At 54.8% G+C, this 106716-nt stretch carries 131 protein-coding genes, 1 tRNA gene and 3 pseudogenes (2 of these 135 cut by a window edge); 44 read left to right on the forward strand and 91 right to left on the reverse strand.

Annotated features, from left to right (window positions below):
* Together OHJ17_RS15260 and OHJ17_RS15265 are read right to left on the reverse strand one after the other, a co-directional pair.
* A protein-coding gene (locus OHJ17_RS15260; RefSeq protein ID WP_004150790.1) for a KPN_01159 family EAL domain c-di-GMP phosphodiesterase crosses the window boundary here: on the reverse strand, positions 1-90 show its 5' portion. Its footprint begins 597 nt before the window's first position; 90 of the gene's 687 nt are visible here — the first part of the coding sequence; the start codon lies at positions 88-90; its stop codon lies off the left edge, out of view.
* A gap of 397 nt (positions 91-487) precedes the next feature.
* Entirely contained in the window at positions 488-631 is a 144-nt protein-coding gene (locus OHJ17_RS15265) for a hypothetical protein (RefSeq protein ID WP_194768951.1), read from the reverse strand.
* Between OHJ17_RS15265 and OHJ17_RS15270 the strand changes: the two genes are divergently transcribed.
* Positions 573-728, forward strand: coding sequence for a hypothetical protein (locus OHJ17_RS15270; RefSeq protein WP_153244810.1), 156 nt, complete (start codon positions 573-575; stop codon positions 726-728). The genes OHJ17_RS15265 and OHJ17_RS15270 overlap by 59 nt on opposite strands.
* Here OHJ17_RS15270 and OHJ17_RS15275 read toward each other — a convergent pair.
* Positions 707-1339 (reverse strand): ECs1377 family protein, encoded by a 633-nt coding sequence (locus OHJ17_RS15275; protein ID WP_032432898.1) that lies wholly within the window; start codon positions 1337-1339, stop codon positions 707-709. The genes OHJ17_RS15270 and OHJ17_RS15275 overlap by 22 nt on opposite strands.
* Positions 1340-1905: 566 nt before the next feature.
* Between OHJ17_RS15275 and OHJ17_RS15280 the strand changes: the two genes are divergently transcribed.
* Entirely contained in the window at positions 1906-2103 is a 198-nt protein-coding gene (locus OHJ17_RS15280) for a hypothetical protein (RefSeq protein WP_004140506.1), read from the forward strand.
* Positions 2104-2218: 115 nt separating this feature from the next.
* Here OHJ17_RS15280 and cydB read toward each other — a convergent pair whose 3' ends face one another.
* From cydB to OHJ17_RS15310, 6 genes and pseudogenes are all read right to left on the reverse strand, one after another.
* Positions 2219-3229, reverse strand: coding sequence for a cytochrome d ubiquinol oxidase subunit II (cydB, locus tag OHJ17_RS15285; protein ID WP_004183659.1), 1011 nt, complete (start codon positions 3227-3229; stop codon positions 2219-2221).
* A complete protein-coding gene (locus tag OHJ17_RS15290; RefSeq protein ID WP_004140511.1) occupies positions 3226-4632 on the reverse strand; it encodes a cytochrome ubiquinol oxidase subunit I in 1407 nt (468 codons plus the stop codon). Before OHJ17_RS15290 ends, cydB begins: the two co-directional genes overlap by 4 nt.
* Before the next feature lie 55 nt (positions 4633-4687).
* Positions 4688-5575: pseudogene (locus tag OHJ17_RS15295) on the reverse strand (manganese catalase family protein).
* A gap of 16 nt (positions 5576-5591) precedes the next feature.
* The gene (locus OHJ17_RS15300) at positions 5592-6098 is read right to left on the reverse strand and encodes a ferritin-like domain-containing protein (RefSeq protein WP_004140514.1); all 507 of its coding nucleotides are present in this window, start codon (positions 6096-6098) and stop codon (positions 5592-5594) included.
* A 26-nt stretch (positions 6099-6124) separates the two neighbouring features.
* Complete coding sequence (locus OHJ17_RS15305; RefSeq protein WP_004148027.1) at positions 6125-6619, reverse strand: YciE/YciF ferroxidase family protein; 495 nt, start codon at positions 6617-6619, stop codon at positions 6125-6127.
* Positions 6620-6709: 90 nt separating this feature from the next.
* Entirely contained in the window at positions 6710-6895 is a 186-nt protein-coding gene (locus OHJ17_RS15310) for a con-10 family general stress protein (RefSeq protein ID WP_004150795.1), read from the reverse strand.
* Positions 6896-7114: 219 nt separating this feature from the next.
* Between OHJ17_RS15310 and OHJ17_RS15315 the strand changes: the two genes are divergently transcribed.
* The 3 genes from OHJ17_RS15315 to OHJ17_RS15325 all read left to right on the forward strand — a co-directional run bounded on the left by OHJ17_RS15315 (position 7115) and on the right by OHJ17_RS15325 (position 9050).
* Positions 7115-7267, forward strand: a complete 153-nt coding sequence (locus OHJ17_RS15315; RefSeq protein ID WP_032104012.1) for a hypothetical protein — start codon at positions 7115-7117, stop codon at positions 7265-7267.
* Positions 7268-7516: 249 nt separating this feature from the next.
* A complete protein-coding gene (locus tag OHJ17_RS15320; RefSeq protein WP_004140529.1) occupies positions 7517-8710 on the forward strand; it encodes a zinc-dependent alcohol dehydrogenase in 1194 nt (397 codons plus the stop codon).
* 112 nt (positions 8711-8822) lie between these two features.
* Positions 8823-9050, forward strand: a complete 228-nt coding sequence (locus tag OHJ17_RS15325; protein WP_004140530.1) for a DUF1272 domain-containing protein — start codon at positions 8823-8825, stop codon at positions 9048-9050.
* A gap of 20 nt (positions 9051-9070) precedes the next feature.
* Here the strand turns inward: OHJ17_RS15325 and OHJ17_RS26415 are convergent, their stop codons facing one another.
* The gene (locus tag OHJ17_RS26415) at positions 9071-9256 is read right to left on the reverse strand and encodes a hypothetical protein (RefSeq protein WP_040244743.1); all 186 of its coding nucleotides are present in this window, start codon (positions 9254-9256) and stop codon (positions 9071-9073) included.
* Here OHJ17_RS26415 and OHJ17_RS15330 point away from each other — a divergent pair.
* The 4 genes from OHJ17_RS15330 (at position 9204) to OHJ17_RS15345 (ending at position 10917) form a co-directional block, all read left to right on the forward strand.
* Positions 9204-9380: a hypothetical protein gene (locus tag OHJ17_RS15330; protein ID WP_032415655.1), complete on the forward strand. Its 177-nt coding sequence runs from the start codon at positions 9204-9206 to the stop codon at positions 9378-9380. The genes OHJ17_RS26415 and OHJ17_RS15330 overlap by 53 nt on opposite strands.
* A 118-nt stretch (positions 9381-9498) precedes the next feature.
* On the forward strand, positions 9499-9822 hold the full coding sequence (locus OHJ17_RS15335; protein ID WP_004150797.1) for an antibiotic biosynthesis monooxygenase family protein: 324 nt from the start codon (positions 9499-9501) through the stop codon (positions 9820-9822).
* Positions 9815-10207, forward strand: coding sequence for an amino acid-binding protein (locus OHJ17_RS15340; RefSeq protein ID WP_004150798.1), 393 nt, complete (start codon positions 9815-9817; stop codon positions 10205-10207). Before OHJ17_RS15335 ends, OHJ17_RS15340 begins: the two co-directional genes overlap by 8 nt.
* Positions 10204-10917, forward strand: a complete 714-nt coding sequence (locus OHJ17_RS15345) for an ArsR/SmtB family transcription factor (RefSeq protein ID WP_114505258.1) — start codon at positions 10204-10206, stop codon at positions 10915-10917. The genes OHJ17_RS15340 and OHJ17_RS15345 overlap by 4 nt, the downstream gene beginning before the upstream one ends.
* A gap of 272 nt (positions 10918-11189) precedes the next feature.
* Here OHJ17_RS15345 and OHJ17_RS15350 read toward each other — a convergent pair.
* The 7 genes and pseudogenes from OHJ17_RS15350 to OHJ17_RS15380 all read right to left on the reverse strand — a co-directional run.
* Positions 11190-11357: pseudogene (locus OHJ17_RS15350) on the reverse strand (isocitrate/isopropylmalate family dehydrogenase); the annotation flags it as partial.
* A 163-nt stretch (positions 11358-11520) separates the two neighbouring features.
* Positions 11521-11847 carry a S24/S26 family peptidase gene (locus tag OHJ17_RS15355; protein WP_049026370.1) on the reverse strand — a complete coding sequence of 109 codons (327 nt, stop codon included), beginning with the start codon at positions 11845-11847 and terminating at the stop codon, positions 11521-11523.
* 2 nt (positions 11848-11849) lie between these two features.
* Complete coding sequence (locus OHJ17_RS15360; protein ID WP_085876854.1) at positions 11850-12089, reverse strand: DNA polymerase V; 240 nt, start codon at positions 12087-12089, stop codon at positions 11850-11852.
* A gap of 77 nt (positions 12090-12166) precedes the next feature.
* A complete protein-coding gene (gene ltrA, locus OHJ17_RS15365; protein WP_162660611.1) occupies positions 12167-13654 on the reverse strand; it encodes a group II intron reverse transcriptase/maturase in 1488 nt (495 codons plus the stop codon).
* Between the two features lie 755 nt (positions 13655-14409).
* Positions 14410-14832: a site-specific integrase gene (locus OHJ17_RS15370; protein ID WP_114505259.1), complete on the reverse strand. Its 423-nt coding sequence runs from the start codon at positions 14830-14832 to the stop codon at positions 14410-14412.
* Positions 14833-14909: 77 nt separating this feature from the next.
* Positions 14910-15023: pseudogene (locus tag OHJ17_RS15375) on the reverse strand (helix-turn-helix domain-containing protein); the annotation flags it as partial.
* Positions 15024-15093: 70 nt separating this feature from the next.
* A complete protein-coding gene (locus tag OHJ17_RS15380; RefSeq protein WP_135720883.1) occupies positions 15094-16149 on the reverse strand; it encodes a hypothetical protein in 1056 nt (351 codons plus the stop codon).
* Between the two features lie 71 nt (positions 16150-16220).
* Between OHJ17_RS15380 and OHJ17_RS15385 the strand changes: the two genes are divergently transcribed.
* Positions 16221-17567, forward strand: coding sequence for a hypothetical protein (locus OHJ17_RS15385; protein WP_142743272.1), 1347 nt, complete (start codon positions 16221-16223; stop codon positions 17565-17567).
* A gap of 92 nt (positions 17568-17659) precedes the next feature.
* Here the strand turns inward: OHJ17_RS15385 and OHJ17_RS15390 are convergent, their stop codons facing one another.
* The 32 genes from OHJ17_RS15390 to OHJ17_RS15545 all read right to left on the reverse strand — a co-directional run bounded on the left by OHJ17_RS15390 (position 17660) and on the right by OHJ17_RS15545 (position 40437).
* Complete coding sequence (locus tag OHJ17_RS15390; protein ID WP_049026367.1) at positions 17660-17881, reverse strand: hypothetical protein; 222 nt, start codon at positions 17879-17881, stop codon at positions 17660-17662.
* Between the two features lie 9 nt (positions 17882-17890).
* Positions 17891-20002, reverse strand: coding sequence for a right-handed parallel beta-helix repeat-containing protein (locus OHJ17_RS15395; RefSeq protein ID WP_087826668.1), 2112 nt, complete (start codon positions 20000-20002; stop codon positions 17891-17893).
* Positions 20003-20057: 55 nt separating this feature from the next.
* Complete coding sequence (locus OHJ17_RS15400; protein WP_114507896.1) at positions 20058-23126, reverse strand: host specificity factor TipJ family phage tail protein; 3069 nt, start codon at positions 23124-23126, stop codon at positions 20058-20060.
* Positions 23123-23503, reverse strand: a complete 381-nt coding sequence (locus tag OHJ17_RS15405) for a nitrite transporter (RefSeq protein WP_087835413.1) — start codon at positions 23501-23503, stop codon at positions 23123-23125. The genes OHJ17_RS15400 and OHJ17_RS15405 overlap by 4 nt, the downstream gene beginning before the upstream one ends.
* 10 nt (positions 23504-23513) lie before the next feature.
* Entirely contained in the window at positions 23514-23996 is a 483-nt protein-coding gene (locus tag OHJ17_RS15410) for a DUF1833 family protein (protein ID WP_114505278.1), read from the reverse strand.
* Positions 23993-24463 carry a hypothetical protein gene (locus OHJ17_RS15415; RefSeq protein ID WP_114505277.1) on the reverse strand — a complete coding sequence of 157 codons (471 nt, stop codon included), beginning with the start codon at positions 24461-24463 and terminating at the stop codon, positions 23993-23995. Before OHJ17_RS15415 ends, OHJ17_RS15410 begins: the two co-directional genes overlap by 4 nt.
* Positions 24463-27000, reverse strand: coding sequence for a phage tail tape measure C-terminal domain-containing protein (locus tag OHJ17_RS15420; protein ID WP_114505276.1), 2538 nt, complete (start codon positions 26998-27000; stop codon positions 24463-24465). The genes OHJ17_RS15415 and OHJ17_RS15420 overlap by 1 nt, the downstream gene beginning before the upstream one ends.
* A 61-nt stretch (positions 27001-27061) precedes the next feature.
* Complete coding sequence (locus OHJ17_RS15425; RefSeq protein ID WP_004899620.1) at positions 27062-27439, reverse strand: outer membrane protein assembly factor BamE; 378 nt, start codon at positions 27437-27439, stop codon at positions 27062-27064.
* 63 nt (positions 27440-27502) lie between these two features.
* The gene (locus OHJ17_RS15430) at positions 27503-27766 is read right to left on the reverse strand and encodes a phage tail assembly protein T (RefSeq protein ID WP_032447777.1); all 264 of its coding nucleotides are present in this window, start codon (positions 27764-27766) and stop codon (positions 27503-27505) included.
* A 32-nt stretch (positions 27767-27798) separates the two neighbouring features.
* Positions 27799-28152 carry a phage tail assembly chaperone family protein, TAC gene (locus OHJ17_RS15435; RefSeq protein WP_032440655.1) on the reverse strand — a complete coding sequence of 118 codons (354 nt, stop codon included), beginning with the start codon at positions 28150-28152 and terminating at the stop codon, positions 27799-27801.
* Between the two features lie 43 nt (positions 28153-28195).
* Entirely contained in the window at positions 28196-28687 is a 492-nt protein-coding gene (locus OHJ17_RS15440) for a phage tail tube protein (protein WP_017880225.1), read from the reverse strand.
* A 56-nt stretch (positions 28688-28743) separates the two neighbouring features.
* Positions 28744-29109 (reverse strand): tail completion protein gp17, encoded by a 366-nt coding sequence (gp17, locus tag OHJ17_RS15445; protein WP_000561415.1) that lies wholly within the window; start codon positions 29107-29109, stop codon positions 28744-28746.
* Positions 29106-29645, reverse strand: a complete 540-nt coding sequence (locus OHJ17_RS15450; protein ID WP_000763233.1) for an HK97-gp10 family putative phage morphogenesis protein — start codon at positions 29643-29645, stop codon at positions 29106-29108. The genes gp17 and OHJ17_RS15450 overlap by 4 nt, the downstream gene beginning before the upstream one ends.
* On the reverse strand, positions 29638-29970 hold the full coding sequence (locus tag OHJ17_RS15455; protein ID WP_040196239.1) for a phage head closure protein: 333 nt from the start codon (positions 29968-29970) through the stop codon (positions 29638-29640). Before OHJ17_RS15455 ends, OHJ17_RS15450 begins: the two co-directional genes overlap by 8 nt.
* A gap of 1 nt (position 29971) precedes the next feature.
* Positions 29972-30184 carry a hypothetical protein gene (locus OHJ17_RS15460; RefSeq protein WP_040229906.1) on the reverse strand — a complete coding sequence of 71 codons (213 nt, stop codon included), beginning with the start codon at positions 30182-30184 and terminating at the stop codon, positions 29972-29974.
* A 69-nt stretch (positions 30185-30253) separates the two neighbouring features.
* Positions 30254-30580: a head-tail connector protein gene (locus tag OHJ17_RS15465; RefSeq protein ID WP_040196243.1), complete on the reverse strand. Its 327-nt coding sequence runs from the start codon at positions 30578-30580 to the stop codon at positions 30254-30256.
* A complete protein-coding gene (locus OHJ17_RS15470; protein WP_192870474.1) occupies positions 30580-30849 on the reverse strand; it encodes a DUF7210 family protein in 270 nt (89 codons plus the stop codon). Before OHJ17_RS15470 ends, OHJ17_RS15465 begins: the two co-directional genes overlap by 1 nt.
* A gap of 42 nt (positions 30850-30891) precedes the next feature.
* On the reverse strand, positions 30892-32109 hold the full coding sequence (locus OHJ17_RS15475; RefSeq protein ID WP_038992606.1) for a phage major capsid protein: 1218 nt from the start codon (positions 32107-32109) through the stop codon (positions 30892-30894).
* A gap of 9 nt (positions 32110-32118) precedes the next feature.
* Positions 32119-32967, reverse strand: a complete 849-nt coding sequence (locus OHJ17_RS15480) for a head maturation protease, ClpP-related (protein WP_032442230.1) — start codon at positions 32965-32967, stop codon at positions 32119-32121.
* Positions 32968-32979: 12 nt separating this feature from the next.
* Positions 32980-34287: a phage portal protein gene (locus OHJ17_RS15485; protein WP_038992603.1), complete on the reverse strand. Its 1308-nt coding sequence runs from the start codon at positions 34285-34287 to the stop codon at positions 32980-32982.
* Positions 34287-36029: a terminase large subunit gene (locus OHJ17_RS15490; RefSeq protein ID WP_004177157.1), complete on the reverse strand. Its 1743-nt coding sequence runs from the start codon at positions 36027-36029 to the stop codon at positions 34287-34289. The genes OHJ17_RS15485 and OHJ17_RS15490 overlap by 1 nt, the downstream gene beginning before the upstream one ends.
* Positions 35983-36447 (reverse strand): phage terminase small subunit P27 family, encoded by a 465-nt coding sequence (locus OHJ17_RS15495; protein ID WP_004177162.1) that lies wholly within the window; start codon positions 36445-36447, stop codon positions 35983-35985. The genes OHJ17_RS15490 and OHJ17_RS15495 overlap by 47 nt, the downstream gene beginning before the upstream one ends.
* 182 nt (positions 36448-36629) lie before the next feature.
* Positions 36630-36971, reverse strand: a complete 342-nt coding sequence (locus tag OHJ17_RS15500; protein ID WP_038992601.1) for an HNH endonuclease — start codon at positions 36969-36971, stop codon at positions 36630-36632.
* A 32-nt stretch (positions 36972-37003) separates the two neighbouring features.
* The gene (locus tag OHJ17_RS15505) at positions 37004-37171 is read right to left on the reverse strand and encodes a hypothetical protein (protein ID WP_162837267.1); all 168 of its coding nucleotides are present in this window, start codon (positions 37169-37171) and stop codon (positions 37004-37006) included.
* A gap of 163 nt (positions 37172-37334) precedes the next feature.
* Positions 37335-37682 (reverse strand): hypothetical protein, encoded by a 348-nt coding sequence (locus tag OHJ17_RS15510; RefSeq protein ID WP_038992600.1) that lies wholly within the window; start codon positions 37680-37682, stop codon positions 37335-37337.
* 102 nt (positions 37683-37784) lie between these two features.
* Positions 37785-38030 (reverse strand): DUF2560 family protein, encoded by a 246-nt coding sequence (locus OHJ17_RS15515; RefSeq protein ID WP_004218558.1) that lies wholly within the window; start codon positions 38028-38030, stop codon positions 37785-37787.
* Positions 38031-38464: 434 nt separating this feature from the next.
* A complete protein-coding gene (locus OHJ17_RS15520) occupies positions 38465-38677 on the reverse strand; it encodes a hypothetical protein (protein WP_128336719.1) in 213 nt (70 codons plus the stop codon).
* Between the two features lie 166 nt (positions 38678-38843).
* Positions 38844-39038 (reverse strand): hypothetical protein, encoded by a 195-nt coding sequence (locus OHJ17_RS15525; RefSeq protein ID WP_071579617.1) that lies wholly within the window; start codon positions 39036-39038, stop codon positions 38844-38846.
* The gene (locus tag OHJ17_RS15530) at positions 38989-39264 is read right to left on the reverse strand and encodes a hypothetical protein (protein WP_085842909.1); all 276 of its coding nucleotides are present in this window, start codon (positions 39262-39264) and stop codon (positions 38989-38991) included. Before OHJ17_RS15530 ends, OHJ17_RS15525 begins: the two co-directional genes overlap by 50 nt.
* A complete protein-coding gene (locus OHJ17_RS15535; RefSeq protein ID WP_004190674.1) occupies positions 39261-39605 on the reverse strand; it encodes a DUF7940 domain-containing protein in 345 nt (114 codons plus the stop codon). Before OHJ17_RS15535 ends, OHJ17_RS15530 begins: the two co-directional genes overlap by 4 nt.
* The gene (locus tag OHJ17_RS15540; protein WP_004177182.1) at positions 39602-40141 is read right to left on the reverse strand and encodes a glycoside hydrolase family 108 protein; all 540 of its coding nucleotides are present in this window, start codon (positions 40139-40141) and stop codon (positions 39602-39604) included. Before OHJ17_RS15540 ends, OHJ17_RS15535 begins: the two co-directional genes overlap by 4 nt.
* Positions 40138-40437: a phage holin family protein gene (locus OHJ17_RS15545; RefSeq protein ID WP_024176410.1), complete on the reverse strand. Its 300-nt coding sequence runs from the start codon at positions 40435-40437 to the stop codon at positions 40138-40140. The genes OHJ17_RS15540 and OHJ17_RS15545 overlap by 4 nt, the downstream gene beginning before the upstream one ends.
* 740 nt (positions 40438-41177) lie before the next feature.
* Here OHJ17_RS15545 and OHJ17_RS26470 point away from each other — a divergent pair.
* A complete protein-coding gene (locus OHJ17_RS26470; RefSeq protein WP_139159138.1) occupies positions 41178-41297 on the forward strand; it encodes a small membrane protein in 120 nt (39 codons plus the stop codon).
* 37 nt (positions 41298-41334) lie between these two features.
* Here OHJ17_RS26470 and OHJ17_RS15550 read toward each other — a convergent pair whose 3' ends face one another.
* The 10 genes from OHJ17_RS15550 to OHJ17_RS15595 all read right to left on the reverse strand — a co-directional run bounded on the left by OHJ17_RS15550 (position 41335) and on the right by OHJ17_RS15595 (position 47593).
* Positions 41335-41484, reverse strand: coding sequence for a hypothetical protein (locus OHJ17_RS15550; RefSeq protein ID WP_038435280.1), 150 nt, complete (start codon positions 41482-41484; stop codon positions 41335-41337).
* Positions 41485-41486: 2 nt separating this feature from the next.
* Complete coding sequence (locus tag OHJ17_RS15555) at positions 41487-42332, reverse strand: TAXI family TRAP transporter solute-binding subunit (RefSeq protein ID WP_170826749.1); 846 nt, start codon at positions 42330-42332, stop codon at positions 41487-41489.
* 410 nt (positions 42333-42742) lie between these two features.
* A tRNA-Thr gene (locus OHJ17_RS15560) sits at positions 42743-42818 on the reverse strand.
* A gap of 169 nt (positions 42819-42987) precedes the next feature.
* Complete coding sequence (locus OHJ17_RS15565) at positions 42988-43566, reverse strand: DUF1133 family protein (RefSeq protein ID WP_038992047.1); 579 nt, start codon at positions 43564-43566, stop codon at positions 42988-42990.
* Between the two features lie 13 nt (positions 43567-43579).
* Positions 43580-44560 carry a DUF968 domain-containing protein gene (locus tag OHJ17_RS15570; protein ID WP_114505271.1) on the reverse strand — a complete coding sequence of 327 codons (981 nt, stop codon included), beginning with the start codon at positions 44558-44560 and terminating at the stop codon, positions 43580-43582.
* A 12-nt stretch (positions 44561-44572) separates the two neighbouring features.
* The gene (locus OHJ17_RS15575) at positions 44573-44950 is read right to left on the reverse strand and encodes a RusA family crossover junction endodeoxyribonuclease (RefSeq protein WP_000779146.1); all 378 of its coding nucleotides are present in this window, start codon (positions 44948-44950) and stop codon (positions 44573-44575) included.
* A gap of 9 nt (positions 44951-44959) precedes the next feature.
* Positions 44960-45769: a DNA adenine methylase gene (locus OHJ17_RS15580; protein WP_114505270.1), complete on the reverse strand. Its 810-nt coding sequence runs from the start codon at positions 45767-45769 to the stop codon at positions 44960-44962.
* Entirely contained in the window at positions 45766-46719 is a 954-nt protein-coding gene (locus OHJ17_RS15585) for a helix-turn-helix domain-containing protein (RefSeq protein ID WP_017880208.1), read from the reverse strand. Before OHJ17_RS15585 ends, OHJ17_RS15580 begins: the two co-directional genes overlap by 4 nt.
* Complete coding sequence (locus OHJ17_RS15590) at positions 46709-46888, reverse strand: DUF4222 domain-containing protein (protein ID WP_001208720.1); 180 nt, start codon at positions 46886-46888, stop codon at positions 46709-46711. The genes OHJ17_RS15585 and OHJ17_RS15590 overlap by 11 nt, the downstream gene beginning before the upstream one ends.
* Positions 46889-47125: 237 nt before the next feature.
* The gene (locus OHJ17_RS15595; protein ID WP_023149828.1) at positions 47126-47593 is read right to left on the reverse strand and encodes a YmfL family putative regulatory protein; all 468 of its coding nucleotides are present in this window, start codon (positions 47591-47593) and stop codon (positions 47126-47128) included.
* 58 nt (positions 47594-47651) lie between these two features.
* On the opposite strand from OHJ17_RS15595, the gene OHJ17_RS15600 reads away from it, so the two are divergent.
* The gene (locus OHJ17_RS15600; protein WP_032429376.1) at positions 47652-47975 is read left to right on the forward strand and encodes a hypothetical protein; all 324 of its coding nucleotides are present in this window, start codon (positions 47652-47654) and stop codon (positions 47973-47975) included.
* 145 nt (positions 47976-48120) lie between these two features.
* Here OHJ17_RS15600 and OHJ17_RS15605 read toward each other — a convergent pair whose 3' ends face one another.
* Positions 48121-48318 (reverse strand): Cro/CI family transcriptional regulator, encoded by a 198-nt coding sequence (locus tag OHJ17_RS15605; protein ID WP_016530206.1) that lies wholly within the window; start codon positions 48316-48318, stop codon positions 48121-48123.
* Positions 48319-48410: 92 nt separating this feature from the next.
* Between OHJ17_RS15605 and OHJ17_RS15610 the strand changes: the two genes are divergently transcribed.
* The 13 genes from OHJ17_RS15610 to OHJ17_RS15670 all read left to right on the forward strand — a co-directional run bounded on the left by OHJ17_RS15610 (position 48411) and on the right by OHJ17_RS15670 (position 55218).
* Positions 48411-49070 (forward strand): LexA family protein, encoded by a 660-nt coding sequence (locus tag OHJ17_RS15610; protein ID WP_016530207.1) that lies wholly within the window; start codon positions 48411-48413, stop codon positions 49068-49070.
* A gap of 527 nt (positions 49071-49597) precedes the next feature.
* Positions 49598-49897, forward strand: coding sequence for a hypothetical protein (locus tag OHJ17_RS15615; protein ID WP_021313641.1), 300 nt, complete (start codon positions 49598-49600; stop codon positions 49895-49897).
* A complete protein-coding gene (locus tag OHJ17_RS15620; RefSeq protein ID WP_114507895.1) occupies positions 49897-50682 on the forward strand; it encodes a ParB/RepB/Spo0J family partition protein in 786 nt (261 codons plus the stop codon). Before OHJ17_RS15615 ends, OHJ17_RS15620 begins: the two co-directional genes overlap by 1 nt.
* Positions 50679-50813, forward strand: coding sequence for a hypothetical protein (locus OHJ17_RS15625; RefSeq protein ID WP_004213353.1), 135 nt, complete (start codon positions 50679-50681; stop codon positions 50811-50813). The genes OHJ17_RS15620 and OHJ17_RS15625 overlap by 4 nt, the downstream gene beginning before the upstream one ends.
* Entirely contained in the window at positions 50810-51154 is a 345-nt protein-coding gene (locus OHJ17_RS15630; protein ID WP_114507894.1) for a hypothetical protein, read from the forward strand. The genes OHJ17_RS15625 and OHJ17_RS15630 overlap by 4 nt, the downstream gene beginning before the upstream one ends.
* The gene (locus OHJ17_RS15635) at positions 51147-51629 is read left to right on the forward strand and encodes a class I SAM-dependent methyltransferase (protein WP_114505240.1); all 483 of its coding nucleotides are present in this window, start codon (positions 51147-51149) and stop codon (positions 51627-51629) included. The genes OHJ17_RS15630 and OHJ17_RS15635 overlap by 8 nt, the downstream gene beginning before the upstream one ends.
* Positions 51626-52168 carry a hypothetical protein gene (locus OHJ17_RS15640; protein ID WP_021312729.1) on the forward strand — a complete coding sequence of 181 codons (543 nt, stop codon included), beginning with the start codon at positions 51626-51628 and terminating at the stop codon, positions 52166-52168. Before OHJ17_RS15635 ends, OHJ17_RS15640 begins: the two co-directional genes overlap by 4 nt.
* The gene (locus tag OHJ17_RS15645; RefSeq protein ID WP_167875335.1) at positions 52165-52617 is read left to right on the forward strand and encodes an ead/Ea22-like family protein; all 453 of its coding nucleotides are present in this window, start codon (positions 52165-52167) and stop codon (positions 52615-52617) included. The genes OHJ17_RS15640 and OHJ17_RS15645 overlap by 4 nt, the downstream gene beginning before the upstream one ends.
* Positions 52614-52880 carry a hypothetical protein gene (locus tag OHJ17_RS15650; RefSeq protein ID WP_029497324.1) on the forward strand — a complete coding sequence of 89 codons (267 nt, stop codon included), beginning with the start codon at positions 52614-52616 and terminating at the stop codon, positions 52878-52880. The genes OHJ17_RS15645 and OHJ17_RS15650 overlap by 4 nt, the downstream gene beginning before the upstream one ends.
* 11 nt (positions 52881-52891) lie before the next feature.
* Complete coding sequence (locus tag OHJ17_RS15655; protein WP_023284953.1) at positions 52892-53338, forward strand: hypothetical protein; 447 nt, start codon at positions 52892-52894, stop codon at positions 53336-53338.
* A complete protein-coding gene (locus OHJ17_RS15660) occupies positions 53331-53549 on the forward strand; it encodes a hypothetical protein (protein ID WP_023284952.1) in 219 nt (72 codons plus the stop codon). Before OHJ17_RS15655 ends, OHJ17_RS15660 begins: the two co-directional genes overlap by 8 nt.
* 300 nt (positions 53550-53849) lie before the next feature.
* On the forward strand, positions 53850-54086 hold the full coding sequence (locus tag OHJ17_RS15665) for an excisionase (RefSeq protein ID WP_000089156.1): 237 nt from the start codon (positions 53850-53852) through the stop codon (positions 54084-54086).
* Positions 54076-55218, forward strand: coding sequence for a site-specific integrase (locus OHJ17_RS15670; RefSeq protein ID WP_000741346.1), 1143 nt, complete (start codon positions 54076-54078; stop codon positions 55216-55218). The genes OHJ17_RS15665 and OHJ17_RS15670 overlap by 11 nt, the downstream gene beginning before the upstream one ends.
* Before the next feature lie 111 nt (positions 55219-55329).
* On the opposite strand, the gene icd is transcribed toward OHJ17_RS15670, so the two are convergent.
* A complete protein-coding gene (gene icd / locus OHJ17_RS15675; protein WP_004150800.1) occupies positions 55330-56580 on the reverse strand; it encodes an NADP-dependent isocitrate dehydrogenase in 1251 nt (416 codons plus the stop codon).
* A gap of 240 nt (positions 56581-56820) precedes the next feature.
* Between icd and rluE the strand changes: the two genes are divergently transcribed.
* Genes rluE through purB form a run of 5 tightly spaced genes read left to right on the forward strand, consistent with a single transcriptional unit; the run spans position 56821 to position 61180 of the window.
* The gene (rluE, locus tag OHJ17_RS15680) at positions 56821-57471 is read left to right on the forward strand and encodes a 23S rRNA pseudouridine(2457) synthase RluE (protein WP_004150801.1); all 651 of its coding nucleotides are present in this window, start codon (positions 56821-56823) and stop codon (positions 57469-57471) included.
* A 17-nt stretch (positions 57472-57488) separates the two neighbouring features.
* Positions 57489-57947 (forward strand): NUDIX hydrolase, encoded by a 459-nt coding sequence (locus OHJ17_RS15685; protein ID WP_004150802.1) that lies wholly within the window; start codon positions 57489-57491, stop codon positions 57945-57947.
* A gap of 56 nt (positions 57948-58003) precedes the next feature.
* Complete coding sequence (gene mnmA, locus OHJ17_RS15690; protein WP_267302394.1) at positions 58004-59110, forward strand: tRNA 2-thiouridine(34) synthase MnmA; 1107 nt, start codon at positions 58004-58006, stop codon at positions 59108-59110.
* 54 nt (positions 59111-59164) lie between these two features.
* The gene (hflD, locus tag OHJ17_RS15695) at positions 59165-59806 is read left to right on the forward strand and encodes a high frequency lysogenization protein HflD (protein WP_004140557.1); all 642 of its coding nucleotides are present in this window, start codon (positions 59165-59167) and stop codon (positions 59804-59806) included.
* 3 nt (positions 59807-59809) lie between these two features.
* On the forward strand, positions 59810-61180 hold the full coding sequence (gene purB / locus OHJ17_RS15700) for an adenylosuccinate lyase (protein WP_004176557.1): 1371 nt from the start codon (positions 59810-59812) through the stop codon (positions 61178-61180).
* A gap of 54 nt (positions 61181-61234) precedes the next feature.
* On the opposite strand, the gene OHJ17_RS15705 is transcribed toward purB, so the two are convergent.
* On the reverse strand, positions 61235-61597 hold the full coding sequence (locus tag OHJ17_RS15705) for a cupin domain-containing protein (protein WP_004213084.1): 363 nt from the start codon (positions 61595-61597) through the stop codon (positions 61235-61237).
* Positions 61598-61680: 83 nt separating this feature from the next.
* Positions 61681-62487 (reverse strand): AraC family transcriptional regulator, encoded by an 807-nt coding sequence (locus OHJ17_RS15710; RefSeq protein ID WP_004179353.1) that lies wholly within the window; start codon positions 62485-62487, stop codon positions 61681-61683.
* 282 nt (positions 62488-62769) lie between these two features.
* Here OHJ17_RS15710 and phoP point away from each other — a divergent pair, with 282 nt between their 5' ends.
* The 3 genes from phoP to OHJ17_RS15725 all read left to right on the forward strand — a co-directional run bounded on the left by phoP (position 62770) and on the right by OHJ17_RS15725 (position 66114).
* Positions 62770-63441 carry a two-component system response regulator PhoP gene (gene phoP, locus OHJ17_RS15715; RefSeq protein ID WP_004150807.1) on the forward strand — a complete coding sequence of 224 codons (672 nt, stop codon included), beginning with the start codon at positions 62770-62772 and terminating at the stop codon, positions 63439-63441.
* Positions 63441-64907 (forward strand): two-component system sensor histidine kinase PhoQ, encoded by a 1467-nt coding sequence (gene phoQ, locus OHJ17_RS15720; protein WP_004147969.1) that lies wholly within the window; start codon positions 63441-63443, stop codon positions 64905-64907. Before phoP ends, phoQ begins: the two co-directional genes overlap by 1 nt.
* Positions 64908-64992: 85 nt before the next feature.
* Positions 64993-66114: a ribosomal protein uL16 3-hydroxylase gene (locus OHJ17_RS15725; RefSeq protein ID WP_032432894.1), complete on the forward strand. Its 1122-nt coding sequence runs from the start codon at positions 64993-64995 to the stop codon at positions 66112-66114.
* A gap of 139 nt (positions 66115-66253) precedes the next feature.
* Here the strand turns inward: OHJ17_RS15725 and pepT are convergent, their stop codons facing one another.
* Complete coding sequence (gene pepT / locus OHJ17_RS15730; protein WP_004150810.1) at positions 66254-67486, reverse strand: peptidase T; 1233 nt, start codon at positions 67484-67486, stop codon at positions 66254-66256.
* 258 nt (positions 67487-67744) lie between these two features.
* Between pepT and potA the strand changes: the two genes are divergently transcribed.
* Genes potA through potD form a run of 4 tightly spaced genes read left to right on the forward strand, consistent with a single transcriptional unit; the run spans position 67745 to position 71547 of the window.
* A complete protein-coding gene (gene potA, locus OHJ17_RS15735; protein WP_004147966.1) occupies positions 67745-68881 on the forward strand; it encodes a spermidine/putrescine ABC transporter ATP-binding protein PotA in 1137 nt (378 codons plus the stop codon).
* Positions 68865-69722, forward strand: a complete 858-nt coding sequence (gene potB, locus OHJ17_RS15740) for a spermidine/putrescine ABC transporter permease PotB (protein ID WP_004150812.1) — start codon at positions 68865-68867, stop codon at positions 69720-69722. The genes potA and potB overlap by 17 nt, the downstream gene beginning before the upstream one ends.
* Positions 69719-70504, forward strand: coding sequence for a spermidine/putrescine ABC transporter permease PotC (gene potC, locus OHJ17_RS15745; RefSeq protein ID WP_004150813.1), 786 nt, complete (start codon positions 69719-69721; stop codon positions 70502-70504). Before potB ends, potC begins: the two co-directional genes overlap by 4 nt.
* Positions 70501-71547, forward strand: coding sequence for a spermidine/putrescine ABC transporter substrate-binding protein PotD (gene potD, locus OHJ17_RS15750; RefSeq protein ID WP_004140590.1), 1047 nt, complete (start codon positions 70501-70503; stop codon positions 71545-71547). The genes potC and potD overlap by 4 nt, the downstream gene beginning before the upstream one ends.
* Before the next feature lie 46 nt (positions 71548-71593).
* Here the strand turns inward: potD and OHJ17_RS15755 are convergent, their stop codons facing one another.
* The 9 genes from OHJ17_RS15755 to pdxA all read right to left on the reverse strand — a co-directional run bounded on the left by OHJ17_RS15755 (position 71594) and on the right by pdxA (position 82921).
* Complete coding sequence (locus OHJ17_RS15755; RefSeq protein WP_004176561.1) at positions 71594-73318, reverse strand: aldehyde dehydrogenase family protein; 1725 nt, start codon at positions 73316-73318, stop codon at positions 71594-71596.
* Positions 73315-74943 (reverse strand): long-chain fatty acid--CoA ligase, encoded by a 1629-nt coding sequence (locus OHJ17_RS15760; protein WP_004183652.1) that lies wholly within the window; start codon positions 74941-74943, stop codon positions 73315-73317. The genes OHJ17_RS15755 and OHJ17_RS15760 overlap by 4 nt, the downstream gene beginning before the upstream one ends.
* Before the next feature lie 237 nt (positions 74944-75180).
* Positions 75181-77184 (reverse strand): transketolase, encoded by a 2004-nt coding sequence (gene tkt / locus OHJ17_RS15765; RefSeq protein WP_032408796.1) that lies wholly within the window; start codon positions 77182-77184, stop codon positions 75181-75183.
* Between the two features lie 19 nt (positions 77185-77203).
* Positions 77204-78154 carry a transaldolase gene (gene tal, locus OHJ17_RS15770; protein WP_004147958.1) on the reverse strand — a complete coding sequence of 317 codons (951 nt, stop codon included), beginning with the start codon at positions 78152-78154 and terminating at the stop codon, positions 77204-77206.
* Between the two features lie 30 nt (positions 78155-78184).
* Positions 78185-78643, reverse strand: a complete 459-nt coding sequence (rpiB, locus tag OHJ17_RS15775; protein WP_004140598.1) for a ribose 5-phosphate isomerase B — start codon at positions 78641-78643, stop codon at positions 78185-78187.
* A gap of 28 nt (positions 78644-78671) precedes the next feature.
* On the reverse strand, positions 78672-79046 hold the full coding sequence (locus tag OHJ17_RS15780; RefSeq protein WP_004140600.1) for a PTS glucitol/sorbitol transporter subunit IIA: 375 nt from the start codon (positions 79044-79046) through the stop codon (positions 78672-78674).
* 1 nt (position 79047) lies between these two features.
* Positions 79048-80067: a 2-keto-3-deoxygluconate permease gene (locus OHJ17_RS15785; RefSeq protein ID WP_004140602.1), complete on the reverse strand. Its 1020-nt coding sequence runs from the start codon at positions 80065-80067 to the stop codon at positions 79048-79050.
* 92 nt (positions 80068-80159) lie between these two features.
* Positions 80160-81878 carry a four-carbon acid sugar kinase family protein gene (locus OHJ17_RS15790; RefSeq protein WP_114505236.1) on the reverse strand — a complete coding sequence of 573 codons (1719 nt, stop codon included), beginning with the start codon at positions 81876-81878 and terminating at the stop codon, positions 80160-80162.
* A 35-nt stretch (positions 81879-81913) separates the two neighbouring features.
* Positions 81914-82921 (reverse strand): 4-hydroxythreonine-4-phosphate dehydrogenase PdxA, encoded by a 1008-nt coding sequence (gene pdxA / locus OHJ17_RS15795; protein ID WP_004179336.1) that lies wholly within the window; start codon positions 82919-82921, stop codon positions 81914-81916.
* 242 nt (positions 82922-83163) lie between these two features.
* Between pdxA and OHJ17_RS15800 the strand changes: the two genes are divergently transcribed.
* Together OHJ17_RS15800 and OHJ17_RS15805 are read left to right on the forward strand one after the other, a co-directional pair.
* Positions 83164-83958, forward strand: coding sequence for a triose-phosphate isomerase (locus tag OHJ17_RS15800; protein ID WP_004211823.1), 795 nt, complete (start codon positions 83164-83166; stop codon positions 83956-83958).
* 35 nt (positions 83959-83993) lie between these two features.
* Complete coding sequence (locus OHJ17_RS15805; protein WP_032432890.1) at positions 83994-84956, forward strand: sugar-binding transcriptional regulator; 963 nt, start codon at positions 83994-83996, stop codon at positions 84954-84956.
* 24 nt (positions 84957-84980) lie between these two features.
* Here OHJ17_RS15805 and OHJ17_RS15810 read toward each other — a convergent pair whose 3' ends face one another.
* From OHJ17_RS15810 to OHJ17_RS15840, 7 genes are all read right to left on the reverse strand, one after another.
* Positions 84981-85325, reverse strand: coding sequence for a hypothetical protein (locus tag OHJ17_RS15810; protein WP_032432889.1), 345 nt, complete (start codon positions 85323-85325; stop codon positions 84981-84983).
* A gap of 90 nt (positions 85326-85415) precedes the next feature.
* Complete coding sequence (gene cobB / locus OHJ17_RS15815) at positions 85416-86246, reverse strand: Sir2 family NAD+-dependent deacetylase (protein WP_008806007.1); 831 nt, start codon at positions 86244-86246, stop codon at positions 85416-85418.
* Positions 86247-86260: 14 nt separating this feature from the next.
* Positions 86261-87172 (reverse strand): N-acetylglucosamine kinase, encoded by a 912-nt coding sequence (gene nagK, locus OHJ17_RS15820; protein WP_008806006.1) that lies wholly within the window; start codon positions 87170-87172, stop codon positions 86261-86263.
* Between the two features lie 48 nt (positions 87173-87220).
* Positions 87221-88465, reverse strand: a complete 1245-nt coding sequence (gene lolE, locus OHJ17_RS15825) for a lipoprotein-releasing ABC transporter permease subunit LolE (RefSeq protein ID WP_004176565.1) — start codon at positions 88463-88465, stop codon at positions 87221-87223.
* Positions 88465-89166, reverse strand: a complete 702-nt coding sequence (gene lolD / locus OHJ17_RS15830; protein ID WP_002900798.1) for a lipoprotein-releasing ABC transporter ATP-binding protein LolD — start codon at positions 89164-89166, stop codon at positions 88465-88467. The genes lolE and lolD overlap by 1 nt, the downstream gene beginning before the upstream one ends.
* The gene (gene lolC / locus OHJ17_RS15835) at positions 89159-90358 is read right to left on the reverse strand and encodes a lipoprotein-releasing ABC transporter permease subunit LolC (RefSeq protein WP_004176566.1); all 1200 of its coding nucleotides are present in this window, start codon (positions 90356-90358) and stop codon (positions 89159-89161) included. Before lolC ends, lolD begins: the two co-directional genes overlap by 8 nt.
* Before the next feature lie 133 nt (positions 90359-90491).
* Positions 90492-90623, reverse strand: coding sequence for a hypothetical protein (locus tag OHJ17_RS15840; protein WP_004140630.1), 132 nt, complete (start codon positions 90621-90623; stop codon positions 90492-90494).
* Positions 90624-90662: 39 nt separating this feature from the next.
* Here OHJ17_RS15840 and mfd point away from each other — a divergent pair, with 39 nt between their 5' ends.
* Positions 90663-94109 (forward strand): transcription-repair coupling factor, encoded by a 3447-nt coding sequence (mfd, locus tag OHJ17_RS15845; RefSeq protein WP_020802685.1) that lies wholly within the window; start codon positions 90663-90665, stop codon positions 94107-94109.
* A gap of 163 nt (positions 94110-94272) precedes the next feature.
* Positions 94273-95232 carry a L,D-transpeptidase LdtC gene (gene ldtC / locus OHJ17_RS15850; RefSeq protein ID WP_002900790.1) on the forward strand — a complete coding sequence of 320 codons (960 nt, stop codon included), beginning with the start codon at positions 94273-94275 and terminating at the stop codon, positions 95230-95232.
* 128 nt (positions 95233-95360) lie between these two features.
* On the opposite strand, the gene bhsA is transcribed toward ldtC, so the two are convergent.
* A complete protein-coding gene (bhsA, locus tag OHJ17_RS15855; protein ID WP_002900788.1) occupies positions 95361-95618 on the reverse strand; it encodes a multiple stress resistance protein BhsA in 258 nt (85 codons plus the stop codon).
* A 97-nt stretch (positions 95619-95715) separates the two neighbouring features.
* On the opposite strand from bhsA, the gene OHJ17_RS15860 reads away from it, so the two are divergent.
* Positions 95716-95871: a hypothetical protein gene (locus OHJ17_RS15860; RefSeq protein ID WP_032411984.1), complete on the forward strand. Its 156-nt coding sequence runs from the start codon at positions 95716-95718 to the stop codon at positions 95869-95871.
* Complete coding sequence (locus OHJ17_RS15865) at positions 95868-96503, forward strand: TetR/AcrR family transcriptional regulator (protein ID WP_004140640.1); 636 nt, start codon at positions 95868-95870, stop codon at positions 96501-96503. Before OHJ17_RS15860 ends, OHJ17_RS15865 begins: the two co-directional genes overlap by 4 nt.
* 52 nt (positions 96504-96555) lie before the next feature.
* Here the strand turns inward: OHJ17_RS15865 and OHJ17_RS15870 are convergent, their stop codons facing one another.
* Entirely contained in the window at positions 96556-96678 is a 123-nt protein-coding gene (locus OHJ17_RS15870; RefSeq protein ID WP_004140642.1) for a hypothetical protein, read from the reverse strand.
* Between the two features lie 68 nt (positions 96679-96746).
* Between OHJ17_RS15870 and OHJ17_RS15875 the strand changes: the two genes are divergently transcribed.
* The gene (locus OHJ17_RS15875; protein ID WP_016946616.1) at positions 96747-98936 is read left to right on the forward strand and encodes a TonB-dependent siderophore receptor; all 2190 of its coding nucleotides are present in this window, start codon (positions 96747-96749) and stop codon (positions 98934-98936) included.
* A gap of 57 nt (positions 98937-98993) precedes the next feature.
* Here OHJ17_RS15875 and OHJ17_RS15880 read toward each other — a convergent pair whose 3' ends face one another.
* From OHJ17_RS15880 to ptsG, 9 genes are all read right to left on the reverse strand, one after another.
* On the reverse strand, positions 98994-99533 hold the full coding sequence (locus OHJ17_RS15880) for a glycine zipper 2TM domain-containing protein (RefSeq protein ID WP_002900781.1): 540 nt from the start codon (positions 99531-99533) through the stop codon (positions 98994-98996).
* Positions 99534-99727: 194 nt separating this feature from the next.
* A complete protein-coding gene (locus tag OHJ17_RS15885; protein WP_002900778.1) occupies positions 99728-101032 on the reverse strand; it encodes an NAD(P)/FAD-dependent oxidoreductase in 1305 nt (434 codons plus the stop codon).
* 244 nt (positions 101033-101276) lie between these two features.
* Positions 101277-101819 (reverse strand): alpha/beta hydrolase YcfP, encoded by a 543-nt coding sequence (gene ycfP, locus OHJ17_RS15890; RefSeq protein WP_002900775.1) that lies wholly within the window; start codon positions 101817-101819, stop codon positions 101277-101279.
* Between the two features lie 35 nt (positions 101820-101854).
* Entirely contained in the window at positions 101855-102865 is a 1011-nt protein-coding gene (gene nagZ / locus OHJ17_RS15895) for a beta-N-acetylhexosaminidase (protein WP_004147935.1), read from the reverse strand.
* Between the two features lie 23 nt (positions 102866-102888).
* Positions 102889-103716 (reverse strand): thiamine kinase, encoded by an 828-nt coding sequence (thiK, locus tag OHJ17_RS15900; RefSeq protein WP_015958182.1) that lies wholly within the window; start codon positions 103714-103716, stop codon positions 102889-102891.
* Entirely contained in the window at positions 103697-104335 is a 639-nt protein-coding gene (gene lpoB, locus OHJ17_RS15905; RefSeq protein ID WP_014342994.1) for a penicillin-binding protein activator LpoB, read from the reverse strand. The genes thiK and lpoB overlap by 20 nt, the downstream gene beginning before the upstream one ends.
* Positions 104336-104356: 21 nt before the next feature.
* Positions 104357-104731 (reverse strand): YcfL family putative periplasmic lipoprotein, encoded by a 375-nt coding sequence (locus OHJ17_RS15910; protein WP_002900683.1) that lies wholly within the window; start codon positions 104729-104731, stop codon positions 104357-104359.
* Between the two features lie 4 nt (positions 104732-104735).
* Positions 104736-105092: a purine nucleoside phosphoramidase gene (hinT, locus tag OHJ17_RS15915; RefSeq protein WP_002900681.1), complete on the reverse strand. Its 357-nt coding sequence runs from the start codon at positions 105090-105092 to the stop codon at positions 104736-104738.
* A 261-nt stretch (positions 105093-105353) separates the two neighbouring features.
* Positions 105354-106716: the 3' portion of a PTS glucose transporter subunit IIBC gene (gene ptsG / locus OHJ17_RS15920; RefSeq protein ID WP_002900680.1), read on the reverse strand. The gene runs 71 nt beyond the window's last position; 1363 of the gene's 1434 nt are visible here — the last part of the coding sequence; the start codon falls outside the window, past its right edge; the stop codon is at positions 105354-105356.

Below are 106716 nucleotides of genomic sequence, written 5' to 3' on the forward strand. Positions count from 1 at the left end.
CAATTCCCACGAGTGGCAGCTGCCATCATCGCTAATAGCGGGCTCCAGTACGAAGCGATAGGAGGTATTTTTCGCGTTTTCTTCAACCATTTAAAAAATACCCAAAATAAGAAAGGGTTAAAGCATGTCATATATTTCCCGCCAACAAAAATAGTTTAAAATGATCGATAAGAAACATTCGATAGCTAAAAACTATCAACATATAATTTATTGATCGGTAAAGTGAATTAATATAAATTAGCCACCGCTGTCGCATGCGTTTAGACAACAATTAAAATATTGTTTCAAACCAGCCAGTTACATGACGAGCCGCATCCAGTCGTAGCCACATTACGCTTTTCCCCGGCGGCAAAAAAAAGCGTGGTGTAATAAAAATCAAAAATACAAGCCGCCAGTTTTCGTCCTCTCGTATGCCAAAAGATGAATAATCTCTGGCCCAACGCAACCGCTTGCCAATAATAAAAACGCTGCCCCGGTCAACGAAACGTCATACTTTACCGCTACCTTGCTGGCAGAACAGGCGCAGCGGATAAAGGGCAGTGAAAAGAAAATACATAGTCCCACTGGCGCTAATGCTCCTCATGCTCATCGCCAGCGCATGGCTGGAACCGGCCCCGCGGCCTGTCGCCAGAGGGCTGTGCGTCTGGTTCGACGGGGCAATGGTCAACTGTCTGCAGAGGCAACGGCTGGGCGAAAGGTTGCCGACTCACTCGCTGGCCAGGCAGTAAACGGGCACTCGTCGGGTGGTATTGAACAAATTGTCGCTGACCTCCACCTCCGTCGTGACAATCGCCATGCCGGACCGGCGCAACTGCGCGATGTCCGCCGCCACTCGCTGACTGCCGAACCAGAACAAGGCGTCGAGAGCGGTGACCGGCAGGCCGGCGTTCAGCGCCTGGCGGAGCCGCTCCCGGGCCGGCTTTATCTCCCGGGCAATCTGCTGGTACGGGGCCGCCGTCAGCCCGGTTGCATCGACGCGACGAATGCGGTTTGCCAGGCGGTAATGAAAGGCTTCCGGTACAGCCTGTAAATCCTGTTTCAAACTATAGACGCAGCCGTAACGTTTGCCGTTGAAAACGGCGGCTTTACGGCTAAGCTGCAATGTCTCGCGAACATCGGCGATTAGCTGCGGCGCGCGCACCAGCAGCAGGCGAAAAGGCAGCTCGAAGCTGGTGACATAGTCGACGTTCAGTAACGCAATGCGCAGGCGCTCCTCTGCCCCGGCCCGCAGCTGACGACACTCCAGGTATACTTCACGCCACTGCTCCCGGAGCCGTGGCGTCTCACCGGCTTCGGTAAACTGGTATTTTTCAATATCGTAATCAATTCTCCCGGCCACCGCGCATTCCTTTCTGAATCAGTCCGCGGGTTATATTATCATCCTCCGACGCCGTCCCCTATGCCCAACGCCGCTGTCGTTGTCGATTATTTACGATAAAGATAACGGGTGATGATCACATCAAGAACAAACAGCAGGAAGATAACGCTGCTTAACCATAATAAGCCTGCGAATAAATCAAGTAATTGCATCGTTGTTCCCTCGCCGTTGGCCCTAAAAAAGACGCTCCATCACCATAAAGTAGTTAACAACCACCTTACCAGCCACAGAATAAAATTATTTAGCACGATGCCATCCCGAGCCCGGACAGATTCATTTTATTGTCATTAATTTGTCATCAAAAAATGTCTATCATCAACCGGCGCCGCAGGGTCGTCTCTGCCGTCATGGTATGGTGGACAACGCGTCGCCACGCGGTTTAACAACACGGAATAACCTCGCCCTGCCTCATTCTTACTGTCATTGCATAATTTTATATCAGGCACGTTTGTCATCCTGCTGAATAATCCGTAAAAGCGCCGTAAGCAATAAAACCCCTGCAGATCGGTTTACCATGGAGAAATAAGATGCCTAGCGAAAAAGCCCGCAGCCTTGACCATTTCTATGAATTACTGGCGACAGGACAACACCCGAAGATTGAGCTCGATTTTGATGTCGCCGCGGACGATTTTTTTAAAATCGCCACCGAGTTTGGCGATATTGGCGCGAGGATCACCCGGGTTAACGAACGATTTATTATTAAGATCAAGCCACCGAAGGCATAAACACCCGGCCCGAGTCGTTGCAGCAGATCACCGGTTTGTGCGCATCCCTCTCGGTCATCCCTGACCGGACGGCGCGACGCGCCGGCAAATCCTCACCTGCCGGCGCGAATCAGGCTCAGTGATAGCCCTCGCTGCCGGAGACTTTGCCGCGAAAGACGTAGTAGCTCCAGGCGGTATACATCAGGATCACCGGGATAATGAGCAGCGCCCCCGGCAGCATAAATACCTGGCTGGAGGGCGGCGCAGCGGCATCCCACAGGGAGATATGCGGTGGAATAATGTTCGGCCAGACGCTGATCCCCAGCCCGCTGAAGCCGAGGAATATCAGGCCCAGCGTCAGGATAAAGGGACGGGCGTGGCTGGCGGGGCGCGCGCTCAGGCGCCAGATCCACAGGCTCAGAGCCAACACCAGAATTGGCACCGGCACGAACCAGAAGAAATTGGGCAGCGTAAACCAGCGTTCCGCCACGTAGCGCCAGCCCAACGGCGTCCAGACGCTGACCACCGCAATCACCACCATCAGCGCCAGCAGTACCTTGCGGGTCAGCTCGCGCATCCGCTGCTGCAGCGCGCCTTCGCTTTTCATAATCAACCACGTGGTGCCCAGCAGCAGATAGGCCACCACCAGCCCCAGACCGCAGAACAGATTGAAAGGGGTAAGCCAGTCCAGCGTCGAACCGGCGAAGCGGCGGTCAGCCACCGCAAAGCCGTTGATAAACGCGCCGACGACAATCCCCTGGCTGAAGGTCGCCAACAGCGAGCCGCCGGCAAAGGCATAGTCCCAGAAGATGCGATGCGAGGGAACCGCTTTAAAACGAAATTCAAAGGCCACGCCGCGAAAAATCAGGCCGATGAGCATCGCCGTCAGCGGGATAACCAGCGCATCGGTGATCACCGCATAGGCCAGCGGAAAGGCGCCGAACAGCCCTGCCCCGCCGAGCACCAGCCAGGTTTCGTTACCATCCCAGACGGGGGCGACGCTGTTGACCATCACATCGCGCTCTTCGCCATCATGCACCACGCTGAACAGCATCCCAATACCTAAATCGAAACCATCCATCACGATATACATCAGCGTGGCGAAGACAATGATGACAAACCAAATCACCGAGATATCGATGCTCATGATGCGTTCTCCTCATCACGCACCGGCTCAGCCGCTGAGAGCGGACGCGCCGGGGTGCCTGCGGTTTGCGAGGTCAGCTCCGTCACCGGCTGCGGCCCTTTTTTGATAAGCCGGAAAATGTAGTAATACCCCACGCCAAACACGGCGCAGTAAACCACGATAAATACCAGCAGGCTGATGGCCATCTGCAGGGTGCTGTGCAACGACACCGCATCCCGCGTGCGCAGCAACCCGTATATCACCCACGGCTGGCGGCCCATCTCGGTGGTCACCCACCCGGCGACCAGGGCAATCAGACCGGCGGGCCCCATACAGAGCGCAAACCACTGGAAGGGACGCGAGTGGTACAGCCGCCGCCGATAGCGCAGCCAGGCGCTGCAGATCCCTAAGGCGATCATCAACACGCCCATCCCGACCATGATGCGAAACGACCAGAAGACGGCGGGCGAATAGGGTCGGTCCTCTTTCGGGAAGTCTTTCAGGGCCGGCACCTGCTTATGCAGGCTGTGGGTAAGGATCAGGCTACCGAGAGCGGGGATCTCCAGACCATAGCGGGTCCGCTCCTGCTCCATGTCCGGCAGGCCAAACAGCAGCAGCGGCGTGGCCTCGCCGGGGCGATTTTCCCAGTGCCCTTCGATGGCCGCGATCTTCGCCGGCTGATGCTCAAGGGTATTAAGACCATGCATATCCCCCACCACCGCCTGGATCGGCGCCACCAGCAGCGCCATCCACATCGCCATCGACAGCATTTTGCGGATGGCCGGCGAGTCGTTGCCGCGCAGAAGATGCCACGCGGCAGACGCCCCGACGAACATGGCGCTACTGAGAAACGCGGCTATCGCCATATGGAACAAGCGATACGGAAAAGAGGGGTTAAAGATAATCGCCAGCCAGTCCTGCGGGATGAGATGGCCATTTTCGATGATAAAACCCTGCGGCGTCTGCATCCAGCTATTGGAGGCAAGGATCCAGAAGGTAGAAACCAACGTGCCAAGCGCCACCATGCAGGTGGTAAAAAAATGCAGCGCTGGCGGCACTTTATTCCAGCCAAACAGCATCACACCGAGGAATCCCGCTTCAAGGAAGAAGGCGGTCAGCACTTCGTACAGCAGCAGCGGGCCGGTAATACTGCCAGCGAACTGGGAAAATCCGCTCCAGTTGGTGCCGAACTGATAGGACATGACTAATCCGGAGACTACGCCCATGCCAAAATTGACGGCAAAGATTTTCAGCCAGAAATTGTAGAGTGAACGCCAGACATTATCCCGGGTTCGCAGCCACATCCCCTCAAGCACCACAAGGTAGCTGGCAAGGCCGATGGTGATGGCCGGAAAGAGGATATGGAAGGATACGGTAAAGGCGAATTGCAATCGGGCCAGATGAAACGCGTCGAATTCAAACATATTCCACACCCATCATTGTGAATCGCCCCGGCCGCAGCCGGGGCTCATGCGAACATCACTTAGCCGATGATGAAGTGTTTTGCTTCCCGGCGCCGAGTTCGGCGCCGGTCAAAGGATCGCCCTGCGGGTCAGACTGCGTTCGCTTCAGCATCGCTTTGCACAGCGCTTCCTGCTCTGGCGTCAGGCCGACAGAAGCACTGCCATCTCCGCCATCTACGGCCGGCTGTGGATCCTTGACATAATCGAAGTGTTTGTCACTGTTCCAGCTGCCGCGTACTTCTCCACCTTCAGACATATTGTAGTAGGTGTTAGCGTACTCGCTAATGGGCGGCAGTTTGCCCGGTGGATAGTTGTTGCGAATCGACTGCAGGGCCTTCTCAAAAGAGAGCTGATGCGCCGCTTCGCGGGTCATCAGGAAGGCCAGCGCGTCTTTCACGCCAGGATCGTCGGTCACGTTGATCAGGCGTTCATAGACGATCTTCGCCCTCGCCTCCGCCGCGACATTCGACCGCAGGTCGGCGGTGGGTTCGCCGATAGTATCAATGTAGGCCGCCGTCCACGGCACGCCCGCCGAGTTGGTCAGCGGGGTACCGCCGCCGTACAGCAGGGATGTAATATGGCTGTCATTGCCGTTGGCGGTGAGCGAACGTTAGAGTTCCGCCTCGCTCTCGGTGCCCTCCGCCAGGGCTCCTTTGGCGCCTTTATTCAGCATGCCGACCAAAGTGCCAATGATCTCCAGATGGCTCAACTCCTCTGTCGCGATATCCATCAGCATATCTTTGCGGCCGGGATCGTCATCGCTTAATCCCTGGGTGAAATAACGACACGCGGCGGCCAGCTCGCCCTGAGGGCCGCCAAACTGTTCGAGCAGTAAATTCGCGAGCCCCGGATTCGGTTCAGCAACGCGTACGGTATACTGCAGTTGTTTCACATGACGAAACATGGGCCTGCCTCCTGGGTTATTTTTTCGCTTCTACGCCGTCAGCATCTGAACGCAGGAGAAACTGCTCCGTGGTCTGAGGAATATGTTTAATCAGCCAGTCGGCCATTTCCCGCTCTTCCGCCAGTATGGCTTCAATGGCTGGGATGGAGGCGGTATCGCCTGCTTTTTCAGCGGCCGCCAGTAGAGAGGTATAGCAGGCGATTTCAAACTGCTCGAAAACGTACCCGCTGATCGAGCCTTTGACGATTTCATCGGAAGGAAACATCCCGCCGATGGACTGGCCGAGAGCCGCCATTTTACTCATCGAATCTTTAATCACCGAGCGCGAAATCTCATTGCGGTCGAGGATCTCTTCCAGCACGGTAATTTGCCGTTTGGTCTCGTTAACATGCTGTTCGATTCTGGCACGGAGATCCGGATAATTATCGATACGGCCAGCCATTGATTCCAGCATGGACTCTGCCTGTTTTTCCATGGCATGCGCATCTCGTAGCCAGTCATGGTAATGTTCAACGTGATTCATCGTGATTTCCTCGTGTCAGGGAGAGTTTATTTTTCCGCTTTCTTATTAATATTACCTACCGCCAGATCGGTTAATTTCACATCGGTTTGTTTTTCTTCTTCCAGGGTTTCGGCAAGCAGTTTGGCTGCTTTTTTATAGCCCAACTGCTCTGCCAGGGTGACCAGAGTACCGTAACTGGCAATTTCGTAATGCTCGACCTTTTGCGCAGCGGCAATTAATGCAGCATCACGTACCTCATTTTTTTCCGTGCTCTCAACGACTTCATTAGCTTCTTCGATTAATCCTTCCATGGCCACGCATTTCATGCGTTTGATTTTCAGGTTGGATTCCTGTTCAATAATCTGGTCGATACGTTCGATCTGGCCCTGGGTTTCTTCAAGATGAGCATTGAACGCCGCGCTGAGTTTTTCACTGGACGCCGCTCTGGCTAGTTTAGCCAGCCCGCGGGTTAATTGTTTCTCTGCGCTGTAGGTATCTGAGAGCAGGTGAATAAATACATCTTCAATGCTTTTCATATTCATAGAAATACCTTCTGGAGTCAGAAAATAACTGCGAGTCTGTGACAGACTCGCAGGAGATACTTTCACTTCAGGGTGCAAGGAAAAGGATAATCAGGAATTATCGGACTTGCGGCCACCGCCGTGGCTATTCTGTCCGCCTTTTTTACCCGCTTCGGACGCACGCTGCGGATCATTTTTAAAGTTCCCGCCGCTGTGCTGACCACCTTTACGACCTGCTTCAGAAGCTTTTTCACGGTCTTCAGCAAAATTACCGGAACCACCACGATGCTCTGCCATATTTCACCTCATGTATATCGGTTATGTCAGTACGATACGAAAATATTCCGTATCACTCGTCGTTCGATATTTAAATCTAGCGGGTAATGCTGGTTAGTCAAATTATTATTCCGTTTTTTCGACACCTTTTAGCAGTAATTCGGAATAATTCTACAAGACACCTCAAAAATAACCAGACGGCACCTTGCCGCTAACTCACTGTGTTCAGGGAAATAATGTATGCAGATCACCTCTGCGGCAAAGAATTATCTATACCGGAGGATTACTACCGTTGGGTTATATAACGAAGCGGCAGCATTGCCCTTTGCCAGACGGAAATTAAGAATTTTCCCTGATTTTACGGATAAAAAAAGCCGCTGGGGAAGCGGCTAGCAAACAAAATGGAGCGAATATCATGCCCGATTAATACTGGCACACATAAGGGCAATAGGCAAATAACTCGAACAGACCAGCCGGGAAATAAGCGAAGCGTGGAATATATTCAGCTCCTGGAATATCACGCAGTTCCATTATTAGTACTCTACGCTTTATTTTTTACGATGATTTATCGGTGACGATAGCAGCCGTTCACCAGGCCGAAGAACCGCATGCTGTCAACCTTTCTCTCGAGGAGAATATTCTATGAAAGCACTCACTTATCACGGCCCGCATCATGTCAGCGTCGACACCATGCCTGACCCGGCTCTTGAGGCAGCGGACGATATTATTCTGCGCGTCACCGCGACAGCGATTTGCGGTTCCGATCTGCATCTGTACCGCGGAAAGATCCCCGGCACGCACCATGGTGATATTTTCGGCCATGAATTTATGGGGGAAGTGGTGGAAGCCGGTTCCGAGGTCACCGCGGTCCGCAAAGGCGACCGGGTGGTTATCCCGTTTGTCATCGCCTGCGGAGACTGCTTCTTTTGTCGCTTGCAGCAGTATGCCGCCTGCGAAAGCACCAATAGCGGCCAGGGAGCGACGCTCAATCGAAAAGGCATTTCGCCACCGGCGGCGCTGTTTGGCTATAGCGATTTGTACGGCGGGATCCCGGGCGGCCAGGCGGAATATGTACGGGTCCCCAAAGCCAATACCGGACCGTTTAAAGTGCCAGACACCTTACCCGATGAAAAGGTGCTGTTTCTGTCAGATATTCTGCCCACCGCCTGGCAGGCGGTTAAAAACGCCGAGGTCAAACCCGGCAGTAGCGTGGCTATTTTTGGCGCCGGCCCGGTAGGCCTGCTCTGCGCCTCCTGCGCCAGGCTCAATGGCGCAGAACAGATATTTATCATCGATCATAACGATTACCGACTCGATTTCGCGCAACAACGCTATGGCGCGATCCCGATAAACTTTGACCACCATGACGATCCTGCGCAGTGGATTATCGATAACACGCCGGGCCATCGCGGCGTCGACGCGGTGATCGACGCCGTGGGCTTCGAGGCGAAAGGTAGCCTTACGGAAACCGTCCTCAGCACCCTGAAAATCGAGGGGAGCAGCGGAAAAGCCCTGCGCCAGTGCATCGCCGCCGTGCGCCGCGGCGGCATCGTCAGCGTACCCGGGGTTTACGCCGGTTTCATCCACGGCTTTATGTTTGGCGATGCCTTTGATAAAGGACTGACCTTCAGGATGGGACAAACCCACGTCCACGCCTGGCTGCCGGATCTGCTGGCGCTTATTGAGCAAGGGCTGCTTACCCCGGAGGAGATTGTCACTCACCATATGCCGCTGGAGGAGGCCGCGCGCGGCTACCAGATCTTTGAGAAACGTGAAGAGGCGTGCCGCAAAGTGATCCTCGTACCGGGAATGCAGCCCGGGAAGGCGACCCTCTGAGAAGGCGATTACCGCGCAAGGAAATTCTCGGCGGACCGATCGCGGCATGATATAAACATAGCGTGCTTTGGCCCGCCGTCGCTGATATAGCCGTTCACCAGAGGAGAAGTTGATGCTCGAGTTACGTCCGAATTGCGAATGCTGTGATAAAGATCTGCCGCCAGACTCACCCGAGGCGTTTATCTGCTCGTTCGAGTGCACCTTTTGCCGGGACTGCATGACGACGCGACTGAACGGACATTGCCCGAACTGCGGCGGCGAACTGGTGCGGCGCCCTGTGCGTCCCGAAGAGGCGCTGCGGCGCCACCCCGCCTCCACCCTGCGCCGCCATGCACAGTAGGCGAGACGCAGGTCTCCCGGCTAAGGTAAAAATCCACGCCCGAGGAGAGCGCGGAGCCTGAAGGCGTGACCGGTGGCAGACAACGTGCTCTTTCGATTATTGCCCGGCGGCGCTTCGCTAGTCCGGGCGAGCGTTTCCGGGTTCATATTCTGCATGTCAGTAAAACGTCTTCCCCGCCCGTACTGCCCGTCGGCGATCGCTTTCATCGATAGCCGCAGCCGTCAGGGTTTATCCCCCCACATCGCGATTTCACTAAAACTCAGCCAGCCCTGTGCGCTCAGGCTGCCGTATCGCATGGCTGGCGTTCTTTTTTATTCACCATCGCAATAACGCTGGAAGCATTTCCGTTGCAATCGTTGATCTCCTGCCAGGCATATTTCGCTGCACACCGAAGCTTCCTGCTCTGGCCGTCAGTAGACTGCCGGGAAATTCACCATGGAGCAGACTTATGATTGCGGTACTTTTTGAGGCCGACGCCTTACCACAAGCACAGGAAAGATATCTTCAGCTGGCGGCCGGGCTGACGCCTTTGCTTTCAGACACGCCGGGGTTTATTGCCATTGAGCGCTTTCAGAGCCTGAGTACGCCCGGCAAAATCCTCTCGTTATCCTGGTGGGAAGATGAAGCCTCGGTGGCCAACTGGCAGCAAAATGAGCGGCATCTGGCTGCCCAGCGCGAAGGCAAAGCATCGATTTTTTCATATTACAGAATACGCGTCGCCCGCGTGTTCCGGGATTACGCATCGGATCGGGGAGCACAGTCGGATGTATGACATTCACGTGATTCTCAGCAACTCGCCGGGCTCGCTTGGCGCAATGGGTATGGCGCTGGGTAACAACGGCGTGGGGCTCGAAGGCGGTGGCGTATTCACCACGCCTGATGCCGGACATGCGCATTTTCTGGTGGAAGACGGTGAGACAGCCCGCAGGGTGCTGACCGAGGCCGGCTTTACGGTCAGCAATGTATGCCGTCCTCTGATACGAAAGTTACCTCAGGAACGTCCTGGGGAACTGGGAGACATCGCGGACACCCTGGCCCATAATGGTATTAATATTCTGGTACAGTACAGCGACCACCGTAACCGGCTCATTCTCCTTACCGATGATGACGCCCGGGCAGCGGAAGTGACCAAAAAATGGGCCATACTTTCTGAATGAATCTCCTGAAACCGCAGCAAGACAGTGAGCCAGAGGAGGCGCTGGAAACCGCTATGGCGATGGTGGCCTCCGCCCTCTCTGACTCGTCAAGGGTCAGTATTCTCTGCGCGCTGATGGACGGGCGCGCATGGACGGCAACCGAACTCAGTACGGTCGCCGAGGTGTCCGCCTCCACCACCAGCGGCCATCTTGCCCGGCTGCTCAGCAACGGACTGGTGGTGAGTCTCGCGCAGGGGCGCCACCGCTATTACCGCCTGGCGGGCTCGCATATTGCCGGGCTGCTGGAAAACCTGATGGGCGTCTCTATGCAAGCGCATAAGACGCTTCTCCCCAGCACGCCGGTTAATCTTCGCTACGCCCGGACCTGCTACGATCATCTGGCGGGCGAGCTGGCGGTCAATATTTATGAATTTATGCTGAGGGAAAAATGGCTGGCGGCAGATGGCCTGGCCCTGACGTCAGCCGGTAAAACCCAGCTTGAACGCCTTGGCGCAGTGTTTAACGCCCGCCCACGGCGTAAGCCCTGCTGCCCCTGTCTCGACTGGAGCGAAAGACGTTTTCATCTGGGCGGCGATGCCGGTTCGTTGCTAATGACGCTGTTCCTGCAAAAAGGATGGATAACGCGCGCGCCGGGATATCGGGAAGTACAAGTGACGGATAGCGGCAGAGCGGCGCTGTCCCGGCTGTTTAATCTGAAAGTGAGCGGATAGCCTGAGTTTAGGCTACAGCACATTTTCGCCGAACGGCCCCGGTTTAAGCCGGTCGGGCCCTCAGTATGACGCCTGGCGTGCAATCCGTTTTCATGCGAGCTCTTACGGCAAATGGATCTCTCCCTGTCATGAGGTATATAGCTTTGTTGAACGTTGCGCTGCGGGACATTCGCCATCGCCTAATGCTTCAAGCGTCCGGCAGAATAATTGCCTGAAGGCGAAAAAAAACGGGAGCCCATCGGCTCCCGCTTTTACTTAATCCACCAACGGGATTACATGTTCGCGATAATCGCGTCGCCAAACTCTGAACATTTCAGCAGCTTAGCGCCTTCCATCAGACGTTCGAAATCATAGGTCACGGTCTTGGCGGCGATAGCGCCTTCCATGCCTTTGACGATCAGGTCTGCGGCTTCGAACCACTGCATGTGGCGCAGCAATACCTACCACAAAAACAGATAAGATATTGTTTTTATTATTTATTATATCAGTTTAAAGTAAATTTTTTACCTCAAGTATCCATTTTCAACCCATTGATTTATCTTATGTAATTCTTCATTTTGGGGAATGTATATCTATCAATATTCATGCTCACGGTTCTTTGTCTCACAACACTGGACAATCATCATCATCCTTCCCTGTCCGATTGATAACGAATGTCACTACCCCGACAACTGTAACATCATCCAGGGACTCACCTTCCAGCGCTTCACCGTCTCGTGTAATAAATGCCCGGCCCATAATTTTTGCAAAATCAGTGCCGCCGCCGTATTGAATTAAAACGGTATCTCCTTGCTTTGGTTTACCGGAAACATCGACTACGGTGTAACCAGTTTCTGTCTGAACGAGCCTAGTATTTGGGCCGGTACCGCAGAGTGAATCAACGGTCAGACGCCGTTCAACATAGTCAGCAGATGGTGATGGAAAGCCCACGATTACAGCCCTCCATTTGGGTTGTAAAGCTGGAACGTGCGATCGTCACCTTCCTGAGTTGAGACGTCGCGGAATGTTGTCACGTAGCCTTCTATCCACTGGTTAGCCTGCTGTGGCGACCAGTGCCAGTTATATCTCTCCAGTTCCTGCAGAAATCGCTTGGTGGTGAGGATGCGCTTTCCGTTAGGCAGGATATCTATTGCGTTACGGCAGGCCGTCTCGATTTCGTATAAACGCGGCATACTTTCCCCTGTCAAATTTGTCGCGGTAGGGATACCCGTTACCGGATACCCCCCGCACAGATCCCGGCGTGCGCGATTTACGCACCGGGCTCCTGCCTCGGGTGTCTGGCGGTGAACCGCTCCACAGGCCATGGATGAAGAACCCGAACCCTTGGTAGCCATGCGGCTGCCAGTTTGTTTGCTTTCGTCCAGGTCGTATCATCCTTCTGGCTCCTGCGCCTGAGCGCCCGGCGCCAGAGGTTTGTTACGTGTGTCCTGAACTTCTGCATGGTGGGGAAGTTGCCCGGTACCGAGTGATAGTTCAGGTATCCCTGAACCACTCTCCTGAGCCATTTTCCCTGTTCGGGGATTGAGTAATGCCAGCGCCTTCGCAGACCGTCTTTGATGGCTTTCAGAGTTGCCGTCATCCGATCCCGGCGGGTCTTTCGTATCAGCATGAACCTGCCGTTGCGATCTTTCCCGCTGATGTGCGTGAACCCGAGGAAGTTGAACGTTTCTGGTTTGCCTTTTCCCCTGATGGCACGGTTTTCGGCAGCGAAGCGGCCGAACTCCATCAGACGGGTTTTCTCCGGGTGAACCGTGAGTCCGAACTCCCTCAGTCTGCGCTGCATGGCTATACGGAAGCGCCGGGCATCGTATCGTTTGTCGAACCCGATGACGATGTCATCGGCGTATCTGACCATTACCACATTGCCTGTGGCATAGCGACGTCGCCACTGATGCGCCCACAGATCGAAGACGTAGTGGAGGTATATGTTTGCCAGCAGCGGTGAGATGACCGCACCCTGTGGGGTGCCTTCCTCCGTTGCTCGCCATTGACCCTCCTCCGACGTCCCGGCTGTGAGCCACTTACGTATGAGCCTGATTACCCTCCGGTCGCCGATCCGATGCTCTGTGAACCTGATCAGCCATTCGTGGCTCACCCTGTCAAAGAACTGACTGATGTCGGCATCCAGTACCCAGTTTACGTTAGTGCGTACCAGCCCTGTGGCCAGTGCGTCCAGTGCATCGTGCTGGCTTCGCCCGGGTCTGAACCCGTATGAGAACCCCATAAAGTCGTTTTCATAGACTGCGTTCAGGATTTTCACCAGCGCATACTGGACGATCTTGTCCTCCAGCGAGGCGATGCCGAGCGGGCGTTGTTTTCCATCCGCTTTTGGGATGTAGTGACGCCTGCCGGGCTGCGCCCTGTAGCTGCCCTGATGTAGCCTCCGGTGCAGATCTGTTATGTTGTTCTTCATGTTTCCGGCGTAGTCCATCCACCTGATGCCATCCACTCCGGCGGCCGCTTTCCTGCTCAGGGAGAGGAATGCGGCTTCCAGTGCTTCGACTGTCAGCAGGTGGAACAATGCTGTAAACCGTTCTTTCTTCCGCTGCTTCGCAGCTTCCCGCACGCGTGACAGCCTCTGTGACATGCTTTCCCGGCTCTGTGTCCGGCGCATGTGTGGCTGTTCCACGTTCCCCTTGGCCCCGCTCCTTCGCTCCACTGACTCCGCTCCTTTCGGGTTGTTCGCCTGCTTCGCCGCTACTATGAGCGAGTCCGACTTCTCCTCTCCGTACATCACCGGCTATGACTCCTCGTCTTCCCGGTGCGGGCCATCTCCGACACTGGCAGATGGTCAGAGGGGAGATCTCCCGGTTCCCGCGTAGAGATCGTATTGACATGCCAGGGTCTCAGACCCCGCCGGGTCCATGTGGCACTCGCAGTATCGCACCCTATGATGTTGCCTTCCGTTAACAGTACAACGTCGGCACCCGGTAATTTAATATACATTTCGTGGCTCAATGGCTGGCCTGTCAACACCCCTGTCAACGCTTCGCCCCATACCTCGCGGTATGCAACGCATGACTCGGGGACCTTGTGGATTGCTGGTCCTTCAATGGTCGGGGACTTTCACCCCTTGATCTCTACCGGTCTCCCGGCGCACACTGTATATAAATACAGTAAACGCATGTGTGCAGCAGATCAATATTGGCAGTGGCTATCAATGATCGGCGCTGACGTAACGCATTGATGCCTCAATTCGACTGGCAACATTAAGCAGGGAAATATTTATAAATCGTATTCACCCCCTCCTATTACATCGGCTACCGACCCAATGTTTTAACTACTCAGACCAGAAATATCTGGAAGCTTTAGGCATCTTCTTGGAAGATAGATGAGCGCAAAGACACACACAGCAATGATGTTATGTAGTATTTTCCCCTTGAGTGTGCCTGCTCAAGGGGATTTTTTATCGCCGTATTGTACTGGCAAATATTTGTAAATCGTCTTCACTCCCACGCCTGTCACATCGGCCACACGCGACTGGACAGGCGGTTAGTCCGGTATGTTTCTCGCGCTACTACTGCTTACGTTAACGTCTGGTAATGATCTAGCGGCGCGACGTAAAGCGGCGTTGAAAGCAATTATAGTGACCGGCCGGCGATGGTACTTCACACGGTTAGAATGACTCTGAAATAAATAAACATCTTCTGGATAGCGTTCTCTTCTACGAGCAATCATCGCCTCCACTGGAGGGGTTGATTTAACACGTAGCTCCTTCAGGTGACCCTGTTTTCGTATCAGTATCAAGTCACCATCAATATCATCATATCGAATACTCAGCAGCCTTCCAGCGCTTAAACCCGTGTGAAAAATTAACGCCCACAAGTCAGCCCATGTATCTGAGATGGAAACAAGATTGCTGTTAATAGTTAAAAATTGCTCAAAACTTATTGTTTTCTTACCGTTCATGAACAAACCAAACTGTTTTCAAAGCTGAATGAATTGATTAAGCCAAACGTAACATATCAGGAAAAGTAGTGAAATCTTTGCCTTCAAGTCGCCGGGAGGTACTTGTAGATTGTTTTCACGTCTACACCTATCACATCGGCTACCTGCTGCCGGGTGGCGCCGTTCTCCAACATCCTGTTGCAGCGCTCAACGCTCTCAGCCTCACACCACAACTGTGTTATTCAACATCGCACAACGCTATCCTTCGATCCTGGTGACAACTAAAAATCAATTCGGTCTGTTCTTCATTATCTCCCTTGTCTTTTCATTTCCAAAATTAACGGCAGAAGAATTATATTTTTTGTTCGATATCAGAGAATCAACCAGATTAATGCCATCAGACAAAAAATTAACTCCAATAAGAGAAACTTGATTATCGTATGACTGCTCAAACATTACATATTTGCCAGTATTTTTTCTTATAAAGATCGAACCACCATTAAATGTGAATGATGACCCCCTCCCTGACAATTGAACCAATGGCTGACTTCTCTCCTTGAACTCTACATGTCCTGATATCTGTACATGACCATTTGTTATAACTGCAATTGATTTGCAATAGTCAAAACTACCATCAGACCAGTATATTTTACCATCAGGATTGTCAACGTAGAAAGCAACACCACCATTCTGCCATATGCAGGAAATAAAGGTATAGCGTTCGTATGTCTCTTTTTCCCTTTTTATATCAAGTAGTGTTTGGCAAGAGTTAAAGCCACACATAGACCATGTCCACCCCCAACCGCCAGGTCCGTTTGTAAAAATACAATCAAAACCAGTAAATCTGCACTTCGTAATATTCATTAAACATACTGGATTTTTATCTCCTAAAGTGCTGGCGGCACAATAGAATAAATCTGTTTTCCTCCTTGAAAAAAAATTAATTGAGTCGAAAAGGGCACCAACATTGTTGGTATATGCTGAACTTGCCCCGCCCTCGCCGTTGAACTCAATGCAATACCCATCCCCTTCTATGTCGAACAATAATGTAGCCGGCCCTGTAACACAGACTTTGCTGGCATCTATAGTTAATGGACTGCGAACGTTGAATACCCCCGAGAGGGATATTTCCGTTTTTTGGTACCCGTTAGGAACTTTCTTTGCTAAGGAGGCTGCGTAATCAAGCATAGATTGAAGCTTTAATGTGTGGTCCACCTGACCACCATCGCCATGCAAGAATGGATTCATTGTGGCGGAAGGTTGAATCGCTAACGATTGATTACTTTTGCCGATTAATAAAAACGAAAGTGGCATAAAATTACAGATAAAACCACGTCTATTCATACATGAAACCTGTTAATTACCTGCTCAAGATGAGTATTTTTTATCCATCTCTATAATGCACATGAATCCTATTGATTGCAACAACAATCCATGCAATAATGTTTTCCCGGAAATTTAAAATTAGAAAAATCTTAAACATGAAAATCAGTATACCTGGCGCAAAATACAAATTGTCCTGGATTTTTATTTTAATGTATTTTCTGCCATCTTTTATTTTTGTCTTCTTTAAGCAATCCTCACTTGCTGTAGGTATTGCGATCGTTTCAATATTAATAATACTCTTTGATATATTACAAATAACCAACCGAAAGATAGGAGTTAAGGGGCTAATTTTATTCGTATTAGTAATAATGCTTTTATTAATCGAGTCATTTCACTCGGTGTACTCATTCAACGACAGCAAACCTATTATGTCAATTCCAGTTGTAATCCTTATGATTATAGCTGCATGGTCTCTTTCTTTTAGAATAGAGAATAGCGACGAAATAGTCGTTAAGGATTCTTTTAAGTTTGCTTTATGTGTATTTTTATTTTTCGGCTGGCTAGCTGTATTTAGGACAATTGACATTGGCAATTACGCATCAAAAGGGAAAGGTGCGTTTCCCTTCTCGGAGGATAGTCATTACGCCCTTTGTGCCGGTTTCCTTTCTTGCATAGTTGGATCAACCTCAAGTTTTAAGGGTAAGCTTTTCATTCTACTAAATATCTCTGCTCAAGCCATTCTATTCCCCAATCTTACCTTGCTGGTTTTCTCTTTGATATGCTGCTTCCTGTTTTGGTTTTCAAACAGATTCTTATTGTTGGCAGTTTTAATTTGTGTTGTTGCAGTATCTGGAACACTGATTTTGCAGTCAATGCAAGGAACATTTGCAGGGGATTACTTACTATCTCGCATGGACCTAAGTAAAAACTCAAACAACCTCACTACATTGGTTTTTTTACAAGGGATTGATGACAGTATTCGCGCTCTCACTGACACATATGGCATTGGGTTAGGATTTCAAAGGGCTGGAACAGATACCCTTGGAGAATATGGCTATTTAATCAAGGTGCTTACCGGCGGTGAATACAACCGTACTGATGGTGGCTTTCTTTCTTCAAAAATTATAACTGAGTTTGGGGTTATGGGACTTATGGCATCCCTCTTATATACCTTATTAATATTAAGAAGTGTAACGAATTACAGACAGTCAGACAGTCAGACAGTCAGACAGTCAGACAGTCAGACAGTCAGACAGTCAGACAGTCAGACAGTCAGACAGTCAGACAGTCAGTATATCATAAAAATATCATCAGCCGCAATGATTGCATTCTCTGTTGAGTTCTTCCTGAGGGGGTATGGTTATTTCTCGCCAAGTGTTATTTTGCTTATAGCTCTAACTCTCTGCTCAATAAGAATAAAGAAAAATCGCGCATAAAGGCAAAGTTTATATGGCCCCCCCCATCCAAGGTAGGGCCATATTATAACCACCGCTACGCCCCCCAGAATTAAAAATCTAATCCATCAGGCTCACGCCGAAATAAGCCCCCACGACTCTGATGCCTCTCCCGCTTCTCTTTCAGCATCACGCCAGAAACGGGGGAGACCATCAGCCCCGACGACGACATAGCTGGATGATTCTGTGTCGTCGTCTGTATAGGTCATTTTCACGACGTATTCCCCCTCCTGCATCCCATCGAAGCGAACTTTATTACCGATCTCTAATTCCGCTTTCGCACTGGCCCAGTCCATAAATACCCCTTACGTAGTTGCAAAATAAAAACCGCTGACGGTCACTGTCCCGCCCGCTGCATTGAGCTGCGGATATGAAGTGGCAGCAGACCCGTTATTGAACAGCAGCTGCGCCACCATGCTGCTGGCCACGTTTCTCATAAACAGCCTGCCCGATGTGACAGACGGGTCTACACCAGCAGTTGCCGGGCTGGAGGGCTGGATAGCATCCGACGTTGACGTGAACGGTAACCCCTGAACCAAAATGGGGCCGGAGCCGGTATGCGCGGTCCACGTCACTGACAGGGTGAAATGAACGAGATTGCCGATTCGGGTGTATTTACCGTACTGGTTAGAATAGGTTCCCGTCCCGCCCGTGGTTGCCCCTGCCACACCCGGGGTAAACGTCCCCTCAGCGTAACGTTCTGTCCCGGTATTCCCCAGTGAGCCGCCCCAGAAATTCCAGTTGTCCACAACCACGGCAAAACTGGTTGTCGCCTGATTGTGGTACAGGTATTCACTGGTGAGGCCGACGGTATTATCCACCGTATTATTTTTTACGGTTATGCGGGATGCCTGAAGTCCGCCTATCCATAGGATGTAGGTGGTCGCCAGCAGGGGTATGAAGGTGTTATTTCTGACGTTGATGTAAGAGGCGTTCGAGTCCGTGCTATTACCGAATCGCAGCATTGCGACAGTACAGCCACGCATCGTGTTGCCCTCAATAGTCAGCCCCCGGGTGTCTGCCTGAACGCGAATACCGTAAAGCCCTCCCGAAATCGTATTCCCGGTAATGGCGATGTTTCGGGGCTGGCTGATAATGCGGTTTACGTGGACATTCTGGGTGTTATCACTCAGGTTGTTACCCGTTACCACCCCGTCCGCCACAGTCTCCAGGAATACCCCGGTCAGGCTATCACTGACTGTATTCCCGACAATACTGAAATTGGTACCTATTGGTGCCGACCCTGTGTTATTCCCATAAACATCAATACCGTTATCTGCGCAACGCTTCACGATGTTAGCGGTCATATTGAGACCATCAAATGCCGTGACCTGCAATCCAATATTGCCGCAATCATAAACCTGACAGCCGGAGATACTAATATTCTCGGACGCGATGGTAAGACTCCCCCGAACGGAAGCCCCGCAGCCCGGCATATTTTTAAATGTACAGTTTATTACCTCGGTATTTTCTTTGACGTAAATCCAGACCCCGTGGGCATTGACGTTGGCCGCCTGATTTTCCGCATCCCCGTCCAGCGTTATTCGCTCAATCGAGATATCGGAGGGATAGTTATCGTCCGTCTGGTCTGTACCGAAAAATCGCACTAACGAATCGCTGGCGGAGACCGTCCCCGGCAACCATTTAATCGTCCCGCCACCAGTGATGCGAACCCCTGATTTGAGCTCGAATGACCATTTCCCCCTCACCGTTCCGCTGTCGAATACCGCCGGTACCGTGGAGGTGAGAAACACGCCCGGTGGCACTATGACATTCTGCACGTGCCCCGTCGACTGCCAGGCTGCGTGGGCGGCATCGATTGCGTCCTGAATAGCCTGCCGGCTGTCAAATTCGCTGTAGCCGTCCTCGCCGGCACTCCTCGCGCCGTATGCGCAAATATTAAAGCCGTAGATGCGTTTTAATATTTTCTGGGCGGTTTCTTCCCAGATAGTTCTCACCAAAGAAAGCCCCAGACCCTCTTCGCTTGAACCCAGGTTTTGGCGAAGCGCTGCATCACCGACAGATACAAAATGCGCAGCGTCAGTACCGGTCCATGTTTCGTCAGTATTACCAGCCGTGGTAAACGGGATATCTGTCGCTGCGGTGAGTTTATACAACTCGTTGTTATAGCGAATGAGCTGGTTATACTCAGTAAGTGTCAACGGGCCAGCGGTGTAATCACCGACAATCTGATAGCCCGAACTTTGGATGAAGGTATTGAACCGACTTTCCTGGCTGGTGAGTTGCGTGACAAATGCCGACTCCATTCCGAAGAAAGAGCGACGCGTTTTGCCCAGACGGTCGGTCCAGATTAAGGCGGTCAGGCTGTTAAGTGCAAAGTCGAGGTTCTCGGCGTTATCAAATAAATCCTTTACAGCCGCCGAACCCAACGGGTTGCCGGTTTTATATGTGCTCATAGTCGCCCTATAACAAAAAACCCGCCGAAGCGGGTTGTTGAGAGTTATTTCTGTTTTATGCAATATCGCCGGGATAACTGGCGTTGTCGTAGTCGTAGAAGGACGCGCGGTACTCTTTGGCCGTAACCTGACACGTCCCGTCTGATTGTGGGGCAATCTCCTCAACAATGGCGTCATAGACATGACGCGTTGAGCCGCAGAACACCAGGCGGACTGGCTCAATGGCTGGTGAAGTCTGGTCAATCTTCAATGGGTCATCAAAATCACTCAGGTGGGAAACGGACAACTGATAATCCCCCACTCTGCTCGCCACCATCAGACCGGACGCAGAGCCATCCTGATAGCGGATCAGCGCACGGGGATTTTCGAAAGACCAGTCCAGCGGCTCCGTAACAGTGAAGGTTGTCACGCCGCCAGCCGTTGTCATCGCCTCCACCAGACAGGAAATAGTGTTGTTACCCGGAATATCATCCGTGAGCACGATGCGATCGCCCGTGTTGTAGCAGAGCGCATCCAGCTCGGTAGTGGTCTGGTATGTAACCCGCTGCTGAAGATACTTCATCAGGCGACGCATGCCGATCTGGTAGGCGTGATCCTGAGAGAGTACCCCATCAAGTTTGTAGTTCTCGATTTTCACCGGCGTGGGATTGTCGGGTGTCCGGCATTTAACGGTCTCCTCTGCCCAGGTGACGCCGTTGATGTACGTCACGTCTACGCCATCAAAATCATCGTCGGACGGCACGGTAAATCCGCTCTGCAGCTCCTCCACCATCTCATGCGGCGTTATGATCCCCGTCCAGGGCTTAATCCCCTCGCGGTTGACCGTTGCAAGGCCATCGCTTAACAGGAAGCGGGATTTTCCGGCACTGGCTATCATCTGCAGCATTTCCAGCGCCGAGATACTGTCGCCGGTGGCGAAATCGAAATTTTCGCCCTGTGGCGTCCAGTACGCGGATTCCAGCGCAGTGATGGTATCGACGTCCATCTCCAGCCCCAACGAGTTCCCGACATGCAGCAGCGCCCCCGAAATGGTTCTGGCCGTTCCTGAGTCATAGGACCGCGTTGCCACAACGTTTACGCGGCGGTCTGACTGCGCCGCCAGCTTCCCGCCCGTCTCGACGGTCACCGCCATCAGCGACACGCCGGGATAGGATGAAGGGCGTGTCAGCAGTCGCCCGCGCAGTGCCTGCCAGTACATACTGTCTCGCGCGTTGTTTGAGCCCTGCTCATTGCGCCGACGGCAGCGAACCTCTACTAGCCCCGGAGAACTGAGGGTGATCCGCTCAGTAAAACCCAGCCCGTTGACGTTTTTCAGCGCGTACTCGCCCTGGTGACTCACCCACCCCGAGCCGGAACCGTAGACGCGATACTGTATCTCCCACTCAACGTGGCGAATCCGTTTTTTGCCCTTACTGTCAAAGCCGCAGATACCGTTCGGGAAAGAGAAATTCACCTCGAACATATCGACGGTCTCATTTTCAGGGCAAACCAGGAACGGCCCCAGCCAGCTCAGCGTGTCGTTAAGACCAGTGGCCTCATAGTCGATCATCGTCCTGGCGGTGAATCCCGGCCACGACTCATCAACGGACCCATTAACCAGGCGCGCCACTGTTGCCGTTGTGCCGTCGGCAGAGACGATCTGGTACTCATTCCCGCGGTGAGCAAGTGAAAGCCGTTGCACACCTTCAGGCATGCCCGAGAATGCGGTTCCCGTAGTGCTGTTATACGCAAGCGTCACGTTTGCCGTTACCGCCGGGCTTCCGCCGGTTGATGCCGTGCCGGAGGTGTAAACCGGGGCATCACCGAAAACGACTACAGGCAGCGAGGAGGATGTGATTGCCCCACCCACGTAAGGACTGACCGCCTCGGTTATTAGTACGGTACCGCCGTTGTCCCGTGCGACCAGGCCGGAGCCAGTGAGCCCCTCGGTAATAGCCGCCAGCAGTCCCGACATCGAGATATAGTTCGCTACCAGCGACACCGTATAGGTGGTACCCTGCCATGTGATCATGAACGTACTGGAACTGGTCGAAAAATCATAGGTAACAGGAGCGGCACTGGCCTGAATTTTTGCTGCACTGCCACCCTCGCCAGGCACCGCCTCCTGACCTGGGGTATAGGACGCAATGACGAGGTCATAATCGACACTGTTGAAACTCAGCGTCACCGGCATACCCGCTACGGGAGCAAGTTCGGTAAGCAACGAGCTGGCAAAAACACTGTAACCAGAAGAGGTGGAGATCAGATAATTTGTCGGCGCCTTAATTTCAACTATGGCCCCCGTTACCCAGCTGTCCGGAAGAGAATTATCGTCCTCGTCGTCATCGTCACCATCATCCGTATCAAGGCCTGTAAAGGTTACGGATGCACCAGAAACCGTCATGCTGTCAGCGATAATATCGTCGGAATCAGGTGAGGTCTGGGCCATGTCCAGCCCTGTTCCGCTTGATGTTCCACCGACCTCTGTCGAGTTGAACCAGTTCTCGCTGCGCTCATCGCCGGAAACATCCGCGCCTGGCGGGTAATGGGTGCTGCTGAACCCCGGCAGCGTTGAAGCTGGCGTACTGCCAACCCGGATATCGCCATTGGTATAAATCAGATCACCGACACCGAGACACAGCAGCATCTGGACGCGCATTTTCGTAGGATCGGCGGCATCAAACCGGGTAACCGGCTGCACCACATAATCAGGGTAGATACGCACCCGACCAAACACCTCACGAATGGCATCACCGAGTTTTGCAGTATTTGCCTTTGCCGGGTTCAGGTCGAGACTCCGCCCTGTGGATGAGGTATAGCCCCCCGTATCGATACTGCTCATCATAAACAGCGAATAAGCTGCTGCAGCAACGGAGATGCCGACACCTATCCACGCGATGGTGGCGGCCTCCAGCCCGAAGGGCACCGGATAAAGCCGGACATCACTTTCAGGGTGGATCACGCAAGTAGCCCACTCGCCTGGCGGAATGGACAGACCGTCAACCTCAATGGTTAACGGCGGTACATCCCGATCCTCGTAACCTTCAACATTCACCGCCAGCCAGTTTCGAAGGCTGGTTACGCCATGCTCATGCGTTTCGAGAGGTTCACCGGAAAGCCGGGACGGGTAAAAACGAATGGTCATTGCCAGAACTCCACTTTGACAAATCGCCGCTTAAACCGCGCTAACGGAAGAAACGTTACGTTAGATCCTGGATTGCATTCCGCCACATGCAGCAGGCCATCAATACTGACGACAATCCCCACATGGGTGACGGCTGAGCCGGAATAGCAGGCCACCCCCGCACCTTCACAGGGCTCGCAGCGTTCCAGGGTAAGCATCATTTGACGCGCCTCCCGGTCGAGGCCGCCGTCGTCTTTAGTGACCCCGGCAAAATCAGGCCAGAGAGGCAAGCCCAAATCCCGGCGTATCTCGTTCACAATGCCGAAGCAGTCGAGCTGCGGATATACGCGACCGCCCTTCAGCCAGGTGACTGAACGGTATTTATCAGGGATGAACATGATGGATTCCTTAGCTGATATAACGTAGTCCGGGGAAGACAGGGAGCGTGTAGCGGTAACGCGGCCAGGCCATATCGAGGACATTCATATAGCCCGCAGTGATCTGAACCTCTGTAGCCGTCCAGTAACCCGACTTGATTTTCAGCGTATACGGTACCGCCGCAGGCGCGGCTAAATCCGTGGAGATAAAACTGCGGTATGTCAGCGATGCAGACAACCTGTTAGCCAGGGCATTGCGGATCGTCGTGGACACAAAACCATCAACATTGCACAGGGCGAATTTCAAATCTTGCGTACCGTCCGCGTTGCGCGCCGGCAGCGCAATGTCAATCGCGCAGGCGGTAAACGTTACGGTATCGCCGCTCTCCGTCGTCGCCGTAATATCCTCGTACCCCTGGCACAGGTAGTGAACATCTGAGCCAACGGTGATCTGCAGCGTTTCAATGATCACCTCCGGCCCGCTGCTGGCATAGAGCCTGTTAAGTCTTGTCATGCTTCAGGCCACTCCCTGTTAACTGCAAGATCAAGAATATCGCTGTTCACAATGAAGTCAGGGAACTCGGCCCAGCCAGGCGGAAGGATTGGACGCTCCCATAATTCCAGCGTTGCACTATATCGCCAGTATTTACCGCCCTCTGGTCTCGGTCCCTCGTATATATCGACAAACCTACAGACATAATCTTGCGCACCTAAAGGGGTAAGGAGCGGCATGTTGAACCAGTCAGCCCCATCGGTAATGATGTCTCTGTACCAGGCTTCGAAAAGCTGTGCCTGACCATCAGTAAAGATCCATGAAACTGGCGTTTGAGTAGGAACCGAAGTATAAGCTCGCCTTTGTCGCCGCCTGCCGGTAACCATCGCTGTACTTTTTAGCGGAGAAGTCGCTTTAAGACCAAAGTTCTCCTTCAATGGGCAAGGGAGATAATCCTTCGGGTAATTGAGATTAGTTGAAATTGCCATCAGCTAATTTTCCTCCCCGAGGTAGTTTTCCCCATCAGAGCTCTATGTAAATCACCCTGCCCGGTAGCAATAGACTGAACCGCTTTTTGATACCCCATCTGAGCACCATCGGATGCAGCTTTCTTCATCATGGCGATTTGAGCATCAGAGGGATCGCCGTTGACATAGAAACTCATACTCGGCGCATAGGTTGCCCCCCCTGTTGACTGGTTTGCTACTCGATCCAGAGTGGCATCAAGTTTGGCGCTGGTCGCTGCGGTGGTCACCCGCTCTCCTTTTTGAAGCAACCAGGTACCTGTTTCAGGAACTGCATCGATCCCATCGTGGGCCATGCCAGAAAGGGAAGCGGCAGAAATAGCAGCAACCATAGGTTCTGTTATAGCCGCTGCAGCAGCCATCGCGGCTGGAGCTAATCCCGGTCCGACAATTGGGATTGCGGCAGTTGATGCGAAAGCAGCAAGTTGAGCCTGTAAGGCTGTAGCCTGAGCATTAGCGATCATTGAAGGAATAGCAGAGGCTTGGGCACTTTTATTAACCAGCATCTGAACACCTTGATACACGATCCATTGTGCAGCCATATCAACCAGAGCTTTTATCACTGACTTCCCGAGGTCTGCAAATACTCCCTTTATTGCCTCCCCCATCGATTCAGTTCCGCTTACAACATCATATAAATGTTCTGAAACTGAGTCCGTAGCAGCCCCTAAGATTGATGTCATTGCGTCCGCTGCTTGTTGGTAATAATCAGTTGAGCTATCAGCAAAATCAGCTAGAGCACTAGAAATACCAGATTGCCAATCATTTCTTAGGTCATCTGACTCATGGTAATAATCCTTTTGGATCTGCAATCTTTCTTCAAGAGCTTTTTTTAAGGCGGTTTTCTTTTTTTCATATAAGCTTTCTTCAATGTCGCCAGCTTGAAATTGATTTAAAAGCTCCTCTTGTCGAGTTTCATAATCCTGCTGAATGCTGTTTATTTCACGCATTCTTTCGCGGTCTTTCCCTCCGAATGAAAGACCGGATAGTTCATTATCATAACCCTGTTTAACAAGCTTATTCTGTTTATTTAAACCTGACACATATTCTGCAAGCTTAGCATTCTCCTTGTTTGTGCGAAGCTCTTCTTTTCTTGCATCAAGAACTTTTGCAGCAGTACGAAGTTGCTCTTTCTGTGACTCTGATAGTTTTTTAAGGTTTCCACTAGATATATCAAAGTTTATTTTTTCAAGCTCAGTAACTTTAGCTGTTTTTTTGCCAGTTGTTTCTATTAGTGCAGCTTGCTTCTGTAAATCAAGAAGACGACTCTTAAATGCATTACCAGTAGCATTTTTTTTGGCTTTTGGCTGCTTCTGATTAGAATCACCTTTTCCTAAAGAGTAATCATCCGATTTTGGTGTATCTATGCCAAGGTCAGAAAGTAAAGATGTGAGCCCTTTCGCTCCTTTATCTATCTGTTCTGGAGTCATGCTTGACTTTATCGCGCGAAGAAATTGAAGACGTTTAGTTAAAAATTCTAATTCGTCTTTTTGTTCCTTACTTTGATTCCCTCGTTTGTTAAGGAATTCAATGCGCTGTGCAATATCACTTTCATCAGCAGCGTTATAATTACCAGATACAGCACCGATACGAGAGCGGGTATAAGTTGCAATAGCCCCCAGACCACCAGCAATACGCCCCACAACCCCGGCAAGGCTTATGGCTTCACCAACCAGGTCTGATAGCCCCTGAAGAACAGCGGGATCGGTGAAGACGTCACGAATATCATCAAGTCCAGACTGTAATGGCGTAAGATCCACTTTAGCCAGCCCGGAGGCTATTTCCATCTTCAGGCCACGAGCGCTAGCCTCAATATCCTGAAAGAACTGGTTTACTTTGACGAGGTTGTCAATATCCTCTTGTGGCGGGGCAATACCAAAATCTTTTGATAATTGAATAAATTGCTTTAACTTCTCATTGTTGTTCTCGAACAATGGAAGCATTTTTGATAAGTCATTACCGAGGCTTTCAAGAATATTAGTTTTACCAGCCTGACTCGGTATTTTCTGCAATGCTTCACTGATAGCCATAAGTTGCTTATCAGGAGATTGCTCGGAAAGTTTTTTAGCAGAGAGGCCAAGAGTATCGAGTGCTTGAGCCGCCTCTCCTGATTTATTTAAAACAGCATCACCAACTTTATCATTAATGTCTTTAAAAATATCTGCAATGTTATCGCCAGTTAAACCAGCCTGTTCCGCTGCGTATTGCCATGACAATAAATCCTGCGTGGACATTTTTAAGGATTTAGCCCAGCGGTCGGCCTCAGTTACCTGTTGAGCTGTATTTTTAACAATGGATAACCCAGCAGCCCCTATTCCAACTGCTGCTGTGGCTGCAGCTGCCCCAACTGCGATGATTGCTGAACTTACCTCTTTGGCGTCTTTTTTTACCTGGTCACTCCACTTCTGGGAAGCTCTTTCGGCTTTGCCCATGCCCTGAACAAATCCACCTACTTTGGCAATCAGGTCAATTGTTAACGTACCGAGTGACTTGCCAGCCATTGCGTTTTCTCCAGGCAATAAAAAACCCCGCCGCAGCGAGGTTCATCATTAATTTGAAAGGCTACTTTTTAAATGCCTCAGCATAGGTTTGGGCAGTTTTTTGTGATGACTCCATGAGATCATCAGTCAGCGTTTGCTGCCCCCATTTGGTTACTTTCCCGTTTACAAAAGTAACGACCAAACGATCATTGGCTAACTGTTCATTGTCTACAATTGTGTAGGCATACCGTGTCTTATTCCAATAGATCCAGCGCTCACGTTCTGCGTTGACATCCGTCCGTCGCGGTGCTCCCATGATCTGCATAACATCATTTTTTGTCATACCAAGGGACAACAGCATTGACTTCTGGTTGTAGTCAATTTTCTGTTCTGATGGCGCGCAAGCTGTGATAGCTATAGACGAAGCACCAAGAAATAAAGCTAAAATTATCTTTTTCATACCCCTATCCATGTAGTTAATGATCTTATGATCATAGTGATGCTGAATTGTATTTTACAATTATTAATGCCAACTTTTCATAGCATCTTCCAGAGATAATGGCGCTTCGTTGATGTGCGGTGCAAAATCACTCACCTTGAACGGCGGCGAGTTCTTTGACCTATTGATGTTCGCCAGCACAGACGCCACCAGCGAAGCCCCCCACTCGGTACGCATCATGATATTGAGCGGTCCATACTTCTCACGGTACTTAAGCCAAACCAGAAATTCCCTGCGACTCATCCGCTCCTGAGCCTCTGCGATGGTGCGGCCGCCGATGCCGTTCATCACCAGTTCGCACCAGAATTCATCCTCGCCGGTTAGCTCGTAGTCTTTCCCAGTTCGTTTACATCATGAATTGCAGCCAGGAGGGCCATAACGATCGGACCGTCCAGCGCCCCACGCTCCGGGGTAGCAGTTCCAAGAATGTCAGCCGCGGTAAACACTGGGGCGCCGTCCTGATCGCAAATATGCGCCGCAATGCGCTCAGCAATCGGGTCCGATTTCCCGTTATACGCCAGCAGTTCAGCTTTAGTGGTGTGGTAGCCCATCGGGCGCACATAGACGGTTGCGATATGCTCTTTCCCGTCACGGCCTTTCCACTTAATTTCTTTTTCCACGGGACGCCCGGTAAAGGCACCGGTTTCTTTTAACGTATCGAGAGTAAGTTGCATTTCAGCTCCTGAATTGAAAAGCCCGGATAACCGGGCATATTAATTACGCTGCGGCCTTCGGCACCCATACGGAAGAGCCAGACCGCTGGATCGTGGCGGAGGTCGTCACAACAGCGTTACCCTGAAAATCAAACGGGAAGTCAGAAACGTAACCCTGGAAAATGAACCAGGTTCGATCCGATGGCAGCACCAGACCATCAACAGCATCCTCAGCGCCAGGAGCGGCGGCTGTCGGGATACTGGTTCCATCTGACCAGCCAACCGCAAAAGTTAACGGCGTCTGATCATTCGCTTCAGCGAGACCATGCAACATAATGTGGCTTGCGTTCGTCGGATCAGCGTTAAGCCCGACGGTTGCGGCCGCAGGCGTTTTAAGTCCCTTTTTGTAGGTTCTGGAATCCCGCTCACTCAGACAGGTATCTTCAATCTGATCGGCAGGGTTCCCGCCGGGGTTGAAACTGGTGATGCATTCAACCTCGCTGACCACGCCAGACTTGAGCACAAAAAACTGCGTGCCTTGCGTTAATACAGACATGTTTTGTCTCCAAAAAAGAAAAACCCGCACAAGGCGGGTCAGTTTGGGGTTGTTGGTTATCTGGTCGTTATCCAGTCAACATCGAAGGAATAGCGGTATCGCATTGTTTCAGGATCGCGGCTTTGTTCACCCCATCGGGTGATATAGGCCTTGCCCTCAATTGCGTCACGCAAAGCGCGGGCAACGGCGATCACATCGGTGTCAGTATCACCATAGACATCAACCTGCAGAGAATAGTGATCTGCATCTGGCCGCTGGTTTAGATAATTTTCAGGGAAGCCACCTACGTTTTGCCAGACTGCGTAGGGATAAACGATATTGTCGTCCTGCATACCGAACGGATAAAGCCGCACGGGAGTAGAACCTAACAAATCCCTGACTGCCTGGCTGGCTGCGCAAACTGCAAATATTGGAGCAATCATACCGGAGTTCCTTTTTTAGCCGCCCGTCGTACAGCGCGATCGATGGACTTTTCCAGCTCCAAAGCAAAAACGTTAATCACATCGGCATCGACCCCATTCAGTGCAGGCCTAATTATTGGCCTCGCTGCAGCATGTTCTGTGCCGAACTCCAGGAATCGCCAGTACCAGGTATCCCCGCCGGGATTACCTTTATCTCCGGCAGTGTTAAAACTTTTACCCGCCCTGCCTTTTCGGACGTTGGCCTTTGTATTGGCGTATTGCCTGGCGCCGCCCATCACCCCGACACGAAACGTTGGATCGCCGGTTCTGCGAAATGCCTTGCTGCTGAAACTGACCACAATGTTTTTGTAGATAGCCTCTTTGGTGAGAGGGTCATCAACCCTAGCGGCATTATTGCGCGCTCTGTCCCTGATGACGTTCGCCGCTTTACGCAGCGCTGCACGACCGGATTTATCGCGAGTGACCTGTGAGACGGCATCCAGTTTCCCCAGGACGGAATCGAGGCCGGTCAGATTTACTTCTACACCATCAGCCATCATTAGCTCCATCGGAACAAGGCAGTGTCAGGTATTCCCTGCCACTCCGGGGGTCAGGTAAAACGCCCTCAATGTTGTAGAAGCGGCCACGAAACAGGATCCGATGTTTGCGGGTGACACCCTCACGGTAACGCATCGTTATCCGTGTGGTAACTTCGCCCTGAGAAGCCTGGGCGGCGATAAACTCACGTGCGGATAAAGGAGCGACTTCGGCCCAAAGGGTTGCGACATCGCGCCAGGTATTAATCACGGCTCCCGTTGTCGGGTTCTGTTCTTTTACTGGCTCCTGCAGGGTGATCCTGTGACGCAATTTTCCGGCCTGCATATCACCCCCTCGTTCTTTGACTCAGGTAAACGGGGCGATTATCATCCAGTGAAGTGATTTCAATATCGTCATCTGCAGCCAGCGACTGGATAATTACATCGGACAGGGCGACGTTAGATTCAGCCAGGCGGTTTATCGCTTCCGTCTGCTCTCTCTGTGCTGCTGTTTGTTCTCTCAGCGCTGCTATCAGCGCGTTTACCAGTTGCTCGTTCATAGGCTATTTTCGTCCACTTTTTTAACCATTCACGCCGACGGAGACACCCTTCACAGGCCATACTTCCCCCTACAGTCCATATATTCGGTATGGTTGTAAAAGAGACTCAACGGCAAATGGAGCCTCTATCGCTGTTTGACCGACTACAACGGTTTCACGGTGTTCATACCAGTGACCGATAAGCAGAAGCATCGCTGCTTTCACATCATCGCCAGGGAGAATTGAATCAGGATCATCTGCATACCCCTCGCTGGTTTCGGACTCATACATTTTGCGACGAGTCCATGTTTCGACATAACGAGAAGCAGCTCCGATGTAGAGGGTCAATAGTGAGTCGTCATCGGTAAAGTCAGGCTCAATGCGACAGTGCTTTTTAACCACTTCAAGTTCTAACATTATTTTTTAGCCTTCTTCTCTGGCACAGTTTCCGGCTTTTCCGGCTGTTCCGGCTGTTCCGGCTGTTCCGGCTGTTCCGGCTGTTCCGGCTGTTCCGGCTGTTCCGGCTGTTCCGGCTGTTCCGGCTGCGCAGAATTATCAACATCTACCAGCCGTGCATAACCTTTTTGAACCAACTCACGGCCATGCTGTTCCAGCGTCTCCAGTGACTCGCCTTCAGTCACCACTACCCCACCAAAATAAATTGGTTTCACCGCGATAAGTTTCATCGTGTTACTCCGAAAATAGCGGCCCGGAGGCCGCCAGAAAAATTACTGGCCGCCGGAAGCCGGCACAGTAAAGGAGCCATAAATAAATGCTTCAGGGCGTTTTACTGCTAACGCCAGACGCTCTTCACAGCGAATAGAGATCATGTTTTTCTCGAAGTCGTCGCCGTTCTCCGTCGAGATCACAACGTTTGCGTCTTCGCGGTCGAAAAGCTGTGCCGCAGCATTAAATGCACCTGTCAGGAACTTGCCCTGGAAAGCTGCTGCTTCAGTGGCGACAACCGGAAGCCCCCACAGCGTCGGCCCCGTCAACGCAGCCGGGTTCGCCAGGATATAGCGCCCCAGGGTGTCTTTAGTCAGTTCGATTTTCGCCCAGTCCATGAAGTGCAGGACGTGACCGGATGCAGGGAATCGGGCAAGTTGAGCCTGAAGCATTGCCAGGCGCAGATCGTCAATACCGCTCTGCTGTTCAACGGCAAATGCCGCGCTGTAAGCCGTGGCCTGCGGCACGATGCCATGGAGGTGAGCGCCAGTGCCATCACCAAACAGAATCTCCTGTTCTTCGACGTACTTAAGGCCGTAACGCATTTCCGCATCAATCATGGACTGCAACTGGGCGAAGTCGTCCAGAATCTGCTTGGATGCCTTGAACATGTGCGCGATGGTTGTCACTGGAGTGATTTTCGGCGTGAACTCAATATTGCTGTACGGCTTGGTTGTGTTCTCCGGTACCGCTGCCGCAGCATTGGTAAAGCCGGTCTGCTGCACCCAGAAAATGGCCGGTGAACCCGTACGGCCTGGCGCGATAAGATCGCGAATAAATAACCGCTGCTTTGGCGCTACATCAATACCCGGCAGTCGTTGTGGTTCAACAACCCCCTCAGGAACGTCACTGGAAATCAGAGCAGCTTTTACAGGAACAGAAATACGCTTGTTCCCTTCGATGCTGGACGACAGAACTTTAATGGCTTCAGCAGAGATAACCTGCTGGCCGACAGTTTCAATAACCTGTTTTGCATTTGCCAGCGGCATCTGTGCAACATGCTGCTCCAGTTCGCCCAGCGCTGCTTTAAGAGTCTTTTCGGCTTCTTTCAGCGCATTAAACTCAGTCGCCATTTTGTCCACGGTTTCTTTGGTTTCCGCCGACAATTTGCCGTTCTTTTTCGCTTCAGTCAGCGCTTCTTCCGCTTTGGCGTTAAATTTGCCGGTTGCTTCTTCAATGGAAGCGGTGACTTTTTTCAGAATCTCGTTTACATCAGACATACATGGTCCTTATTTGACTAACGCCGCAAGAGCGCTTTCAAGTGAATTGAGGGTTTCAGGTTTGATATCTTCGGCAGCGCCCGGCTTACCATCAGGATCGGTAACAGCGCCCGGCGTGTTACCTGTTAATGCTTTGATTAATTTCCGGCGCTCGGACCGGGGGGTATTTGTTTTCGCCAGCAGTGCATCAAGTTTGCGAAGCGCAGCTGCAGGTGATTCGTCGCCGTCGCTGACCGCATCAGCAGAAAGCAGGCTGTCTGCCAGTCCCTTCGCCACAGCATCGCTTCCACCGATATAACTTTCGGCGTCCATTAGTTTCTGAACGGCGGCAATATCAAGGCCAGATCGCGCCGCGTAAATATCAGCCATTGCGGTATCGAATGGCTCCAGTGACTGCGCCAGTTCAGCGAAGTCATGGCGGTTTCCCATCGCGTACAACCAGCAGTTATGGATCATCAGAAAGGCACCGCGGCCAATCTGAATATCATCCCCGGCCATCGCAATTATTGAGGCGGCACTGGCGGCAATGCCCAGCACCTTCACCGTTACATGGCCTTCGTATTCGCGGAGAAGGTTATAAATAGCCAGACCTTCGAACATGTCGCCACCCGGCGAGTTGATATTCACCGTAACGTCTGCGCCGTTCATTGAGCGAAGTGCACCGGAAATGCGCTTTGCTGTTACGCCTTCATCCCAGTAATCACGCCCAACGACATCAAAAATTGAAATGGCGTTATCATTATCGGTTGCAGCTCTGATTCCGCCGTTCCACCGCTCAAGCGCTGAAGGCAAGGGTTCACTGGTGACACCCGCGCACGGGCGCCCCGCCGGAGCAACCGGAAGTTGTCTAATTGTCATGGGGATTAGCTCCTAAGCAGCCTGTTTAAGTGGCGATTGCTCGAAAGGAATATCAGGGAATACGTGGTTATGAAGTTCTCTTACAGCCAGCGCCTGAACCGCCGGGTTGCTGTTTTCAAGATTCTTCAACTGAGTCAGGTTGAGCTGAACTGTATAAATATCACCGCCTTCAATTGGCGGCATATTTTCCAGCCTTCGCACATCGTTGCGCGACATCCAGCCATTTTGCAGGGCGCTGGTATAGTACGCCGCACGCCCTGCGCTATCGGCACGCAGAAGCCCTTCAACGGAGAACTCAGCAAACAAGTCCTCATCACTGTTCAGAAGACAACGCGCTATTTCCTGCTCAATATTGACCAGGAGAGGACGCAGGGTATGAGTCAGGAACAGCATGTTCATCCCTTCAAGACTCGAAGCCCAGCTGGATTGTTTTGTCGTATGGCCGACCATAAATGGCGGTACGCGAAACCAGCGACAAATTTCCTCAATACTGAATGAACGGCTTTCAAGGAGCTGAGCGGCCTCCGGGTTCATAGTGACATTCTGGTAAGTCAGTTCATTTTCCAGAACCATCAGTTTCCCGGCATTTTTAGAACCAATAAAGTTCTGGAGGGCCTTGCGAAGCCTTTCTCGCTGCCCTTCGTTTAGCGCAGTTTTCGAAGAAAGAAAGCCGGTACTCTGCAAGCCATTCTCGAATATTTTCGCCGCAGCTTCATCTACCGCCATAGCTGCGCCGAAAACGTCAACCCCGGCCATCGTCGGCATCATCCCGCACACACCATCAAGACCAAACCCACGAATGTGCATCATCCTGTCTACAGGAATGATCCGCTGAACGCCGTTATCCGTATAGGTGTACTGTAATTTTCCGCTATCGAGTCGTTTTACAACCATATTCTGAGGAAGTAACGGGACCAACGATACCAGCTTGCTACCGATATAAAGCTTTTCGACAAATGCATTACCGCGCAGACAAACGCTGGCTACAATCATCAACATGAAGCGGGAAGGTGTCATTTCCGGGTTAGGGCGCCTGCATAATATCTGGTAGGCGGGATTGTTCTGGGCCAGCTTTCTCGATCCATCAGCCTGCCGCTCGTAAATTTTAAGCGGAAGCGTGGAAACTGACTCACTTAAGAGTCTTACGCACGCCCAGACAGCAGAAAGCCGGATAACTTTGTCAGCGGTAACCACTTTTCCGCTACTGCTGGTTCCGTACCACTCCCGCCAGAATTCACCGGTCGTCAGGCTTATGGGAACACCAAGCCAGTTTAAAAGAGCGCTCTTAACGCGCCCTGGTTGCTGTTTATTCTTAGCCATCAGATACCCACTATGATCGGATCGTCAAAAAAGCCCTCTATATCGCCATCATCAGGCTCATAACCTTCTGCAGCACCAATTGCCATCGCCGACGCAACCACACCATCTATTCGACCAGTACTCTTTTTCTTGGCGAATATGCGGTTTTCTTTTTGGTCGGCTTCGGTTACGGCGGAAGCAGCGTTCCATCGGAGGCAGGGGTTTGTTTTAATAATGATTACGCCATCATCGAGCATCTGTTCAAAAAGTTCGATGGAATGAGGCATCCACAGTCCGGAATCCTGCGCCTTGTAGTATCCCTGCCCGTGAGGTATCAGCGGTACTGATACAGAAGCGCTCTCTAATTCCGGCTCAAGATATTTTATGCGGTACTGGTCGAAGGCGATCGCCTTGATATCGAACAACATGGAAAGATCAGCAATGCGCTCAGCAACAAAGCCATATTTCACCGCCTTTCCGGGAGTGGTATGAATATGGCCTCCCCGTTCCCATGCGTCGTAAGGTACGCGGTCTGTTTTCGCTCTATCCAGCAAAGTATCTTTTGGTGTCCAGAACTCCACCAGCAGCTTTCTTTTTTTAGGGAAAAAGAGCGCCAGAGACGTAAGGTCGCGAGTTCCTGAAAGGTCCAGGCCGCCATAACATTCTTCTCCCTGCAGCTCCTGCAGGTCAAAGTCCTCTTCACACCCCATCCACACATCGCTACTCATCCAGGGGTTATCGGCATCCACCCACTGACAGAAGTTTAACCGCCGAACAATGCTTTCCTTCGACGGCATCCCCCGAGCCTGAGTAACCTGCTCACGCAGGTAGCGATCGGTAAAAGTATGACCAAGAGAGGGATTTGCTTTTTTCCAGCAGGACTCGTCCTTGAATGGGTCTTCTCCTTCGTCCAGGGAGCAAATGAAAGAAAAGAAACTGTCATCCTCAATCGAGCCTTCGGCAACTTTACGCCCATACTCGTGATAGTCGTAGCAGACGCTGGTTTTGTCGTGGCCGCTGTTAGTGATCATGAAAATCAACGCCTGGCGACGACCTTTCGTCCCGGCGCGCATCATTTCCACAACCTGGTTGTTTTTGTGCTCGTGAATTTCGTCAATCAGTGCACAGTGTGGGCGTGGCCCTGACTGCCCATCATCCGAACTGATAGGCCGGAAAAATGAGCCTGTCTGAAGAAATGCAAGGTTCCACTCTTTCCCGGCACCGCCTGATTTATTTATTCGCTGTGCTAACGCAGGGGACTGATCCACCATCGCGACAGCATCACGAAAAAGGATCATGGCCTGGTCTTTTTTCGTTGCTGCTGCATATATCTCGGCACGAGGCTCCTTATCTGCTGTTAGACAGTAAAGCCCCACTCCGCCAGCCAGTGGTGATTTGCCGGAACCCTTACCAGATTCAACGTACACCATGCGAAATCTACGATAACCATCCGAGTTCTTCCAGCCGAATATCGACCCTACAATAAAGCACTGCCACGGTAGCAGGTTGAAGGGTTTACCTTCATGCTCACCACCGTTGAGCTTCAGTACCTTGGCAAAAAAGTCGATGGCGCGCTGCGCCGCTGCAACATCCCATACCAACCCGCGAGCATGGCAGGATTCCAAATCTTTGAGATGTCGCTTACAGGCATTCCTGATGTCAGGCCCGGCGATTTCTTTGCCGGAGTCTACATCCCGCGCATATTGCGTGGCGGGATCAACCGAAGAACTGGTTGAGCGGGTCTTCTTCTTTTTCTCCACCATCCACTTTCACCTTCGTTCTGGCGGCCGGAGTCAGACCGAATTCAACCAGGTAACTTTTAAAACGTCGATCAGCATCCGCCAACATTGCTACTGCCGGGTTAGCCTTAATCAAAAAACCGCCCTCGGTCTGCACGGTGTAAGTTCGCCCCTCGTCAGCAATAGTCAGGCGAAGCTGCAGAATGTCGGCGTAAATATCGCAGAGTCGTTCGAGCGCCAGCGTATCGGCAATGGTTAAAATGCCCATGCCATCCAGCAGCACGGTCAGCTTCCCCCACGCCACCTTTCCCCAGTCAGTGAGGTGCTCTGGAGGGCTTGGGATTTCTCGCGCTGGCGATGGTTCTTTGTCGTTAAGTTTGCGTTTGCCCGGGTTGCCGGTAACCACTTTGAGGTGGGTCGGTTTCGGGCGTCGTCCTGCCATCGGAACCTCCCGGAAAAAAACTTTTCATTTCGCGGTTGTGCACAAAAAGGACTGGCGGCGGTCATTTAGGTTCGAGGTTCTGAACTTTTGACCCGCCCCTCCCAATCAGATGAGAATCAACATCATTTGAATGATAATAATTTCAAATTACAATTAATTTTGAAGTGTATTGATAATGGTTATCACTTAAACCAATGAGAAGCCGGGTCCAGTGGCATCCCATTTTCATCGCAGCCGATCACGGTGCCACGCTTCTCCATTCGCTGCTTCGTTGAGTCGTGGTGCTGCTTGCACAGCCCTTGCCAGTTCTTCCGGCTCCAGAAAAGCTTTTGCGCCTTCGCTATTTCCTGGCTGTCACCAGAGCGCAGAGCCTCTTTCAGTTTGTGCGGGATGATGTGGTCAACCACCGTTGCCGCTGTAACCCTGCCTTGCTCCTGGCACATGACGCACAAGGGGTGCGCACGTAGGAAGATAAGACGCTCTCGGTCCCACTTGCTGCCGTAGATACGGGGCTCTTTGTTCATGTGGTGGTCCTGTTACTTGGGCGCGCGCTCTATCATCTCACTGTGCCGTACAATGTCTGCCGCTTCACCTCTCCGTTCTCGGCGGGGATGTGTCCACGACTATCGCGCACAGCGACAATCACTTCACCTTTCTCATCGTCAACAGTAATGGCGTACTTTACCTTAAAGCCATTGAGATACACGGTGATAAATTCGCGCATTATGTTTTCCTCTTAGATGTGAGCCTGCCGAACGGGAATACCTCCCGATAAAGCGGAATACCCGAGGTTCACTACTGAAATATATCGTTAGACAGCACGTACGAGGTGCATAAAAAGCCCCGCATTAACACGGGGCTTTTATCTAAGTCGATAACTTTACATATCAGTTGTTAGCGGTGAACTTATGCCCACAATCTAAACAAACACAATTATCCAAGATATTTTCGTCAACCATTTTTCCGGCAATTGCACCTGCTGTTGCCCCGGCACCGCCACCCGTAATAGCCCCAAGAATACCACCAGCAATACCGCCAAGAGTCGCGCCTACTATGTTCCCAACTAATGGCACGACTGTACCAATAGCAGCACCAGCAGCAGCACCAGCAGCAGCGCCAGAAGTTGCTCCAGCATACCCCCCAGCGGCACCAGCTACAGCACCTAAACTACCACCAACTTTTTTCCCGTAATTTTTAGTATCAACGTGCTCGGAACCACATTTAACACAACGCATAAGCTCCCCCTCTATCACAGATTTTGAGACTTAATAATATGCTTACGAACTTTGTGTTAAAAGCATTATCACAGGCACTCAGTGAATGCCTGCTGTATTGCCTTAGCTGACCTTCTCAGCGGCAGTATCAAACAGCGCCAGCGCTTCGGTCGCTTCCTGGATTGCCTTACGGGTCTTCGAGACAATCTCACTTTCCGTGAAAACACGATCGAAAGAGTCAGCGAATAGCTCAGACTTCAGATAGCTGTCGCCTACCCAGTCAATGGCCAGCTTGGCCGCTGCGGTGTCATAATTAACTTTCTTGATTATATCCAGGCGGATTTGCTCGGATGCAGTGATCTCTGACATGTCTTACCTCTGTGCGATGTGGGGAGTATTATCGAAGCCATTCGACAAAATAGCCTCTGTGATGCTTTTGCATTTATCTTTGCCGTGTGTACAAGCTGAACGGTTTCCTTACGGATGCCTGTTACGCACAATAAAAAAGGTCGCATAAAAAATGCGACCTTTGGTTGGTACCAGTTAGAAAACTAAAATCTCTCAGGAGCCACCCGGGAGAGGCTTTTCTGCTTTTAAACTGACCACTGCCGTTTTGGTGTTGGCTGGCAGTGATAACGTGTTGATAGCTTCATTTAAGTTATCGAAAGCATTTAAATATCGAAAGAGCTCATTGAACCAATCATTTTCAACTTGCCGGAACATTCAACCAGAGCACCAGGCATCTCTGCTGGTCTTTTGATGGCAATTCTCAGCTCTCCCGAACGAGGCCGGTAACTAACAATTTATTCGACAGTTCCTTCGGCATTAACCCAAAGATCTAGATGCTTGATGTAGCGTTGGATGGGCACATAAATAACCACCCCATCTACAAGGTTAACGGACTTGATAACATATCCCTGCGGAGCTAAATAATCCTCATCACAATGAGGGTGAATAGATTGCTCGTCACCGTATCGATAACCATGCGGAAGTTGAGGGAGTGAATTTCTTGTCATGGGCAGCTTCTTAGATAGAAGGAATTGAAAATCCATAGTGCCTTAATGCACCTGACTTAGATACCAACTTTTCATTTTTCAGCGCTCTGTTGTCTCGTATTCTGATTTTTTGTTCATGTGGCCATGTAAATTTCAATACCTAAAGTGTTCTGCGTTTGTAGCTGAATTACCTGGAACCCTTCTCTGTGAGCTGCGAGCAATTGGCCTGCACTGCTTTGTTGTGCGCCAAGATGTCACGCTTGGTCTGCTTATCCAACACATCGATATCGTGGTCAGTCAGGTAGATGATCCGCACCCAGCTGCAGGCCGTGTCAACGACTACCGGGGCGGGTAAACTTTTCGCGCAGCTCGCGATCAACATCGTCATCGCCCATACGCTTAACGTCTTCCTGTACATCGCTTGCCCCTTTCGTGACTTCAGCACGGCGTTCTGCCGCGGCGACAGTAGCAGCGGCGTTCTCTTCGGTACGTTGCTGATCAGCTTTGGCTTTCGCCTTACTGGCCCCGCGAGCATGACCAATGCCGAACGCGCCAGCAATAGCACCCAGGATGATGACCACCAGTCCCGCGATAATTTCAAAGCTCATTGCTGCTCCTTCAGTTCGTCGGCCTTTTCTTTCAATGCTGGCTGGCGTACGTATTGCGATAGTACGGCCAGCACCACCAGCGCAGGGCTAATCAACGCAACGATGTTTGGCGGCAGGATGTTTTTGATATCCGGCGGCAGCACCGCCCAGGCGTGCAGCGCAGCATCCGGGAACGACTGCGCCCATACACCAACCAGCGCGCCGATAGCTCCCAGCTTTACAGACCACGTTTTCAGCAGCAAGCTGGCATGCCCTACGAACTCCAGCCGGGTATATTTGCGCAGAAGTAACAGAACGAGCACAGCCACCAGCACAAGCAAAGCGAAAATAATCATCTTCACATGACACGCTCCTTAACCCAGCCGTAGAGAAAATCCTCGTTGGCTTCGCGGCCCTCCGCCAGTTCGAGGTATCTGGCACCCTGGCTGCAGTTCAGCGCACGCAACAGAACCTGTTCACCCTCTTTCCCGCGGGCTGAAAGATATCCCTTAAGCGCGGTGATAGTTCGTGGGCCAATGGCGCCATCCGGGATCAGATCGGGGTATAGCTTCCCGCGCATGTTCAGAGCAGTGAGCCAGCGCTGGAAAAACTTACTGGCGACGCTGGGCCCCATGTTCACGCCAGTGTCGCAAAGCTCATCCGCCAGTAACGTAGACAAACTCGCTACCTGGTCGAACCGGGGGCCGGTCCAGTAATCGCTCAGCAGGATTTGCTTTGCTGTTTCCCTGGGCAGGTTTCGCATATCACCGGTGTAGCCATGTGCGCGAGCTGTGGTTTGCGTGATGCCCCAGCGGGTTGGCCCGCCTTTATCAGAGGGATGATCGACATAACCGCCCTCTTTTCCGAGGATCCCCTCGATAATCTGGTCTGCTGTCATTGTGCTTTCACTCCGGTGATTCGTTCCCAGAAATACGTGAGCGCTACGGAACCCATAGCACCACTGATACCGGCAGTGGCCAGTATCATGTAAATACTCAGTCCACCTTCAATGCTGATGAGCCCACCAATGACCCCGGTAAAAGCCGAAACCACAATCTGCGCAAAAGCATTTATCCAGCTCCATTTTGCTTTGCCCTGCTTCACATCCATCAGGAATCGGACAAGGCCGCCCCAACCAGCAATGATCAGCAGAGCCAGCCAGGTGATTCCGGCCATGCTCTCTTTGTCTTGCATATGCTTTGCCATAGGTTCACCTCCGGGTTAACGGGGTGCTGTGTGAATAAAGGTGGCAGGCCCATCGGGCTGATTTAACAACGAGCCGTATCTATGATGGTTCCCGTGAGCCTGAAATGAAAAAGGCCACGTATTAGCGCAGCCCTTAAATGTTTTTGGTTAGTTGAAGTGCCTTAATCAGACGAAAAAAAGCCCGCTCAGAGGAACGGGCAGAAATGTAGGCAATACTGATTCTGTACCGGATCGAGACGTACCTAATAGTCCGAGCTACCGATTTACCAGGCGAGCGCTCGCTTTTTCCGTTACTGCCTTTTAAACATAGCTGGAGAAGCCGAAACGACAACCCCACTACCAAATAGCTTAGTGGCATTGCGTGGTGCCGGGTGCCTCCCGGTGAGCATGCCCCAGTCGGCATGGCCCGCGCTGCATTTACAGGTTCTGTAACTGACTGGTCGCCCCTCCGCATAGGGGGATTCACCACGCGCATACATTAGCTATGCAACATTCACTTAGTCAACATGCTGCGATACCAGTGCGCTAACTTCTTCCTTAAGATTCAATAATCAGTCGGATTATGCATAATCAATGCATGAAATATAATTTCAATAACAACAATAAAAAATCATCTAAAATTATAAATTTACCAAAACTATTGATTAGGATTTTTCTTACCCTCACCATAGAATCCTCCCCACAAAAAAACAAAAATGTCCACATACATTTCAAGGGGTTACACCTGCATGGCAAATTTACTCATTTTAGCACTGGCGGTAGTTCTTTTTATAGTCGCTGTACTTTCTTTCGCTTCTTACACCAAGGACAGGAAAAAGCTTAAAAATACTTTTAAGAAGCGGTATTGATCATGCGCTGATCTTTATCTTAAAGAGGCTGAGCCCGTCAGCCTCTTTTTATTCTGATTGGCCAGCACACCGCCAGCGCCCCGACGATAACCACCAGCAGAACCAGATCCATCAGCATGCCAGCCACCCGCCAGGCTACGAACAGTAGAACGACAAACAGCGCCAAGAAACACAGCCTGCGCAGCATGATTACTTACCGTTGGTGCCGAGTACCCGGCTCAGGTTTTTCAGCAGGACAGTCGAGGCCGTTTCCAGCATGTCATCACCGGCATCGGTATTGGCGACCACCAGCGTCTTAGTGCAGGGAACCTTCACCTTCGAATCACTCAGCCAGCCGGATTCGGTAACCGCCTTTTTCATCTCGTACACCGGCTTCCCGTTCGGCAATTTATCGTCAACGTGCCAGCCGTTCATATCGATCATCGTCAGGCCGCTGCCTTCCTGATTAACCGCCTCCAGAAACTTATTCGACCGGTCCGGCGCAGATACCCAAAGGAAGGCGTCATACTCGCCAGTGGTGACTTTCGCCAGCGAGCGCACACCGCCTTTGGCATAGGTCTCTACTTTGGCGTAATCCTTTTCCAGCCCCTGCAGATATTGCCAGGATGCATACGATCCGCTGGAGGGCTCACCGACCGCGATTTTCACACCTGCCTTTAAATCACCTTCATCGCTGACCTTGCCGCCCTTCTTCACCGCGACAAAAACGCATTCATCAGCCAGCTCGCCGATGATGTCCACCTTCTGCGCTTCGTTGCTGTGGCGGCTGCGCCAGAACTGGAAAGCATCAGCCTGAGTGAAACCGATCTGGGCGGTACCGCTGGCGACCTTGTCGAGATTGTCCAGAGAGCCTTTACTGGGGATCACCGTCGAGCTGTAACCATACTCGCTGAGTGCGCTGGCGAGATTAACGCCGTACACCGCGTTATAGGTCAGGCCCTGTTGACCCGTAGTGATAACGACATCCGCAGCCGAAGCGGCGTTACTCAGGCACAGCGAAGCGACCGCAATAGCAGCCATGATGACTTTTTTCATGTGACTATCCTTTTGAGGTGAGCCTTCGCCCGGAGTGGTCGCCCTGCAGAACAGTCACACGACCATTCCAAAGGCTCACCCCGAAAAGCTCTGCAGGTTTATGCGCCGGGCGGGGCGCAGATATAAAAAAGGCCCGCAAATGCGAGCCTATGGTTGTGTGGTGGTGAGCGCCCAACTCTCACTTAAAGCCAATCGACAAATTTTTATCGCTGCTTTATGGGCCGGGATTAACCGATATGTTCTTTCACCACAATCGTGCTTTGTTCCGCTTACTGGTACGGAGCGCTCAACATTAGTTTGCGCAGATCCAAATTGTGGCCCTGCTTTAAAGTCACTTTGCGCGCAGCTGGGACATGTAAGTTACGCATTGTGATCGGGATTCGCTTCAGACGCTGGCCCCGCTGCCGTTCTGGTGCTGGTTGACGGAATCGAACCGCCGACATCCTGCTTACAAGGCAGGCGCTCTACCTTCTGAGCTAAACCAGCAATCTGGTTCAGGGCTCTGCGCAGAGGGCTTTAACGTATCGTGCAGCACGTCTCTACCCAAGAGCCCTGACCGGAGTGCAGAAATGACAAGGCCCAAGGGGGTTAGCCTTGGGCCTTTAATTTATTTCATGCTGCTCAGTTCGCTTTAACGTCCCGAGCCTATCACAATTCAAGCAGTTTCTGGCTCACTTTGCAAGTAAAATCTGTCGCCATTTGTGCCGAATGCGTCACACATTGGTGCGTACAGCATCGATTCTGCCAAACTAAGCCATGTATCAACTCTTCGCCTGCAGGTCATAAAGCACCAGTCTGGATGCTTTTCATAGAGCTCTTCCGCTATGCGCCGTTTGCTCTTACGTAACCGGTAATGATCCACCAGCAGGTGGTAAAGCTCTTTGTGACCACCCGTAATGAGGACTGCCCCCAATACCTTATCAATCAGCAGTCCCTCGTCGTCTGTGCAGAAAGCCAGACCGCTTTTATTTTTACCACTGAGGATTTCCTTAAAGAACGCTTCCAGCTCCGGCTTGGTAATGCCTGATTTTTTCATACGGCGCAAAGCATCGTTTATAGCGGTCTTCGTTATCTTCCCTGACGCCAACAGCTGATTGAACATATTTCCACCACTACCGCCGCCGATGTAAGACCAGCGGCCCCACATGCGCAGCTTCCCTTGAATCCAGATGGCCTCCAACGTTTTCAGCCTGACCATTTCACCAGCTTTTCCAACCTCGGACGGGTTAATCATTATGCGTTCTCCACTATGCCAGCACGCCAATTGCCAGCGAACGATCCAGAAATCGAAACAGCAGCTCCAGCTGTGAGCCGTGCTTCTCCTCAAATGCCACGATAGAAGCGTGCAACTCGTCGTGATGCGCTCTGCAAAGCGGCAGCACAAACAGGTCATGCGCTTTTGTTCCCATTCCACCTTGTCCGTGGCCTATCAGGTGATGGGGATCATCTGCTTGTTTGTTACAGCAGACACACGTCTGAGACTTGACCCAGCGAGTCCAGCTCTCGTTAACCCAGCGGCGGCGCTTTGGTCGCAGCATGAATGATTCCGGCGTTTCAGGATCTACGCGAAGACCGAGAATTTTTTTCTGCACCACTTCGCTCGCCGCTGGCTCCGGCACAATATCGCTCTCCTTCATCACTGGTTGATGCTTTATTTCCGGCAATCGCAGGGCTTTACGGGCCAGCGATTCAGGGATTACGTGCGCCAGATTGTTTATCACCAGCCACCAGCACAACTCGGGGATCGTCAGTTGATGGTCTTCGTTGAACCCCAGCTGTGAGCGGATGAGCGTTATCAGCCAGGATACCAGGTTCTCACGCGCAATGCCTGCCAGCGTCTCTGTGTACTGATCACGCAGCAGGTTATCGCAGGCCCAGCAAAGGCGGATGCTGCCGGGCTCATGCCGGAACAGCGTAAAATTTTCGCTGTGCCATGAGCCGTGGGGATACTGGCATTCAAAACGACGCTCCAGCTCGGCCTCCAGCGAGCTGATACCACCCGCGCGCAGAATGACGTCTTTGTTTTCGAATACAGGTATCAAAACCGGGTCTTCTGCCAGTGGCTGCGTGGCGGGAGGAATGACGCCGGTTGCATAGTCGCTGTATTTTTCCGGTGCTGGCTCAATCAGTACCCGCCCTCTCCTGAACATCGGCATGAGATCAGCACCTGGGCGAAGAAGAACAACGCCCATGCGTGGGGCAATCTCAGGGGTTAGTAGTGCTCTCATATCATCTCCACGTCAGGCAGCTGCACGAAAACGTCGGATGGTGATTTCTACTTTCCCTTTCTTCACGATGTTCCCCCACTCCACCAGCATGCGCTTAACCTGACTGTCGTCTTCCCAGACGCCTGTTAGAGTCAGGGCATCGAACAGCGCTTTGTTGTAGTTATCGATATCCCGACGGCGCTGATCCGGCGGATACAACACTATGTGAACCTCGGCCAGATCAGATGATGGCCGGGGAACGGCCCGCAGTTGCTCAATAATCGCCGCTCTCGCTGCCTGCTGGAACTTGCGCCCTGTCTCGCTTACAAGATGCCTGCCTTTCAGCGGTCCCTTGCTTGGAGCGCGCCAGTAACTATTTACGCTCGGTGGAAATGGTAAAGTCAGTTTCATTTAGCCCCCTTAAAGGATCGCTACTACGTCTTTTGCGACTTCCCGCGTACTGCTTTTGCAGGAGATCGAACGGCGCGCGTTGATGAATTGCAGGTTAAAACCATGCTCCCGGTACAGGTCGAGAACCTTCGGGGCGGATGAGTTAGAAATGACTACCCGAGCCCCACGGTGAAAGGCTGATACGCATTGCTTCGCCAGGTCTACCTGGTTCTCCCAGCGAAAACCACCAGCGGCGTAGGCAGTGAATCCGGTTGTTCCCGGCATCGGTTCGTAAGGCGGATCGCAGTAAACCACATCCCCTTTCCCGGCCAGGCTGATTGTCCGGCGATAGTCTGCAGTCATGAAGACGCAGTTATGCGCCATAGCCGCGAAGGCTTTCATCTCATCCATCGGGTAATACGGAGCCTTGTAGCCTCCCCAGCCCACATTGAACTTGTTCGCCTGGTTGTAGCGCATCAGGCCATTGAAGCAATGCCGGTTGAGATACAGGAATGCAGCTGCGCGTTCAGTAGCATCCAGCGTCTGAGCGTTGAACTCGGAACGGATCAGCTCATAGCCATCTGGTGACCGCATGTGCTCGAACATCCAGCGGGCCTTCAATTCCACTTCATCCGGCACCACCGCTAACATCTGATACAGATTAATCAGGTCCGGATTAACGTCCGCCAGCAGGTAATCTGCGTGCTTTTCGCTGTTCAGGAATACCGACCCACCACCAACGAATGGCTCTATCAGGCGTTTCCCTGCCGGGATATGCACGAACAGGTCAGCCAGCTGGGTATACTTTCCACCAGCCCATTTGAGAAATGGCTTGCTCATGTGCGGAACCCCGAGTTTTCTGGCAATGAGTAATCAACCCCGTCGAAGCTGGCTCGCGAAATGGACGATTCCTGGCGGGAGCTATTGAGTGGAGCAGATAGTTTTAACGACAGCTCATCCCATTTTTCCCGAAGCTTCGACGGGCTGAGTACGTTTTTACACCAGAACGAATCTTTGTTGGCGCGCTTGAACAGTGAGCAAATTTGTTTATGGGTTCTCCCGTCCTGCATCACCATCAGGCGAACCTCATTCGCCCATGCGGTCCAGTTTGGTTCTTTAGGGCGAACTACCTCACCATCACTTTCAGCAGCCAGTTCGTACATGCTGATAATTTTTCCCCAAATGAACTCGGCGCAGGTTAAATCGTCCTGGCTGCCCCACTGCCGCTTTGCAGCGCTGTACACCACCGCGTCAGGATGTCGTGACAGAAATTCATCTGCAGAGCCCTGTTCGTCCGGTTGCGAAGCGTCCGGACAAGAAGGATTTATATCTGATGGATCAGTAGTTGATTTTACTGACGGATCCCCACCAGATTCTGACGGGTCAAAACTGGTTTTTTTGATGGATTCCGACGCCTCAAATTTTGAGGGGTCAATTTTTGACGCATCAGATTTTGACGCGTCAGATTTTGATGTGTCAGAAACTGACAGGTGAGAAAATGCCGCTTTCTGTAGTTTGGAAACGTTGAGCTGGTAGACGTTCGATGCATTACGGTTGCCGTTGCGGCGCTGCGTACGAGTGAGCCACCCCTCTTTCTCAAGTGCAGCTATCGCCGTTCTGACAGTACTTTCACCAGCGCCAATCTGACGGGATATGGTCGCAATAGAAGGCCAGCAAACACCCTCATCGTTGCTGAAGTCAGCCAGGCGCGCCATGATTGCCACGCTGGATAGCTTCATCCCCGAAGATGCACAAGCGTCCCAGACGTATCCTGTTAATTTAGTGCTCATGATCGTCCTTTATTTCTCTGAATTTACGTCTGAATTGCTCGAGGGGGCTAAAGCATTCATGCTCGTACCCTTCACGCAGGTATATAACGCGCTGTGTCTGGGGCTCCCAGCGTATGACCCTGACCGGGACACCGTAGTGATCTCTGAACCATCGGTTGAGCTCTCGCATACTTTCTCCGCCTGGCCGTTAAAGTCCCCTACCACCCACTGAGCAAACTGGTAGCAGACAGGCTCGAACCCGCCTGGTACTCTTACCCCATACACGAACTGCACCGGCCCTGATCCACCAGGAACCGGACGCGCCACAAGTTGCGACCTGCGGTACTGTGTTGATAAACTGTTCATGCGTTAGTAATCTCCACTGATAACGACACGCCACGACGCCAGGAGCTGCAACTCGCTGGCGTCACTTCTTTTTGCGTGAAAAAAGCGTGATGATTGCGGCAATCTCTTCTTCACGAGCTGCCAGGTGACGGCGGTGATGCACCATGATTTCTTCGGCCTCGTGCCTTTCAATAACGCCATCTTCAAGCGCCTGTTCGATAATCTGATCAACCTGCCCCCTGGCGGCAGAGGTACGCATTGCCCGGCTAAATAAGTCCACGCGGTCCAGTTCTTCCAGGTGCGGAACATCCACCAGCAGAGCACCACGACGGCGAGCGAAGTAGTCAGCCAGTAACGACGTGTTGGAAATGTCCTCCATCGCTTCCAGTTCGCTGACTTCGAAGAAACGACAACCATTTTTCTCATAAAGGTTGTTATTGAACTGCGTTAAGGTCATGCCTAGCGCGCCAGCCATAGCCTCACGCCCACCATGTATGGACTTACACATAGCCTTGACTACATCTTTCAAACTTTGCTTTTGTTCTACCATGTTGATAACCCTTCGCTTAAAATCACTTTCTTAGCCCACGGAACAGCCGGTGTATTAAATGAATAACCCTTTGTCTAAATTGACTCTGGACTACTGGTACAAAGTTTTGATTGTCGCTGGTGCATTCGTTTTTCTGCTGAACGGTACTGGAGTTCTTTCTGCATATCCTCCTGGCCCTACAGCACTGGTTTCCCTTGGCGTCTTTTTTTGGGGCATTGGTGAGTGGATTAACCACCCCTACCAGGAAATGCTCCAGTACGACGGCCTCGGTCGGGTTACAGCAACCATTTCTGGTTACCCGAGAAATCCCAAGCGAATCGGAGTCGTGTTCGATATCCTTGCCTTTGTTCTTATCGCTATAGGTGTCTGGAAGTTTTTCTGATAAGGTCCACCCGATCAGAGTCACTACTCGATTCATTTCATCCAGCCTTACCGTTTCAGGGTTGAGCGCTTGCAACCGCTTTATCACCTCTGATTCAATTTTTTTTGTCACACCTACCCCTTTAAAATTCGATTTGTAGTTACTTTCAAGCAGCTGAATCTGTAGCCTTTTGGTAAAGGCTGGCGTCGTACTTCAGCTTGCCTTTCGTAATTCGTTCGATGACGAATGCTTGTTTTTGAGGGATGACTTCACCCCATCGGCAAACTGCCGGGTGGGAAATACCAAGAACACTTGCGGTTTTTGATACGCCTCCGAAGTGTTCGATAACTTCTGATTTACGCATGGTTCCTCCTGGTTAACTTACGCTTTAAAGGTAACAAAAGGTACATTAAATAGCAAACAACAGTTACAAGGAATCCATGTAACATTGGTTACATGAAAACAGAGATGAAAGACCGAATAAGATCCCGTCGAGTCCAGCTCGACATAACACAGCAGACCCTAGCTAAACGCTTGGGGGTAAGCCGTGTTTCCGTAACAAAATGGGAGAGCGGCACTACTAAACCTGATGGTGAGAATCTCCATCAGCTGGCGGTGGCGCTGCAGACAACTCCAGAATGGATTCTTTACGGTCGAGGTGAGGAAACGCCGGATGATACAAAAGTTATTCCGTTCCTTAAGCCACCCACGGCAGTTCCTATTATCTCCGCTGTTCAAGCTGGGATGTGGACTGATACTTATGCATGCTCAAGGCTTTCTGATGTGATTTCATGGACGCAAACCACTGCAAACGTTTCTAATGAAGCATTCGGACTGGTAGTTCGCGGGGAGTCTATGACTAACCCTCATGGTCTGCCATCCATCCCAGAAGGATCGATCGTTATTGTTGAACCGCACTATGGTCAATTGGATGACCTTTACGGAAAAATTGTAGTGGCAATACTCGACGGCTCTGCTGAAGCTACCGTTAAAAAGCTGGTATGGGATAGCCCTTTCGCATACTTGATGCCACTTAACCCTGCCTTTAAACCCATCCCGATAGATGGTAATTGCCGGATTGTTGGTAAAGTGGTTCAGATTACCCAAAACATTTAAGTTACTCATTTCTAAAGCCAGATCTCCTTCTGGCTTTTTTTTCAATCCACAGGTAACAAAAAGTACATAGCTCTCTTGACCATATTGGTAACTAAAGGTACATTTAAATCACACCACGAGTACCGGTAGTTACATACTCTGGTGTGGTAGTGAGCATTACGGCATATGGCACATGTGCCGCAGCGGCCTGAGAGTCCCTTTATCCATGCCTCTCAGAACAACCGGAATGTGCAAGCGACGTGCGCCCCACCAGCGCGGCGAAAAGGTGTGACGCCCGGGAAGAGTCCGGGACATAACAGATGAGAGCATTGGCGGTGAACGGGCAAACACACAAGCCGTAAGCCGATCCGAACGCAATAGCTAATCGTATCAGTGCTCTTTTCGTTGTGTGGAGAACTAACGTACCGCCATTGCAGTGGCGGTCCCCCATCAGCAAGAAATTTTAACCAGCTATTCACCCACTCTCATGGGTTGGGTTGCTGCACCCTAAATTTACGCGTTGCAGCGCGTCAGATGGAGAACAAAAGATGGCTAAGACAGCAAAACAACTGATTAAACAGGCGTACGAAATAGCCAAAACTATGCCACCAGAACAGGCAGCAATCATCAGGGAACTGGCTACCGTCCTCGATGTGTCGAATGTAGCCCTGCGCCAGACGCGCACCGAACGTGACGCCCTTCTCGCAGAGGTCAAATCCTGGGCGAAAGAGTGTGATCGTCTGACCGAGCGACACACCAAGAAGCGCACAAATCTGCATGTCCTCGAAGCAATGCGCGACTTGAAAGCAATTTGCCCTACCAGCTTCCGTAACGTGGAGGCTCTCTAATGGCTAAAGACTCAAAGATTGTATACGGCGCCAGCGGCAAAACGAACGTTTTAACGTTCGAACCTGAAAGCCTGCATCTGGTTACCGACAAAACACACCCGCTTTACGATGAACGGATCCACCTTCCTATCGACGAAGGAATGATTCTGAACATCAAAGAGCTGGGTGTACTGGAACCTATCATCGTCTGGAAAGACCCTGAAACGGGGCTCACCTGCGTAGTTGTAGGCCGTCAGCGCGTAAAACATACCCTGGAGGCAAATAAGCTTCTTTTGAAAGAGGGCAAAGCCCCACTGCTTGTTCCTGGGGTCGTTAAGCGCGGATCAGCAAATCAGATGGCTAAATACATGGTAAGCGAAAACGAAATTCGCCGACCTGATACGCCGCTTGGCCGGGCTAAAAAAATGTCAGATGCGCTCGACCGCGGGCTCGATGAGGACGACATTGCTGTGTTGTTTGGCTGCAGCGTTCAGACCGTTCGTGCAACGCTCTCCCTTCTCGATGCCACTCAGGCCGTCAGGGAAGCGGTAGAGGCTGGCACAGTTACCGTTACCCAGGCGCGTCAGCTGGCATCTCTTAAACCCGAAGAGCAGCGGGAGAAGGTCTCTGAAATCGAAGCGGCAACTGCTGGCACAACCGGCCATGAAAAAGCCCGGCGTCAGCGTCAGATCCTCGGTGATGTAAAGCCGCGCCTGAAAACCCGCAAAGAAATTACTAAAGCCCTGGAATCTGCCGGGGGTGAGTATGCGAGCGCACTCCGTTGGGTGCTTGGGGAGGCGCAATGAATTTTGAACCTGAGAATTACAGCAAATACACCCTGCGTCGGTTCGCCGCCCTGTTAGATGTGATCTGCTGGGTGCTGATTGCCGTAGTAACCGTTGGTATCTGCATGTTTATTGAATGGTGGGCAGCATGAGTAAATCACTGAACGCACGTTGCATCCGCCGCTGGGAAGTTGAATTTAAACCATTCTGCGACTCAAAGCGCAATCCGTACTGGCGCAAGCGTGACCTTCGTGGGTATATCCGCGAAGCGGCGCTTACCACCGCTTACAGCATGGTCGAGAGCATGGCTGAACGTAACGCCAAGGTTGACTATGACGGTGAGCCGAACGGCTGGACACCAGAATTTTCGGTCTGGTATCGGGAGCGCCATGAACAGTACCTGAAAGAGGCGCGTGACTACCTGGACGAAGACGCTACCAATGACGAAATAGACGAAGAGATCGAGAACGAGCTGGAGGCCTGGAATGACTGAGCAAACCATTCTCGACATGTGCTGTGGCTCCCGCATGTTCTGGTTCGACAAACAGGACCCGCGTGCAGTGTTCGCCGACATTCGCTCCGAGCAGCACACACTGTGCGACGGGCGCAGCCTGGTTATCAGCCCGGACATTATCGCCGACTTCCGCGCGCTGCCGTTCGCTGACGCCTCTTTCCCCATTGTCGTGTTTGACCCGCCGCATCTTGAAAGAGTTGGCGAAAACGCCTGGATGGGTAAGAAATACGGTCGCCTGAACAAAGACACCTGGCGCGATGACCTGCGTGCGGGTTTCAAAGAAGCGTTCAGAGTGCTGCGGCCACACGGCGTACTCATCTTCAAATGGAATGAAACCCAGATACCGGTTAGCCAGATCCTGGCGCTCACTGACGAGAAGCCGGCTATCTGGCAACGCACAGGGAAAGCGGACAAAACGCACTGGGTAATTTTCGTGAAGGGGGCCAACAAATGAGCATCACTATCGAAAAAATGGATGTTCTGTCTTTCACCATTACCGGCGCTGAACGTTTAGACCCTGTGCGGGTGATGATTGAAAACTATGAGCCAGGAAAGGGAAGAATTACTGTCACCTGCTACGGCCAAGCATGGACTGGCGCATGGTTTGCGATGGGCGGTGACACTGTTCAGGCGTTCATTAAGCGTGTCAGCAATGACTATCTGATCGGGTGTTTAGCTCCCCGGCTTGAAAGCTCGGTTGACGATGATAACGACGCCAACCTTGAATTCGTTAAATCGCAAATCATCAAGCTTCGCCGCGAACATGAAATTGATAAGGGTGATGCCCGTGAAATGTGGACAGAGGCCGAAAATGCGGAGGATGTGAAGGCGAACTGCTGTGATTTTATCGTTGGGGACAAACTTTTGAAATTGTTTGGCGACGACCCCTGGTATGCCGGATGGCCGTCTGTACCCAATCCGAAATATCAATACCTCGATCGTATCCTGAATGCGGTTCGTGTCGGGCTGGTAGAAATGGAGCGTGCAGCATGACAACTGATATCACCGAACTGGCGCAGCGTATGAAGGCCGCTGCAGAGAAAGCGACTCCGGGCGAATGGTGGGCCGACGAAGTTAAAAATGAAGGATGCTACGGGTCTGGCGATGACTGCGTGGAGGGATTCACCTCATACGCAATTTATGGCTCTGACGGGCAAACCCTCTTTGATTCGCTCAACAGTGACGCCGCCTGCATCTGTGAGGAATACGACGGCGAGGGGCATGTGGCATGGGATGAGACGGCGCAGCGTAACGCCGAATTCATCGCCCTGGCTAACCTTGCCAACGTTCTCGCGCTGGTAGAGGCACTGGAGAAGGCACAGCAGCGTATCGAGGAACTCGAGTCTGATCTGTCTAAATGGACAGACTGCAAGCACGATGGTGCTACCTACTACGACATGAGCGGCCAAGAGCGCTGCGGAAGATGTGGGGCGGATGTATGACCACCAAATTAACCAAAAAAGAATCCGCATGGTTCGATGAAGTTAACGCGGTTCTGGCGCGCTGCCCATCGCCGGAAAAGTTCGGCTTCTACACCATTGGCGATCCTAACGTGATGGTATACGACCTGCGCAAAGAGAAAGATATCGATCGCTTGTTAGACACACGCCGTTCGCCAGATTGGTGTATTGCGGTTCGTGACGCCGACGCTGAGATCGACGCCAATATTTACTTTCCTTCTGCCGTACTGAGCACGGCAGGATAAGGAGCCAACCAATGACCAGCAAAATAACCAGAGAGCAGCTTCACGAACGCGCTCGTGAAAACGTCAAAGCGCTGAAAATGGCATCACGACAGACAGCATTCGAAAGCGCACGCGAAGAAATATTGGCTGACCTGCAGCTTGCTGAACTGGCTCTGGCCGCAATGGACGGCGAGCCGGTGGCGTGGACATGGCACTATCGTGAGCAATGGCATGTCACAAACGATAAATGCCGGGCAGAATTTGTCGCAAAAGATGGAGATGTGGCTGTACTGCCGCTCTATCGCCACGCGCAGCCGGTGCCGATAGTGCAGATGGTCCCGGAGGAAGCGCCAGAGCACCTTCTACCAAAGGGCAATAGTCGCGATACCACTTATCGACGTGGGGCAATTATCCTTGGCTGGAAACTATGCCGCGCCGCCATGCTCGCAGCCGCCCCGCAGGAGGTGAAAGGTGAATAGAGTCGAATTGCTTCAGAAGATATCGGCGCTCGCTACTGAATGCCACGCGCTGGCCTGTGAGCTTGATATTGGTGATGAGCGAACCGAAATGTTCGAAATCTACAGCGTGCTACACAACCTCGGTCGCCGCGGGTACGCCTGCCAGGTAGGGCGGCGAATGAATCCATTGCTCGCATCCTGCGATGACGACGATGATGAGGATGATGACTGATGCCAAGTAAATTAAAGCGTCGGCGATGGAGGCGTATGCGGGATGATTTAGCCTGGTATAAGGATGAAGCAAAGGACCTTCATTGCCGTCTTATGGAATTAGCCGATGAAGTTGCAAACCTTCGCAAACAGATTCTCCCAGAATCTAAAACGGTGATTGCCAAACTGAAGATGTACGAAACAGATAAGGATGATCGAGACCACCAGCTATGCAGAAGATGTAATGACGGGATTCGTGGTGGTTGCTCGTCATGTGCTTATAACGTTCGATAACCGGGTGCAGCCGGTATGTGGAGAAGAAATGTCACGTATGGTCTCTTTACTCGAATGGGCGAAAGATGAATTCGGCAGTGAAGCCCCTAGCGAGCGAGTATTAAAAAAATACGCTAAAGGTCAGATGATAGCGCCACCACCGATGAGAGTCGGACGGCGCTGGATGGTTGACAAAGAAGCTCGTTTTATAGGTGTAGTTGCTGAACCGCAACTTCCAATAAATGTTAACCCAAAACTGAGACGGATAATTAGCGATGGCAGCTAGACCGCGTACCCATAAAATCACTATTCCAAACCTATATTGCAAACTTGATAAACGTACCGGAAAGGTTTACTGGCAATACAAACACCCGATATCTGGTCGTTTTCACAGCCTCGGCACGGACGAAGCTGAAGCAAAGCAGGTGGCAAGTGAAGCAAATACTATTATTGCAGAGCAGCGAACCAGGCAGATCCTTGGTATTAACGAGCGCCTAGCTCGCATGAAAGGAAACCGCACGGATATTACAGTTTCTTCATGGCTCGACAAATATGAATTGGTGCAGGAGGAAAGATTGAAACACAACGAGCTGCGCCCAAACTCTTTTCGACAGAAAGCTAAACCAATCCGTCTTTTTCGGGAACATTGTGGAATGCAATATCTAAAAGATATTACAGCACTTGATATTTCCGAAATAACAGATGCTGTTAAGGCAGAGGGTCATAACAGGATGGCTCAAGTTGTACGCATGGTACTAATAGATGTTTTTAAGGAGGCTCAACATGCTGGTCACGTTCCGCCAGGATACAACCCTGCCCAAGCAACGAAACAGCCACGAAACAAGATAAGCAGACAAAGGCTATCTCTGGAGGAATGGAAGGCTATTTATACATCCGCCGAACAACAACAACCTTATTTACAATGTGGAATGTTGCTTGCCATTGTAACAGGGCAACGCCTAGGAGATATTTGCAATATGAAGTTTTCGGATGTATGGGATGATATGCTGCATATTGAGCAGGAGAAAACAGGAACTCGATTAGCCATTCCCCTTTCTCTCAGAAATGAAGCGTTAAATATTACTCTGAGTGATGTTATTTCAAAATGTAGAGATGCTGTGGTGAGTAAATACCTTGTTCATTTTCGCCATAGCACCTCACAGGCTAGTCGTGGTGACCAAGTGTCAGCCAAGACACTTACTTCAACGTTCAAGAAAGCACGGGATAAAAGCGGTCTAACCTGGGAAGAGGGAACAGCTCCGACTTTCCATGAACAGAGATCACTTTCCGAGCGCTTGTATCGTGAGCAAGGGATAGACACCCAGAAACTATTGGGCCACAAAACAATGAAAATGACTGACAGATACAATGATGACCGCGGTAAAGAGTGGATCATTGTTGGTAAAAAAGCAGTATGATCTTCAATCAGTTTTGGGGAAGAATTTTGGGGAAGTTTTGGGGAAGCCTCCGCACACTCCAAAAAAACGGGAGCCCATCGGCTCCCGCTTTTACTTAATCCACCAACGGGATTACATGTTCGCGATAATCGCGTCGCCAAACTCTGAACATTTCAGCAGCTTAGCGCCTTCCATCAGACGTTCGAAGTCATAGGTCACGGTCTTGGCGGCGATAGCGCCTTCCATGCCTTTGACAATCAGGTCTGCGGCTTCGAACCACTGCATGTGGCGCAGCATCATCTCTGCGGACAGGATGATGGAGCCCGGGTTCACTTTGTCCTGGCCGGCATACTTCGGCGCAGTACCGTGAGTCGCTTCGAACAGCGCGCACTCGTCGCCGATGTTGGCGCCCGGGGCGATACCGATACCGCCAACCTGCGCCGCCAGGGCGTCAGAGATATAGTCGCCGTTCAGGTTCATACAGGCGATAACGTCGTATTCCGCCGGACGCAGCAGGATCTGCTGCAGGAACGCATCGGCGATCACGTCTTTCACCACGATCTCTTTGCCGGTGTTCGGGTTCTTGATTTTCACCCAAGGACCGCCGTCGATCAGCTCGCCGCCGAACTCTTCGCGAGCCAGCTGGTAGCCCCAGTCTTTGAACGCGCCTTCGGTGAACTTCATGATGTTGCCTTTGTGCACCAGAGTGACGGAATCACGATCGTTGGTGATCGCGTATTCAATCGCGGCGCGCACCAGGCGTTTGGTGCCTTCTTCAGAGCACGGCTTGATGCCGATGCCGCAATGTTCCGGGAAGCGAATTTTCTTCACACCCATCTCATCGCGCAGGAATTTGATGACTTTGTCTGCTTCCGCAGAGTCGGCTTTCCACTCGATACCCGCATAGATATCTTCTGAGTTTTCACGGAAGATAACCATGTCGGTCAGTTCCGGGTGTTTAACCGGGCTCGGGGTGCCCTGGTAGTAACGTACCGGACGCAGGCAGACGTAGAGGTCCAGCTCCTGGCGCAGCGCCACGTTCAGAGAACGAATGCCGCCGCCGACTGGGGTGGTCAGAGGACCTTTGATAGCAACGCGGTAGTCACGAATCAGATCGAGGGTTTCAGCTGGCAGCCAGACGTCCTGGCCATAGACGTGGGTTGATTTCTCACCGGTGTAAACTTCCATCCAGGAAATTTTACGCTCGCCCTTATAGGCTTTCTCAACGGCGGCATCAACCACTTTCAGCATCGCTGGGGTAACGTCAACGCCGATACCGTCACCTTCAATGAACGGGATAATCGGATTGTGAGGGACGTTCAGTTTGCCGTTTTGCAGGGTGATTTTTTGACCTTCCGCCGGAACTACTACTTTGCTTTCCATTAACCTCTCCTTCGAGCGCTTCTGGTTCTGCTCTTCCCTCTTCACGCGAGCCTGGTGTTGGCTGAGTCGGCCAGCTTCGGCGTACCGGGTCTTCCCGCTAACCGGAGCTAGCGCGTCCGTGTCGCCTTCCTGCCTGTAGTGCGAATCGGTTTGAGCAATTTTTTGTTAATAATTTGTAATGAGCATGTCAATACTACCTGAATGTTTGCGTCCATGAAAGGCATTCGTAATTAGGCTATAATGCGGCAATTGATAAAGCCTGAAAATACCATGCAGAAAACTTCATTTAGAAAACATCGCGTTGAGCGATTCAGCACACAACAAGTCACCAGACAACGTAAAGAACGCCAGCCAAAAACTGTGATCTTGTTCAATAAACCCTATGATGTGTTGCCGCAATTTACCGATGAAGCCGGGCGCAGCACGCTAAAAGATTTTATTCCGGTGGCGGGCGTCTACGCCGCAGGTCGGCTCGATCGCGACAGCGAAGGCCTGCTGGTGCTGACCAACGACGGCGCGCTGCAGGCGAAGCTGACCCAGCCGGGTAAGCGCACCGGCAAGATCTACTATGTTCAGGTGGAAGGCGAACCCACGCCCGAGGCGCTGACCGCCTTGCGCGACGGCGTCACCCTTAACGACGGCCCCACCCTGCCTGCCGGCGTAGAACTTGTCGAGGAGCCCGTCTGGCTGTGGCCGCGCAACCCGCCGATTCGTGAGCGCAAATCGATTCCCACCCGCTGGTTGAAAATCACGCTCTACGAGGGACGCAACCGCCAGGTGCGCCGGATGACCGCCCACGTCGGCTTCCCCACCCTGCGGCTGATCCGCTACGCCATGGGCGGCTATACCCTCGACGGACTGGCCAACGGCGACTGGCGCAAAGCCGAATAACTGAAAAAGGAAAAGCGATGTTTAAACCTCATGTCACCGTTGCCTGCGTGGTTCACGCCCAGGATAAATTTCTCATCGTCGAAGAGACCATTAACGGCAAAGCGCTGTGGAACCAGCCGGCCGGCCATCTCGAGGCCAATGAAACGCTGCTGCAGGCCGCCGAACGTGAACTGTGGGAAGAGACCGGCATTCGCGCCACGCCGCAGCACTTCATCCGCATGCATCAGTGGCTGGCTCCCGATAACACGCCGTTTCTGCGCTTCCTGTTCGCCATCGAACTTAGCGATCTGTGTGCCACTGAACCGCACGACAGCGATATCGATCGCTGCCTGTGGCTCAGTGCTGAGGAAATTCTTAACGCGCCGAACCTGCGCTCGCCGCTGGTTGCCGAAAGCATTCGCTGCTACCTGCAGGACCCGCGGCAGCCGCTGTCGCTGATTGGCGCATTTAACTGGCCGTTCACAGGGGGTGAATGAACGGTGAGCGCGTGCTAGAATACGCCGCCTCGAAGTTCAATGTAGCGAGTATTTCCATGTCAGAAAGCCAGAAAAAAGTGATCGTCGGCATGTCCGGCGGCGTCGACTCCTCGGTCTCCGCGTACCTGCTGCTGCAGCAAGGGTATAAGGTGGAAGGCCTGTTCATGAAGAACTGGGAGGAAGACGACGGCGAGGAATACTGCACCGCCGCCGCCGACCTTGCCGATGCGCAAGCGGTCTGCGATAAGCTGGGCATTGAACTGCACACCGTTAACTTTGCCGCCGAATATTGGGATAACGTCTTTGAGCTCTTCCTGGAAGAGTACAAAGCCGGCCGCACGCCGAACCCGGATATTCTGTGCAATAAAGAGATCAAATTTAAAGCCTTCCTCGGGTTTGCTGCCGAAGACCTCGGCGCCGACTACATCGCCACCGGGCACTATGTGCGCCGCGCCGATGTCGACGGTAAAAGCCAGCTGCTGCGCGGACTCGACGGCAACAAAGATCAGAGCTACTTCCTCTACACCCTTAGCCACGAACAGATTGCCCAGAGCCTGTTCCCGGTGGGTGAACTGGAAAAACCGCAGGTGCGTAAGATCGCCGAAGAGCTGGATCTGATCACCGCGAAGAAAAAAGATTCCACCGGCATCTGCTTTATCGGCGAGCGTAAATTCCGCGATTTCCTTGGCCGCTATCTGCCGGCGCAGCCGGGCAAAATCCTCACCGTCGACGGCGAGGAGATCGGTACTCATCAGGGGCTGATGTACCACACCCTGGGCCAGCGTAAAGGGCTGGGTATCGGCGGCACCAAAGAGGGTAGCGAAGATCCATGGTACGTGGTCGATAAAGACGTTGAGAATAATATTCTTATCGTCGCCCAGGGCCATGACCACCCGCGCCTGATGTCCGTCGGTCTGATTGCCCAACAGCTGCACTGGGTAAACCGTGAACCGCTGCAGGGCACCCTGCGCTGCACGGTGAAAACCCGCTATCGCCAGACCGATATCCCCTGCACCGTTACCGCGCTGGATGAAGACCGTATCGAAGTCCGCTTCGATGAGCCGGTCGCGGCGGTGACCCCGGGCCAGTCCGCAGTGTTCTATTTAGGGGAAGTGTGCCTCGGCGGCGGAATTATTGAACAACGACTGCCTCTGCAGTCCTGAACGCGCGTTATTTCCGCCGGGACGAACCGCCCTGGCGGCTGACAAGGAGTATGTGTGGCGAAGAATTACTATGACATCACCCTGGCGCTGGCTGGCGTTTGCCAGGCGGCGCGACTGGTTCAGCAACTGGCGCATCAGGGACATTGCGACAGCGATGCCCTGCATGTGTCGCTGAACAGCATCATCGACCTCGATCCTGAGTCGACGCTGGCGGTGTTCGGTGGCAGTGAAGCCAATCTTCGCCTCGGTCTTGAAACGCTGCTCGGGGTGCTCAATACCAGCAGCCGTCAGGGCCTCAATGCGGAACTCACCCGCTATACCCTGAGCCTGATGGTGCTGGAGCGCAAGCTCGCCGCCAGTAAAGGGGCGATGGACACGCTCGGCAACCGCATCGCCGGCCTGCACCGTCAGCTGGAACACTTTGACCTGCAGTCCGAAACGCTGCTCAGCGCCATGGCGGGCATCTATGTCGATGTGATAAGCCCGCTGGGGCCGCGTATTCAGGTGACCGGCTCCCCTGCCGTGCTGCAAAGCCCGCAGGTGCAGGCGAAAGTTCGCTCAGCGCTGCTGGCGGGTATTCGCGCCGCGGTGCTCTGGCATCAGGTGGGCGGCGGACGTCTGCAGCTTATGTTTTCCCGTAATCGTCTGGTTAACCAGGCAAAGCAAATTCTTGCTCATTTAACCCCGGAGTTGTGATCTATGGAATTATCCTCACTGACCGCCGTTTCCCCTGTAGACGGCCGCTACGGCGATAAAGTCAGCGCGCTGCGCGGTATCTTCAGCGAATTCGGTTTGCTGAAATTCCGCGTTCAGGTGGAAGTACGTTGGCTGCAAAAACTGGCCGCCCACGCAGCGATCAAGGAAGTTCCTGCTTTTGCTGCCGACGCAAACGGTTTCCTTGATAAAATCGTCGCCGATTTCAGCGTTGAAGACGCGGAGCGCATCAAAACCATCGAGCGCACCACTAACCACGACGTGAAAGCGGTAGAGTATTTCCTGAAAGAGAAAGTCGCTGACGTCGCCGAGCTGCACGCGGTATCAGAGTTTATTCACTTCGCCTGTACGTCTGAAGACATCAATAACCTCTCCCACGCGCTGATGCTGAAAACCGCCCGCGACGAAGTGGTTCTGCCTTACTGGCGCAAACTGATTGACGCGGTAAAAGATCTGGCGACCCAGTACCGCGATGTGCCGCTGCTCTCCCGTACCCACGGCCAGCCGGCAACGCCGTCCACCATGGGTAAAGAGATGGCGAACGTCGCCTACCGTATGGAGCGGCAGTATCGTCAGCTGAACCAGGTGGAAATCCTCGGTAAAATCAACGGCGCGGTGGGTAACTACAACGCCCACATCGCCGCCTACCCGGAAGTCGACTGGCATCAGTTCAGCGAAGAGTTCGTTACCTCGCTGGGTATTCAGTGGAACCCGTACACCACGCAGATCGAGCCGCATGACTATATCGCTGAGCTGTTTGACTGCATCGCGCGCTTCAACACCATTCTGATCGACTTCGATCGCGACGTGTGGGGCTATATCGCGCTCAACCACTTCAAACAGAAGACCATCGCCGGGGAAATCGGCTCCTCCACCATGCCGCACAAGGTGAACCCAATTGACTTCGAAAACTCCGAAGGCAACCTCGGCCTGGCCAATGCGGTCATGCAGCACCTGGCCAGCAAACTGCCGGTTTCCCGCTGGCAGCGCGACCTGACCGACTCCACCGTTCTGCGTAACCTCGGCGTGGGCATCGGCTATGCGCTGATCGCCTATCAGTCCACCCTCAAAGGGATCAGCAAGCTGGAGCTGAACCAGGATCGCCTGCTGGACGAACTGGATCACAACTGGGAAGTACTGGCTGAGCCGATCCAGACCGTGATGCGTCGTTACGGTATCGAAAAACCTTACGAGAAGCTGAAAGAGCTGACCCGCGGCAAACGCGTGGACGCGGAAGGGATGAAGCAGTTTATTGACAGCCTCGCCCTGCCGGAAGAGGAAAAAGTGCGTCTCAAAGCGATGACCCCGGCCAACTATATCGGTCGGGCAACCACCATGGTTGACGAGCTGAAGTAATCGCCCTGCCCCTCTTTCCGCCGGAAAGAGGGGCGTTTTATCGCCGGAAAGCGATCAGATCCAAACGTCGTTCACCGCCGTCCGCTCGCCGCCCTCGTGGCCGGTATTCAACACCCCGCGCGGCTCAATCAGCATCAGCTTCGCTTCCGTCTCCGCCGAGGTCTTATGTTCCACCCCGCGCGGCACGACGATCATCTCCCCGGCCTTCACCAGCACATGCCCGTCGCGGAAGTCCACGCGCAATACCCCCTCCACCACCATCAATGTCTCATCGGTTTCCGGGTGGCTGTGCCAGATAAAGTCGCCGGCGATGCGTACGACCTTGAACTGATAGTCGTTCATCTCAGCCACCACTTTGGGCTGCCATTGTTCGCTGAACAGGGAAAATTTATGAGCAAGATTAACGAGTTGAAACATGGGCTGTCTCCTTATGATAAAGGCAGTCAGCATAGTTCGCCTCGCCGCGGTCACGCTTGAACGATTGTGCAACCTGAACCGCGCTAGCCGCGGATCGCCCGCAGCCAGCGGCCCGGAGAGAGACCAAAGCGGCTGATAAACTGGCGCGTCATGTGGCTCTGATCGGCAAAGCCCGCGTCGGCGGCAATATCCACCAGACGTTCCCCGGCGCGCATCCGCTGGCGGCAAAAATCGAGCCGGCGCATCATGACGTAGCGCCACGGGCTGGTGCCGTACAGCGTTCTGAAATCCCGGCTCAGGCTCCAGCGGTCCCGGCCGCTGACCTGCGACAGGGTGTCGAGGGTCATATCCTGCATAAAACAGGCATGAATATACTCCCGGGCCCTCTCCGCCGCCTGATAATCAAACGCCTGGCGACGGGAACGTTGGCCGCCGACAACGGCCAGGGTCTGCGCCAGGTCGTACAGAGCATCCTCTTCCTCCAGCGGCTCGAAGGTATCCGTGACCGCTTTCAACAGCGGCTGCGCGGCGCGACGTAGCCGTGGATCCGCCGACAAGCCGTCGGGGATAAACGGTAGTGGCCTGCCGCCGAGTATCTTCTGGATCAGCGCCGGTTCGATATAAACCATACGGTAGTGAAACCCCGCCTCGGTGCCCGCCTCGCCATCGTGTATTTCGTCCGGATGAAGCACCATCGTTCCGCCGGGCAGGCTGTGCTGGAGTCCGCCGCGATAGTGAAAGCTCTGCACGCCGGCGATCGTCTGGCCGATGGCGTAGGTATCATGCCGGTGCGGCTCATAGCCGTGGCCGCCGAAGAAGGCTTCGATGCGTTCCGTCCGGCTGGGCGATTGCGCCAGCCTGACCCAGTCCGCGCTCTGCTGCTGAGACATAATGGATAACCTGCGACGTTCTTGAGGGGTGATTCCAGCACTATTACACAAAAAATTAACATCACCAACCCGCTCGCCGTTCGCATCCTGCCGCTGGGCGTTTACTGAAATTACGCATAGAATGAAGGAGTTCCATGCAGTATGCGCAAAGGGCGCCGCCGAATGCTGGCCAGCCCGGGGCACCAGGGGCCCTTTTTATAAAAAGCTTTATTTAACAGCCGTTTATATTTTGCGTATATAATGAGCGTCAGACTACTATCGAAAATGCTAGGGAGAACAGCCATGCGCGTACTCGTGGTTGAGGATAATGCCCTGCTGCGTCACCACCTCAAAGTTCAGCTGCAGGAGCTGGGCCATCAGGTCGATGCGGCGGAAGATGCCAGGGAAGCGGACTACTATCTGGGCGAACATCTCCCGGATATCGCCATCGTCGATCTCGGCCTGCCGGATGAAGACGGTTTATCACTGATCCGCCGCTGGCGCAGCCACGACGTGTCGCTGCCGGTGCTGGTGCTGACCGCCCGCGAAGGATGGCAGGATAAAGTGGAAGTGCTGAGCGCCGGGGCGGATGATTACGTCACCAAGCCTTTCCATATTGAAGAGGTTGCCGCCCGCATGCAGGCGCTGCTGCGCCGTAACAGCGGCCTGGCCTCGCAGGTGATCTCCCTGCCGCCGTTCCAGGTCGACCTCTCCCGGCGCGAGCTGTCGGTGAATGACCAGCCGATCAAGCTGACCGCCTTTGAATACACCATTATGGAAACCCTGATCCGTAACCGCGGCAAAGTGGTCAGCAAAGATTCGCTGATGCTCCAGCTTTACCCGGATGCCGAACTGCGAGAAAGCCACACCATCGACGTGCTGATGGGTCGGCTGCGCAAGAAAATTCAGGCTGAATACCCACAGGACGTCATCACCACGGTGCGCGGCCAGGGCTATCTGTTCGAATTGCGCTGATGAAGGGACTGTTGCGGCATATCTTCCCGCTGTCATTACGGGTTCGCTTCCTGCTGGCGACCGCCGGGGTGGTGCTGGTGCTCTCCCTGGCCTACGGCATGGTGGCCCTGGTGGGCTATAGCGTTAGCTTCGATAAAACCACCTTTCGCCTGCTGCGCGGCGAGAGCAATCTCTTTTATATGCTGGCGAGATGGGAAAACGGCGCTATTGACGTCGACATCCCGGAAAACCTGAATATGGAAAGCCCGACGGTGACCCTTATCTACGATGAGCAGGGCAAACTGCTGTGGGCGCAGCGTGATGTTCCCTGGCTGGCGAAACGCATTCAACCGGAATGGCTGAAACGCAATGGCTTCCATGAGATTGAAGCCGATGTCGACAGCAGCAGTATGCTGTTGCGCAATAACCATGAGATTCAGGAACAGCTGGACGCTATCCGCGAACAGGGCGACGACTCTGAGATGACCCACTCGGTGGCGATCAACCTCTACCCGGCCACCAGCAAAATGCCTCAGCTCAGCATTGTGGTGGTCGACACCATTCCGGTGGAGCTCAAGCGCAGCTATATGGTGTGGAGCTGGTTTGTCTATGTGCTGGCCGCCAACCTGCTGCTGGTGATCCCCCTGCTGTGGGTCGCCGCCTGGTGGAGCCTGCGGCCCATTGAGTCGCTGGCCAAAGAGGTGCGCGAACTGGAGGAACATCACCGCGAAAAGCTCAATCCCAACACCACTCGCGAGCTGACCCGGCTGGTCAGCAACCTCAACCGCCTGGTTCGCAGCGAGCGCGAACGCTATGACAAATACCGCACTACCCTCACCGATCTCACTCACAGTCTGAAAACGCCGCTGGCGGTGATGCAGAGTACACTGCGCTCGCTGCGCGGCGAGAAGATCAGCGTCGACGAGGCGGAGCCGGTGATGCTGGAGCAGATAAGCCGCATCTCGCAGCAGATTGGTTATTACCTGCATCGCGCCAGCATGCGCAGCGGCGGCACCCTCTTGAGCCGGGAATTACACCCGATCGCCCCCCTGCTTGACAGCCTGACTTCCGCTCTCAACAAGGTCTATCAGCGCAAAGGGGTCAATATCTCGCTCGACATCTCGCCGGAGATCACTTTTGTCGGCGAGCAGAACGATTTTATGGAAGTGATGGGTAACGTTCTTGATAACGCCTGTAAGTATTGTCTGGAGTTTGTGGAAGTTTCCGTGCGCCAGACCACCGACAGCCATCTGCACATCCTGGTGGAAGACGATGGGCCGGGGATCCCGCAGAGCCAGCGCCGGGCCGTTTTCGACCGCGGCCAGCGGGCTGATACCCTGCGTCCCGGCCAGGGGGTAGGGCTCTCCGTTGCGCGTGAAATTGTCGAACAATATGATGGAGAGATCATCGCCGGGGAAAGCCTGCTCGGCGGCGCCTGCATGGAGGTGGTGTTTGGCCGCCAGCAGATGGAAGATAAACAGAGTTAATCGTTGAGATTTTTCACGGCGCCTGCATCGCCAGGGCGCCGCATCCGTTATAATCCCTGTCAGACACCTGCAGTGGAATATCAATATGGATTATCAATTAACGCTTAACTGGCCCGACTTTATCGAACGCTACTGGCAAAAACGGCCGGTGGTATTGAAGCGCGGCTTCGCCAATTTTATCGACCCCCTAAGCCCGGACGAACTGGCAGGACTGGCCATGGAGAGCGAGGTCGATAGCCGCCTTGTCAGCCATCAGGATGGAAAATGGCAGGTCAGTCACGGTCCTTTCGAAAGCTACGATCACCTGAGCGAAAACAACTGGTCCCTGCTGGTGCAGGCGGTTAACCACTGGCATGAACCGTCCGCAGCGCTGATGCATCCGTTCCGTGCTCTGCCGGACTGGCGTATCGACGACCTGATGATCTCCTTCTCGGTGCCGGGAGGCGGCGTCGGCCCGCATCTGGATCAGTATGATGTGTTTATCATTCAGGGCACCGGCCGTCGGCGCTGGCGCGTTGGGGAAAAGGTGCCGATGAAACAGCACTGCCCGCATCCGGACCTGCTGCAGGTTGACCCCTTCGAGGCGATCATCGATGAAGAGATGGAGCCTGGCGATATTCTCTATATTCCGCCGGGATTCCCGCATGAGGGTTATTCGCTGGAAAACTCGCTTAACTATTCGGTCGGCTATCGCGCGCCGAATGCCCGCGAGCTGTTTAGCGGCTTTGCCGACTATGTCCTTCAGCGCGAACTGGGCAGCCAGCGCTACGCCGATCCGGACGTGCCGTCCCGCGACCATCCGGCGGATATTTTACCGACCGAACTCGACCGCCTGCGCGAGATGATGCTGGGTCTGATTAACCAACCGGAGCACTTTAAGCAGTGGTTCGGCGAGTTTATCACCCAGTCGCGTCATGAGCTCGACGTCGCGCCGCCGGAGCCGCCGTATCAGCCAGATGAGATTTACGATGCCCTGCAGCAGGGCGATACCCTGGAACGCCTGGGCGGCCTGCGGGTGCTGCGCATTGACGGCGAGATATTCGTTAACGGCGAGAAGATCAACTCCCCGCACCGTCCGGCGCTGGACGCCTTAGCCACCCATCTGACGCTGCGCGCCGACCATTTTGGCGATGCGCTGGAAGATCCTTCTTTCCTCGCCATGCTGGCAGCGCTGGTCAACAGCGGCTACTGGTTCTTTGGCGACTGAGCCATCATCCTGCCCGGCGGCGCTGCGCTTGCCGGGCCTACGGGTCCCGCGCTCACCGGCTGGACCGTAGGCCGGATAAGGCGAAGCCGCCATCCGGCATCTTGTCCGACACGCGGCCTTACCGGGCCGCCTGAGAAGATTAATGCCCTTTGCGTGCCGCCGTCAGCTCGGCGATACGCACGATCACCTGCACCGCTTTCTCCATTCCTTCCAGGGTGACAAACTCATGTTTGCCGTGATAGTTGTAGCCACCGGTAAACAGGTTTGGGCATGGCAGTCCCATAAATGAGAGCTGCGCGCCGTCGGTGCCGCCGCGGATCGGCTTCATCTGCGGTTCAATATCGCAGTCCACCATCGCCTGGCGGGCAATATCGACCACGTGCGGATGGGCGATCACCTGCTCATGCATGTTGTAATAACTGTCCTCGATCACCAGCTCAATATAACAGTCCGGGTGCAGTCCCTTGCCGACCTTTTTGGCGATCTCCATCATCTTGCGCTTGCGCGCCTCGAAGTGCTTACGGTCAAAATCGCGGATGATGTAATGCATCTCGGCCCGATCGACGCTGCCTTTCATGCTGGTGAGGTGATAAAAACCTTCATAGCCTTCAGTGGTCTCCGGCGCTTCATCGGCCGGCACTTCGGCATGAATGCGCGCGGCCAGCGACAGCGCGTTGACCATCACCCCTTTCGCGGTGCCGGGGTGCACGTTATTACCGACAATTTTAATCGTCACCGAGGCGGCGTTGAAGTTTTCAAACTCCAGTTCGCCGACCCCGCCGCCGTCGACGGTATAGGCCCAGCGGGCGTCAAAGGCCTCGACGTCGAAATGCTTCGCCCCTTTACCCACCTCTTCATCAGGGGTGAAGGCCACGCGGATATCGCCATGAGGAATATTTTTCGCCTGCAGGGTCGCCAGCGCGGTCATAATTTCGGCAATGCCGGCTTTGTCGTCCGCCCCGAGCAGCGTTTTCCCGTCGGTGGTGATCAGCGTCTGTCCCAAAAGCTGATGCAGAACCGGGAACATCACCGGGGAGAGCACCTCATCGCCGATACCCAGCGCGATATCGCCGCCGCGATAGTTTTCAACAATCTGCGGATTAACGTTTTTACCACTGAAATCCGGGGAGGTGTCGACGTGGGAGATAAAACCGATGGCCGGGATATCGCCCTCAACGTTAGCGGGCAAAGTTCCCATTACCGTCCCTTTTTCACTCAGCGTTACCTTGACCAGTCCCATTTCTTCCAGCTGCGCCTGCAACAGGCGTAACAGCTTCCACTGCCCTTCCGTGCTGGGGACCTGACGAACGCCAGGCTTTGACTGCGTGTCCAAAGAAACGTACTGCAAAAAACGCTCAAGCAATTTATCCATGTAGCCACCCTCTTCTTTTGTGACAACATTATTCATAAGCCAGAAAAGACAAATATTGCGTCAGGTCATTTTTAGCCCGTAAAGCGAAATTTAATAACGGAACCGACGTTATGGTGTAAAGGTAGACTATGCGGGCGTATCAAGGATTGGCGATTACCCTCGTTTGCCGTAGAATGCTGGCCCTTATTAAAAACGTGCAACCCCAAAGGTGGTTAATCACAAACCCCGCAGCGGCCGGAAATTTGCCGTTGCGTCTACATGGGACAGAGTCAAAAATTGAATATACAACCGCGTTCGCGTTCGCCGCTGGTGCATCTGGCGGGAATTCGCAAGAGCTTTGATGGTAAAACGGTCATCGACAACCTTAACCTGACCATCAACAATGGTGAGTTTCTCACTCTGCTTGGCCCCTCTGGCTGCGGTAAAACCACCGTTCTGCGCCTTATTGCCGGCCTGGAAAACGTCGACAGCGGACGGATCCATCTCGAAGATCACGATATCACTCATGTTCCGGCGGAAAACCGCCACGTCAATACCGTATTCCAAAGCTACGCCCTGTTTCCGCATATGACGGTGTTCGAGAACGTCGCCTTTGGCCTGCGGATGCAGAAAACACCGGCGGCGGAAATCACCCCACGGGTGATGGATGCCTTAAAGATGGTGCAGCTGGAGGCGTTTGCCCAGCGCAAACCGCACCAGCTCTCCGGCGGCCAGCAGCAGCGCGTGGCCATCGCCCGCGCGGTGGTCAACAAACCGCGTCTGCTGCTGCTCGATGAGTCTCTTTCGGCACTGGATTACAAGCTGCGCAAGCAGATGCAGAACGAACTGAAAGCGCTGCAGCGTAAGCTCGGGATCACCTTCGTCTTCGTCACCCACGATCAGGAAGAGGCTCTGACCATGTCCGATCGCATCGTGGTGATGCGTGATGGCAAAATCGAACAGGACGGCACCCCGCGAGAGATCTACGAAGAGCCGAAGAACCTGTTTGTCGCCAGCTTTATCGGCGAGATCAATATCTTTGACGCCACGGTAATTGAACGTCTCGACGAACAGCGCGTGCGCGCCCGCGTTGAAGGACGGGAATGCAACATCACCGTCAATTTTGCCGTGGAGGCCGGCCAGCGTCTGCATGTCCTGCTGCGCCCGGAAGATCTGCGCGTCGACGAGATCCACCATAACAGCGACGCCGATGGCCTGATCGGCTATGTCCGCGAGCGCAACTATAAAGGCATGACTCTGGAGTCGGTGGTGGAACTGGAGAACGGCAAAATGGTGATGGTCAGCGAGTTCTTTAACGAAGACGACCCGGATTTCGACCACTCTCTTGACCAGAAAATGTCTATCAATTGGGTGGAAAGCTGGGAGGTGGTGCTGGCCGATGAAGAACACCAGTAAATTCCAGAATGTGGTGATCGCCACTATCGTCGGTTGGCTGGTGCTGTTTGTCTTCCTGCCCAACCTGATGATCATCGCCACCAGCTTTTTGACCCGCGACGATGCCAACTTCGTCAAACTGGTCTTCACGCTGGATAACTATTCGCGGCTACTGGATCCGCTCTATTATGACGTTCTGCTGCATTCGCTAAACATGGCGCTGCTGGCGACCCTCGCCTGCCTGGCGCTGGGCTATCCGTTTGCGTGGTTCCTCGCCCGGCTGCCGCAGAAGGTACGGCCCCTGCTGCTGTTCCTGCTGATCGTCCCTTTTTGGACCAACTCGTTGATCCGCATCTACGGGCTGAAGATTTTCCTCAGCACTAAAGGTTACCTGAACGAGTTTCTGCTGTGGCTGGGGGTGATCGACACCCCGATACGCATTATGTTCACCCCCTCGGCGGTGATCATCGGCCTGGTGTACATCCTGCTGCCGTTTATGGTGATGCCGCTCTACTCCAGCATTGAGAAACTGGATCGCCCGCTGCTGGAAGCGGCGAAAGATCTCGGCGCCAGCAAGCTGCAGACCTTTATCCGCATTATCATCCCGCTGACCATGCCGGGGATCATCGCCGGCTGTCTGCTGGTGATGCTGCCGGCGATGGGGTTGTTCTACGTTTCCGACCTGATGGGCGGCGCCAAGAACCTGCTGATCGGCAACGTGATCAAAAGCCAGTTCCTCAATATCCGTGACTGGCCGTTCGGCGCGGCAACCAGCATTACCTTAACCCTGGTGATGGGCCTGATGCTGTTGATTTACTGGCGCGCGGCGCGCCTGCTGAATAAAAAGGTGGAGCTGGAATGATCGGTCGACTGCTGCGCGGCGGCTTTATGACCGCCATCTACGCGTATCTCTACATCCCTATTATTATTCTGATCGTTAACTCGTTTAACCGGTCGCGCTTCGGCATCAACTGGCAGGGGTTCACCACCGACTGGTATAGCCTGCTGATGAACAACGATAGCCTGCTGCAGGCCGCCCAGCACTCGCTGACCATGGCGGTGCTGTCGGCGACCTTCGCCACCCTTATCGGCTCGCTGACCGCCGTGGCGCTGTACCGTTACCGCTTTCGCGGCAAACCGTTTGTCAGCGGCATGCTGTTTGTGGTGATGATGTCGCCAGATATTGTGATGGCCATCTCTCTGCTGGTGCTGTTTATGCTGATCGGCGTCCAGCTTGGTTTCTGGTCGCTGCTGTTTTCGCATATCACCTTCTGCCTGCCGTTTGTGGTGGTCACCGTTTACTCCCGCCTGAAAGGCTTTGACGTGCGGATGCTGGAGGCGGCGAAAGATCTGGGCGCCAGCGAGATGACCATCCTGCGCAAAATTATCCTGCCGCTGGCCCTGCCGGCGGTAGCCGCTGGGTGGTTGCTGAGCTTCACCTTGTCGATGGATGACGTGGTAGTCTCCTCGTTCGTGACCGGTCCGGGGTATGAAATCCTGCCACTGAAGATCTATTCGATGGTCAAGGTTGGCGTTTCGCCAGAGGTGAACGCCCTGGCCACGATTTTGTTGGTTCTGTCGCTGGTGATGGTCATCGCCAGTCAGTTAATTGCACGTGATAAAACTCAGGGGACGTTAAAATGAAAAAATGGTCACGCCACCTGCTCGCGGCGAGCGCTCTGGCAATCGGCATGGGCGCTGCGCACGCGGACGATAGCAAAACGCTCTATTTCTATAACTGGACCGAGTATGTGCCGCCGGGCCTGCTGGAGCAGTTCACCAAAGAGACCGGCATCAAGGTTATCTATTCGACCTACGAGTCGAACGAAACCATGTACGCCAAGCTCAAAACCTATAAAGACGGCGCGTACGACCTGGTCGTCCCGTCGACCTACTTTGTCGACAAGATGCGCAAAGAAGGTATGCTGCAGAAGATCGATAAGAGCAAGCTGACTAACTTCAGCAACCTCGATCCGCAGATGCTGAATAAACCGTTCGATCCGAATAACGACTACTCCATCCCCTATATCTGGGGGGCGACGGCCATCGGCGTCAACAGCGAGGCGATTGACCCGAAAACTATCACCAGCTGGGCCGACCTGTGGAAGCCGGAATACAAAAGCAGCCTGCTGCTGACCGACGACGCGCGCGAAGTGTTCCAGATGGCGCTGCGTAAGCTGGGCTATTCCGGCAACACCACCGACCCGAAAGAGATTGAAGCCGCCTATAACGAGCTGAAAAAGCTGATGCCCAACGTCGCAGCGTTTAACTCTGATAACCCGGCGAACCCGTATATGGAAGGCGAAGTGAACCTCGGGATGGTATGGAACGGCTCGGCTTACGTCGCCCGCCAGGCCGGTACCCCGCTGGAAGTGATCTGGCCGAAAGAAGGCGGCATCTTCTGGATGGACAGCCTGTCGATCCCGGCGAACGCCAAAAACGTCGACGGCGCGCTGAAGCTGATTAACTTCCTGCTGCGCCCGGATGTCGCCAAACAGGTCGCTGAAACCATCGGTTATCCGACGCCGAACCTTGCGGCGCGCAAGATGCTCAGCCCGGCAGTGGCCAACGATAAATCGCTCTATCCGGACGCCGCAACCATTGAGAAAGGCGAATGGCAGAATGACGTCGGCAGCGCCAGCGCCATTTATGAAGAGTATTACCAGAAGCTGAAAGCGGGCCGTTAATCCCGCAGGGCGGAACCGCGGTTCCGCCCTTTTTTTTGCTCTCACCTTAGCCCCGCAGCGCGCGCCAGAGGAGCGCCGGCAATTTGCGCCAGCGCGGCCGATGGTAAAAATCCACCAGCCGCTGCGCCACCGCTTCCTGCCCCCGGTGGGTGATGAACCAGGGCGGCAGGGGCATCAGCGTCAGTTCGCCATGCCAAAGACTACGCGGAAACGGCCGAAACGGCGCCTCAATCACCGTGCGCTCGGTTTTCTCCAGCATAAAGCTGTTATGCACCTTGCCCCGCCCGCTCTGAATATCGTCGAGCGTGTGGCCGGGAAACGCCCCCCACGGGCAAGGGGCTAACAGGAAGGCCACCCCGCTCCAGCAGTTGATCGCCACCGTGCCGTAGCGCAGCTCGGCGATCAGCGCATTAAAACGCTTACGTCCAATCGCTTTGCGGGTGCGCGGGTGGATCACAATATTGGCCCCTAGCGTGCCCTGCAGCCGCTGATTCGCATAGCCGATCGCCTGGCGCAGAAAGCTTTCCGCACTATCGGCCTCAAGACGGGTGACCGACAGCCCCGGGCCAAAGACCTCCTGCTGGCAGAACCCGGGATCATCGTCGGTATTCGCCACAATCAACGGCAGCGCGTCACCGCGGGCTATCTCCAGCGGCTGACGGGCGCGCAGGCGAAAGTCTGTCAGCCGGTTTTCAGCGCCGGGGTAGTAGTCCGGGCGGGTATTCGCGGCGATCAGTCGGTACAGCTGATTCAGCAAGGCCGTCGCAGGCTCCCAGCCTTGCTGCAGGATCAGCACCTGGCTGGCCACGCAGTTAAACCCGCCGTTGTTCATCTTCTGCGTCGCCAGCTGCTGCGCCTGAAAAGCGATGTCCGCCTCGCTCCACGGCCCGGGTACGATAATGGTGGGGCTGACGCCGCCCAGCTCCGAGGTCACCCGACGCGGGTTCAGCGGCGTCCCGGCGGCCCGACGCTGGCGAGCCGCCTCACCCTCGCCCCAGACGATGACGTCATGGGTCTCGCGGGAGCCGGTGATATGGATCTCATCGACAGCGGGATGGGTGGTCAGCCACGCTCCCGCCCGGGCGTCGCCGGTGACGATGCGGAGCGCATCCATGGCAATCAGCGGCGCCAGGGCCTGGGCCAGCAGATCGTGCAGATAATCATTCACCGGATTGAGCTTCAGCAGGCAGACCTGATTCTCAATAAACAGCTTGTGTAGCACATCCAGTGGCGCAATCGAGGCCACATTGCCGGCGCCAAGCACCAGCGCCAGCTTGCCCTGCCGCGCGGCAGGCGGGATGTCGTATGCCCGCGCCGCATAGCGGTCGAGATGGGCCCGGGTGACGCCTGGCTGCATCCATATCTCAGCGCGAACACCAGACAGAAGCAGCCGATCCCAGAGCGTGCCGGGCACCACCCGCAGCGCCAGGCGGCCGTCCGCCAGCGTCCGCAGTGGGATCCGCCGCAGAAAGGTCTTCTCCTCCAGTTGCTCCAGGGTGGCGATAAGCCCGTTGCAGCCGACCATTAGCGCGCAGGGGCCCGCCAGCCACTCTTCCCCCGCCAGCGGATCGCCCGCCGGCAGCCCTTTGGCCGCCGCTGCCGCGGCCACCCACGCCGGGGCAATGCCGGCCAGGGCATCCTTGATCTGGCGCAGGAGCGCCAGACGACGGTTCACTGAGGTTTCCGCCCAGCGCTGGCGCGCCGCCGACAAGGCGTGCAGGGCCGCATCATACTGAGAACAGGTCGTCAGACCGGGTCGCGCATGGCTCATTTTCCCTCACTCATTAAAATCTCTCCGTAGGCCTGGCGCAGCTGATTTTTGAGCACCTTACCCGTGGCGCTGACCGGCAGCGCATCGACAAATATCACCCGGTCCGGGATCTGCCATTTAGGCACCCGCTTCTCAAACCAGCTCAGCAGATCGGTCTCCTCCACTTCGCCCCCTTCCGCACGGACGCACAGCAGCACCGGCCGCTCGTCCCAGCGCGGATGGCGGGCGGCGATGGCCGCCGCGCTGCGCACCCCCGGATGCGCGATGGCGATATTCTCCAGCTCAACGGTGGAGATCCACTCGCCACCGGACTTGATAATATCCTTTGCCCGATCGCTGATCACCAGATAACCATTGGCGTCGAGCGTACCGATATCACCGGTATCAAACCAGCCTGCCGCGGTCAGGGCGCTCGCATCCTGACCATAGTATTGCTCTACCACCCAGTGCCCTCTGACCTGCAGATAACCCTGGCTTTGACCATCCCGGGGCAACGGTTCGCCATCCACGTCCACCACCTGCAGTTCGATGCCGAAAATGGGCCGCCCCTGACCGGCGCGCTGCTTTTGCTGTTCCTGTGCCGGGAGCGCGTCATGTTTGCTCAACGGTGTGTTGATGGTGCCGATGGGCGATGTTTCGGTCATTCCCCAGGCGTGGGTCAGCGCAATGCCGTAATCACGCTGAAAGGCCTCGGCCATCGACGGCGGCAGCGCGGAGCCGCCGACCAGCGCACGTTTAAATTCAGGCAGCCGGACCTCTGTCCGGCGCATCGCCGCCAGCAAGCCGGCCCAGATCACCGGCACGCCAAACCCCACCGTCACCTTCTCGGCGGCCAGCAGCTGCAGCAGGCTGTCGCCATCGAGGTGCGGCCCCGGCAGCACCAGCCGCGCGCCGACCATGGCGGCGATAAACGGCGTCCCCCACGCGTTGACATGGAACATCGGCACCACCGGCAACAGGCTGTCCTTCGCCGATATGCCGGCGGCGTCCGGCTGGTTGCCGCTCAGGGCGTGCAGGACCAGCGAACGATGGGTATTCAACACCCCTTTCGGCCGGCCGGTGGTTCCCGAGGTGTAACAGAGCGAAGCCGGAGTCAGTTCATTGAGCTGCGGCCAGCGATAGTCTGCCATCCCCTGCTGCAACAGATCGTCATAAAACAGCAATGAGGGCAGCTGGCTGAGCGCCGCTTCGCTGCGGGACTCCATCAGCACGACGTGTTTCACCGTCGGCAGCTGTGGCAGCAGCTGTGCTACCAGCGGCAAAAAGGTCTGGTCAAAAAACAGCACTTCGTCGGCAGCGTCGTTGAGGATATATCGCAGATGGTCAACCGACAGGCGCGGATTGACGGTGTGCGTCACCCAGCCGCCGGAGGCGACGGCAAAATAGATCTCCAGATGGCGGCGGTTGTTCCATGCCAGCGTGGCGCAGCGGGCGCCCGGCGGCAGCCCCAGCGACGCCAGCGCCGATGCCAGCCGCTGAGCACGGCTGGCCACCTCCCCCCAGCAGCTGCGCTCCTTCTCACCGCCAGTACTCACCGAGACAATCTCGGTCTCGCTGTGATACTGCGCCGCATGGCCGAGCAGCGCGGCAGTGGTGAGATCCTGATAAATCATCGGTGACGGCATGGCGGGGTCTCCTTTACAGACGTCCGGCGGAATCGAGGGGCGCGGCGCGATCGTGCGGGCGCCTATTGAATCTGGTCTACATTTGCCGGTCTGCACAAAAAAACGTACAGAAATCAGCGGTCACGCACAAAATAGAGTGGGAAATGGTTCAGAAAGGAAAAGACAAACTCATGACCGGAAGATCATTACTCAGAGAGCGTATCGCCCGACTCCGGGCCGGGCGATAGCGGTGGGGATTTACAGCAGTGCTTTCGCTTTAGCAACCACGTTATCGACGGTGAAGCCGTACTCCTCGAACAGCTGCTCAGCCGGCGCAGACTCACCGAAGGTGGTCATGCCAACGATAGCGCCGTTCAGGCCAACGTATTTGAACCAGTAGTCAGCGATACCCGCTTCCACGGCAACGCGCGCGGTCACGGCTTTCGGCAGTACGGATTCGCGATAAGCCGCATCCTGCTTGTCGAACGCGTCGGTGGACGGCATGGAAACCACGCGCGCCTTCACGCCTTCGGCAGTCAGTTTGTCCCATGCGGCAACCGCCAGTTCCACTTCTGAACCGGTGGCGATGAAGATCAGCTCCGGCTGGCCGGCGCAATCTTTCAGCACATAACCGCCGCGGGCCACGTTCGCCAGCTGCTCTGCGGTACGCTCCTGCTGCGCCAGGTTCTGACGGGAGAGGATCAGCGCGGTCGGGCCGTCCTGACGCTCCACGCCATATTTCCACGCAATCGCGGATTCAACCTGGTCACACGGACGCCAGGTGGACATGTTCGGGGTCACGCGCAGGGAAGCCACCTGCTCTACCGGCTGGTGAGTCGGGCCGTCTTCGCCCAGACCGATGGAGTCGTGGGTGTAGACCATCACCTGACGCTGTTTCATCAGCGCGGCCATACGTACCGCGTTACGCGCGTATTCCACGAACATCAGGAAGGTGGAGGTGTACGGCAGGAAGCCGCCGTGCAGCGCGATACCGTTGGCGATAGCGGTCATACCGAACTCGCGCACGCCGTAGTGGATGTAGTTCCCGGCAGCGTCTTCGTTGATCGGCTTAGAGCCGGACCACAGGGTCAGGTTGGACGGCGCGAGATCTGCGGAGCCGCCGAGGAATTCCGGCAGCAGCGGGCCGAAGGCTTCGATGGCGTTCTGCGAGGCTTTACGGCTGGCGATTTTCGCCGGGTTGGCCTGCAGCTTCGCGATGAACTCGTTAGCTTTCGCGTCGAAGTCAGACGGCATCTCGCCTTTCATACGGCGGGTGAATTCGGCTGCTTCCTGCGGGAAGGCTTTGGCGTAAGCCGCAAACTTCTCGTTCCATGCGGCTTCTTTCGCCTGGCCGGCTTCTTTGGCATCCCACTGGGCATAGATGTCAGACGGGATGTCAAACGGCGCGTGTTTCCAGCCCAGCGCTTCGCGGGTCAGGGCGATTTCGGCGTCGCCCAGCGGCGCGCCGTGGGAGTCGTGGGTACCGGCTTTGTTCGGCGAACCGAAACCGATGATGGTTTTGCACATCAGCAGGGACGGTTTGTCGGTGACCGCCCGCGCTTCTTCTACCGCGCGTTTGATGGCGTCAGCGTCGTGACCGTCCACGCCGCGCACCACGTGCCAACCGTAGGCTTCAAAGCGTTTGGCGGTGTCGTCGGTGAACCAGCCTTCAACGTGGCCGTCGATGGAGATGCCGTTGTCATCATAGAACGCCACCAGTTTACCCAGTTTCAGGGTACCGGCCAGGGAGCACACTTCGTGAGAAATGCCTTCCATCATGCAGCCGTCGCCCATGAAGGCGTAGGTGTAGTGGTCGACGATATCGTGTCCCGGACGGTTGAACTGCGCCGCCAGGGTTTTCTCGGCGATAGCCATCCCGACCGCGTTAGCGATACCCTGGCCCAGCGGACCGGTGGTGGTTTCCACGCCTGCGGTGTAGCCGACTTCCGGGTGACCCGGAGTTTTGGAGTGCAGCTGGCGGAAGTTTTTCAGCTCGGATATCGGCAGATCGTAGCCAGTGAGGTGCAGCAGGCTGTAAATCAGCATCGAACCATGGCCATTTGACAACACAAAACGGTCACGGTCAGCCCAGGCCGGATTGTTCGGGTTATGGTTCAGGAAATCACGCCACAGCACTTCGGCAATGTCAGCCATACCCATCGGGGCCCCCGGGTGGCCGGATTTGGCTTTCTGTACAGCGTCCATGCTCAGGGCGCGCAGCGCGTTGGCGCATTGGCGGCGAGTGGTATTTGTCGTTTTCATCAGTCTTTATCCCCGTGGATTACAACATCTGCTGAATCTGTTGTTCCAGTTTCACCTGATCGACAGCAAACAGTCGGATCCCTTCCGCTAGTTTTTCCACTGCCATGGGATCCTGATGATGCTGCCAGAGGAACTCCGCCTGCGTCATCGGGCTGGGACGGGTTTCCGTCACGCAGCCGGGGGTCAACTGGCGGGTCAACACTCCTTCGCTGGCCGCCAGCTCGTCCAGCAGTGCCGGAGAGATAGTCAGGCGATCGCAGCCCGCCAGCGCCTGGATCTGCTCAATACGACGGAAGCTGGCACCCATTACCACCGTGTCATAGCCATGTGATTTGTAATACTGATAAATCTGGCGCACAGAGACCACGCCCGGATCGCTGTCCACCTGATAGGCTGACTGCGGCTGGTGCTTCTGATACCAGTCGTAGATGCGGCCCACAAAGGGCGAGATGAGAAAGACGCCCGCTTCGGCGCACGCCCGGGCCTGAGCGAAAGAGAACAGCAGCGTCAGGTTGCAGTTTATACCGCTCTGCTCCAGCTCTTCGGCAGCGCGAATGCCCTCCCAGGTGGCGGCGAGCTTAATTAAAATCCGCTCGGGACCAATGCCATTTTTCTCATATAACTGGATGAGCTTGCGCGCCTTCGCGACGCACATCCCGCGATCCCAGGCAAAGCGGGCATCCACTTCGGTGGAGATACGCCCGGGCACATGGCGCAGCACCTCGCTGCCGATATCCACTGCCACCTGATCGCAGGCGTTAATCAATTGCGTTTCTGCGCTGCCTCCCTGGCGGCGTGCCTTGCCAATCGCATCGGCAATCAGCGGCTGATACTGCGGCAGCTGCGCGGCCTTCAGCACCAGCGAGGGGTTGGTGGTCGCATCCTGGGGTGCAAACTTTTTAATCGATTCAATATCGCCGGTATCAGCAACAACCGTGGTGTATTTTTTCAGTTCGTCTAACTGGCTCATCATCTGTTCCTTATCTTACGACTGCGGAGATTAATCTCTGGCATGCTGGTGTTCGTAATAATCAATACGTTCCACTTTGGGCGCGGATCCGCCGCCCTCATATTCGGACTCAAGCCACGCCTGAATAATTTTTTTGCCCAGCTCAGCGCCAATCACCCGCGCGCCAAGGGTAATAATCTGCGCGTTGTTACTTTTACGCGCTCGCTCGGCGGAGAAGGTATCGTGACACTGTGCGGCGCGGACCCCGGGGACTTTATTGGCCACAATACTCATCCCAATGCCGGTACCGCAGATCAGGATCCCACGCTCGTGTTCGCCCTGTTTAATCGACATCGCCACCGCATGGGCAACATCCGGATAAACGGTACTCCCCTGGCGTTTATCGCTGCTGTAATCCGCGACGTTAATTCCCAACCCATTCAAATAAGCGACGATGGCATCGCGAAAAGCATAGGCGGCATCATCCGCACCAATAGCGATTGTTTTCATGGTTATTTCCTTAATTTAACAGTACGTCTTAATGACAATTCGGGTAAAACGAAATTTGGTCGCCAGGCTGAATAATTTGTGGTGGTTCGCCGTAAAGGTGTACCGTCCCGGGTAATTCAGCGATATCTGCGCCATCAAAATTTAGCGTGATATGGCCAAGCTGTCGTAAATTTGCCGTTGCCACACGGCCTACCGCGGTCACCCGATAATTTTTATCATTTAATTTCATTTGCTGACCAGGCGATAACTCGGCGGTCAGTTCGCTGGCCTGGTGTACAGCGCAATAACTCGCAATATCGTCGGGAACGGCATCGGAGAATAAAATAAGCCGCAGCTCCCGCAGAGAGTACTCAACATATTCCCCGACGGCGGTAATCCGTAATGAATACAACGGCACGCTCATACTATTTGTGTCCTTTGGCGGCAGGGGAAGATAATGTCACGCTCTCTTCACTTTTCACCTCTTTCAGCGGTTCAGCGGCTGGCGCACGCTTTTTCAGCCGTTTATCAAACCAGGCGACCAGTATCGGCGCGGTGATCATGGTGATAATGCTCGCCGTCGCCAGCTGCGCGGTGGCGGCATCCACGTACATCGCCAGCGAAGGATCCGCCTGGGCAACCATCGCCGGCGTCAGCGCCGAGCTGGCGGCGGTGGTTCCCAGCGCGGCGCCCAGCGCGCTTTTCTTCTTCAAAAACAGGTTGTAGATAAAGTAGAACACAATCCCGGTTAGCGCGGAGATAATCCCCAACAGGATCCCGGACAGCCCGGCGGTGAACACCGTATTGATACTGGAGTTGGCGCCGATGGCGAACGACATAATAATGATCACCAGCGGCTGCGCCGCAGCGCATAACTGTTTAAAGCGTTCGTCCAGATTGCCCCACAGCATGCCAATCAGCAGTGGGATCAGCATCGACAGCAGCGCGGCGAAGGGAATATTGGCCAGGCCGCTGACGCCCAGCACCATCATGGTAACAAACGGACCATCCTTGATGCAGAATACGGAGATCGCCCCGGCATCACTGGCATCGCCATAGTTGCTGCACAATGCGATATAGAGGGAGCTGTTCGAGCTGGTCAGGCAGGCAATCAGCGCCAGGGTCGATATTCCGAGAAAACCGCTCGGGCCAAACAACGTTCCCGCAACCCACACCGCCAGTGCCCCGGCCAGACATTTGAGAAACAGCAGCACGGCGCCTTTATAGAGCGGCAACCCGGCCTGACGGATATTGATCGAGGTTCCGCAAATGAGCAAAAATATGCCCATCATGGCGCTGGAACCGACTTTAAATAAGGCGGTGGTCGGCCCGCCAATGCTGAGCACCTGGGGCGCGAAAGTATTAATTAATATAGCCACCAGCAGTGGAATAATAATTAACCCACCGGGCACCTTATTCATTTTTTCAAGTATATTAATATTCATAGGGTAACTCTTAAATTAAGATTTAACAGAGATAACGACGCAATACTACCCTGACGACCATTACGTCGTTTATTAGTTATTAGATTACTGGGTTATTGCTGTGCTTCCTGATAAATTCGGTCAACAATGATGCTAATAATATCTTCCGGTCCGGTTAGCCCTCCTTTCCCGACGCAAATTAAGCCGGCATAATCGCCGCCAATGATCCGCACCATATCGGTTTGCGGGATGACATAGTCAATCATTTCTATTCCGGTGGCGCCCAGCTCTTTTAGTACATTGACCATGGTGTCACCACCGGTCATATACAATCCTTTAATTTCACCCGACGCACAGTTAAGCACCTCGCGCACAATACTGCCCAATCCGTGGTTAATATTTTGCGCAGCCTCACCGTGGGCCAGACCAAATCGCTGCTCCTCTTCCTGAAGGTTTAGCAACCGCCCGGTCAAGGCGGACTCAAAAACAAAGAGCGCGTTGTGCTGCGCCGGAACGCACTGTCGGGCATGCTGCACCACGCGATTGACTTCAATCTCAGCGGCGTTTTTCCGGTCAACCAACAGCTCGGCATCCACCGGGATATGGCAGACCCGGGCATCATTAGCGATCAAATACTGGAGCTGTTTTTTGGTTACTGGCGTTGCGCTGCCGGCAACGATCAAAATCGAGCCGCGCTGGCCGTCCGCTGTCAGGCTCGCGGGCGCGCTGCTCCGCGCTTCGCGCATCAGGCCGCGACGAACCGCCAGCCGTTCGGTAAAGGGCCCCGGATCGACGGCCAGCACGTTCCAGTTCAGGGCCACTACCGCCCCGGCGATGGCATCGACATCGTCGACGGTTATCGCATCGACCACTATCACCCGCACGCCGCGCTGTTGTTGTTCCTGTAAATCCTGCTGGATTTGCCCTTCGCCTTTCATCACCGATGTCAGCGCGATATGCCCGACCTGATGATGGGTCTGCGCCGCCAACAGTCCCGGCACCCACGACTCGGTGACCGGGGTACGTACATCGCGAGCCACATCGGTCCGCGACAGGGCTACCGAATCAATCACCGAGTAACCGCCGACGAGAATACGCCGTGACTGCGGCATCGCCGGCACCACAACCGCCACCGTCTCCTGCGGCAGTTGTTCCAGCATGGCGTCGATTTCAAATCCGATGCCGCCGCGCAGCGTGGTATCAATCCGCTTGGTGAAGTAATGCGCGCCGCGAGCCTGCAGCTGTTTCACCGCAGCGCTCACTTTGTGCTGGGCCTCCGCTTTCGGCAATGTGCGGCTGTCGCTGCTGACCACCATCGCCGGATACTCTACCTCATTGCGGGCGAAGGATTCGGTATCGAAAAACGCGGCGGTTTTTAAACCACTGCGCGCCAGCAGCACCCCGACGGTAGTTGCCCCGGTCAGATCGTCAGCCACGATCCCAAGCTTTCCGCCTTCCCCTTGCGGCCAGACCATCTCAATGCAGGCTGGCGTCACGCCGGAGACGTAGATCCCTTCGTGTATAAATTCCGCCAGCGGGCCGCTTTTACCGGTGGGATGCAGGTTAATGGTGGGAATTCCCCGCTTCGGATAGAGTCCGCAGCGCAACGTGCCGCCGCAGTCGATGACCATTAAACCAATCTCTTCCGCCGGCGGTTCGCCATTCTTGAATACATCAATGGAAGGCCAGCCGGTCAGTTCGCTCAGGCGGTCGACGACCGGGGGACGGATCCCCCCGGTGATGTACGCAATCTTTTTCCCCTGACCTGGCGTGATAGTCAGCGGCCCGCCCCAGCCCTTACAGCCCTTGCTAATCAACAGATGTTTTTCCATTTCTCTGTCCTCGTGATTCGCATGAACCTCAGCGATTATTGATGCTTCATTTTCCAGTAACGGGCCGCCACCAGCGTCGACTCCAGCATACTGACGGTACCCGCCTTACCGGTACCGGCGATATCAAACGCCGTCCCATGGTCGACGGAGCTGCGCATAAACGGCAGGCCGAAGGTAATGGTGATCGAACGTTCAAAGTCGAGGGTTTTGCAGGCAATATGCCCCTGATCGTGATACAGCGAGAGAATGGCGTCGTAGCGCCCCTGTTTGCCGAGATGGAACACGGAATCGGCCGGAACCGGCCCGATAGCGTTGATCCCCATCTCCTGGGCCGCTTTCACCGCCGGGATCAGATTGTCAGCCTCTTCGTGACCAAACAGACCATTGTCGGAACCATGCGGGTTCAGGGCGGCCACGGCAATGCGCGGATTTTTGATGTTCAGGGCGGTAAATTCATGGTGGATCTGCTGAACGCAGGCCAGCACTCGCGCTTTGTTGGCATAGTCACAGGCTGCTTTTAGCGCCATATGACGGCTCACGAAGAAGACGCGCAGGTTGTGGACGTGGAACATGGTCAGACCGTAATCAGATTGGGTTTCCACCTGATAGATTTCGGTATGGCCCGGGAGCTTACATCCTGCCAGCTTGATGGCTTCCTTATGAATTGGTGCAGTAGAGACCACGTCGATCAGCCCCGCTTTACCCAGCTCGATCGACTTCATCACATAGTCCAGCGACATTTGCCCCGCCAGTTTCTGCACCTTGCCCCATTCGATACTGTCGCAATCGTAGTCGCCAGTTTCCAGAACATCCAACGTCCCCCAGCTGAAACGAGCCTCCTGCGGATGGGCAATTTTATGGATAGCAAAATCGCAGCCCATGATTTTCATCGCCCGGCTGATAATCGGTACCGAGCCGATCAGGAACGGTTTGCACTCGTCATACACGCTTTTGTCCATCATGGTGGCCACGGTGATCTCCGGGCCGATCCCTGCCGGATCGCCAATGGTAATCGCCACAACGGGTTTTTTCTCTGCTGACATCATGCGCCTCTCATTTTTTCAGTTGACTGTTCATATGTTCACTATCAAATCATATGCTCAAAACATTACCTGATGAATGAGCCGCCATGAGTGATGAAGATCACATAAAAAAATTCATAGATTTTTTTCATCGAAAAATGTGATCTAACATATGTTCATACAGTGATAAAAAGTTCAACCTCAATACAGGGTATGGCCCCGTTTCTGGCAAGTATTTGATTTTATTAAGAGGAGAAGCAATGATGACCCCGATATGGTTAGGAACCAGCTGGAAAATGAACAAGCCGCTGTCCCAGGCCATGGCCTGGTGCGAAACGCTGGCAGCGCGGATGCCGGAGGGCTGTCACCCTGCTATTCAGCCCTTCGTCATTCCCCCCTTCACCGCGATCCAACCCGTCAGCCATTTTCTGCAAACGCATCAGTTACCGCTTCTGACCGGCGCGCAGAATATGCATGAAGCGGATCAGGGCGCCTGGACCGGGGAAATCTCGGCGGCCATGTTGGCAGAAACCGGCGCCACGCTTGTTGAGCTGGGACATTCAGAACGACGCGCCGCCTTTAATGAAAGCGATGCCGCGATTAATCGAAAAGTGCATAGCGCCTTAGGTCATGGCCTGCGCCCGCTGATCTGTATTGGCGATAGCGCCGAGGAGAAACGCTGGCAGGTGTCGCGTGAAAGCGTGGTGCGGCAGATGAAGATCGCCCTGTATGGCCTGAGCCACCAGCAGGCGCTGCGGACCCTGATTGCGTATGAACCGGTGTGGGCCATTGGCGAACATGGTACGCCCGCCTCACCGCAGGAGGCGGGTGTCATTCATCAGGCGCTACGTCAGGCGCTTTGCGAGCGGTTTGGTCACGAGACGGGAACCCGTATCCCGCTGCTCTATGGCGGCAGCGTAACGCTGCAAAACGCGGTGGAATTGCTGCGCCAGCAGGAGATCAATGGGTTGTTTATCGGCCGCGCGGCCTGGGACGCGCAAGGCTATTGCGACATTGTTCAACGCGTTACACAGGAATTTATTTTGCAGGCGCAGTAATATAAAAGGGACACCAGAGATGGAAATTCCAGGCCATGATTGAACAAGACTCAGATTACGCCCTGCTCACTGAAATTGCGGTGGCTTATTACGATCAGGAACAAACGCAGGAAGAGATCGCCAAACGATTCGGCATTTCGCGTATCAAAGTCGGGCGCCTGCTGAAAAAAGCGCGCCAGGAAGGGATTGTTGAGATCAGCGTCAAATACCATCCGGTCTTCAGCTCCCAGATTGAGCAGCAGTTTATTTCGCACTTTGGCATTAAGCGCGCGCTAATTGCCCTGGATCACCATGATGAAGATGAACAGCGCCAGCAGGTGGCGGCCCTGGTCAGTAACTACCTTGCCGGGGTGTTAAAAAACGATATGACCGTCACCGTTGGTCAGGGGCGCAATGTGGCCGCGGTGGCGAATCACGTCGGTGTGTTTCCTGAGCGCAACTGCCGCTTTATCTGCGGCATCGGCGGAACCAAGCGCGACAATCAGCTGATCGACGCCGACCACATCAGCCGGAATCTGGCGCGCAAATTTAACGGCTTCAGCGAAACGCTTTACGCCCCGGCCTATGTGGAAACCCCGGAGCTGCGCGCCGCCTTTATGCAAAACCGCCTGATTAAGGCCACGCTCGAACAGGCCAGCAAAGCTGACGTGGCGATCATTGGCCTCGGCGATATGAATGAAAACAGCTTTATGGTCCAGCTCGGCTGGTTTACGCCGCAGGAAATTGCCACCGCGCGTCAGGAACAGGGGGTGGTGGGCGATCTGGCGGGGTACAGCTTTTTCAATATTCAGGGCAAACCCGTCGATACGGTGATGAATGACCGGGTCATTGGCTTAAGTCTCGAACAGCTGCGGGCCATTCCCTGCGTCATCGCTATCGCCTCCGAAAGTACGAAAGCGACGGCGATCCTGGGGGCATTACGCACCGGGGTTATCGATGTGCTGGCTACCAGCGCCTCGAACGCCCGTTCGGTCATTAATATGCAAAAGGCGCTATAAATAAGCCACGGCGCAGGCGGCGGATCAGCGTTGACCGCCGTCGCGCTGGCCTTTGCCCTTCCCTTTTTCGGCTCGCTGTATCAAAAAATCATCAATGATGCCGACAACCCAGTTGAGAGGTTTCCACAGTACCAGCAGCAGCAGCATGGGGCCGTATATCCGCACACCCCCTGTCGCGATCTGACCGATGCACAGCAGGGCTAAGATATCCAGCAGCAGGCACAATGCGCTGCCAGTGCCGACGAACAGACACAGCAGGAAGAGGATCGGCCGGCTATCGGCGTGTAGCGGTAAAGCGCGCTGGCTCCAGACGCCAACGATAATGGCCGCGATCAACATGATCGCTTCGATAACCAGCGGATTATGCATGGTCTGACTCCTGTCATGACGTTTCATCCTTGTCAGCAGCGCTGCCGGAAGCAGTGGCCAGGGCCCTGGCTACCGGCAGGCGGCTTCAGTTTATAGCGGGTTTTCCTGCAGCAGCTTATCGATAAAGGCCGGCACCACTTCGCTTGCCAGCCCGTAGTGCTTCTCGGCAAACTCGCTGCCCACCTGGCTGGGCTCCAGGTTCAGTTCAACGGTATGGGCGCCGTGCAGCCGCGCCTCGTGCACAAAGCCAGCCGCCGGATAGACATGGCCGGAGGTACCGATGGCGATAAAAATATCCGCGTCGGCCAGCGCGCTGTAGATCTCATCCATCCCCAGCGGCATTTCGCCAAACCAGACCACGTGCGGACGCAGCGCCGCCGGGAACTGACAGCAGTGGCATTTGTCCTCAGCGGTGACGTCGCCGGTCCACTCCAGTACCTGGCCGCTCCACGAACAGCGCACCTTCAACAGCTCGCCGTGCATATGGATCACCCGGCGGTTGCCGGCGCGCTCGTGCAGATTATCGATATTCTGGGTGACCAGCAGGAAATGGTCGCCCAGCAGATCTTCCAGACGCGCCAGCGCCAGATGCGCCGCGTTCGGCGCGATTTCCGGACTCTGCAGCTGACGACGACGGGCGTTGTAGAACGCCTGCACCAGCGCCGGATCGCGGGCGAAGCCTTCCGGCGTCGCCACATCTTCCACCCGATGCTCTTCCCACAGGCCATCCGCCGCGCGGAAGGTTTTGATCCCCGACTCTGCCGAGATGCCCGCGCCGGTTAACACCACCACTCTCGGTTTTGCCATCGCTTCAGGTTTCATCCTGTCCTCCCTAAAGAAAATCCGCTGACGCAGACGGTCACGCAACCGACGTTTATTGCGACGAAAACGGCTCAATCGATGTAAACGGCGCGACTGCATAGCTACCTCTGTGATTAATGGGTCAGATGAAGGAAGGCCGCACCGCGCATTCCCCCGGCATCGCCGTGGCGTGCGCGCTCAATGCGCGGAACCCTGGCGACCGGCAGAAGATGGCGCGGCAATCGTTGCGCCAGCCCTTCGCTAATGGCCGTAAAGTTAGATAATCCACCGCCGAGCACCAGTAAATCCGGGTCGACAATGGTCAGTATATTCCCCAGACACACCGCCAGCAGATCGAGATAGCGCTCAACGTGCGCCTGGGCGCGCGGATCGTGCTGCTGCCACTGCGCCACTATCTCCGGCGAGGAGAGCGGTTGCTGGTAAAAATGTTCGTACAGCCAGGCGAAACCGCGGCCGGAGAGATAATTTTCAATGCAGCCCAGCTGGCCGCAGCCGCAGCGCAGCAGCGGAAAATCGCGCCCGACCACCTCCAGGGCATCCACCGGCAGGCGAATATGGCCGAACTCGCCGGTGATATAGCTATGTCCGGTAATCGATTTACCGTTCAACACCAGGCCGCCGCCCACGCCGGTGCCGAGGATCAGCCCCATCACCAGCGGGTATTGCGTAAACTCATCGTCCCACGCTTCAGACAGCGCGAAACAGTTGGCGTCATTATCGAGGCGCACATCGCGCCCCAGCCGCGCGCTGAGGTCGGTGCGCAGCGGCCGGCCGCTGGCGGCTGGCACGTTAGCGGCATACAGCGTGCCGTCTGCCGTTTCCGGCATCCCCGGAATACCGATCCCGACCGACCCCTGCTGGTCGAAGCGCTCATCGGCCTCGCGGACCAGCGCCTCCACCGCCTGGAGAAAATCCTCATAACTGCTTTTCGGCGTGGCGACGCGTTTTTCCCACTGCAGTCGCCGCTCCTGATTAAATACGCCCAGCGCTATCTTGCTGCCGCCAATGTCAAATCCATAATACATTTCAGCAATTCCTCTTTTGTCGTCAGCCAGGCCGACGATGACGATAAATTACTGGCCACTCAGCACCCTCGCCGGGTCGATGCGGCTGGCGCGGCGGGCGGGATACCAGCTGGCCAGCAAACTCAGCAACAGTGCTGTCACCAGCACATAAAAGACATCCAGCCAGTGCAATTCTGACGGCAGGAAGTCAATAAAATAGATGTCGCCGGAGAGGAATTTATGCCCAATCAGGTATTCGATGCCGTTGATGATCGACGTCAGGTTCAACGCGCAGATCACGCCGATCACCACCCCAAACAGGCTGCCTACCGATCCGGCTAATAAACCATACCACACGAAAATCGCGCGAATTAAGCCGTCTTTTGCGCCAAGCGTGCGCAGCACCGCAATATCGCCGCTTTTGTCTTTGACCGCCATCACCAGCGTCGAGACGATGTTAAAGCAGGCCACGCCGATCACCAGCACCATCGCCAGGTACATAATGGCGCGGATCATCTGGATGTCGCGATACATATAGCCATAGGTGCCGATCCAGCTCTTGATGTAGACGTAGCTGTTGGTCACCTCGCCGGCGTCGCGTACCAGCTTGTTAGCATGGAAAACGTCGGTGACCTTGATGGCGATGCCGGTCACGCTGCCGCCCATCTCCAGGTACTGCTGCGCATCCTGCATCGGGATCATGGCAAAACTATGATCGAGCTGGCCGCTCAGCTGTAAAATTCCGGTCACATGCAGCCTGACGCGTTTTGGCTGCAGCAGCTGATGGTCGGCGTCGGCATTAGGGATCATGATCGACACCCAGTCCCCCTGCTTCACGTGCAGGGCATCGGCGACTCCTTTACCCAGAATCACCTGCTGTTCGCCAGCCTTGAATCCGGCCCACGCGTTATTCTGCACAAAGGTAGGCAGCGCGCTGAGCTGGCTCTCCTGCTGCGGGTCGACGCCTTTCACCTGGATGGCGCGCATATTGCTGCCGCTCTCCACCAGACCGGTGAAGTTAATATAGGGCGCTGCCGCGACAATCCCCTTCACCTTCTGCACCTTCGCCAGCGCTTCCTGCCAGTTATTCCACGGCTGATTCACGGGTTCGATTTCGCCGTGCGGTACCACCGCCAGCACGCGGTTATTCAGCTCGCGCTCAAAGCCGTTCATCGCGCTGAGGCCGACGATCAGCACCGCCACCCCCAGCGCAATGCCGATGGTGGAGATCACCGAGATCAGCGACACCATGCCGCCGCGCCGCCGGCCGCGGCTGAAACGCAATGCAATCAGTAACGATAACGGAGACGCCATTACTCGGCCCCCATCAGGGTCAGGTCGGCGGTCAGACGGCCATCGCGCATCTCCAGCTGGCGGCTCATGCGCTTCGCCAGCTGCAGGTCGTGGGTTACCACCAGAAACGCGGTGCGCTGCGCGACGTTCAGTTCGCCCAGCAGCTGGAAGATGCTGTCGGCGTTGCGAGCGTCGAGGTTACCGGTTGGCTCGTCCGCCAGCACCAGCCGCGGTTTATTCACCAGCGCGCGGGCAATCGCCACCCGCTGGCGCTCGCCGCCGGAGAGCTCCGACGGACGGTGATGGCTGCGGTGTTCAAGCCCGACCGCCTGCAGCATCGCTTTCGCCTGGCGTTCAATATCCGCCGGCTTCTTTTTGCCAATCAGCAGCGGCATCGCCACGTTTTCCAGTGCGCTAAAGTCCGGCAGCAGATGGTGGAACTGATAGATAAAGCCCAGCTCGCGGTTACGCAGGTCGGCGCGCGCGGCGGTGGATAGCTTGCTCATCGGCTGACCGGAGAAAATCACGTCGCCAGAGGTGGGCGTATCCAGGCCGCCGAGCAGATGCAGCAGCGTACTTTTGCCAGAGCCGGAGGTGCCGACGATAGCCATCATCTCGCCTTCACCAATGCTGAAGCTGACATTGTGCAGGACATCGGTTTGCACATTGCCTTCCTGATAGCGTTTGCACAGGTTGTCGCATTGCAGCAGGATCTTATTCATAACGTAAAGCCTCAGCGGGTTGGGTGGCGGCAGCGCGCCAGGAAGGGTACAACGTAGACAACAGGGCCAGCACCATCGCCACCAGGGCGATAACAATGACCTGCAGCGGCTCAATCGCCACCGGCAGCGCCGCGCCGTCAAGGAAGGCGCCGATGATCGGCATTAAATTATTCAGCTGGCTGGCCAACAGGGCGCCAAGCACCGCTCCCAGCAGCGCGCCGACGATCCCGGCGCTGGCCCCCTGCACCATAAAGACGGCCATAATCTGCCGCGGCGTCAGCCCCTGGGTCTGGAGGATCGCCACTTCGCCCTGCTTCTCCATCACCATCATCCCCAGCGAGGTAATAATGTTGAAGGCCGCGACGGCGACGATCAGGCTCAGCAGCAGGCCCATCATATTTTTCTCCATGCGCACCGCCTGGAACAGTTCGCCCTTGCGCTCGCGCCAGTCCTGCCACTGAGTTCCCGGCGGCAGCGTCTGCTGACTCAGGGTGTCGACCTGCAGCGGTTTATCCAGCCACAGGCGCCAGCCGGTGATATTCCCCAGCGGATAGCGCATCAGACGGGAGGCGTCGTCGATGTTGGTCAGCATCTGATAGCCATCGACTTCGCTGTTGGCGGCGAAGGTGCCGATGACCGTGAACAGACGCTGGCTCGGCACGCGGCCCATCGGCGTAAACTGACTCGCGGAAGGAACCATCACGCGAATTTTATCGCCGCGATTAACCCCTAGCTGGCCCGCCAGCTGCTCGCCGAGAATAACGTTATATTTGCCCGCCTGCAGATCGCTCTGTTTGACGTTCACCAGGTATGGAGTCAGGGGATCGTTCTGCGCCGGATCAATGCCCAGCATAACCCCGACCGCCACGCTGCGCGCGCTCTGCAGCACCACGTCGCCGGTGGTGATCGGCGCTACGCGGGTTACCCCATTAAGTTTCGCTTCGCGCTCCGGCAGTTGCTGAGGGTTCACCGACCCCTGTTTGGCGCTAAGAATGGCCTGTGGCATCAGCCCCAGGATGTTGTTTTGCAGCTCGCGTTCAAAGCCGTTCATCACCGACAGGACCGTCACCAGCGCCATTACGCCAAGCGTAATACCGATAGTTGAGAGCCAGGAGACGAAACGACCGAAGCGGTCGGCTGCGCGCCCGCGCATATAGCGTAGGCCGATAAAGAGTGCGGCAGGTTGGTACATGTCATCCATCTGGTTGCTGATAGCCGATGCCCGAGTATATAAGCGATTAGGGGCAGCGTAAACGACTGATACATGACGACTTTATTAGCAATAAACCTAAAAACCAAGTAAATACAAACGGATAGATAAGTACTTACTTATTTATCTTTACGCTTATCGACAGCGCTGACCTTTCTTCACCCAATACGCGATGGCAATTCGGGTTGGCGAATCCAGACCAATCGCGGATAATCTCACTATTGAATATCAGCGAGTTGCCCTCCATATCGGCAGAGCGAATCCCTAAGAGATCATGAAACCGTCTATGCCTGAACAATATCGATACTCATTGCCGGTCAAAGCCGGCGATCAGCGCCAGCTTGGCGAGTTGACCGGCGCAGCCTGCGCCACCCTGGTGGCGGAGATGGCCGAACGCCACAACGGCCCGGTGGTGCTGGTGGCGCCTGACATGCAAAACGCGCTGCGTCTGAACGACGAGATCAGGCAGTTTACCGACAGCATGGTGATGGGGCTGGCGGACTGGGAAACGCTCCCTTACGACAGCTTCTCGCCGCATCAGGACATCATCTCCTCCCGTCTTGCCACCCTTTACCAGTTACCCACCATGCAGCGCGGCGTGCTGATCGTCCCGGTCAGCACCCTGATGCAGCGCGTCTGTCCGCACAGCTTCCTTCACGGCCACGCGCTGGTGATGAAAAAGGGCCAGCGCCTGTCGCGCGATGCGCTGCGCGATCAGCTGGAGGGGGCCGGCTACCGCCATGTCGATCAGGTGATGGAGCACGGCGAATATGCTACCCGCGGCGCGCTGCTCGACCTGTTCCCGATGGGTAGCGATCAGCCCTATCGCCTTGATTTCTTTGACGATGAAATCGACAGCCTGCGCCTGTTCGACGTTGACAGCCAGCGCACGCTGGAGGAAGTGGCGGCCATTAACCTGCTGCCGGCGCACGAGTTCCCCACCGACCAGACCGCTATTGAGCTGTTCCGCAGCCAGTGGCGCGACCGCTTTGAGGTGAAGCGCGATGCCGAGCACATCTATCAGCAGGTCAGTAAAGGGACGCTACCTGCCGGTATCGAATACTGGCAGCCGCTGTTCTTCAGCGAGCCGCTGCCGCCGTTATTCAGCTATTTCCCGGCCAGCACGCTGATCGTCAACACCGGCGATCTCGAGGCCAGCGCGGAGCGATTCCAGAATGAAGCCCGCGCCCGCTTTGAAAACCGCGGCGTCGACCCGATGCGCCCGCTCCTGCCGCCTGAGCTGCTGTGGCTGCGCAGCGATGAGCTATTCAGCGAACTGAAAAAATGGCCGCGCGTGCAGCTGAAAACCGAACGTCTGGCGGACAAAGCGGCGAATACTAATCTGGGCTACCAGACGCTGCCGGACCTCGCCGTCCAGGCGCAGAACAAAGCGCCGCTGGATAATCTGCGCCGCTTCCTCGAGTCCTTTACCGGTCCGGTGATCTTCTCGGTGGAAAGCGAAGGCCGCCGTGAAGCGCTGAGCGAAATGCTGGCGCGGATTAAAGTTGCGCCAAAACATGTGCTGCGTCTGGAGGAAGCCACCGGCAACGGCCGCTATCTGATGATTGGCGCTGCTGAGCACGGGTTTATCGACAGCCAGCGCGGCCTGGCGCTGATTTGCGAGAGCGACCTGCTCGGCGAGCGGGTGGCGCGCCGTCGTCAGGATTCGCGACGCACCATTAACCCTGACACTCTGATTCGCAACCTCGCCGAACTGCATATCGGCCAGCCGGTCGTTCACCTGGAACACGGCGTGGGCCGCTACGCGGGCATGACTACCCTGGAAGCCGGCGGCATCACCGGCGAATATCTGATGCTGACCTACGCCAACGATGCCAAGCTATACGTTCCGGTATCGTCCCTGCATCTTATCAGCCGCTACGCCGGCGGGGCGGAAGAAAACGCCCCCCTGCACAAGCTGGGCGGCGATGCCTGGACCCGGGCGCGACAAAAAGCGGCTGAGAAAGTACGCGACGTGGCGGCCGAGCTGCTGGATATCTATGCCCAGCGCGCGGCGAAGGCGGGTTTTGCCTTTAAACACGACCGCGAACAGTATCAGCTATTCTGCGACGGCTTCCCATTTGAAACCACGCCGGATCAGGCGCAGGCGATCAACGCCGTCCTCAGCGATATGTGCCAGCCGCTGGCCATGGACCGCCTGGTATGCGGCGATGTGGGCTTCGGCAAGACCGAAGTGGCCATGCGCGCCGCCTTCCTCGCCGTGGAGAACCACAAGCAGGTGGCGGTGCTGGTGCCGACCACCCTGCTGGCTCAGCAGCACTATGACAATTTCCGCGATCGTTTCGCCAACTGGCCGGTACGCATCGAAATGCTCTCCCGCTTCCGCAGCGCTAAAGAGCAGGCGCAGATCCTCGAGCAGGCCGCGGAAGGCAAAATCGATATCTTGATCGGCACCCACAAGCTGCTGCAGAGCGAGGTGAAGCTGCGCGATCTCGGGCTGCTGATCGTCGACGAAGAGCACCGGTTTGGCGTGCGGCATAAAGAGCGCATCAAAGCGATGCGCGCCGATGTCGATATTCTGACCCTCACCGCCACGCCGATCCCGCGGACGCTGAACATGGCGATGAGCGGGATGCGCGATCTGTCGATCATCGCCACGCCGCCGGCGCGCCGCCTGGCGGTGAAGACCTTCGTTCGCGAATATGACGCCCTGGTGGTGCGCGAGGCGATCCTGCGCGAAACGCTGCGCGGCGGCCAGGTCTACTATCTGTTTAATGACGTTGAGAACATCCAGAAAGCCGCCGACAAGCTGGCGGAGCTGGTGCCGGAGGCGCGGATCGCCATCGGTCACGGTCAGATGAGGGAGCGCGAACTGGAGCGGGTGATGAATGACTTCCATCACCAACGCTTCAATGTGCTGGTGTGCACCACCATCATCGAAACCGGGATCGACATTCCCACCGCCAACACCATCATCATCGAACGCGCCGACCATTTTGGCCTCGCCCAGCTGCACCAGCTGCGCGGCCGCGTTGGCCGTTCGCATCACCAGGCCTATGCCTGGCTGCTGACGCCGCATCCGAAAGCGATGACCACCGATGCGCAAAAGCGCCTCGAGGCCATTGCGTCGCTGGAGGATCTCGGCGCCGGCTTTGCGCTGGCAACCCACGATCTGGAGATTCGCGGGGCTGGGGAACTGCTTGGGGAAGATCAGAGCGGTCAGATGGAAACCATCGGTTTCTCCCTGTATATGGAGCTGCTGGAGAACGCAGTCGATGCGCTGAAAGCCGGGCGTGAACCCTCGCTGGAAGATCTCACCAGTCAGCAGACGGAGGTTGAACTGCGCATGCCTTCCCTGCTGCCTGATGATTTCATCCCTGACGTCAATACGCGCCTGTCATTCTATAAGCGCATTGCCAGCGCCAAAAACGAACAGGATCTGGAGGAGATCAAAGTCGAGCTGATCGATCGTTTTGGCCGCCTGCCCGATGCCGCCCGCAACCTGCTGGATATCGCCCGTCTGCGTCAGCAGGCGCAAAAGTTAGGGATCCGCAAGCTGGAAAGCAACGAAAAAGGCGGCGTGATCGAATTTAACGAGAAAAACAACGTCAATCCGGTGTGGCTGATCGGCCTGCTGCAGAAGCAGCCCCAGCACTTCCGCCTGGACGGGCCGACGCGCCTGAAGTTCATGCAGGACCTGGAGGAGCGTAAAACGCGGATGGACTGGGTTCGCCAGTTTATGCGCCAGCTGGAAGAGAACGCCGTCGCCTGACTGGCAGGAGATACGGCCCCGCTGCCGTATCTCCCTTCCCACATACCTCGCAATCTTTACAAACATTTTGCAATCCGCCTGGATTTCCCCACACAGACTCACGCCATAATCTCATCTGCTTTTCGTATAAAAATAACCACTTACATATTTTGGAGTTATGGTAATGAGAAACCGTTTCCCCGTGACGCTTTGGCTGACGCTAGTCGCGTTAGTCGCCGCGCTGGCCCTCCCCGCGCGCGCTAACACCTGGCCCCTTCCCCCGCCGGGCAGCCGGCTGGTGGGTCAGAATCAGTTTCATGTGGTACAGGATGACGGCGGTTCGCTGGAAGCGATTGCCAAGAAGTACAATGTCGGCTTCCTGGCCCTGCTGCAGGCCAATCCCGGGGTTGACCCCTATGTTCCGCGCGCCGGCAGCGTGCTGACCATCCCCCTGCAGACGCTGCTGCCCGATGCGCCGCGCGAAGGGCTGGTGATAAACCTCGCCGAACTGCGCCTCTACTATTACCCGCCGGGCAAAAATGAAGTGACCGTCTACCCAATCGGCATCGGCCAGCTGGGTGGGACCACCATCACACCGACGATGGTCACAACCGTGTCCGACAAACGGGCCAATCCGACCTGGACACCTACCGCCAACATTCGCGCGCGCTACAAGGCTATGGGGATTGAGCTGCCGGCGGTAGTGCCTGCTGGTCCTGACAATCCGATGGGCCATCACGCCATCCGCCTCGCCGCCTATGGCGGAGTCTATCTCCTGCACGGCACCAATGCCGATTTCGGCATCGGTATGCGCGTCAGTTCCGGCTGCATTCGTCTGCGCGATAACGATATCAAGGCGCTGTACAACACTATCTCGCCGGGCACGAAGGTGAACATTATCAACACGCCGATCAAGGCGTCGGTTGAGCCGGATGGCCGCCGTCTGGTTGAGGTCCATCAGCCGCTGTCTGAGCATATCGATGACGACCCGCAGACCCTGCCCATTACGCTTAATGCGGCCATGACTGCGTTCAAACAGGCGCCGCAGACCGACGGGACGGTGATGGAGCGCGCGATGAATTATCGCTCGGGCATGCCGATTGACGTCACCCGTCATGCTGAGCCTGGACCGCAGTCGCTGTAGTCTTACGCTGCACAAAACAAAAAACCCGCCTGATGGCGGGTTTTTTGTTGGCAAGGGTCAAACAGGGGTACAACAGGGTCTTACTCATCGCCGTCCGGTGAAGGGGGCCGGGCAGCGACGCATCGGGCTTACTTGTAGATAACGGCGGTACCGTGAAGGGTATTCGGACCGGTTACCGAAGTAATACGGTATGAAGTGGCGCCCATCTCATCCGCTTTCTGCGCCAGCTGGTCTTCCAGCGAGCCCAGGTTAGTCCCGGCAGAAGCAGAGATGGTGCCTACTTTATGCTGTCCTGCAGGGGTGGACTGCACCTCTACAGCGGCAAAGCTGGCGAAAGAAAGGGAACTTAAAACGGCGGCAATAGCCAGAGTATTAACGGTTTTCATGATTATTATACCTGTGCAGATGAATTTTATAGTAGGGTCGCAAGCATTAACTTAACGATCGATAGGTAAATAATAATGTGATCTATGTCACACGTCAATGCATTTTTGTAACGATCGTTTAACTATTTATAAAATGCTTAAATTTCATACATATATGAATTATTTATTTTTAAACCGACAGCGCTGGCCCCGGCGATCGTTTATTTTTATAATGGCCTTTCACCAAACCAACATAGGTACAACGGCACCATGACAACTGACGTTCAAAGTTGCGCCAAAAAAAGCCGTGGCCGACCGAAGGTGTTCGACAGGGATGCGGCGCTGGACAAAGCCATGACACTCTTCTGGCAGCACGGCTATGAGGCGACCTCGCTCGCCGATCTGGTCGAGGCGACAGGAGCAAAAGCCCCCACCCTGTATGCGGAATTTGTGAATAAAGAAGGCCTATTCCGCGCAGTGTTGGATCGTTACATTTCGCGCTTTGCCGCGAAGCACGAAGCCGTGCTGTTTGCCGAGGGAAAATCCGTCGATCGCGCGTTGCGTGACTACTTCACGGCGGTCGCCACCTGCTTTACCAGCAAAGAGACGCCGGCCGGCTGCTTTATCATCAATACCTCCGCCGCGCTGGCCGCCTCCTCGACGGATATCGCCAATACCATCAAATCCCGCCATGCGATGCAGGAGCAGGCGCTAACCCAGTTTCTGCAGCAGCGGCAGGCGCAGGGCGAACTGCCCGCGGGCCGCGATGTCGCGCAGCTGGCGCAATTTCTTAACTGCGTTCTGCAGGGGATGTCGATTAGCGCCCGGGAAGGTGCGGATTTCGACAAGCTGATGCAAATCACCGACACCACTCTCCGTCTCTGGCCGCAGGTCCTCGAGTCCTGATGCGCCCTGCTTCCGGCGGTATTCTGCCGCCGGATCCGCTCTCCTGTTGGCTTTATCCCCACAAAATAGATTGATTTTTATTACCTTTTCTCGCGCAAGATAAACGCAAATGATATTGATTGCGATATTCATTATGTGCAAAATCCTTTTTTGAGTTTTTCCAGATGTTTCGCATTGTAACGAATACCGGCCGACGCCGACCCATAACAACGACAAAGCAACTTGCTCATAAAAGGAATGGATATGAAAAAGCGCCTCTGGGTGCTCCACCCTCTGCTGCTGGCCAGCACGCTGCCTGCGCTGGCGGCTCAGTCTGATGAAGACAGCATCATCGTTAGCGCAAACCGCACCCATCGCACCGTGGCCGAAATGGCCCAAACCACCTGGGTCATTGAGGGCCAGGAGATTGAGCAGCAGGTCCAGGGCGGGAAAGAGTTCAAAGACGTGCTGGCGCAGCTGATCCCCGGCATCGACGTCAGCAGCCAGGGGCGGACCAACTATGGGATGAACATGCGCGGGCGCGCGATCGTCGTGCTGATTGACGGCGTCCGGCTCAACTCCTCACGCACCGACAGCCGCCAGCTCGACGCCATCGATCCATTCAACATCGAACATATCGAAGTGATCTCCGGAGCGACCTCGCTGTACGGCGGGGGCAGTACCGGCGGGCTTATCAACATCGTTACCAAAAAGGGGCAGCAGGATCGTCAGGTCGATCTTGAGGTGGGCAGCAAGAGCGGTTTTGCGAACAGCAACGATCATGATGAGCGCGTCGCGGCGGCCGTCAGCGGCGGAACAGACCACGCATCCGGCCGCTTGTCGGTAGCCTATCAGCGTTTCGGCGGCTGGTACGACGGCAATACCGATGCGCTGATCCTCGATAATACCCAAACGGGGCTCCAGCATTCTGACCGCCTCGACGTGATGGGGACGGGGACGATTGAGATCGATAATAACCGCCAGCTGCAGTTGGTCACCCAGTATTATAAAAGCCAGGGCGATGATGACTACGGTCTGTGGCTCGGGAAGAACATGTCCGCGGTCACCAGCGGCGGCAAAGCGTATACCACCGACGGGCTCAATTCCGACCGTATCCCCGGCACCGAACGCCATCTGATCAGCCTCCAGTACTCTGATGCCGACTTTTTCGGCCAGAATCTGGTGAGCCAGGTGTACTATCGCGATGAGTCCCTCACCTTCTATCCGTTCCCGACGCTCACGAAAGGTCAGGTCAGTAGCTTCTCCTCGTCGCAGCAGGATACCGATCAGTATGGGGCCAAGCTGACCCTCAACAGCCAACCGCTGGCGGGGTGGGATCTCACCTGGGGTCTCGACGCCGATCATGAGACCTTTAATGCCAACCAAATGTTCTTCGATCTGCCACAATCGATGGCCTCCGGCGGGTTGCACAACGAATCGATCTACACAACCGGCCGCTACCCGGGATACAGTATTTCCAATGTCGCGCCATTCCTGCAGTCCAGCTACGATCTGAACGATATCTTTACCGTCAGCGGCGGGGTACGCTACCAGTGGACCGAAAACCGGGTCGACGACTTTGTCGGCTACGCCCAGCAGCAGGATATCGCCAACGGCAAAGCGCGCTCCGCCGACGCCATCAAAGGCGGCAAAACCGATTACGATAACTTCCTGTTTAACGCCGGGATCGTGGCCCACCTGACCGAGCGTCAACAAACCTGGTTTAACTTCTCGCAGGGCGTCGAGCTACCGGACCCTGGTAAATACTATGGCATCGGTAAATATGGCGCTGCGGTGAATGGTCATCTGCCGCTGATCTCCAGCGTCAACGTCGATGACTCGCCGCTGCAGGGGATCAAAGTTAACTCGTACGAGCTGGGCTGGCGCTACACCGGCGATAACCTGCGCACCCAGCTGGCGGCGTACTACTCGACCTCAGATAAGACCATTGTCGTCAACCGCACCGACATGACCATCGACGTTCAGTCCGACAAACGGCGTATTTACGGCGTTGAGGGGGCGGTCGACTACTTTATTCCGGATAGCGACTGGAGCGTCGGCGGTAACTTCAACGTGCTGAAATCCCAGGTGCAGACCGACGGCCGCTGGCAAAAATGGGACGTCACCCTCGCCTCGCCGTCTAAAGCCACCGCCTGGGTGGGCTGGGCGCCGGATCCGTGGAGCCTGCGCGTGCAGAGTCAGCAGGTATTTGACCTCAGCGATGCCGCCGGCAACAAGCTGGAAGGCTATAACACCGTCGATTTTATCGGTAGTTACGCGCTGCCGGTGGGGAAACTGACCTTCAGTATCGAAAACCTGCTTAACGAAGACTATGTGACTATATGGGGCCAGCGCGCGCCGCTGCTCTACAGCCCAACCTACGGCAGTTCATCGCTGTATGAGTACAAAGGTCGTGGCCGCACCTTTGGTCTGAACTACGCCTTAACCTTCTGATAAAAAAAGCCCCTCAGCCTGAGCGATTGAGGGGCTAATCACTACACAAATCTGTTTTTAGATTTTGTTGTTCAGGACCAGCTGGCCGTTGTTGTCCAGCGGGATCTGGCTGCCGGGATCGTGATCCATGCGGATTTTCCCCTGCTGATCGCCTATCTTATAGGTCACATCGTAGCCGAGCATTTTATCGGATTTATCATACACCGTTTTGCAGCGCTGCTGGGTGGTGGTGTAGGTATCGTTGTCCTGCATCGCGCCCTGGATCTGGTTGCCTGCATAGCCGCCGCCCAGCGCACCTACAACCGTCGCCACGCTGCGTCCGTGACCGCCGCCAAACTGGTGGCCAATCACCCCGCCCGCCACCGCGCCCAGCACCGAACCGGCGATGCGGTTTTCATCCTGTACCGGACGACGATGAGTCACCGTGACATTGCGGCATTCCTGACGCGGCGTTTTCACGGTTTCTTTAATCGGTGTACTGGAGACCACTTGCGCATACTGCGGGCCGCGATCCAACACGTTGAGACCAGCGACAGCTGCAACGCCCAGCGCGGCAGCCACGCCTATCCCTATACCCGCCAACATAGATTTATTCACGGGAGTTCCTCCTTTGTTGCTGTTGATACAATTTTGCAACCGGAGCCGGGAGGGCGCAAATCAGATAGCGGATGAAAAGTGCGAGAATTCGCTGCAAATCAAAGGGATTCAGAGGATTCCGAGCGGGATCTCTGCGGTTCCAGCAGAAGAGCCCGGAGGTGCCCTCAGAGCGCGCCTCCGGGTCGCGACAGCGATTAGTGCAGCTTCAGGCGCGGGCGAATGATGCGGTTGATGCGCCCGACCAGCATCATCAGGCCGGTCTTGAAGTAACCATGCAGAGCAATCTGGTGCATACGGTACAGGGAGATGTACACGAAGCGCGCAATGCGCCCTTCCACCATCATCGAACCGCGCATCAGGTTACCCATCAGGCTGCCGACGGTGGAGTAATTTGACAGCGACACCAGCGAGCCGTGGTCTTTATAGGTGTATGCCTTCAGCGGTTTGCCTTTCATCTGCGCCAGGATGTTGTTCAGCGCGCAGGTAGCCATCTGGTGCGCCGCCTGGGCCCGCGGAGGCACAAAGCCGCCTTCCGGACGGGCGCAGGAGGCGCAGTCGCCGATGGCGAAAATATCCGCATCGCGGGTAGTCTGCAGCGTCGGCTCGACCACCAGCTGATTGATACGGTTGGTTTCGAGGCCGCCGATCTCTTTCATGAAATCTGGCGCTTTGATCCCCGCCGCCCAGACCATTAGATCCGCCTCAATATATTCGCCATCTTTAGTGTGCAGGCCGCCCGCATCCGCGCTGGTGACCATGGTCTGCGTCAGAACCCGTACGCCCAGCTTAGTCAGCTCATTATGCGCTGCCCCGGAAATGCGCGGCGGCAGCGCAGGCAGAATGCGCTCGCCCGCCTCGACCAGCGTGACGTTCAGCGCTTCGTTGGTCAGCCCTTTGTAGCCGTAGCTGTGCAGCTGTTTCACCGCATTGTGCAACTCAGCGGAGAGCTCCACGCCGGTGGCGCCGCCGCCGACGATGGCGATATTTACTTTACCGTTAGCGCCGAGGTTAGCAGAGTATTTAAGGAACAGGTTGAGCATTTCCTGATGGAAGCGACGCGCCTGGTGCGGGTTGTCGAGGAAAATGCAGTTCTCTTTTACGCCAGGGGTATTAAAGTCATTCGAGGTACTGCCCAACGCCATGACCAGCGTGTCGTACGGCAGTTTACGCTCAGCCACCAGCAGCTCGCCTTTTTCATTGCGCAGCTCGCCGAGGGTGATGGTTTTCCCTTCGCGGTTGATATCAACCACCGAGCCCAGCTGGAACTGGAAACCGTGGTTGCGGGCATGGGCCAGATAGCTCAGCGCATCAACGCCTTCATCCAGAGAACCGGTGGCCACTTCGTGCAGCAGCGGCTTCCACAGATGGCTGTGGTTGCGGTCCACCAGAGTGATTTTCGCTTTCTTATGGCGCCCTAACTTTCTCCCCAGCTGAGTTGCCAGTTCCAGTCCGCCAGCGCCGCCACCCACAATTACGATTTTTTTCAATGGCGTAGTCATGTGTACCCCTAAAATTATTAACCAATTGTTAAATAAAAGTTATTGAAATAGCCTTTATTTAACAACAAGTTACGTTAATGAAACCATTCAGCACTGTCGAGAATACCATGAACGGTGCATTGGTCATACCAAAATTGATGTGCATCAAGTTTTGTCGCGTATTTTTTCAGCGAAACCAATAAGTGTAGACATGAAAAAACCCGCGTGGTGAACCCGACGCGGGTTTGGGAACAAGGGAAAGCAGTTAGCCGAGGGTTTTAAACGCTTTCAGCCGCTGCAGATGCGGCGAGATATTTTTAAACTTATGGGTCTGCTCTTCATCCCAGATAATTTCATAATAGTGGTGCAGGAGATCGGCGGAACGCTGGCTGTCCAACGCCTCGTCCTGGCGGGAAAGCACCACCAGGCAGCGATCGCGGTTCTTCTCGCGGAAGTTGGTCACGCACTTGGTGGCGATGTCAGCATACTCTTCCGGTCGGTCGATTTTGCCTTCCATGTTCTCATGCGGAAACAGGTTTGGATTGAACACCGCCTGGCGGATATCGCACAGAAAACCAATCCGCTCCGCCCAGTAGCCGCCAAGGCCGACGCCGCAGATCAGCGGCCGGTCATCGGCAGTGAGCTGCAGCATTTTATCGACCTCTTTCAGCAAATGCTGCATATCGTGCTTGGGATGCCGCGTGCTGTAGCTAATCAACCGCACGTCCGGGTCGATAAACTGCAGCTGCATCACCTTCTCATGGTTACCGGGGCTGTTCGAGTCAAAACCGTGTAAATAGATAATCATCGCATCCTCACCAGACAACAACGCCCCGTAGAGCGTTACGCGGACTTCGCCTCTTGCCAGCGCGCATGAAGCTGCTCCAGCTGGGCACTCACCGTTTTCCAACGGGCTGAATCCCTTAACTCCTGACGGGAAAAGGAACCTTTATGATACAATTTCGTAACACGCTCTGCTTTGATCGGCGACAGGTTATCCAGCACACTGACCGCGCCTTTACGATTATTGCAGACGAGGATCATATCGCAACCGGCGTCGAGCGATGCCTGACCGCGTTCGGCATAGCTGCCCATGATCGCCGCCCCTTCCATCGACAGATCGTCGGAGAAAATCACCCCGTCAAAGCCCAGTTCGCCGCGCAGCACCGTTTTCAGCCAGTACGCCGAGCCGCTGGCCGGACGCGGATCGAGCTCCGGGTAAATCACATGCGCCGGCATAATGGCGTCCAGACGCTGCTCGGCGATAAGGCTTTTGAACACCGCCATATCATGGTCGCGGATAACCGATGCCGCCCGCGGATCGAACGGCGTCTCTTTGTGCGAATCGGCAGTCACCGCCCCGTGTCCCGGGAAGTGTTTGCCGGTGGTTTTCATGCCCGCGGCGTGCATCCCGTCAATGAAGTGACGCGCCATCGTCAGCGCTTTCTGCGGATCTTCATGATAAGAACGTTCGCCGATTGCGGCGCTGATATGGCCGACGTCCAGCACTGGCGCAAAACTAATATCGATATCCATGGCGATCATTTCGCTGGCCATCAGCCAGCCGGCTTCGGCGGCCAGTTTGCCCCCCTCTTCCATCCCCAGCAGCGCGGCGAAAGACTGGGCCGCCGGTAAACGGGTAAACCCTTCGCGGAAACGCTGAACCCGCCCCCCTTCCTGATCGACCGCCACCACCAGGTGGTTCCGGGAGGCGTCGCGGATCTGGCGCACCAGCTCGCGCAGCTGCGCCGGATCGTGATAATTTCGGGTAAAGAGGATCAACCCTCCCACCAGCGGATGCGCCAGAATTTCTCGCTCTTCCGCATCCAGCTCATACCCTTCGACATCCAACATCACTGGGCCCACACTGACCTCTCTTATCCTTTACGTTCGTTGTCTAACTGACACCATATTTCATCTGCCAGCGTGATAAATTGCCGGTCCCCGCTCTGCCGCCAGCGCATTTCATACCAGCCCGCCATCAGCAGCAGTACCCACGGGCGCCAGCGCGCCACCTGCCGCCATAGCTGCTGCGCGTCGATGGCCGCCCGCCGGGCATACGCTTCTACCAGCCGACGGCGCTCGCCAGGCGTGATCCACACCGCGGCCAGCTCCAGCGCGATATCGCCATCGCCGGCATATTCCCAGTCGATCAGCCTCAGGCCGGACTCATTATGAATAATATTGCCGGCATGGACGTCCATGTGCAGCGGCGCCAGCCGCAGGGGACGGGGCTCGCCCTGGCGGCGCAGCCGCTGATGCCAGCGCAGCCAACGCGGCTTGCGCCGCGCCGGATCGCACCTCTGCCAGTACTGGGCCAGCAGTGGTGTGAGGCTAACCCGCCAGCCAAACCGCGGTTGCTGATGCAAATCATACAATAAGCCTGACAGCTGCGGGGAGGCCGGTAACTCGCTTTTCACCTCCCCTGCGCAATACTCCACCACCAACCAGCAGGGTGAGTAAAACAGCGGGGTTGGCGCCAGCCTGGCAGGCAGTCGGCGGAGTGCGTGATACTGACGGCGAAAATGGTAAGTGGCGGCAGACGGATCGTGCGGCTGACGCAGCACGTGCCGCCGGTCGCCGTCGCTGATAATCACACTGCCGCCGCTGAGGCCACTCTGGCTCAGCGAGGCGACAGGATGATAATGGGGAAAGAAGCGCGACAAGAGCTCGTCGCGCGTTAGCTTATTGTTGCTGAACAGCACCTTTACCTGACCAGATTATCTCACCGGTTTGCACCAGCATGAGCTGCATTTTCAGCTCAGGCGCGTTGACGTTGCCGGTGGCATTGGAGTAAAGCACATACTGCGCGCCCACGTTGCGGGCGATGCCCATGGCTTTGCTGCGGCTGCCAAGGCTGTCCTGCGGCGACAGGCCCAGCTGCTGCTTGGCGACCGCCAGCTGCTGCGCCGATACCAGGGTAAATTTGCCGTTACCGGCCAGCGCACTACGTAGCGCAGTGGTGGCTTCTCCAGCATTCAGCGAACCGTTGGTGCGGTTGTTCACGCTGTCAACCAGCAGAATACTGCCGGCATTGACCCCACTCGCCTGCAGCATCTGCCCCACCAGCGGCTGAACCGCGCCGTTCCAGTCATAATGACGCACGCGCGGCGCCGGCTGACCCGACTGCTGATCCTGATGCTCAATCGGCCCAGGCTGCGCCGGGACAGAGGGCACCGCCGGTACGGTCGGCACCGTGGGCTGCGGCTGCGCAGGCTGCTGCGGCTGCGGTTTGGCCTCTTCTACCGGCGCGGGCTGCTCCCGCAACCCCGCACAGCCTGCGAGGAATATCGCCAGTGCTGTGATTAACGCATAGCGACACATTTTCATCATTATAATTACCCCTTACAGATAAAGATAAAGGCGGGCCTTATGCGCCCCCAGGATATTGGCGCTGCCATATAACGTGACCGAGGAGCGGGCCGGTACCACGATGGTGCGCGGCGCGTCCAGCGGATGCATCTCCAGCCCTCGGGCGTCATACCAGAAAAAACGATAGTGCACGGTAACCGGCTGCTGGCGCTCGTTATATAGCGTTGAGGAGGCGGTAGCCTGAATCTCTGTCGCCACGACGGCAGGCTCGCTGGCGCTGATCCCCGCCGCCAGCACGCTCGACTCCATCACCAGCGCCTGCTGGTCAGAAACCGGGATCTCCGGGTGTGAACTACACCCGGCGAGTAGCCCCGCCGCCAGACACGCGCCCAAAAGGGTCCTGAGCATGACGTTAGCCTTTGTGCGCCAGCATCGGGCCAAGCGGACGACCGCCCAGCAGATGCATATGGATATGGTACACTTCCTGGCCGCCGTGGCGGTTGCAGTTGACGATCAACCGATAGCCATCGTCGGCAAGACCTTCATCGCGGGCGATCTTCGCCGCGACGGTCATCATCCGGCCCAGCGCCAGCTCATGTTCAGCGGTGACGTCATTTACGGTAGGAATCAGAACATTCGGGACAATCAGAATATGGGTGGGCGCCTGCGGGGAGATGTCGCGAAAAGCGGTCACAAGCTCATCCTGATAGACAATATCCGACGGGATCTCCCGGCGAATGATTTTGCTGAAAATCGTTTCTTCTGCCATGACTGATTCCTTATAAGTTTTATCCCGTGCGCTGGCCTGCTTCTGCAGATAAACGCGGACGCACAGGTTCCGCTAAGAGTATGAGCGACATTCTCCCTCTCTTTCAACCTGAAAGCTCTTTTTCTTATTCAACTATAGACTTAGCTGCTGAGGGAATAAGCATATGGCGGACTGTTTTCAGGGTTATCGCTTGTGGGGCACCGACTTTAGCGCATAAAAAAGGCAGCCAGTTGGCTGCCTTAGTCTCCCCGATACTACGTCTTAACTGTTACGGATGTACTCATCCATTTCAGTTTTCAGGTTATCGGACTTGGTACCGAAGATGGCCTGTACGCCAGAACCTGCCACTACCACGCCAGCGGCGCCCAGTTTTTTCAGGCCAGCCTGGTCAACTTTCGCTACATCCGCCACGCTAACACGCAGACGAGTAATACATGCGTCGAGGTTGGTGATGTTCTCTTTACCGCCGAAAGCGGCGACCAGAGCCGGAGCCATCTCGCTGGTGGCGCCAGCTTTGCTCTCTTCGGTGGTGTCTTCACGACCCGGTGTTTTCAGATCCAGGGCTTTAATCAGCACACGGAAAATGACGTAGTACACGATCGCATAGCAGATACCAACAATCGGGAACAGCCACAGTTTGCTGCTGTTACCGGACAGCACGATAAAGTCGATCAGGCCGTGAGAGAACGAGGTACCGTCACGCATACCCAGCAGGATACAGATCGGGAACGCCAGGCCCGCCAGAATGGCATGGATAACGTACAGGATCGGCGCCACGAACATGAACGAGAACTCGATCGGCTCGGTGATACCGGTCAGGAACGAGGTCAGCGCGGCGGAGATCATGATACCGCCCACTTTGGCGCGGTTTTCCGGTTTAGCAGAGTGCCAAATAGCGATAGCCGCTGCCGGCAGACCATACATTTTGAACAGGAAGCCGCCAGACAGTTTGCCCGCCGTCGGGTCGCCTGCCATGTAGCGCGGGATATCGCCGTGGAACACCTGACCAGCCGCGTTGGTGTATTCGCCGATCTGCATCTGGAAAGGAACGTTCCAGATGTGATGCAGACCAAACGGCACCAGGCAACGTTCGATGAAACCGTAGATACCAAACGCCACCACTGGGTTCTGATAAGCAGCCCACTGGGAGAAGGTTTGGATCGCGGAGCCGATCGGCGGCCAAATGAAGGAGAGGATCACGCCGGTGAAGATAGCGGCCAGACCAGAGATAATCGGCACAAAACGCTTGCCCGCAAAGAAGCCGAGATATTCTGGCAGCTTGATGCGATAGAAGCGGTTGAACATGTAGGCGGCGATAGCACCGGAGATAATACCGCCAAGCACGCCGGTATCAGCAAGGTGTTTTGCCGCAATCTCGTCAGCAGGTAAATGCAGCACCAGCGGCGCAACAACCGCCATGGTTTTCACCATGATGCCGTAAGCCACGACTGCAGCCAGTGCGGATACACCGTCGTTATTGGTGAAGCCGAGGGCCACACCGATAGCGAAGATCAGCGGCATATTGGCGAAAACTGAACCGCCTGCTTCTGCCATAACGTGGGAGACCACGGCTGGCAGCCAGCTGAAGTTAGCGGAACCGACGCCCAGCAGGATACCTGCGATA

The sequence above is a fragment of the Klebsiella sp. KP20-425-1 genome, from assembly GCF_025813515.1.
Classification (GTDB): domain Bacteria; phylum Pseudomonadota; class Gammaproteobacteria; order Enterobacterales; family Enterobacteriaceae; genus Klebsiella; species Klebsiella pneumoniae.

What these genes read in the sequence shown, in the direction of transcription:
- OHJ17_RS15270 (WP_153244810.1), top strand. Translation starts at nt 573, where the DNA reads ATGCTCCTCATGCTCATCGCCAGCGCATGGCTGGAACCGGCCCCGCGG.
- OHJ17_RS15280 (WP_004140506.1), top strand. Translation starts at nt 1,906, where the DNA reads ATGCCTAGCGAAAAAGCCCGCAGCCTTGACCATTTCTATGAATTACTG.
- cydB (WP_004183659.1), bottom strand. Translation starts at nt 3,229, where the DNA reads ATGAGCATCGATATCTCGGTGATTTGGTTTGTCATCATTGTCTTCGCC.
- OHJ17_RS15290 (WP_004140511.1), bottom strand. Translation starts at nt 4,632, where the DNA reads ATGTTTGAATTCGACGCGTTTCATCTGGCCCGATTGCAATTCGCCTTT.
- OHJ17_RS15300 (WP_004140514.1), bottom strand. Translation starts at nt 6,098, where the DNA reads ATGAATCACGTTGAACATTACCATGACTGGCTACGAGATGCGCATGCC.
- OHJ17_RS15305 (WP_004148027.1), bottom strand. Translation starts at nt 6,619, where the DNA reads ATGAATATGAAAAGCATTGAAGATGTATTTATTCACCTGCTCTCAGAT.
- OHJ17_RS15310 (WP_004150795.1), bottom strand. Translation starts at nt 6,895, where the DNA reads ATGGCAGAGCATCGTGGTGGTTCCGGTAATTTTGCTGAAGACCGTGAA.
- OHJ17_RS15315 (WP_032104012.1), top strand. Translation starts at nt 7,115, where the DNA reads ATGCAGATCACCTCTGCGGCAAAGAATTATCTATACCGGAGGATTACT.
- OHJ17_RS15320 (WP_004140529.1), top strand. Translation starts at nt 7,517, where the DNA reads ATGAAAGCACTCACTTATCACGGCCCGCATCATGTCAGCGTCGACACC.
- OHJ17_RS15325 (WP_004140530.1), top strand. Translation starts at nt 8,823, where the DNA reads ATGCTCGAGTTACGTCCGAATTGCGAATGCTGTGATAAAGATCTGCCG.
- OHJ17_RS15330 (WP_032415655.1), top strand. Translation starts at nt 9,204, where the DNA reads ATGTCAGTAAAACGTCTTCCCCGCCCGTACTGCCCGTCGGCGATCGCT.
- OHJ17_RS26415 (WP_040244743.1), bottom strand. Translation starts at nt 9,256, where the DNA reads ATGAAAGCGATCGCCGACGGGCAGTACGGGCGGGGAAGACGTTTTACT.
- OHJ17_RS15335 (WP_004150797.1), top strand. Translation starts at nt 9,499, where the DNA reads ATGATTGCGGTACTTTTTGAGGCCGACGCCTTACCACAAGCACAGGAA.
- OHJ17_RS15340 (WP_004150798.1), top strand. Translation starts at nt 9,815, where the DNA reads ATGTATGACATTCACGTGATTCTCAGCAACTCGCCGGGCTCGCTTGGC.
- OHJ17_RS15345 (WP_114505258.1), top strand. Translation starts at nt 10,204, where the DNA reads ATGAATCTCCTGAAACCGCAGCAAGACAGTGAGCCAGAGGAGGCGCTG.
- OHJ17_RS15360 (WP_085876854.1), bottom strand. Translation starts at nt 12,089, where the DNA reads ATGCCGCGTTTATACGAAATCGAGACGGCCTGCCGTAACGCAATAGAT.
- OHJ17_RS15380 (WP_135720883.1), bottom strand. Translation starts at nt 16,149, where the DNA reads ATGAATAGACGTGGTTTTATCTGTAATTTTATGCCACTTTCGTTTTTA.
- OHJ17_RS15390 (WP_049026367.1), bottom strand. Translation starts at nt 17,881, where the DNA reads ATGGACTGGGCCAGTGCGAAAGCGGAATTAGAGATCGGTAATAAAGTT.
- OHJ17_RS15395 (WP_087826668.1), bottom strand. Translation starts at nt 20,002, where the DNA reads ATGAGCACATATAAAACCGGCAACCCGTTGGGTTCGGCGGCTGTAAAG.
- OHJ17_RS15400 (WP_114507896.1), bottom strand. Translation starts at nt 23,126, where the DNA reads ATGACCATTCGTTTTTACCCGTCCCGGCTTTCCGGTGAACCTCTCGAA.
- OHJ17_RS15405 (WP_087835413.1), bottom strand. Translation starts at nt 23,503, where the DNA reads ATGTTCATCCCTGATAAATACCGTTCAGTCACCTGGCTGAAGGGCGGT.
- OHJ17_RS15410 (WP_114505278.1), bottom strand. Translation starts at nt 23,996, where the DNA reads ATGACAAGACTTAACAGGCTCTATGCCAGCAGCGGGCCGGAGGTGATC.
- OHJ17_RS15415 (WP_114505277.1), bottom strand. Translation starts at nt 24,463, where the DNA reads ATGGCAATTTCAACTAATCTCAATTACCCGAAGGATTATCTCCCTTGC.
- OHJ17_RS15420 (WP_114505276.1), bottom strand. Translation starts at nt 27,000, where the DNA reads ATGGCTGGCAAGTCACTCGGTACGTTAACAATTGACCTGATTGCCAAA.
- OHJ17_RS15425 (WP_004899620.1), bottom strand. Translation starts at nt 27,439, where the DNA reads ATGAAAAAGATAATTTTAGCTTTATTTCTTGGTGCTTCGTCTATAGCT.
- OHJ17_RS15430 (WP_032447777.1), bottom strand. Translation starts at nt 27,766, where the DNA reads ATGAACGGCATCGGCGGCCGCACCATCGCAGAGGCTCAGGAGCGGATG.
- OHJ17_RS15435 (WP_032440655.1), bottom strand. Translation starts at nt 28,152, where the DNA reads ATGCAACTTACTCTCGATACGTTAAAAGAAACCGGTGCCTTTACCGGG.
- OHJ17_RS15440 (WP_017880225.1), bottom strand. Translation starts at nt 28,687, where the DNA reads ATGTCTGTATTAACGCAAGGCACGCAGTTTTTTGTGCTCAAGTCTGGC.
- gp17 (WP_000561415.1), bottom strand. Translation starts at nt 29,109, where the DNA reads ATGATTGCTCCAATATTTGCAGTTTGCGCAGCCAGCCAGGCAGTCAGG.
- OHJ17_RS15450 (WP_000763233.1), bottom strand. Translation starts at nt 29,645, where the DNA reads ATGGCTGATGGTGTAGAAGTAAATCTGACCGGCCTCGATTCCGTCCTG.
- OHJ17_RS15455 (WP_040196239.1), bottom strand. Translation starts at nt 29,970, where the DNA reads ATGCAGGCCGGAAAATTGCGTCACAGGATCACCCTGCAGGAGCCAGTA.
- OHJ17_RS15460 (WP_040229906.1), bottom strand. Translation starts at nt 30,184, where the DNA reads ATGAACGAGCAACTGGTAAACGCGCTGATAGCAGCGCTGAGAGAACAA.
- OHJ17_RS15465 (WP_040196243.1), bottom strand. Translation starts at nt 30,580, where the DNA reads ATGTTAGAACTTGAAGTGGTTAAAAAGCACTGTCGCATTGAGCCTGAC.
- OHJ17_RS15470 (WP_192870474.1), bottom strand. Translation starts at nt 30,849, where the DNA reads ATGAAACTTATCGCGGTGAAACCAATTTATTTTGGTGGGGTAGTGGTG.
- OHJ17_RS15475 (WP_038992606.1), bottom strand. Translation starts at nt 32,109, where the DNA reads ATGTCTGATGTAAACGAGATTCTGAAAAAAGTCACCGCTTCCATTGAA.
- OHJ17_RS15480 (WP_032442230.1), bottom strand. Translation starts at nt 32,967, where the DNA reads ATGACAATTAGACAACTTCCGGTTGCTCCGGCGGGGCGCCCGTGCGCG.
- OHJ17_RS15485 (WP_038992603.1), bottom strand. Translation starts at nt 34,287, where the DNA reads ATGGCTAAGAATAAACAGCAACCAGGGCGCGTTAAGAGCGCTCTTTTA.
- OHJ17_RS15490 (WP_004177157.1), bottom strand. Translation starts at nt 36,029, where the DNA reads ATGGTGGAGAAAAAGAAGAAGACCCGCTCAACCAGTTCTTCGGTTGAT.
- OHJ17_RS15495 (WP_004177162.1), bottom strand. Translation starts at nt 36,447, where the DNA reads ATGGCAGGACGACGCCCGAAACCGACCCACCTCAAAGTGGTTACCGGC.
- OHJ17_RS15500 (WP_038992601.1), bottom strand. Translation starts at nt 36,971, where the DNA reads ATGAACAAAGAGCCCCGTATCTACGGCAGCAAGTGGGACCGAGAGCGT.
- OHJ17_RS15505 (WP_162837267.1), bottom strand. Translation starts at nt 37,171, where the DNA reads ATGCGCGAATTTATCACCGTGTATCTCAATGGCTTTAAGGTAAAGTAC.
- OHJ17_RS15510 (WP_038992600.1), bottom strand. Translation starts at nt 37,682, where the DNA reads ATGCGTTGTGTTAAATGTGGTTCCGAGCACGTTGATACTAAAAATTAC.
- OHJ17_RS15515 (WP_004218558.1), bottom strand. Translation starts at nt 38,030, where the DNA reads ATGTCAGAGATCACTGCATCCGAGCAAATCCGCCTGGATATAATCAAG.
- OHJ17_RS15520 (WP_128336719.1), bottom strand. Translation starts at nt 38,677, where the DNA reads ATGACAAGAAATTCACTCCCTCAACTTCCGCATGGTTATCGATACGGT.
- OHJ17_RS15525 (WP_071579617.1), bottom strand. Translation starts at nt 39,038, where the DNA reads ATGTTGATCGCGAGCTGCGCGAAAAGTTTACCCGCCCCGGTAGTCGTT.
- OHJ17_RS15530 (WP_085842909.1), bottom strand. Translation starts at nt 39,264, where the DNA reads ATGAGCTTTGAAATTATCGCGGGACTGGTGGTCATCATCCTGGGTGCT.
- OHJ17_RS15540 (WP_004177182.1), bottom strand. Translation starts at nt 40,141, where the DNA reads ATGACAGCAGACCAGATTATCGAGGGGATCCTCGGAAAAGAGGGCGGT.
- OHJ17_RS15545 (WP_024176410.1), bottom strand. Translation starts at nt 40,437, where the DNA reads ATGCAAGACAAAGAGAGCATGGCCGGAATCACCTGGCTGGCTCTGCTG.
- OHJ17_RS26470 (WP_139159138.1), top strand. Translation starts at nt 41,178, where the DNA reads ATGGCAAATTTACTCATTTTAGCACTGGCGGTAGTTCTTTTTATAGTC.
- OHJ17_RS15550 (WP_038435280.1), bottom strand. Translation starts at nt 41,484, where the DNA reads ATGCTGCGCAGGCTGTGTTTCTTGGCGCTGTTTGTCGTTCTACTGTTC.
- OHJ17_RS15555 (WP_170826749.1), bottom strand. Translation starts at nt 42,332, where the DNA reads ATGAAAAAAGTCATCATGGCTGCTATTGCGGTCGCTTCGCTGTGCCTG.
- OHJ17_RS15565 (WP_038992047.1), bottom strand. Translation starts at nt 43,566, where the DNA reads ATGATTAACCCGTCCGAGGTTGGAAAAGCTGGTGAAATGGTCAGGCTG.
- OHJ17_RS15570 (WP_114505271.1), bottom strand. Translation starts at nt 44,560, where the DNA reads ATGAGAGCACTACTAACCCCTGAGATTGCCCCACGCATGGGCGTTGTT.
- OHJ17_RS15575 (WP_000779146.1), bottom strand. Translation starts at nt 44,950, where the DNA reads ATGAAACTGACTTTACCATTTCCACCGAGCGTAAATAGTTACTGGCGC.
- OHJ17_RS15580 (WP_114505270.1), bottom strand. Translation starts at nt 45,769, where the DNA reads ATGAGCAAGCCATTTCTCAAATGGGCTGGTGGAAAGTATACCCAGCTG.
- OHJ17_RS15585 (WP_017880208.1), bottom strand. Translation starts at nt 46,719, where the DNA reads ATGAGCACTAAATTAACAGGATACGTCTGGGACGCTTGTGCATCTTCG.
- OHJ17_RS15590 (WP_001208720.1), bottom strand. Translation starts at nt 46,888, where the DNA reads ATGCGAGAGCTCAACCGATGGTTCAGAGATCACTACGGTGTCCCGGTC.
- OHJ17_RS15595 (WP_023149828.1), bottom strand. Translation starts at nt 47,593, where the DNA reads ATGGTAGAACAAAAGCAAAGTTTGAAAGATGTAGTCAAGGCTATGTGT.
- OHJ17_RS15600 (WP_032429376.1), top strand. Translation starts at nt 47,652, where the DNA reads ATGAATAACCCTTTGTCTAAATTGACTCTGGACTACTGGTACAAAGTT.
- OHJ17_RS15605 (WP_016530206.1), bottom strand. Translation starts at nt 48,318, where the DNA reads ATGCGTAAATCAGAAGTTATCGAACACTTCGGAGGCGTATCAAAAACC.
- OHJ17_RS15610 (WP_016530207.1), top strand. Translation starts at nt 48,411, where the DNA reads ATGAAAACAGAGATGAAAGACCGAATAAGATCCCGTCGAGTCCAGCTC.
- OHJ17_RS15615 (WP_021313641.1), top strand. Translation starts at nt 49,598, where the DNA reads ATGGCTAAGACAGCAAAACAACTGATTAAACAGGCGTACGAAATAGCC.
- OHJ17_RS15620 (WP_114507895.1), top strand. Translation starts at nt 49,897, where the DNA reads ATGGCTAAAGACTCAAAGATTGTATACGGCGCCAGCGGCAAAACGAAC.
- OHJ17_RS15625 (WP_004213353.1), top strand. Translation starts at nt 50,679, where the DNA reads ATGAATTTTGAACCTGAGAATTACAGCAAATACACCCTGCGTCGGTTC.
- OHJ17_RS15630 (WP_114507894.1), top strand. Translation starts at nt 50,810, where the DNA reads ATGAGTAAATCACTGAACGCACGTTGCATCCGCCGCTGGGAAGTTGAA.
- OHJ17_RS15635 (WP_114505240.1), top strand. Translation starts at nt 51,147, where the DNA reads ATGACTGAGCAAACCATTCTCGACATGTGCTGTGGCTCCCGCATGTTC.
- OHJ17_RS15640 (WP_021312729.1), top strand. Translation starts at nt 51,626, where the DNA reads ATGAGCATCACTATCGAAAAAATGGATGTTCTGTCTTTCACCATTACC.
- OHJ17_RS15645 (WP_167875335.1), top strand. Translation starts at nt 52,165, where the DNA reads ATGACAACTGATATCACCGAACTGGCGCAGCGTATGAAGGCCGCTGCA.
- OHJ17_RS15650 (WP_029497324.1), top strand. Translation starts at nt 52,614, where the DNA reads ATGACCACCAAATTAACCAAAAAAGAATCCGCATGGTTCGATGAAGTT.
- OHJ17_RS15655 (WP_023284953.1), top strand. Translation starts at nt 52,892, where the DNA reads ATGACCAGCAAAATAACCAGAGAGCAGCTTCACGAACGCGCTCGTGAA.
- OHJ17_RS15665 (WP_000089156.1), top strand. Translation starts at nt 53,850, where the DNA reads ATGTCACGTATGGTCTCTTTACTCGAATGGGCGAAAGATGAATTCGGC.
- OHJ17_RS15670 (WP_000741346.1), top strand. Translation starts at nt 54,076, where the DNA reads ATGGCAGCTAGACCGCGTACCCATAAAATCACTATTCCAAACCTATAT.
- icd (WP_004150800.1), bottom strand. Translation starts at nt 56,580, where the DNA reads ATGGAAAGCAAAGTAGTAGTTCCGGCGGAAGGTCAAAAAATCACCCTG.
- rluE (WP_004150801.1), top strand. Translation starts at nt 56,821, where the DNA reads ATGCGGCAATTGATAAAGCCTGAAAATACCATGCAGAAAACTTCATTT.
- OHJ17_RS15685 (WP_004150802.1), top strand. Translation starts at nt 57,489, where the DNA reads ATGTTTAAACCTCATGTCACCGTTGCCTGCGTGGTTCACGCCCAGGAT.
- mnmA (WP_267302394.1), top strand. Translation starts at nt 58,004, where the DNA reads ATGTCAGAAAGCCAGAAAAAAGTGATCGTCGGCATGTCCGGCGGCGTC.
- purB (WP_004176557.1), top strand. Translation starts at nt 59,810, where the DNA reads ATGGAATTATCCTCACTGACCGCCGTTTCCCCTGTAGACGGCCGCTAC.
- OHJ17_RS15705 (WP_004213084.1), bottom strand. Translation starts at nt 61,597, where the DNA reads ATGTTTCAACTCGTTAATCTTGCTCATAAATTTTCCCTGTTCAGCGAA.
- OHJ17_RS15710 (WP_004179353.1), bottom strand. Translation starts at nt 62,487, where the DNA reads ATGTCTCAGCAGCAGAGCGCGGACTGGGTCAGGCTGGCGCAATCGCCC.
- phoP (WP_004150807.1), top strand. Translation starts at nt 62,770, where the DNA reads ATGCGCGTACTCGTGGTTGAGGATAATGCCCTGCTGCGTCACCACCTC.
- phoQ (WP_004147969.1), top strand. Translation starts at nt 63,441, where the DNA reads ATGAAGGGACTGTTGCGGCATATCTTCCCGCTGTCATTACGGGTTCGC.
- OHJ17_RS15725 (WP_032432894.1), top strand. Translation starts at nt 64,993, where the DNA reads ATGGATTATCAATTAACGCTTAACTGGCCCGACTTTATCGAACGCTAC.
- pepT (WP_004150810.1), bottom strand. Translation starts at nt 67,486, where the DNA reads ATGGATAAATTGCTTGAGCGTTTTTTGCAGTACGTTTCTTTGGACACG.
- potA (WP_004147966.1), top strand. Translation starts at nt 67,745, where the DNA reads ATGGGACAGAGTCAAAAATTGAATATACAACCGCGTTCGCGTTCGCCG.
- potB (WP_004150812.1), top strand. Translation starts at nt 68,865, where the DNA reads ATGAAGAACACCAGTAAATTCCAGAATGTGGTGATCGCCACTATCGTC.
- potC (WP_004150813.1), top strand. Translation starts at nt 69,719, where the DNA reads ATGATCGGTCGACTGCTGCGCGGCGGCTTTATGACCGCCATCTACGCG.
- potD (WP_004140590.1), top strand. Translation starts at nt 70,501, where the DNA reads ATGAAAAAATGGTCACGCCACCTGCTCGCGGCGAGCGCTCTGGCAATC.
- OHJ17_RS15755 (WP_004176561.1), bottom strand. Translation starts at nt 73,318, where the DNA reads ATGAGCCATGCGCGACCCGGTCTGACGACCTGTTCTCAGTATGATGCG.
- OHJ17_RS15760 (WP_004183652.1), bottom strand. Translation starts at nt 74,943, where the DNA reads ATGCCGTCACCGATGATTTATCAGGATCTCACCACTGCCGCGCTGCTC.
- tkt (WP_032408796.1), bottom strand. Translation starts at nt 77,184, where the DNA reads ATGAAAACGACAAATACCACTCGCCGCCAATGCGCCAACGCGCTGCGC.
- tal (WP_004147958.1), bottom strand. Translation starts at nt 78,154, where the DNA reads ATGAGCCAGTTAGACGAACTGAAAAAATACACCACGGTTGTTGCTGAT.
- rpiB (WP_004140598.1), bottom strand. Translation starts at nt 78,643, where the DNA reads ATGAAAACAATCGCTATTGGTGCGGATGATGCCGCCTATGCTTTTCGC.
- OHJ17_RS15780 (WP_004140600.1), bottom strand. Translation starts at nt 79,046, where the DNA reads ATGAGCGTGCCGTTGTATTCATTACGGATTACCGCCGTCGGGGAATAT.
- OHJ17_RS15785 (WP_004140602.1), bottom strand. Translation starts at nt 80,067, where the DNA reads ATGAATATTAATATACTTGAAAAAATGAATAAGGTGCCCGGTGGGTTA.
- OHJ17_RS15790 (WP_114505236.1), bottom strand. Translation starts at nt 81,878, where the DNA reads ATGGAAAAACATCTGTTGATTAGCAAGGGCTGTAAGGGCTGGGGCGGG.
- pdxA (WP_004179336.1), bottom strand. Translation starts at nt 82,921, where the DNA reads ATGTCAGCAGAGAAAAAACCCGTTGTGGCGATTACCATTGGCGATCCG.
- OHJ17_RS15800 (WP_004211823.1), top strand. Translation starts at nt 83,164, where the DNA reads ATGACCCCGATATGGTTAGGAACCAGCTGGAAAATGAACAAGCCGCTG.
- OHJ17_RS15805 (WP_032432890.1), top strand. Translation starts at nt 83,994, where the DNA reads ATGATTGAACAAGACTCAGATTACGCCCTGCTCACTGAAATTGCGGTG.
- OHJ17_RS15810 (WP_032432889.1), bottom strand. Translation starts at nt 85,325, where the DNA reads ATGCATAATCCGCTGGTTATCGAAGCGATCATGTTGATCGCGGCCATT.
- cobB (WP_008806007.1), bottom strand. Translation starts at nt 86,246, where the DNA reads ATGCAGTCGCGCCGTTTACATCGATTGAGCCGTTTTCGTCGCAATAAA.
- nagK (WP_008806006.1), bottom strand. Translation starts at nt 87,172, where the DNA reads ATGTATTATGGATTTGACATTGGCGGCAGCAAGATAGCGCTGGGCGTA.
- lolE (WP_004176565.1), bottom strand. Translation starts at nt 88,465, where the DNA reads ATGGCGTCTCCGTTATCGTTACTGATTGCATTGCGTTTCAGCCGCGGC.
- lolD (WP_002900798.1), bottom strand. Translation starts at nt 89,166, where the DNA reads ATGAATAAGATCCTGCTGCAATGCGACAACCTGTGCAAACGCTATCAG.
- lolC (WP_004176566.1), bottom strand. Translation starts at nt 90,358, where the DNA reads ATGTACCAACCTGCCGCACTCTTTATCGGCCTACGCTATATGCGCGGG.
- OHJ17_RS15840 (WP_004140630.1), bottom strand. Translation starts at nt 90,623, where the DNA reads ATGGAGGGCAACTCGCTGATATTCAATAGTGAGATTATCCGCGATTGG.
- mfd (WP_020802685.1), top strand. Translation starts at nt 90,663, where the DNA reads ATGCCTGAACAATATCGATACTCATTGCCGGTCAAAGCCGGCGATCAG.
- ldtC (WP_002900790.1), top strand. Translation starts at nt 94,273, where the DNA reads ATGAGAAACCGTTTCCCCGTGACGCTTTGGCTGACGCTAGTCGCGTTA.
- bhsA (WP_002900788.1), bottom strand. Translation starts at nt 95,618, where the DNA reads ATGAAAACCGTTAATACTCTGGCTATTGCCGCCGTTTTAAGTTCCCTT.
- OHJ17_RS15860 (WP_032411984.1), top strand. Translation starts at nt 95,716, where the DNA reads ATGCATTTTTGTAACGATCGTTTAACTATTTATAAAATGCTTAAATTT.
- OHJ17_RS15865 (WP_004140640.1), top strand. Translation starts at nt 95,868, where the DNA reads ATGACAACTGACGTTCAAAGTTGCGCCAAAAAAAGCCGTGGCCGACCG.
- OHJ17_RS15870 (WP_004140642.1), bottom strand. Translation starts at nt 96,678, where the DNA reads ATGCGAAACATCTGGAAAAACTCAAAAAAGGATTTTGCACATAATGAA.
- OHJ17_RS15875 (WP_016946616.1), top strand. Translation starts at nt 96,747, where the DNA reads ATGAAAAAGCGCCTCTGGGTGCTCCACCCTCTGCTGCTGGCCAGCACG.
- OHJ17_RS15885 (WP_002900778.1), bottom strand. Translation starts at nt 101,032, where the DNA reads ATGACTACGCCATTGAAAAAAATCGTAATTGTGGGTGGCGGCGCTGGC.
- ycfP (WP_002900775.1), bottom strand. Translation starts at nt 101,819, where the DNA reads ATGATTATCTATTTACACGGTTTTGACTCGAACAGCCCCGGTAACCAT.
- nagZ (WP_004147935.1), bottom strand. Translation starts at nt 102,865, where the DNA reads ATGTTGGATGTCGAAGGGTATGAGCTGGATGCGGAAGAGCGAGAAATT.
- lpoB (WP_014342994.1), bottom strand. Translation starts at nt 104,335, where the DNA reads ATGTGTCGCTATGCGTTAATCACAGCACTGGCGATATTCCTCGCAGGC.
- OHJ17_RS15910 (WP_002900683.1), bottom strand. Translation starts at nt 104,731, where the DNA reads ATGCTCAGGACCCTTTTGGGCGCGTGTCTGGCGGCGGGGCTACTCGCC.
- hinT (WP_002900681.1), bottom strand. Translation starts at nt 105,092, where the DNA reads ATGGCAGAAGAAACGATTTTCAGCAAAATCATTCGCCGGGAGATCCCG.